Below are 113,193 nucleotides of genomic sequence, written 5' to 3'. Positions count from 1 at the left end.
TCTTACGCCCCCTGAGCATCAGACCTGCATGTTCATCACATCGGTATAGGCCTGGACAATGCGATTGCGGCTCTGAAGCGTAGCCTGAAACGCGATGCTCGACTTGACGCCAGCGAGCATCGTTTCTTCGAGACTGACCGTGGGATTGCCGAGTGTGACCTCGCGGCTCAGGCGACCAGACTCACTCTGCAACTGGCTTGTGGTTGAAAGCGCCTGCTTCATCGCATCCAGAAAACCGCCTCCCTGGATGCTCGGTGCTTTGGGCACAGAGTTTCCTTGCGAACTGACAGGCAATAGTGCTTCCAATGGCTTTGTCGTGACATTCATTGCGGAGCCTTCTGGGGGCGAAGAGTTTGCGAAGTGCTGCCTCGCAGAGGTCTACCAAGGCAATGCCCTATCGTAGTTATTGGCACCCGGCCTGTAGCGTTCACAACGCAAGGCTTTACCCGCCAATCCCCCCGTTCTGGATAACAGGAACTTCATCTTGCCGACATCGCCGTGGATCACCGCATCCCTGGAGCCCAAAGAGTCGAGCCCAAGCGAAGCGCGCCGTACGAAATAGCCGTGGCTCACAGCCGCTGCGAAATCTCCAGCAGTGGCTTGATGCTGGACCCAAAGCGGCTCATGGAGGCATGGTTCTGCTCCAACTGGCTGTAGGGCAAATACCGGATTCCCAGCTCCGACACCCTGGAGAAGGCGGGCCTTTGAAGTTGCTCAGCGACCTTGTCTCTACGATTGTCTGGAGCCACCAGAAACAATGCACAGTTGCCTGCAACCGGCGTGCCCAGGGCCAGATCGAGCATGCGCACAATCCCCGAGTAGATGGACGTGGTGTGTTCGACTTCGAATGCCGCAGAGAATTGCGAGGTCTGGGGATCAACCCATACGACATCGATCAGTCGCACAGACTCCAAACCTCGGTCCAGGCTGGCGGGCAGCTGCGCGAGGCATCCGTCTCCTAGCAGCCCCCCTCCATAGGCGCGGCCCCGGTCGTTGGACGCGATCCAGACCTCAAACCCGAGGGCCTTGCCCAGGTCGCGCAGCGAAGCCTGGACACCCGTGTGGGTCGCATCGCTTTCTGTCTCCTGGGACAGTTCCCGTTGCAATGCGGAGGATTCCTGGCGCACACGTTCCAGGTCTTCTTGCCATAGAGCTGTCGCCGCCGCATCCATGGCTGGTGGCGGCGCTGCATATCGGCCACTGCCAATGTCAAACATGAGTCCCGCGATTGCACCCAGATCATTCGACAGCTTCAGCCGGTACTGCGCGTTCAGGCGCAGCAGGCCTTCACGCATTGAGAGATAGTGATCCCAGCGTCCGAGCTTCACGCGCCCTCCTGTCACCGCGTTGAAACCATTGACGATTGCCGTGTTGAAGGGAGAGACCAGCGTTGGGTGGATGAAGTACAGCAAGTTGGCGACCGCTGGGCCCAAGCCTTTGATGCCAATTGCATCAATGCGCTGTATGGCGGCCACCACGTCTTCCGCGCAGTCGCAGTGATCACAAGTGTGAAGAAGGTCTGCGAAGGCAAGCTGATTACCCGTGTTCTCGTAGATGTCCGGAATCCGCAGCTTGGGTTTCCAGAGGAAAGCGTGGTCCGCTCCCTTGAAAATCTGGCGCTGCTCTGCCACGGAACCAACGATCGTCTCCAGCGAGGAGCCTCGGTAGGCGTTGCCAAATGTTCCGCCTCGGATGTCCTGCACCACCTGCGCAATGCCTCGGCGAATGGATCGGAAGTTCTTGATCCGCTGATCCCACAGGAACCAAGTGTTGTAGGTGCTGCTCGGATCTGCCTTCCAGCAGTCTATGAGGGTTGCCAAGGGGTCATGCATTTGTCGTGAGGTGCTTGCCAATGCTCTGTGCACTGGGGAAATGCATCGAAAAACAAGTTCTGCCACCGGCCGAACTCGCGGAAATCCGCCCCCGGTGCGCGTGAACAATCGCCTGGGTGATGGACAAGCCCAAGCCCGCGCCATCAGAATCGAGCTGCTTGCGCGACTTGTCTGCCCGAAAGAAGCGGTCAAACAGGCGAGGGATCATTTGTTCATCGATGGAAGGCCCGGTGTTGACAACATCCACGGTGGTTCCGTGCAGGTCCCCTTGGATGTCTACGGCCACCTGCTCGCCTGGCGGGGTGTAGCGAATGGCGTTGGACAGGAGATTGCTCAGCGCCCGTCGCAGCATCAACCGGTCGCCAATGATCTCCGCCGCCCCGGTCAATTGCAGGCGAACCTGCTTTTCTTCGGCCAGTGCCTCGTAGAAATCAAACAGGGCCTGTGCTTCATCGTGAACAGCGATCTTCTCCGTGCTGGGAAGAATGAGACCGTGGTCAGCCTTGGCCAGGAACAACATGTCAGCCACCATGCGGGCCAGGCGCTGGTACTCCTCGGCATTGGAGGCCAGTATGTCCTGGTACTCCTCAGAGGAGCGAGCCTGGCTGAGTGTGACCTGCGTCTGTGTCATCAGATTGTTGATCGGCGTACGCAGCTCGTGAGCCAGGTCCGAAGAAAACTCGGACAGGCGGTCGAACTCCTCCTTCAAGCGCCGGAGCATCTCGTTGAGGGTGGTCGCCAGGTCGGCCATCTCCACCGGAAACTCCTGGGTTGGCATCCGCTCGTCCAGTCGCTGTGCCGTGATGGCCATGGCGCGGGACCGCATGGCGCGAAGGGGGGCCAAGCCATTCTTTGCGGCCCACCAGCCCAGGATCCCAGCCACCAGCGTTGCCAATGCCACGTAGCTCACAAGTACCCAAATCAATTCGTACATGAAGTGCTTGTGGTGAGTAATGTCCACGGCCACCCAGACCTGCAGCGGCGGCTCTGCGGAATTTGGCAGCGTCACGGCTTCGGACATCCCCCGGTACTCACGGTCCTTGATTCGCCACGAGGCAACCCCCAAGCGGGAATGCTGGGTCAGCACGCTCAAGTCCGCAGGAAACTCAAAATCCTCCGTCGAGTACAGCGATTGGCCATTGCGAAACACGGTGACGAAAAGGCCCTCATGGCTGTGCAAAACGTCATCCAGCCGCATCTTCAGATCCTGCGGCGACTTCGATTTGCCGATGACTTCACGCGTCAGATGGATCTTGTCGCGCAGGGCATCGCGGTCAAGCTCCACAAAATGCCGGTCGATGGAAATCGCCACAAGAGTCCCCAGGCCGATCAGCACCAAGGCGGACGCCAAAGTAAAAAAGACAGTCAGCCGTGTCGTGAGCGAGTACCGGACTTTCACGTACTCTCCTGGGGCGCTTCAAGCACATACCCCATGCCTCGCACCGTCTGGATCAGCTTGGCGTCATAGGCATCATCGATCTTGGCCCTCAGCCTGCGCATCGCCACCTCGATCACGTTGGAATCGCTGTCGAAATTCATATCCCACACCTGCGACGCAATCAGAGTGCGCGGCAGAACTTCCCCTTGGCGGCGCATGAGCAGCTCCAGGAGTCCAAATTCCTTGGCCGTGAGGTCAATGCGTTTGCCAGATCTGTTGACTCGCCGCCGCAAGAGGTCCAGTTCGAGATCGGCCACCTGAAGGATCGTCACCTCGGTACCATTACGACCGCGCCTGAGAATGGTGCGCACTCGCGCCAGCAACTCGGCGAATGAAAACGGTTTGACCAAGTAGTCGTCCGCCCCCAGTTCCAATCCTTTGATCCGGTCTTGCACCTGATCCTTGGCCGTGAGAAACAGTACAGGCATCTCCAGGCCCCGGCGACGCAGACTGGTGAGAACCTGCCAGCCGTCCATCCCCGGAAGCATCACATCCAGAATCACCAGGTCGTAGTCACCTTCCTGGGCCAGATGCAAGCCATCGACTCCGTTGTGAACCAGATCGGCGTTGAACCCTGCCTCACGCAAGCCTTGGCGCAGGTATTCGCCGGTTTTGATTTCATCCTCGACGAGCAATATCTTCACGGGATCTCCTTGTCTGCGAATGACGGCAAGTGTGCCTGCAGATCGCGGGCTTTCTTGAACATGACAAAGATGTAATGAAGCCGTTATGTCATCGGAAGCTGTTGGCTCACATAATGCGTTGCATCAAGAACGCATGGTGAACCTATGAAAATTTCCTGGCTTTCACGACCTATATCAACCCCCTGGCTGGCCGCCGCGCTAATAGCGCCGTCCCTGGCTCTGGCTCAGATGCCAGAGGGCGAATCCGCCAAGGTGGACTATCAGCTTTCGTACCGATCAGCCCTCTCGGGCTACGAAGCCTACAAAGAGCAATCCGTCCAGCCCTGGAAAGCGGCCAATGACAAGGTGGGCGAGATCGGAGGCTGGCGCACCTATGCCAAGGAAATTCGCCAGACGGCACCCACAACCGGCCAGGACCAACCCGCACAGGGCCATGATGCACACCACGGGGGCAAACAATGAACCGCCCCTTGCGCATGCCCCGCGCCAAACTCGTGATCGCCGTGGCCGCAGTGGCGGTGTTGTCTGGCTGCGCCAGTGTGAATCTGGAGCAAAACATCTCCAGCGCCAACGCAGCCGCAAGCGGTTTTACCGACGGCCAGCTCACCTTGGCCCGGGACCAGAGCGAGCGTGACGCCTTGCGCCAGCGCGCTTCGGATTTGCTTGCCGACCCGCTCAGCCAAAACAATGCCGTGCAACTCGCACTGGTCAATAGTCCCTCTATGCAGGCCATCGTCGCCCAAAACTGGGCAGACGCTTCTACGGCGGCCCAGTCCGGCCGCATCGCCAACCCCATCCTGACCCTGGAGCGCGTTCGCCTGGGCAGCGAGACGGAGATCGGCCGCCTGCTGTCCTTCGGGCTGCTGGACCTGCTGACCTTGCCGACACGCAAAGGCATCGCTGAGCAGCGCATCAAGCAGACCCAGTTGCGCCTTAGCAGCGACGTAGTGGACCAAGTCACGCAGGTACGTCAGGCCTGGGTACGCGCTGTCGCCGCACAACAAACGCTGACTTACACCCAACAGGTTGTCGCTAGCGCCCAAGCAAGTGCCGAACTGGCCAAGCGCATGCAGGCGGTGGGCAATTTCAACAAGCTTGACCGTGTGCGCCAGCAAGCGTTCTATGCCGATACGGCGACCCAGCTGGCCAGTGCCCAGCACCAGGTGACGGCAGCCCGTGAGGAGCTGGTGCGGCTGCTGGGCCTGGACGATAGCCAAGCCAAGCAGCTCAAGCTGCCTGAGCGCCTGCCCACACTGCCCAAGGAGCCGCTGTCCCCATCGGACGCTGGCCGTCAGGCATCCAAGGGGCGACTGGATCTGCAGATCGCGAAGGCCGACTACGACGCAGCCGCACGCGCGCAAGGCTGGAACACGATCACGACCTTCACGGACATCGAGCTGGGCGTGCGGCGCGACTCGGTCTTTGATGCCGCTGAGAACACCCACTCCACGCGGCGCGGCTTCGAGATCAGCTTGCAGTTACCCATCTTCGATTGGGGTGGAATGCGGCGCGACGCCATGAATGCGCAGACCCTGGCTGCGGCCAACCGCCTGGAAGCAACCGCACGCGCGGCGGGTTCGAACCTTCGGGAGAGCTACTCCGCGTACCGCACTGCATATGACATCGCGCGTCACCACCGCGACGAGGTGATTCCCCTGCGAAAAACCATCTCCGAAGAAAACCAGCTTCGCTACAACGGGATGCTGATCAGCGTTTTCGAGTTGCTTGCCGACTCCCGCGACCAGGTGAACTCGGTGATGGCGGCCCTGAACGCCGAACAGCAGTTCTGGCTGGCGGACGCCGCCCTTCAGGCCTCTCTCATCGGCAAGCCCACCAGCGCTGGCGTCTCGGGCGGTGGCGCAGCCGCTGCCGAAGCCGGTGCAGGCCACTGATCCCCTCAAGGAAACCAACATGAATTCAAGAAGAGATTTTTTCCGGTTTGCTGGCATTGCCGGAGGGGCCGTGGCCGCAGCGAGTGTGAGCCGCGTGGCAATGGCCGCACTGCCAGAACCCGTGTACCAGACAAGCGCAGACACCATGGCGCCGCTGGTGCCCAACTCCGGGCGCCCCTACAACCCGGTGGTCACGCTCAACGGCTGGACGCTGCCCTGGCGCATGAACCAGGGGGTCAAGGAGTTCCACCTGGTGGCAGAACCCGTTGTGCGCGAAATGGCCCCTGGCTTCAAGGCCCACCTGTGGGGATACAACGGCCAGAGTCCTGGTCCCACCATTGAAGTGGTGGAAGGCGATCGCGTTCGCATTTTTGTGACCAACAAGCTGCCTGAGCACACCAGCATCCACTGGCATGGACAGCGTTTGCCCAATGGCATGGACGGTGTGGCGGGATTGAACCAGCCCGCAATCCAGTCGGGCAAGACCTTCGTCTACGAGTTCGTGGCGCGCCGCCCGGGCACCTTCATGTACCACCCGCATGCCGATGAAATGACCCAGATGGCCATGGGCATGATGGGCTTCTGGATCACGCACCCCAAGGCCAAGCATCCGCTGATCGACGAAGTGCACCGTGATTTCTGCTTCCTGCTCAGTGCTTATGACATTGAGCCAGGGGCCGCGACGCCCAGGGTTGCAGAGATGACGAACTTCAATCTGTGGACATGGAACAGCCGCATCTTTCCTGGCATCGACTCCTTGAACGTCCGGCTCAACGACAAGGTGCGTATTCGCATCGGCAACCTCACCATGACCAACCACCCGATGCACTTGCACGGTCACGAGTTTTTGGTCACCGGCACGGATGGTGGTCCTACACCCAAGAGCACCCGTCTCTATGAAGTGACCACCGACGTGGCCGTGGGCCAGATGCGCCAGATCGAGTTCCTCGCGGACGAAGAAGGTGACTGGGCATTCCACTGCCACAAGAGCCACCACACCATGAACGCAATGGGTCACGACATTCCCACCATGATTGGCGTAGACCACCGGGGCGTGGCCAAGAAGATCAACAACCTGATTCCCGACTACATGGTCATGGGCGAACGGGGCATGGCGGACATGACCGAGATGGAGATGCCCATTCCGGACAACACCGTCCCCATGATGACCGGGGAAGGCCCGTTCGGGTCGGTCGAAATGGGCGGGATGTTCAGCGTCGTCAAAGTACGCCGCGACCAGAAACCGGGCGACTACAAAAATCCGGGTTGGTACAAGAACCCAGAGGGCACGGTGGCGTACGAGTACACCGGCCCGATGGCGGAGCCTGCCCGCTTCAAGGCCGAGGGCGGCCAATCCATGCCCCGCAAAGAGAAGTCCAGTTCGGACACTGTCGTCAAGGTCAAAAAGCCGTCTTCGCACAGCGGCCACTGATCGCCTCCTTTCCTCATCCACAACCCAAGGTAACTATGAAACGCACTCTTTCCCTGATCGCCGCCTCCGCCCTGGTGGCCCTGTCCTTCAACAGCTTTGCGGGCGGTACCCACAGCGGCGGTCACGGCCATGGAAGCGAGGAGTCAGCCATCGGCGAACCAGGCAAAGCCTCCAAAGTCAGTCGCACAATCAACGTGGACATGGCTGACACCATGCGCTTCACGCCCGCCGCGATCTCCGTCAAGCAGGGCGAAACGGTCAAGTTCGTGATCAAGAACAGTGGCCAGGTCAAGCATGAGTTCAGCCTGGGCACCGATGCCGAACTCAAGGAGCACTACGAGACGATGAAGAAGTTCCCGGACATGGAGCATGACGAGCCCAGCAAGGTGTCGCTGGCCCCCGGCAAGCAAGGCGAAATCATCTGGCAGTTCACCAAGGCTGGTGAAGTGAAGTTCGCCTGCCTGTACCCAGGCCACTACGACGCTGGCATGAAGGGTCAGGTCACGGTGGTCAAGAAGTAATCGGGGAATCCCTGCACGCAATTGAACAAGGAGCTCGTATGAAAAACGCAAACACTTTATTGATCGGCGCTATGTTGTCGCTGGTCACTCTCATGCCGCTGTCGGCCGTGGCGCAGGCCGCTGGAGACGCCGGTAAAGCCGCAACCACGACCGCAGCCTCCATGACCGATGGAGAGGTGCGCAAGATCGACAAGGACGCCGGAAAAATCACCATCAAGCATGGCGACATCAAGCACTTGGAGATGCCGGGGATGACCATGGTGTTTGCTGCCAAGGACAAGGCCCTGCTCGACAAGGCGCAGGTCGGCGACAAGATCCGCTTCATGGTGATCAACGAGGGCGGAAAGATGGTGGTCACCGCCATCGAGCCTGCCAAGTAGGCGCAAAAAGTGTCTCGATACGCCCTCAAGAAAAGGGGGCGTTCTTCTGTTCGCACGTCAACCTACCAAGGAAAAATCATGAGAACTCTCCTTATCGCCCTGGCCATGACCGCCGCATCGTCCGCATTCGCCGCTGGCGACACCCAAGAGGCCACGCCCTACACCAACTCCAAGGCGCAAGCGCATGGCGAGTAACACAAAAAGGCCCGTCCTGCGACCGGTGTGAAGCGGACCAAGGATGGCAGTACGGCGCGGGGTGAAGGCTCTGGCATCGCCGACACCAGCAAGGCCGAAGCCCGTGGTCAGGAAAAGGCCAATGCGCGTGAAGCCATGCCGCACAAGGAAGCCACTCCGGGCTCCACGCCTAAGTAATGCAAACGGGTGGGCCACAAGCGTGGCCCACCCAAGTACGGGCGGGCCGCAATCGTGGTGCAAGGTGATGGCTTCGCAAGCCCCCCTCAGGGCCTAGTTCAGTGCCCGCTCCGATGTACGTGGACTCCGCGCATCCACGTCATAAGGTCTAGTTGGCTGTTCGTCGGCGTGTCGGTCACACCAGAGTGCGCTCTGGAAACCTTGGCTCCGCGCCGAGTCGGCTTGACGAAACTTGCGTTGTGGTTGGGCTTCGAGGGACTGTCCGCCGCCAGGTTGTCAAGAATTGCGCAGTTCGAGTGGTCGTCGCCAGCGCACACAGAAACCAACTGCTCCAAGGCTGATTTCATCTCGATAATCTCCCGCAGCTTCTCCTCCAGATCCGCCAGATGGCGCTCCGCAATCGCCTTTACCTGCCGACTGGTGCGGTGCGTGTCACCCCATTGGCCGATCAACTCCGCAATCTGGGGCATGGAGAACCCGAGGCGGCGCGACTGGCGGATGAAACGCAGTACCGAAACTTCGCGCTCACCGTATTTTCGATAGCCAGACTCACTGCGCTCAGCTTCTGGCAACAAACCTGTTTGCTCGTAGTGGCGGATCATCTTGGCCGATACACCTGCCGCTTTGGCCGCTTCGCCGATGTTCATGAGTGTGGTCATGGATGCTCCTGTGCAATGGAATAACACGGTAGCAAGGACTTTGGCCCTTACCACCGTGTCAATGTCAAGCGCTCCGAATACTACGTTTTGTAAAGCCTAGATCAGGCGGGCGGATATCCAGCCTCGGTCAGCGCCTCGACCAGTGTCTTGCGATCTTCCGCGCTTTGCACAGTGACCATGCGTTTGGACATGTCCACCTGCACTTTACATTCAGGGTCTGTCATCTGAAGCGTCTGGCTCACCATCCCAGCACAGTGTCCGCAGGTCATGTCGGGGAGTTGGAATTCATGCATTTTTCGCCTCTTGGAAAAAGTTAAGAGGCTTTCAGTCTCCGGTTTGCCACTGGGGCAAGGTCAAGTGGCCAGATAGATATCCAAACAAGGAGCGGCGGCTCGCTTGCGTCTCCCATCGTGTCAACCCTGAAAGTTCGAACTCTGCCGGCTAACGCCGGAGTTGAACACCACATGGAGATTACTATGAACACCTCTGCCCATGAAGCGGGGCCGTCCGCCTCACTATCTATCGCACTCCTGAATCTTCCGATACTTGGCATGACCTGCGGCTCTTGCGTTGGACGGGTTGAAAAGGCCCTCAAAGCCGTCCCTGGGGTCCGTGAGGTGACCGTGAATATTGCTACTGAGCGCGCCTCCGTGGTTGCCGCCTCCACGGTGCCGGTCCCGGCCTTGGCTGCGGCTGTCGAAAAGGCTGGATACGCAATAGCGGAAGAGTCCGTGGAGCTTTTGATCGGTGGGATGACCTGCGCGTCGTGCGTGGGACGTGTCGAAAAAGCGCTGAAGGGTGTACCAGGCGTCAAGCATGCGGAAGTCAATCTAGCCACGGAGCGTGCGCAGGTTCGTTTCGATGCAGGATTGCCTCCCGAACGCCTGGTAGCCGCCGTTGTAAAGGCGGGCTATGAGGCGCAGGTGGCGGATACGAACACTCCCACTGAACACGACAAGCAGTCGGTGCCCTGGTGGCCTGTCGCTCTAGCCGCTGGTCTGTCCTTCCCCCTGGTATTGCCCATGCTTGGCATGCTGTTCGGTCAAGACTGGACACTCAACGGCTGGATTCAACTGGCCCTGGCCACGCCTGTGCAGTTCTGGCTGGGCGCGAGGTTCTACCGCGCTGGCTGGAAGGCTCTTCGTGCAGGCGCAGGCAACATGGATCTGCTGGTCGCATTGGGTACGTCGGCCGGGTTCGGTTTGAGCCTGTACCTGCTGGTCAAGCACGCTGAGCACGGCACACCCCACCTGTACTTTGAAGCCTCCTCTGTCATTGTCACGCTAGTGCTCCTCGGGAAGTGGCTGGAAGCCCGAGCCAAGCGACAAACCACCGAAGCGATCCGGGCGCTGCATGCGCTGCGCCCAGAAATTGCACGTGTGCGCACTGATGCCGGTGACATTGATCTACCACTCTCACGCGTGAAAGTAGGTGATACGGTGGTTGTCCGCCCAGGGGAGAGAGTCCCGGTAGACGGCTCGGTGATCGAAGGCGCAAGCCAGGTGGATGAGTCATTGATCACCGGGGAGAGCCTGCCTGTGGCGAAGCACGTCGGTGACAAGGTGACGGGAGGCTCCGTGAACGCGGAGGGCTTGTTGTTGGTACGGACGACTGCGATAGGCGCAGAGTCAACTCTGTCGCGCATCGTGCGGATGGTTGAGTCGGCGCAGGCGAAGAAGGCTCCCATCCAGCGGATTGTGGATGAAGTGAGTGCGGTCTTTGTGCCCGTGGTGCTCGGCCTTGCTGCCATCACACTGATGGGCTGGGGCTTTGCCACTGGCAACTGGGAACAGGCGATCCTCAATGCTGTCGCGGTACTTGTCATTGCGTGCCCTTGTGCGCTGGGTTTGGCTACTCCCACCGCGATCATGGCGGGCACCGGCGTTGCAGCACGCCACGGTATTCTGATCAAGGATGCAGAAGCACTGGAGGTTGCCCACCACATCGACACCGTGGCGTTCGACAAGACCGGCACCCTGACCGAGGGGAAGCCCACTTTGACGGCTGCGATGCCTGCCGAAGGCCTCCAGGATCAGTTACTGCCGTTTGCTGCGGCCATTCAGAACGGCAGCGAGCATCCACTGGCCAAGGCCGTGATGGACGCTGCACGCACCCAGGGTGTGACCGTTCCTCGTGCCACTGAGGTCACAGCGGTAGCTGGCAGAGGCATGTCTGCTGTCATCAAAGGACGCCAGATCCGCCTCGGGAGTACACGTTACATGGAGGAGTTGGATGTCAACATGGCCAGTCTGACCGGGGCTGCAGTACAGATGCAACAAGAGGGCCGCACAGTATCCTGGTTGGCTGACGTGACCGATGCGCCAGAAGTGATGGGTTTATTGGCATTTGGAGACACAGTGAAGCCCAGCTCACAACAGGCCATTGCCCAACTGCATGCTCTGGGCATCCAGACCGTCTTGGTCACCGGGGACAACAAGGGAAGCGCAAGCGCAGTAGCCAGCGCGTTGGGCATCGATCAGGTTCGTGCTGATGTGCTGCCGGAAGGCAAGGCGGATATCGTGGCGCAGCTCAAGTCAGGTGGCAGGCACGTTGCGATGGTGGGTGACGGCATCAACGACGCGCCCGCTCTGGCTGCGGCGAATGTGGGAATTGCCATGTCCACGGGCACCGACGTGGCCATGCATGCTGCGGGGATCACGCTGATGCATGGTGACCCCGCGTTGATCGCAGATGCCATCGACATCTCTCGGCGCACGTACGCAAAGATCCGTCAGAACCTTTTCTGGGCATTCGCGTACAACGTGGTCGGGATCCCCTTGGCTGCATTTGGCCTGTTGAATCCCATGGTGGCGGGAGCAGCTATGGCCCTCAGCAGCGTGAGTGTGGTGACCAATGCGTTGCTGCTGCGTTCTTGGAAGAGGTAAGGACTAGCGCCAGATCCGACAACGGATCCTGTCAGATGTAGACCGCGTATGTCCATCGCTATCCGGTCGAACTCAAGAGGTTCTGTGAACGTGCTGATGGTGCACATCTGGTGCGTGGGGGTGAGCGTGGGTCATAGGCTCATGGGTGTGCTCGTGACCATGGCTTTCCGCCAAACGCAGCACCACTCGCGCCAGCATCACAACTCCGCCCGGCAGCATCAACAATCCCGCAGCACGCTCCCAGAATACTGCTAGGCAGAGACGCACAACTGGCCTTCAAGCATGGTGGCATGACGGCAGGCACTTTCGCGGCGCCCCCGCTGCTTTCGCGGGGGGCTGTGCGTATATTTTCTGGGCGGGATACTGGCGCCCATGGCCTTCGCAGCGCCCCCTGAAACCAAGCTAAACACGGCGCAGATCCGTTAAGCGGTGGGCGGGCACCATGTCACCGAAGGGCGCCATTGGAGCGATGACTACTTCCTGGATGTTCGCCTGAGGCGTTCAGAAAACGGCCGCACAAGCGCCGGACGCTGTAGCGCGCAGAACAATCAACGCTGCCTCTTGCGGCCCAAGGTCAACAAGGAGTCCCCAGTCTGCTTTGATGTGGTGCGCGTGGGCGACAAACTGCAGTACCGCGATGCCAGGCGCGTGGTGTATGCGGGCCCGGTCAGAAAGAGCTTGCCGCCACCTGCTCGATGACGAGTCTCATCAGCCTCTACGGCGCACGCTCCGTCATAGGCCCTTTAGGAGCCTTGGCACCAATTGAGGTTGGTCACAGTCCCATGCGTTGTAGTAAACCTCGTCGCCCACTGCGATGCCGGAGTCCGGGTCCACTTTGGCGAAGTGCCCGCGCGCTCGGGTCACTTGCCTTTGGATGAATGCAAAGCGGTCATTGGGGCGAATCTCCATTCCCTGGCAGCGAGGGCTACCTGTCTTCAAGAATTCTTCTGCGGTGACCAGTTTGGTGACCTTGCCGATTCTCCAGCCTTCGGACACAGCGTATTGGTTTTCATAGACTGGGGTGCTACAGCCTGAAAGCACCAGCAAAGCCAGCGCAGTAGCAATCGACAGCATCGAGTTTTTCATCGTCAAAGTTCCTTTGCCACAGTCTTGGGACATCTGGTCTGGTCAATGCCTGTGCTGGTGGTGAACATCCGGCGCATGGGGATGGGCGTGGGTGACCGGCTCATGGAAGTGCACATGGCTGTGGCTCCCCGTGGGCATCACGTCATGAACGTGCGAATGGTGTCCATCGTCATGACGGTGGGCGTGCTCATGCTCCATCGGCTCGTGCGTATGTTCATGCCCGTGGCTCTCGGCCAAATGCAGCAGCACCCCCGCAAGCATCAGAAGACCACCGAGCAGCATCAGCCACCCCGCAGACCGTTCACCGAAGCCGAACGCTACAGCCGCACCGATGAAAGGTGCAAAGGCGAACACGGAGCCAGTCCGCGCCGCCCCAAAAGCCCGCTGCGCCAGAAGGTAGAACCGAAGACTCAAGCCATACCCCGTGGCCCCCACGGCAAAGAGCCCTAGAGCTGCCTTCAGGGAGGGCAAAGGCTCGCCCCACGCAATGGCAAGACATGCTGTCGCAGCGGCACCGAGCAAGGCCTTCGCCATCACGACCTGGCTGGGATCGCGCTCGGCCAGTCCCCGGGACAGGGTGTTGTCCACGCCCCAGGCCACCGTCGCCAGTAGCACCGCAAGCAGACCGAGCAGCTGCGTGCCGCCCTGCAGGCCCTGGTCCATGACCAAAGCCATGCCACCGGCCAGCAAAAGAAGCATGGCAGCCCACACACGGCGGTCCATGGTCTCGCTGTACAGCCACCACGCCAGTGTGGCAGTGAACAGGGCTTCCAGAGTGAGCATGAGCGAGGCACTGGCACCACTGGTGTGTTGAAGGCCCCAGGCCAGGGCGACAGGACCCAGAGCGGCACCGAACCCCGCCATGGCGATGAGGCGCCCGGCGTCGGATCTCTGCAACCTTGCCTCGTGAGCAGCGGTCCGCAGGGACAAGGCACCCACGACAGCCGCCCCTGCATACAGCAGCGCGGCCGTTGTGAACGCGCCCAGCCCGGCACCCAAGCGTTGAACCAGCGGGGTGCTGATGCCAAACAGGGCTGCAGCCAGCAAGGCCAGCAGACCACCTTGCAGTGCAGGCAAAGACAGAGAGCCGCGCGCCATGGGTCTTATTTCACCGTGAATCGAACAGTGACGTTCTTTTTGCTGTTGGTCGTGATCAGCGCAACCACCTTTGTGCCCTTGACCAACTTCACGCCCTTGGCCTCCAGCTTGTTGCCGCCTGCAGATTTCAGGGGCGCCTCTGCCTTTTCGGTGCCGTTGAGCACGGTGATCTTGCCGCCAAACTTGGATGCGTCCGCATCCTCGTCGTGGTCCACGATGTAGATTGCCGCGCCGTCAGCGGTGGCGACCAGCTCGAATGACAGATCGGAGGCGGTTTGCACCACGCCGCCGTGAGCAGGCTCGGCTGCACCATGGGCCATTGCAGCAGGCGCACTTGTCAGGGATGCCATCACGATTGCGGTGGCTGCCATCAGTTGGGAGAAGTTCTTTTTCATGGTCATTTGGGTTTCCTTCCGTTGAGTTTGTTTCACTGGCGCGCTTCAAAAGGCAGCGCACCAAGGCCTATCAAAAAGTGGGTGAGAATTAAGCTGGAGCCTGGAGTCAGAAGGCCTCCTGGCCTATGGATTCGCTTTCGGCTTGTGCGGTGCTGCCCTCAATCAAGCGCCGGGTGGCACCTTCGCCAAAAAGCCAGAACATCACGGGCGTCAGCAGCGTGTCCAGCAAGGTCGAGCTGACGAGTCCGCCGAAGATCACGACCGCCACCGGGTGCAGGATCTCCTTGCCGGGAGCATCGGCGGCCAACAGCAGCGGCGTCAGTGCAAAGGCTGCAACCAGCGCCGTCATCAAGACCGGAGTCAACCGCTCCAGCGAGCCGCGCACGATCATGGGTTGGCCGAAGACCTCACCCTCGAACTTGCACAGGTTGATGTAGTGGCTGACCTTCAAAATCCCGTTGCGCGTGGCAATGCCCGCCAGCGTGATGAAGCCCACCATGGATGCCACCGAAAGGCTCACCCCCGCCAGCCACATCGCTGCCACGCTGCCGATGAGCGCGAGCGGGATGTTGGCCATGATGATTCCTGCCAACACCGCCGACTTGTAGCGCACATACAGAACGAGAAAAATCATTGCCAAAGACACCAGCGACAAGCCGACGATCAGTTGCATCGCTTGCTCCTGGGCCTGGAACTGGCCTTCCAGACTCAGAAAGGTCCCCGGTGGCAATGGCGTCTTTGCCATCACCGCACGAATGTCTGCAATGACGCGGCCCATGTCGGAGCCGTCCGTGTTGGCATAAACGACGATGCGCCGACGACCGTTTTCTCGGCCAATCTGGTTGGGGCCATCGGTTTCCTGGACCGTGGCGATGGCAGACACCGGTATCTGCCCCGCTGGGGTGTCGATCAGTGTTCGCGCCAGATCCTGCGGGCTGCGTTTGTCATCGGGCAGGCGCAGCACCAGTTCATAGCGGCGAAGTCCATCCACGATCTGCGCACCATGGGCCCCATCTGTCAGGGCCTGTAGGACCCGCACAACCTCCCCCGGGGACAGTCCGACCTGCGCAGCCTTGCGGTGATCCAGCCGTACCGTGATCTGGGGAATTAGCACCTGCTTTTCCACCGTCAAATCCACCAGCCCTGGAACGCCCGAGAGTCCCTGGCGCATCTGCTCAGCCAGGCCCCGCAAGGTGTCCGTGTCATCGCCGAAAATCTTGAGCGCGATCTGCGCCCGCACCCCTGACAAGAGGTGATCCAGGCGGTGGGAGATAGGCTGGCCAATGGCCACCTGGGCCGGAAGGACGGCCAAACGGGCACGGATGTCCGCCATGACGGCTTCTCGGTCGCGTGCGGATCGCCTCAGGTCCACGTCGATCTCGGCCGAATGCACGCCTTCGGCATGTTCATCCAGCTCGGCGCGTCCCGTCCGGCGCCCGACCTGGGTGACTTCAGGGACTTCAGCGATCAGCGTCTCCGCCAACGCGCCCATGCGATTGGCTTCCGCCAGCGCAGTGCCTGGGTTGAACACCATGCCCAGCACCAGCGAACCCTCATTGAAGGCAGGCAGAAAGGCGCGTGGAAAAAACGGGACGCTTGCAGCTGCTGCAGCTACCGCCAGTGCAGCGACAGCCATCAGCACCTTGGCGCGAGAAAACGACCAGCCCAGCACTTGTGCATCTCGCCACTTGAGCCAGGCGACCAGGGTGCTGTCACCATGGTCCAACCGTTTCATCCCCGGCAACAGGTAAAGGCACAGCACGGGCGTAACCGTCATTGAGACCAGCATCGATGCCAGCACCGACACGATGTAGGCGATGCCCAGGGGCGTGAACAGGCGACCTTCGATGCCCGGCAGCGCAAACAGCGGCACAAACACCAGCACCACGATGGCGGTGGCGTAGACGATGCCCGAGCGGACTTCCACGCTCGCCCGGCGTACGACCTCCAGCATGGACAGTGGATTGCCCTGGGCACGGTTCTGCTTCAGCCTGCGCAGGATGTTCTCCACATCCACCACCGCATCGTCTACCAGCTCGCCAATGGCAATGGCCAAGCCACCCAGAGTCATGACGTTGATGGACTGGTCCAGCAGCCGGAAGACCATGGCCGTGACGGCCAGCGACAAGGGTATCGCCACGAGCGAGATCAAAGTGGTTCGAGCGGACAACAGGAAGGCGAACAACACGATGGCCACCATGATGGCGCCGTCCCGCAAGGCCTCGGTCACGTTACCGATGGACGCCTCAATGAAGTCAGCCTGGCGAAACAACACTTTCGGAGCAGCCAAGCCCACGGGCAGCCCCTGCTTGAGATCCCCCAATGCCGCTTCGATGGCGTGGGTGAGCTTGACGGTATCGGCCGCAGGCTGCTTTTGCACACTGACGATGACGGCAGGCACGCCGCTGTATCCGGCGTCACCGCGCTTCATGGCGGCAGCGAACCGGACATTGGCCACCTGTTCCAGCAAGATGGCTCGGCCATCCTTCCAGGCCACCGCCACGCCCTGCAGGTCCTCGACACGGCTGGTACGGCCGATGTGGCGGATGAGGAATTCACGGCTGTTGAGGTCGATGAAGCCACCTCCCGCATTCCCCGCAAAGCCTCGAAGGGCCTGCTCGATCTGCGTCAATGTCACCCCGAACTGTGCCATGCGTGCCGTGTCCGGCTCCACCCGCAACTGGCGCACTTCGCCGCCGATGGGGATGACCTGTGAAACCCCTGGAATCGACAGCAGTCTTGGGCGCAGCACGAAGTCCGCGTACTCACGGGCCTGCATGGGTGTCGCTGCGGCGGCCTTACCATCGCCTGCTGCCAACGGCAGTGCGATGAGCATGACTTCGCCCATGATGGAAGACACTGGCCCCATGACGGGCGTGATGCCCCCGGGGAGTTGCTCCCGCACCAGTGCCAGGCGCTCCGCCACGAGCTGGCGGTTGCGGTAGATGTCCGTCCCCCAATCGAACTCGGCATAGAGAATGGACAGGCCAACCCCAGATGTAGAGCGAACCCGCGTGACCCCCGGCATGCCGTTGAGCGCGGTCTCCAGAGGGAAGGTCACCAGCTGCTCGACTTCTTCGGGCGCCATACCTCCTGCTTCCGTCAAGACGGTGACCAGGGGTTTGTTGAGGTCGGGAAACACATCGACTGGCGTGCGCCATGCGGTGATAGCCCCGTAGACCATCAGCAGCGCCGCGGCCGCCAGGACGAACAGGCGGTTGTGAAGGCTGTTCCTTACGATCCAATTGAACATTGCGTGGGCTCCGTTCAGCGGATCTGTGCGATCAGCGGTGCACCTTGCACCACCACGCGGTTGTCAGCGCCCAGGCCCTGCGTGACGACCACCGTGGCGGCGTCCAAAGACCGATATTGCACCGGTTGGGGAATGTAGCGCTCTGCACCGGACTTGATCCAGACCACCGGTTCGTTGGCGCTGTTGCGCACGACGGCCTGCGCGGGCAGGACAAAGCCTTTGACCTGCTCGTTCAACGAGGCCACGACGGTGACGGGCTGTCCGACCGCCAGCGGCAAAGCCTTGCCCGATTGATCCGGAACCGCCCTGAAGGTCATTGGCAGCACGCCATCGCGCAGGCTGCGCGCAGCGCCGATCAGCTGCAACTTGACGCCAGGCACGTCCTGCAAGTGGGCTGTACCCGTGCGTGCGGGCAAGCCAGGATCTGCAGTGGTGGCCTCCACGAACACTCGTGCAGGGTCAATCACCTCGAACAAGACTTCGCGAGCCTCGACCACCTGGCCTTTAGTCACATCGGCCCTGGCAATCACCCCGGAGACGGGAGCCCGCAAGGCCTCTCGGGCCGCAAGGCTCGCGCCAATGCTTTTCTCGCGCGCAGTGAGGCTCTGCAGTTCGGCGCGTGCGGCCTCGATCTCCTTGCGCGGCACCGTGCCTTCAAGGGACTGCAGCCGCTGCACCCGCTGTGCGGCCAGTTCCCGGCCACTGCGCAACTCGGCGAGCTGGGCCTGCTGGTTGGCCAGGGCATAGGGCTCGGCGTGATGGGCCACATAGGCCAGCACCTCTCCTTGCCGCACGGTCTGACCGGCAACCGGCAGACCGCGTGGTCCCGCTTCGATCCGTCCCCCATGGATCGCCTGGACACGACCGCTCGCATTGGGGTCCACGACCACACGGCCTGACAACTCGATGGTGGCTGCGGCCTGGGTTTCCGGTGTCAACTGCGTGCGGATGCCCAAGCGCCGTTGGGCGAGCATCGGAACGTTGACACTACCGTCTGGCAACCGCATCAAACCGGATGCGTTGACCGCCGTGGGGGCGTCCAGATGCTCACCGTTCGGGCCATGGGCACCCGGCGCTGCAACGGCAACAGGTGGGAACATCGCCGCGATGCACGTGATGACACTCAAGCCGAAAACATGGAGCATGCTGGTTGCCTTGGTTTTTTGCGTCGATGAGTTCACAGCGCACCTCCTTTAGAGGACGTACCTGCAGCCTTTGGCGTGCGACCAAAGAACCAACCGACCGCCGCCAGGACGACCAGGGCCAGAGCCAGCCAGACCGTTCGGGAGGGCCCATGGGCGTGACCGTCGTCGTGGGAGTGGCCATGGTCATCGAGCGCGGCGCCCGCGACCTTGAGGTTGCCGTCTAGAAGATCGGAGTCATTGCCCGCCAGTACGGTGACCACCATGGGGTGGTCACCGGGCGCCGCCAGGGCCTTGAGCATGTTGGCATCGTCGATGGCGTAGTCGCCCATGTCCGCATGGAACTTGGCAGGGGCCTTGAGATTGCCCGTCTCTACTTCGACCGTGGCGTTGAGCACAGGTTCGTTGGTGGCAAAGCGGTTGATCAGGATGGACAACTCTCCACCCTGCAGTCGGCCCACCAACTCGAAGGCTTCCGAGCGCGCTTCAAAACTGGGCACGGGGCCGCTGTTGGCACCTGCTTGAGCGGGGGCATCCAGGTGCTCGCCGTTGGGGCCGTGCGCGCCTGGCGCGGCATAGCTAGGTGTACCGGCAAGCACCAGCACGGCGAAGCCTGCTCCCAGCAATGAGAGGCGGGAACGAGAGGGGAATAGATTCAAGAGATTCATGGAAGGATTCCGAGAGATTGCTGGAGGCGGGCGCGGGCCAGGCCTAGAGCCACTTGCTGGCGCGCGAAGCTGGTGTCGGCCTGGGTAGCTGCAGCGAGCGCGCGCAACAACTCCGGCAGCGGTGTTTCTCCAGCTTTGAAAGACCGATCAATGAGCGTGGCACGCTCCCGCAGGAGTGCCGAGCGCTGGCGCTCTGCCTCCAGTTGCTGCTCGGCCGTGTGCACCGCAGCCTGCGCCATCGCTGCGTCAGCAGCCAGCCGCTCCTCGGTTCGCTGTTTCGTGGTCAGCGCTACGTCCAGCTCACTCAGTGCGGCAGCTTGCAGAGGTTGGTTGCGGCTCGCTGTGCCCAGGGGAATGCGCACGCCGACGCCGATGCTGTTTTGCGCCGACTCACCCCGCCCGGGGGTGTCTTGTCGGATGCGCAGCAAGAGCTCTGGAGGGTCGCGCCGCGTGGCGGCCACCACGTCCAGCCGCTTGCGAGCGCGCTCAACCGTCAGCGCAGCGACACGCGCATCGGGGTGCGTTTCAACGGCGAAGTGCGCCCCGCCTGGTGAAACTGCAGCACCATCAGAAACAGGGACAGACGTGAGATCAGGCGCCAGGGCTATGCCCGTCAGGGTTGTCCATTGAGACAGGCTGGCGCTCAGACGCTGCCGTGCAGCCATCTGTGCAGATTGCGCAGCCAGAGCCTCGGATTGAGCGGCAAGCCCATCCGCGTGGGCCAGATCACCCGCTTTGACGCGGCGGCGTACGTCGTTGGATATCTCCTGCAGAGATCGCACCTGGGCATCCGCCAGGTCGGACTCGGCCTTTTGCGCGGCAATGCCCCAGGCGGCTTCCCGCACCAGTCCCGCGAAATGCAGGCGCCCCGCTTGAACAGCAGCTTGGGACAGCTCCACGTCGGCATCGACAACAGCGCCGCGTGCATTGCGCTGTCCAGGTAACCACAGCGGCCACGCCAGGCCGGCCTCGGCTTCCCTGCGTCCTGCCGACGTTTGCCAGCGGTCATCCCGGTAGGAAAACTCCACTGCGGGGGGGGCCGCCCACAGGCTGGAGATCGCCACCCGTTCGGCAGTAGCCCGCTGTGTCTGACCTTCGGCTTCTCTCGCCTGTGTGGCGCGCTGCCATGCAGCCTCGACAGCTTGTGCCAGTGTTGGAGCCATGGGCGATGCCGTGGCTGAAAGCGATGGGGCGGTATTGGACTGCGCAACCGCAGCGCCAACTAGGACGCAGCTCAAAGCACAGCCTGCGGCACAACGCACCGCAAGCCCGGAAATAACAAAACGCACGTGATTCCTGACCGATCAAAGGCGGCAAACCAGGATCGTTGACGCATCAGCGCCTGATCAAAGTAGTACCGCACCGATGAACAACCCCGCTTTCGTGTGGAAAGCGCGGCGCTAAGGGTGGATCAGGAAATCAGTCGGGGAGGTCGTCGTAAACCGTCCAGATGAGGAGATGGGCTGACGGATTCGGCGGTCACGGCCGGTGGGGGCGAGCGGTCGAGAAGAAGCGACAGCTGGGGGACGTGGAAAAGTGCTGCGGTCCCTGGGCCTGCGTCCGCCAGCATGTGCTGGATCGACTCCTGGGAATCGTCTTGGTGCGCCACACCGTGTTCATCATGGTGGTGGGCGGAGCCTTCCAGATGCATTTCAGCATGCACCGCCTGGAACTCCCCCTCGTGGTCGAGTACGACCGTCTGGCGGGCCGTTGCAAAGGCCTGACAGAAAAAGGAGAGCAACAGGATGACTGCGAGCAGTCGGCGCATGTATTAAAGAGCTTGCAGGTAAAACTAGCACGCGATCATAGCGACACCGAGTGGATGTGAACTGAAACCCACATGAAACGCGGGCCTTGCTCCCGGACTTTGACCACTAACATCAGCACCTGTGATGAGGACCAATTCAAGAATGATCAGGAGGGACACGGTATGGATACAGATACGAGCGAGGACGCTGGAGGTCCTGCAATTCTGAGTGGTAACGAAGTCATGGAGGCTCAATTCAAGGTTCACGACGCGACTGAAAAAGGTGAGCCGGCTAAGAAGCTGTACCTCAAGACGTTCGAGCTGATTGACCGAGACATTCTTCTTTGGCAAGAGCGCCCTGAATCTGAATGGCCCTTGTTGGCAACGATCCTTCCAAACAGCATCGTCATGTATCCAATACATGCGAACCCGCACACAAAACGCTATCTCACACCGAAACACGGCCGTTTCAAGACCGTGATTTACGAAGATGACGCGGATGGCACGTTGCCAAACGATCCACAAGACGTGGCGGCGCACGTGGCGTTGAGACTGGCATCCAACATTTTTGATCAACCCGGTGAAGGGCTTGGCCTCATCAAGGATCTTGATTCGGTTTGGCAGGCGTTGTCGTTGATACCGCAGGCTGACGTCCTTGTGATCGGCAAAAAGATCCGACTACGCTTGGACGGACGGTGTTCATCGACCAGAACAAAGTGGATAGCCTGCGCAGGGCCTTCAACCGGACTAAAACTAGGGGACGGCAACTCATTCAGCATTCCAAGCACAGCTTGGTACATGACCAGGTGCTCGCAGAGATCGCCCCTGACAGGTTCCAGCGGATTGAGCGCAAAGCACCGCCATTGGTGCAGGTACGAAGAGAGAACGCAGTTCAGACCGCGTATCGCGAGCGCGCGGAGCGGCGCGCTAGCATTCAATCCGTACAAAAGCAGGTCGATGTGCTGGCTGCCGAGGCGCCTTCTGAGTTACTGAGACTGCACGCGGAAATCGAAAGAGCTACGCTGACCGCCATGATTGGGCAGTACCGGGAAATGCTCAACAAGAGCCTCAAGGACGCACAGTGGCAACGCTTCTTTGAGAAACACAAGTTTGTCCTGAGCCTGGCTTTCGCTCGGCCCGTCGAGCTGTCTCACACCCAGTTTCACGCCCAAGGATCTACGCTTGCGGGAACGGGAGCACAGATTGGTGACTTTCTATTCAGAGAGCAAGGCCTGGCGCTCGCCATTGTGGAAATCAAAACTCCAGATGCTCCCTTGATGCGTTCCCGAGCCTATAGGCCACCGAATGTATTTGGACCAGACTCGGAGCTGAGCGGCGCTATCACGCAAGTGTTGCATCAGCAAAGCGAGTTGCGCATGCGATGGAAGGAACACGCCTTTGACAATCCGACCTTGCGTTCCTCCCGAGCAGATGTCGTCAGATGCATAGTGCTCGCTGGACGCCGGCCAGTAGAAGAGAATGAACTGCGTTGCTTTGAGGTGTTCCGCAACGCCTGTAAGGATGTGGAGGTGATCACCTTTGACGAACTGCTGGTCAAGCTTGAATACCTGCAGCAGCATCTGCAGCCAACTCTGGACGACGTACCGTTTTAGGGCTTCGCGTTCAGTGCTCGATCCTGGCGAGTGATCGCGGTACAAAGCCGCCCGAATACACCATGCCCTCAATGCGCAGCCGACTGGTCACACCTGAACGGGAACTCTGACAGGCAAATGCTGACGGACCCAATTGGATTGAACCAGAGCACGCACCCCGTCGGCATGAACTTGGCGGTTGGCGTCGAGTGAACGTAGGCTTACGACAAGGGCGACATTCAAGGGTTCGGCCAAAGGTGGCTCGTTATTGCTCCGGCCCCATGAAGTCTCAAGCGGCGGCATATTTGACGCGGGGATCCTGAAAGTAGCTCATCACCCGCTCGGGTGACTTCTCCAGCATGGCCATGTGTTCGTTGGCCGCATCGCGCAGTTTTGCCTTTGTTCTGACCGGGACCCGCTTGCCCATGGCCTGCTTGAGGTCGGCGTTCAAACGCTCTTCTGGGTTGAGTTCCGGGCTGTAGCTGGGCAGGTAGAACACCTCGATCTGTTCCTTTCTCTCTGCCAGCCACGCCTTGACCGGTTTGCTGTGATGTACACGCAGGTTGTCAAGGATCAGGAACACCTTCTTGCCCGCGTCCTTGATCAAGGCCTCCAGGAACTCAATCAACTTGTCGCTGTTGAAGGCCTCGTCAATGATCATCCAGCGTGCCTTGCCCCGGTTGGTCACCGTGGCGATCATCGACAGCTTCTGGCGTGTGCTGCCCACCGTGAACGCCACGGGTGTCTCACCTGCTGGTGCATAGCTCCTGCCGCGTACATCGGTGTTGACCAGTGCGGTCTCATCGCCCCAGTGGATTTCGCCGCCCTCAGCCTTGGCCTTGGCCTCGATGGCCGGGTAGTGTTCATCTAGCCAGGCCTTGACGGCTTCGGGGCGTTGTTCGTATGCCTTCTTGATGGGCTTTTGTGGGGTGAAACCCCAGCGTGCCAGGTATTTGCCCACGGTGCGCACACCCAATTTCAAGCCACATTCCTGTTCGATAAGCTGCATCACGGCGGCGCGACTCCACAGGAAGAAGTCCATCTTCAATTGCTCGGGACGTTTGTCGCAGATGGTCTTTTGGATGTGGACTTCTTGCTCGGGCGTGAGCAATCGGGCATCGCCTTTCGTGCGACCACGACCGGCTGGTTTTATGGCTGGCCAGCCGCCTTGCTCGAACAGATCAAGCACCTTGCGCACAGCCGGGTAGCTCAAGCCCGACATCTGCACCAGTTCCATGACTTTGATGCCCCGTTTGTGCAGTCGGATGACTTGCTTGCGCCGCTCGTGAAGCTGCTCCAGGGTTTGGTATCTCGCGTCTTCTTTGTCCATGCTGCTTCGAACGCGAAAATCAGCAGAAAGTTCAATCTTTATGGGGCCCGATCAATAGCCCGCAGTAACGCGTCTAGTTGGATGGCCCACTGATCACCTGCCACCCCTTGCGGGAATTTCTTGCGGTGCAGTTTGACCGGAGACCATTTGCCGCCGTGCTCGATTTGAGCGGCTTCGTAACCAGTGGTCCCCGCTTCACCCTCCATGGGAACCTTTCCGGAAATCCGCGAGCCATCCAGCACACCAAAACTCACGTTGACATTGGCACGTACGTACTCGGCCCCGGCATTGGGGTCCAACGGTGGCGAGTAGGCAGCAGTGATGATCACCTCGGCCCTGAGCTTTCCGTTGTGCATCAACGAGGCGGGGATGGGATAAGGAGTTTTGCGCCATTTGAAGCCAGGCACCACCAACGCTTCAAACATCATCGTGAAGCAGTCATCGCTGTCATAAAGGGCGGACAACGCGTCTTGCGGAATACCGCACCCATAGTAGCGCCTTTCTAGAGCGCCATAGTCTGGAGAAGCCAAGCGCGCAGCATGGATCAGCAGTGCCTTCACCATGTGAGGAGCGACTGCTACGTCGGGATTTCCATCGAGGCTTTGCCACACGTGACCGGCCACCGAACTCACAATCGGCGTGGCGAAGCTTGTTCCGAAACTGCCGTACAGCGCGTCAAAAGGGTGGAGCATTTGCAAGCTGCTCGGTCCAACGTCCCACTGTTCATGCACACCACCTCCAGCGTGGACTAAATCCGGTTTGGGTGTAAATACAGGCCCCGGGCCCCGACGGGAGTAAGGCGCAGGATGGCCTGCTGCCACCATCGCACCGGGCGAATCGAGATGCGCAACGGCACCGACCGTGAGGGCGCGCACGGAGTCGCCCGGACTGCTCAGCCGGTCCTCAAGATGCAGGTCGGCGACTGGCCAGCCTCGGCGAGGCAAGCCTGTATAGTTCCCAGCTGCGACAACGAAGAGGACCTGATGTTCATCGCTCAGCGCATCCAATTGTTGCGCAAAGTAGCTGAACTCATGGTCCCCAATCTGAGCACCTCCCAGGGAGAGGTTCCATACCTTCACATGAGGCGCATTGCGAACCGCTTCCGCAAGGCGAACTATCAGATCCGTCGTGTTGCCTCCAGCCGCCTCCAATCCGCATGTGTCGTGCACTTGGCACCTTGTGGTTGGAAGCCATGCATGGTCCCCGTTGAGGATCTTGGCGCCAGCTACCAGTGACGCGACAGCCGTTCCATGTACATAGTCTGTGTCCGGAGGGAGCACGTACGAAGTCGTGGAAGCGATCCACGGCCTCAGACTCGTCGCGCTGGCGGCAGTCCCGGTATCGAAGACGCCCACGACAGGATGCTCGACACCGGCTGGCGGCAGCGGCAGCGGACCAGGACCAATGCCGAAGGCAGCCGCACTGGTATGTATTCTCGGTTCGGGAAAGATGGATCTCAGACCCGGAAACATGCTCAGCGCTTCCATCGCCTGATCACCGATTGCAGCCAGGTCAACGCGCATGACAGGAGGGCCCCAACGCTGTGGGATCTCCACTGAATGTATGTTGTGTTGCAGCAGAACGGCGCGCAACGCATCCACGTTGCGTGCCGTAGCGTCCGCTGCATGGTAGCGAAATAGGCTCAGCAACACTCGACCACGAGCGCGCAATTCTGCAACCGTGCCCACCATGCGGCGCGTTTTGTCCCAAGCGTGAATTTTCTCAATCGCGGAGAGGTTGGCCTTGATCTGCTGCGTCTCGCGGGTACGGATAACCCGGGCGAGTGCCTGGACGCTAGCTGCGTTTGCAGCAACCAGCATCTCCTCGATACGTCCGACACCGGCAGGTTGGAGACCAGCTTCTGCTGCCAGAGTATTTGGTCGGTGGGATTTTGCGATCGCGGTGTCTCGCAACTTGAGAATCAGCACCCCTGGCGAGTGCGGATAGCGCTCAATCTCCGGGCGTAGCGCACTGGCAGCATTTTCCAATGTGCCCACGAGCGCTTCGCGGTACTCTGCTGTTACGGGGACCAGTTCCCGGAGGCTGCCACCGCCGTTTTCTGGTGCGGAAAGATCCGCATTTTGAAAGGGAATCCGATGAAACGGATTGGTACTTTGCGCGCTAAGTGGCGCTTTCATCTCCTTGGTCGCCATGGCCATCCTCCTCCTCGATTGCATTTCTTATCTGTCGCTGCGACACCCCGTAAGCAGCGGCCAGTACCCTCTGAGAAAAGAACCTGGGATGCCAACGGCGCAGCCATTGGATCTCCGATTTCAAACTATGCAGGCGCTGACCTTCCATCATCGCCATCATCAATCCAAGCCGGCGAAACACCTCTGTCTCCTCGACCTGCGGTTTAGCGGCAAGAATAGCCGCCCGCTTGGCATCCAAACATACTTGCTCAATGGCGGCGCCTGAAAGTCCTGACGAGCGCTGAGCCAGTTGGTCAACGCTCAACTGGGAAGGTACATAAGCTCCGAGGAACTGAGCCCATAGCTGCTCTCGCAATTCCTGATCCGGCATCGGCATGGCGAGCCGGAACGTAAAGCGTCTCCAGATGGCGTAGTCGAGGAGCTGATCGTGATTGGTCGCAGCCAAGAGAATGGTCTCGTCAGGTAGCGCATCAATGTTTTGCAACAGGGCAATCACCACGCGCTGAAGCTCACCCACATCACGCTCGTTGCCGCGTGCGGTCGCTAGCGCGTCGAACTCATCAAGGAAAAGGACGCAAGGAACCTCCTGCGCGTAGTCGAATACGCGTCGAAGGTTGCGGCTGGTCTGCCCCAGTAAACTGCTGATCAAGGTATCGCAACGTACCGTCAGAAGGGGCAGATGCAGTTGGGCAGCGATCCACCTGGCTGTCTGGGTTTTGCCAGTACCAGGAGGGCCATGCATCACCAAACGATGGGGCTGCGAAACCCCGGCCGCCTGCAGCTTGTCATGGTGCAAAACCGACGAAAGAAATTCCTGCAGTCTTGCTTGAAGTCCACTTGGCAGCAGCAACTGGACTTCGCCGACGGAAGGACGACTGACATCTACCGTGTTCAAGCGACTGTCGCCATCCACAGGAAGTCCGCCCAACGACCCAGGGGCTTGTGCGCCGCGCTGCGCTGAAATGAGCGCAGCGGGCACACGCGCTAAACGCTCACGGATGGCGGACGCTTCGCGACGGCTGCCACTGCGTTCGAGCTTGTCTGCCAGAAGGCCCGCATAGTTCGCAGCCATGCTTTGGTTGGACTTCAGGGCGCCATCCAGGATCTTGAGGACTTCAGAAAGGTGTTCCACGGGTCAACATCGTTAATGATTCAGTTTAGTGGAAAATTGAATCACCATGGGCGCCATCTGCTACGCACAGAGACATTTTCATTCGCCACATGAAAAAAATGATCCGCATTCATGTAAGCGAGTGAATCTCACGGGTGCATCCACCCGAGCTTGTGCTCTTTAGAGGTCTGGTCGTGCCGTTTATCGTCTTCCGTGTGGATGTAGATGCTTGTAGTGGCAATGTTGGCATGGCCCAGGTTGTCGCGCACAGCCTTCAAATCCATGTTGTCACTCTGATGGGTGCCTGCTGTATGCCGCATCCAGTGCGCAGAGGCTTTCTCCACATGAGCCGCAGTCGCCTCGTGATCGGGTCCGAGGGCGCGCAAGCGCGTCGCGGTCTCGCGAAACACGTTCTTGATGAGTTCGTGGACGGCACTACGTCCCATAGGTTTAGCCCCTCCAATCAGCGGCAAGAGTAGAGGCAGCGGGTCCCCCTCGCGCGGAAGTGGCGGTAACCCGTTCGCGCTGCGGTATCTCATCAGTTCCAAGACCAACTCATCCGTGGCACGAATGCTCCGATCTTTTTCTCCCTTGCCGCGCACTGCAAGCCACCAACGCTCTTTGCCATCGGCGCCCCTTCGCCAGTAAAAGTCCCCCATGGTGTGATCGCAAACCTCTGAAATCCGAAGTCCTGCGATGTACAGCAATGAGAACAGCCAGCGGTAGCGAGCCGCCTGCGATGCTATTGCTCCGGCCCCATGAAGTCTCAAGCGGCGGCATATTTGACGCGGGGATCCTGAAAGTAGCTCATCACCCGCTCGGGTGACTTCTCCAGCATGGCCATGTGTTCGTTGGCCGCATCGCGCAGTTTTGCCTTTGTTCTGACCGGGACCCGCTTGCCCATGGCCTGCTTGAGGTCGGCGTTCAAACGCTCTTCTGGGTTGAGTTCCGGGCTGTAGCTGGGCAGGTAGAACACCTCGATCTGTTCCTTTCTCTCTGCCAGCCACGCCTTGACCGGTTTGCTGTGATGTACACGCAGGTTGTCAAGGATCAGGAACACCTTCTTGCCCGCGTCCTTGATCAAGGCCTCCAGGAACTCAATCAACTTGTCGCTGTTGAAGGCCTCGTCAATGATCATCCAGCGTGCCTTGCCCCGGTTGGTCACCGTGGCGATCATCGACAGCTTCTGGCGTGTGCTGCCCACCGTGAACGCCACGGGTGTCTCACCTGCTGGTGCATAGCTCCTGCCGCGTACATCGGTGTTGACCAGTGCGGTCTCATCGCCCCAGTGGATTTCGCCGCCCTCAGCCTTGGCCTTGGCCTCGATGGCCGGGTAGTGTTCATCTAGCCAGGCCTTGACGGCTTCGGGGCGTTGTTCGTATGCCTTCTTGATGGGCTTTTGTGGGGTGAAACCCCAGCGTGCCAGGTATTTGCCCACGGTGCGCACACCCAATTTCAAGCCACATTCCTGTTCGATAAGCTGCATCACGGCGGCGCGACTCCACAGGAAGAAGTCCATCTTCAATTGCTCGGGACGTTTGTCGCAGATGGTCTTTTGGATGTGGACTTCTTGCTCGGGCGTGAGCAATCGGGCATCGCCTTTCGTGCGACCACGACCGGCTGGTTTGATGGCTGGCCAGCCGCCTTGCTCGAACAGATCAAGCACCTTGCGCACAGCCGGGTAGCTCAAGCCCGACATCTGCACCAGTTCCATGACTTTGATGCCCCGTTTGTGCAGTCGGATGACTTGCTTGCGCCGCTCGTGAAGCTGCTCCAGGGTTTGGTATCTCGCGTCTTCTTTGTCCATGCTGCTTCGAACGCGAAAATCAGCAGAAAGTTCAATCTTTATGGGGCCCGATCAATAAGCGCGGTGTTGCCGTAGGAAGCATCTGAATCGTTGTACGCACTTGGGCCCAATGTTCGTGCGGCAGGAAGCGGCTCGTCTTAGTCGCCCCAACGACTGTCTTGCGACGCCTAAGGGCAAGGGGATTTCCCGCCAAGTACCCCGCCTGAACCAGCCAGTTGAACAGGCCGTTAAGAATCGAAAGTGCTTGGCGCTGGCTCTGCCGGTCCAGCGGCTTGGCGAAAGGACGCCAGTTGGGCGAGGACCTGGGTGCCTTCTGGGCGACTTGCATGACCCAGCGGTCGGCCGGCTGTGGGTCTCCAAGGAAGCTCTCGTATGCGAGGAAGTCCTCATGGGTCAGATCGGACAGGGCCTTACCGTGCTGGTGCACGCACCAGAGCAACAGCCTTTCCGCCTCCTTGCGGTAGCTGGCCAGCGTGGCTGGGGAATCCCGGCTCTTCTAGCGAATACTAGTGATGCACTCGATAAATGTCGTACGTCGAAATTGCCGTCTACAGACGTACGGCGATTTCCATCACTACTATTCGCTAGAAGAGCCGGAATCCCTGTAGCGCGCGAGCCAGGCCAAAACCGCAGTACGGTCGTCATTGGCTGCGACTTGGGGTAGACCCTGCCCCCGATTGCGCCCCCGCTCGCCTGACAGGTGAAGGGGTAGCACCAAGCCCTCCAAAGGCTCAAGATGCGCCAAAACGGCCGGTGCGGTGATCAAACTGCTCATGACTCAAATTCTATGGACATTAGTGCATTTATGTCCAGACATTGGTTCTTCACCGGCGCATCCAGCGGCATCGGTCGCCATCTTGCCGAAATCATCCTGGCTTCGGGGGATGACCTCACGGCCACCGTCAGGCGTCCCGAGACGCTCGACGACCTGGCAGCACGCTACGGTGACCAGCTCGTTGTCGAACGGCTCGACGTGACCGTGAAGGGGGACATCGCACCCGTGGTCCAGCGCGCCGAGGCCCGCCGCCCGGCCGATGTCCTGGTCAACAACGCCGGCGGCGGCATCATCGGCGCCACCGAAGTGTTTTCCGACGCGGACATCGAAGGGCAGATCAGCCTCAACCTGCTGGCGCCGGTGCACGTCACGCGGGCCTTCATTCCCGCCATGCGCACACGGCGAGCCGGTCGGATCATCCAAATCTCCAGCGCCAGTGGCCAAGGCTCCCTGCCGACCAGCAGTCTTTACCACGCCGCGAAATGGGGTCTGGAAGGCTTCAGCGAATGCCTTCGCCAGGAACTGGAGGGGTTTGGGGTCTTCGTCACACTCATTGAACCGGCGGCGCACGCACGAGCTTCAGCCGCAATTTGCAGTACGCGCTGGCGAACCCCGCCTATCAGGACACGCCTGCTGGACAGATTCGCGCGATGTTCGAGAACGCGGGTGACGAGTTGTACACGCTCGATCCGCAGAAGATCGCGCACCGGATCTTCGACACGGCCACGAGCGAGAAGCCACCGCTTCGGGTGGCGCTGGGCGGTGACGCCTTCGGCGTCATCCAGGCGGCGCTCAAGGGCAGGCTGTCTGCTCTTGAAGCGCAGGAGAGTCTGGCGCGATCGGTGGCCTTCGATAGCTGATCGCTGTTTCAGGTCAAGCCCAGGGCGACGGCAAAGCCAGCAGCAGCCATGGCCGCGTACGACGGCAGCACTCTCCATGCGAGCGCCCTACCGGCCAGCGACATCAACAGGACAAGTTTGGTGACCTGATTGACGGATGCGGCGATGAACAAGGCCAGGGTGGCCGAAACGGCGGTGACGGCGCCCTCGGTCACCAGGCGGCCAATCGAGAGCGTGATCGCATCGACGTCCACCAGACCCGAGGCAGCGGCGGTCAGCATGACGCCAGCATCCCCGAAGCGATCGGCAAGAAAGCGGCCTGCCAGCATCACCGCGGCCAGGAAGGCTGCGAACTGGAGCGCGGAGCGCAGCTGCAATGGGTTGCCAAGCTGAAGTTCGGGCAAGTCGTCGGCGGGCGACCGCGCCGCCAGGAACGTCCCCAGAACACCGCCAGCCACGGCCATGGCCACGAAGATGACCACCGGGTCCCAGCCGATGCCGGGGGCTGCTATGGCGACGAGAGCCGCCATGCGCGCAAACATGGCTGCGCAGGCGAGCGCCGCCCCCGCCGCTGCCAGTGGACGCCAGCCTGGCGTCTGCCCGGCCCAGCGCGCCAACGTGGCCGTGGTGGCGGTGCTCGACACGATCCCGCCGAGCAGCGCTGTGAATACCAGCCCTCGTTTCCTGCCGAGCGAGCGCATCAGGACGAACCCAGCGAACGACAGCACTGCCAGCAGGACAACGGCCCACCAAAGGCGATAGGGATTCAACGCCTCATAGGGGCCAAAGCCACGATCAGGGAGTACGGGCAGTACGACCACGCTGATCAACAGCAACTGCGTGCCGCTGCTGATCTCCGCCTCGGACAGCTTGCCGACGCCGGCGTGCAAGAGCTGCTTGAAACGCAGCAGCGCCAGCACGACCACGGCGGCGACCGCCGAAACGTGCCAAGCGCCACTGGTCGCCAGCGCCCCGATGGCGAAAGTCGCAAGGGCGGCGACGGACGTGGTCAGTCCCATCACGGCATGCATATGCGCCGTCACCAGGTAGCCCACCACCAGATACACCCCGACGAGTACGAGCAGCGCGATGAGCATGCCGGCTCCCCAGCGCTGGGCCAGCAGCCCGCCAAGGCCGCCGAGCAGGCCGATCAGCGCAAAGGTGCGAACGCCCGCGACGCGATGTCCCTCGGGCCGCTCGCGTTGCTGCCATCCCCGTTCCAGGCCGATCAGAAGTCCCGAAGCGAGTGCCAGCCCGAGCCCGACCAGCGCGGGATCATCGAATTCACTCATCGTCGAACCTGGACGCGGTCGCGGATGAAATCACGCTGCAGTCCCAGCGAAGCATCGGTGCGCGCCATCGACACCTGGGGATCGGTCTCGATGCCGCTCAAGGCGCGAATGGCATCGATGGTTTCGGGAATCACGATCGCCTGGTTGAAGACCTGGTAGGTGTAGTACGCCTGATCGCCATCGACCGAAAGCACGTCCTCCCACAACGCGACCTCCCACAGGTCGCCGCGCGGGCGGCCGAGATCGGCCATCAGTTCCACCGTGCTGTTGAGGGCCACGAGACCATCCGAGGATCGCACGAACGCGATCCGTGGCGCAGCGCGAAAGGCCGCCAGCACCTCGTCGCGCGTGGCCGGCCTCGTCAGTTCGGCCCACCAGGTGTGCAGGTGGCTGCTGTTGTGCGGCGCCTTGACCGCGATCGTGACGACGTCCAGGTCCGGGATCACAGTGCGCGCGTCCGGTCCCTGATGGCTGGGGATCGTCTTCTCCGGCACGAGCGTGTTGATGATGCCCTCCGCATGCGCTTCCCACGGGTCGGAAGCCCGGCGGATCAGCGTCCCGCGGGCTCGCTTGAGCAGGCCCGCTGTCCGAAGCGCCCCCAGGGTGCGCACGATCGACGTCGTGTTGCAGGACACCACCCGGGTGGAGGTGCGGCCGATCGCGGTTGCGTAGTTCTCCTGCGCGACGAACGAATGACCGGTCAACGCGTGGGACTCGCCGCCATGGAAGATGGACTTCACACCGGCAGCGTCGTACGCCCTCTTGTTGACCGCGGCGACTTTCTTGGGTGTGCAATCGACCACGACGTCCGCGTTGGCGAGCAGGTCGGCCAGATCGCCCGCGACAGGAAGCCCCGCAGCACGCATCGATTGTGCGGCTTCAGCGGTCGCCGCGTAAATCGGGAAAGCGCGCTGCGCGGCCACCTGCAGGCGATAGTCATGCACCACATCCGCGACGCCGGCTAGCGCCATGTCCTCCTGGAGTGCGACCGCATCCGCCACCCGCTTGCCGATCACACCGTATCCGTTCACCGCCACTCTAACCTTGTTCATGCCTGACTCCTTGCTTGATGAGGCGCCTCAGCCGCGGCTGCGCGCGATGGAAAACGTGAACCGGATCGCCAGCGCATAGCCCAGCAGCGCGAGTACCGGCATGTCGCCCCAGCGCGGGCCCACGCCGTGCTGCATCAACAAGCTCGATGCGATGTACAGGCCGAGCGTCACGAGCGCCAGCGCGACGCGACGGCCGAGGCGGTCGATCCCGCTCAGCATCCTGGCATCCGGCTTGATCGACAGTTGCAGCAGGTCACCCTGCCGCAAGACGCTGTGCAGACGCCGCGCCAGCAGGGAGGGCAGGGCGTGGGCCGCGTTCCCCAGTTCATAGGGCAGACGCTGCGATGCCGCAGACTTGGGCTCGTCGAAGACGCCCGTGGTCGTGTGGCGAGAGATGGCTTCGATGATGGAAAACTCGGGTGCCAGCAGGCGCACCGTCCCTTCGAGCAACAACAGGGTACGCGTGAGCACGAGGAGGTCCCTGGGCAGCCGGACTTCCTGGGTCCGGCCCGCCGCCACGAGCTGCGCGAGAGCACCTGAGAGCGACCAGTCCTTCAGCGGCCTCTGTGCGCAGTCTGCGACCAGGGCACGCACGACAGGCACGAACACGGCCCGATCGGTGCCGTCGCCGAGCAGGCCCAGGTCGAGCCAGGCATCGACCACCCATTCGGCATCCTGCTCGACGAAGGCCAGGGCGAACGCCACCAGCGCCCGCCGCATGTTGCCGTCGACCCGGCCCACGATGCCGAAGTCGTGCAGGCAGATGCGGCCATCGTCCATCACGAAGACGTTGCCGGGATGGGGGTCGCCGTGGAAGAAGCCATCGCGGAAGATCTGGGCGACGTAGCTGTCCACGAGTTTGCCCGCGGCCGCCACCGCGGTGGGCGAAGGCAGACCGTGCAGGTGAGCTCCGTGGCTGAACTGCTGGACCATGACGGTCTGCGTGCACAGGCCGTCCACCACGTCGGGGATCACGATGTCGGCAGAGCCGCGCCAGGCGTCGGCGAAACGTCGCACGGAAGCTGCCTCGCGCGACAAATCCATCTCGTAGCGGAAGTTGGCCGCAACCTCGTCCACGATGGCTGCCAGCCCCCAGCGACGCAGCGAGGGCACGAGCCCCTGCATGACCAGGACGATGCGGCGCAGGATGCGCATGTCGGTCTCGGCCTGCTCGGCCGCGCCAGGACGGCGGATCTTCACCACCACTTCCGTTCCGTCCGGCAGGGCTGCACGATGAATCTGGGCGATCGAGGCCGCGGCGAGCGCGTGCATGTCGAAGCGTGCGAAGACCTGCTGCCATGGGCGGCCGAGCGCCGCCTCGACCTCCTGGACCGCCTGCTCGGGAGGAAACGGCGCCACATTGGCCTGCAGGCTGGCCAGAGCCTCTTGCGCATCGGGCGCCAGAATGTCGGCCCGTAGGCTGAGATGCTGGCCCAGCTTCACGAAGGTCGTGCCCAATCGCTGCAGCACTTCGGCGAAGCGGTCGGCCGCCCGGTGGGTATCGCAGCGCATCAGGCCCCGGTGCCAGGCCACCCAGAGCAGGAGCCCGCTCAGGGCCATAGCGATCTGCGTGGCCCGGCGCAGCGCCGAGCGTTGCGTTGGGCGGCCCGCAAGACGCACGGTGGAAACGGGGCGGTTCGGTCGCGTCATGGCTCATCCAACCTGTTGCGCAGGCGGCCCGCATGCCAGGCTGCGATGTTCGAGATGGTCTCGTCGAGGATGCGCGCGATCGCCTCCGACGTATTGAACCCGACATGCGGTGTCACGAGCACACGCGGATGCGTCAGCAGTGGGCTGGATGCCGACCAGCCGGTATCGCAACCCAGTCCGCCGCAGCCCGTGGGCACTTCGGGAGACAGATCCCCTTCCTGTTCCAGCACGTCCAGTCCTGCTGCGGCGACGGTACCTGCCTCCAGTGCGTGCAGCAGGGCGGCCTCGTCGATGAGCGCACCCCGTGCCGTGTTGATCAGTACCATGCCCGGTTTCATGCGCGCGAAGGCCTGCCCATCGAGAAGGTGGTGCGTGGCCTGCGTGGCCGGAACATGAAGGCTCAGAACATCGCTGCTTTGCAGGATCTGCTCCCACGTCACCACGCGGACGCCGGCGATGGGCGCTGCCGTGATGTCGAGCGATGGGGCGAGGGCCGGGTCGTACGCGAGAACTTCCATGCCGAAGCCCAGGGCGATACGGGCCACGTGGCGCCCGATCCGGCCCAGCCCGACGATGCCCAGCGTCTTGCCTTCCAGCTCGAAGCCGGTGAGGCCGCGGTAAGCGAACGAACCTTGGCGCGCCCGCTCGTGGGCTTGTGTCAGATGGCGAGCCACGCCCAGCAGCAGCGCGAAGGCATGTTCGGCGACGCTGGCAGACCCATAGTCCGGCACGTGGCACACGGCAATGCCGCGTCGGCGGCAAGCCTGCAGGTCGATGTGATCGAAGCCCGCGGAGCGCGTTGCCACGAGCCGCACGCGCGGCCGCAACCGGAGCACCGATTCGTCAACGCGCGTGCGCACGAAGACGCACAGCACCTCGGTGTCTTCATCGCCGACATCGGATACCACCAGGCGTTCGTTCTGGACGAAATGCGCGTGCCAGTGGGTCGGAAGCCGTTGCTGCAGCGCGGCCTGGTCCGCCGGTGCGATGTCGGAGAACAGAACGGACAGACGGTTCTGTGCGGTCATGAGCCCTCCTCGATTACCCGGTGCAGGGACAGAATGCAGAACGCGGCGATGAAGTGCCCGATCTTGGTGCCTTGCGCGAGTCCCGCTTGCGCGAATACCGTCGGCAGCCGGCCGGCGACCGCATCGCGCATGGTCTCGAATCCGTCGAGCAACTGAACCGTGAAGAACGCCGCGCGGCGCATCGGGCCCTGCGTGGGGCCGCAGTCCGCGTAGTCCAGTGCGGGCTTGAATCTGGCCGGAGGATTCGTCATGGCACGGCCAGCCTCGCTCGGGGCTCACGGAACTGCCACAGCACGATGAAGCTGAGCACAGCGGCAAAGAAGCACCACACCGAGATGAACCAGGTTGCATAGAACATGTAGGCGGCGATTGCGGAGACAAAGGCGGCCACCCCAAAAGCCGCCACGCGCCGGTGGCTAGAAACCATCAGGCTTGCGCAGGTGCCGATCAGATACAGGGCCATCGTGGTCATCATGTAGAAGTGCGGAGAGTCGTAGAGGATGTGCTGGCCGACCACGCGGGCCGTGATGGGCAGCTTCACCAGCATCGCCAGCAGGTACAGACCGACGAGCGCGCCCGCGACTGCAATGGCCACCAGAACCCGACGGCGCCAACGGACGCTCTCCAGCGCCAGCGCAGCCAGCGGGACGTAGATCGGCCACAGGACGTGCGAGAAGAACGAGTAGAGATGCGTCAGCGCCACGTTCAGCAAGGGCGCGCGGTCGGGGAACGTCAGCCACAGCATGCCTTCGAGCAGTTGCTGGACCCCGAACAGCAGCGGGATGGCGGCATACGGCAGTTCGCGCCGTGAGCGGGCCCGGCGCATGGTGACGGTCCCCAGGCCCAGCAGAACCGCTGCGGCCGTGAAACTGGCGGGTGCGGAAAAGCACATGGGCAGTCATCTCCCCTCGATCGTGAGCGTCATGACGAGCGTGGCGCAGCGGCTCATGGCGCGCCGGCTTCCATCAGTTCCTGCACCGCTGTCGCCAGCGGTGCCACCACGCTGATGCCGTTGGAGACATGCGGCACGGTGTCGCAGGTCACCACCCGCTGGGGCCCTGCCGCAAGAAGTGCGTGGTACGCGTCGGTGGCGAACAGGGCGTGCACCCCGATGCACACCGGTGGCGGCAATCCCACGCTGCGCACACTGGCGATTGCCTGGATCATCGTGCGCGCGCTGGACACGATGTCATCGATGAGCACGGGCTGGCGGTCTGCCAGGGCCGCGGTGTCGGGAAGGCTGACCTCCACGTCCTTGTCGCCCCGGCGGATCTTCTGCAACACCGTGAACGGCGCGCCAGCCAAGCGCGCGACTTCCTGGACCCATTGCTCGCTTTCCGCATCGGGTCCGATCAACACGGGACGGTCCACATGGGCTGCGACCCAGGCCGCGATGGCGGGCGCGGACTGGACCACACGGGTCGGCACCCGGTAGACCTCGCCGAGCGAGCGGTAGCGGTGCAGATGGGGATCGACGGTGACGATACCGTCGAACACCGTCGACACCAGCGCAGCAAACGTGCGGGACGTGATGGCTTCGCCCGTGTTGAAGCGCCGGTCCTGACGCAGGTACGCCAGGTACGGGGCAGCCAGCAACACGCGGGTGGCGCCGAGGTCGCGCGCTGCGTCCGCGGCGAACAACAAGGGCAGCGCCTTGGCGTCCGGCTGTGCCAGGCTGGCCACGATCACGACGGTGCGGCCGGTGACGTCGGCGTCCAGCCGCACCAGCGACTCGCCGTCCGGGAACCGGTGCAGTTGCAGGGCAGCCCGCTGCGCGCCCAACGCCCGGATCAGTCCATCGGCGAAGTCTTCGTCGCCCGGCAGGTGAAAAACGAGAGGTTTCATAGGTTCTCCGAAATCTGGAAGATCGGTGGGCGCGAGCGGACGAACTGCAGCGCATAGGCCAGCTCGCCCGGCGCCTGGGCGTGCAGCGTGAAGAGCGGCTGTCCCGCTTCGACCTGGTCGCCCAGGCGCGCATGCACGTCGATGCCGGCGGCAGCGGCGGTCGGTGCTCCGGCGAGCTTGGCCGCCCGCGCGAGCAGCCGGTTGTCGATTCGGGAGACCCGTCCCGTGGCCGGCGATTCGACGGTGTGCAGATGCGCCGCCATCGGGAGGCTGCGCAGGCCGCCCTGCTCAGCGCAGATCGCCTGGAACGTGGCCCAGGCGCGGCCGTCGGCCAGCACCTGCGTGGCGAGCGTCAGGCCGCCGCCGGCGGGCGCTGCACCGCCCATTTCGAGGATGTCCGCCGCCAGCCGCAACGCTCGCTCCCGCAGGTCGGCCGGGGCCTCGGGCGTCCCTTGTAGGACGGCCAGCACGTCGCGGGCCTCCAGTGCCGGGCCGATCCCGCGGCCGACCGGCTGCTCACCATCGGTGACGCGCAAGGCCACGTGCAGGCCGATGGCGCTGCCCACCTCCTGCAGGCGCCGACCGAGCGCCGCCGCGGCCTGCGCGCTGCGCACTTTGGCGGTGGCACCCACGGGCAGGTCGATCAGCACATGGGTCGAGCCCGCAGCGGCCTTCTTGGACAGGACCGAGGCGACGAGCTGGCCCTCGCTGTCCAGGTCCAGCGGCCGCTCGACGCGGATGAGGATGTCGTCGGCGGGGCTGAGCCGTACCGAGCCGCCCCAGACGATGCAGCCGCCCGTGCGTTCGACCACGCGCCGCATGCTCCGCACATCCAGGTTCACCGGCGCCAGCACCTCCATTGTGTCGGCCGTCCCGGCCGGCGAGGTGATGGCGCGCGAGGAGGTCTTGGGCATCGTGAGGCCGCAGGCGGCCACGATGGGCACCACGAGCAGGGTCGTGCGGTTGCCGGGCAGGCCGCCGACGCAATGCTTGTCCACCACCAGCGGGCGCCCCCAATCGATGCGGTCACCGACGCCAATCATGGCTTTCGTGAGCGAGACGGTCTCCGCGAGGTCCAGGCGATCGCCGGCGCAGGCGGTGATGAAGGTGGCCAGATGCAGGTCAGAGTAATGGCCCGCCGCGACGTCGGAGATGATGGCGCTGAACTCGGCATCGCCCAGGGCATTGCCGTAGACCTTGGCTCGGACATGGCTGAGCGAATCCAGCGGCGGTGCATGGGTCACCGTGACCAGCTGGCCCGGCTGCGCCCCCAGCGACGCCCATGCCGATTCGGACAGGCCAGCGACGTTCTCGGCCAGCCAATCCCCATCGACGACGCTGAGCGTCGCCACGATGCTGCGGCGGCCGGCCGTCAGCTGCACGCGCGCCTGGGTCGTGAAACCCTCCGACCGGCAGACAGGGCAGTCGCGCCGCATGTAGACCACCGGCTCCTGATGGGTGTCGATGCCGGTGCGCCACGCCTGCAGCGTGTTCACGCCATCCTCTCCGGTGCCGGTGCCGGTGCCGGTCTCGTGCAGGTGCGCCGTCATACCAGATCCACCGTCTGCAGGTACTCGGGCACGGCAACCGACCAGCCCAGTTCATGGTCGATCCGCGCGCGCAGCGCATCGGCCGCCTCCGGCTCGCCGTGGGTCACGAAGGTTCGGCGCGGTGTTTGCGTGAAGCCGCGCATCCACGCGAGGATCTCGTCGGCATCGGCGTGGGCGGAAAGGTTGTCGAGCGAGGCCACCTCGGCGCGGATCGGCACGTCCTGGCCATGGATGCGGACGGTGGACGCGCCGTGCACGATCGCGGCGCCACGGGTGCCGCCCGCCTGGTAGCCGGCGAACAGGATGGTGTTGCGATGGTCGGGCGCGAATGACTTGAGGTGGTGCACCACGCGTCCTCCCGTGGCCATGCCACTGGCGGAGATGATGACCATCGGTCCACGACCGGCGCTGAGCGCCTTGGACTCCTCGACCTTGTTGACGATCTTCGCGGCATGGCACATGCCCTCGCATTCCTCGGGCGAGAGCCGGTGCTCGTCGCGATGGGCGTGGTACAGCCGTGTGGCATCGATGGCCATCGGGCTGTCCAGGTACACGGGCAGGTGCTGGTGGATGCGCCCTTGCTTCTTGAGCTGGTAGATGCCGTACATCAGGCTCTGCGCTCGGCCGACAGCGAACGCTGGGATGACCACGACCCCTCCACGGGCGGCCGTCTTGTTGATGACAGTCTCCAGCTGCGCCAGTGCGTCGGACGCTTCATGCTTGCGGTTGCCGTAGGTGGATTCCACCAGCAGGTAGTCGGCGCCGGGGACCTGCACCGGCGGGCGCAGCACCGGGTCGTTGGGCCGGCCGATGTCGCCGGAGAAGAGCACGGATCGCCGGCCGTCGTTGAGGTGCACGAAGGCCGAGCCGAGCATGTGCCCGGAAGGCGTCAACCGCGCGGTGAGTCCGGGCAGCGCCTCGAAGTCCTGAGAGAACGGACGTGGCGCGAACAGCTTCAGGCAGCGCTCGGCGTCCTCACGGGTGTACAGCGGCAGCGCGGGCTGGTGTTTGGAGAAACCGTGCCGGTTGGCGAACTTCGCCTCTTCCTCCTGCAGATGGCCGCTGTCGGTGAGCAGGATCTTGCACAGCTCGTGCGTCGCGGACGTGCAGTAAACCCGGCCGCGAAAGCCTTGTCGCGCCAGCAGTGGCAGGTAGCCGCTGTGGTCGATGTGGGCGTGGGTGAGCACGACCGCGTCGACGGTCTTGGGCGCGACCGGCAGCGGCTCCCAGTTGCGCAGGCGCAGCTGCTTGAATCCCTGGAACAGGCCGCAGTCCACCAGAATGGTCGCGTCGCCATGGCGCAGCAGGTATTTGGAACCGGTCACGGTGCCGGTGGCACCCAGAAATTGAAGTTGCATGGTAGGTCTCCAAGGATGTTGTCGTTCAAAGAAGGACCGGCCGATCCGGCAACTCGTTGCCGTGGTCCGCGCCCCGCGGAAAGTGCTGCACCAGCAGGTGGCTGACGGCCACGATGCCTTCCAGGGCTCCGGCCTCGAAGCGTCCCTGCGCAAACTGGGCCTCCATGCGCTGGCACACAGCCGACCACCTTTCGGCACCGCAACAGGCATGGATGCCGCGATCGGCCACGATCTCCACGGCCCGGTCGGCCAGCAGCACGTAGATCAGGACGCCGCTGTTGTGCGCCGTATCCCACACACCCAGGCGTGCGAACAGGTCCAGCGCCCGCTCGCCCGGCGATTGGTTGCGCCACAGTGGCGATCCGTCCAGCGCACCCTCGACCACGAAGCGCAGCTGGCCCCCATGCTGGAACTCTCCCGTGCGGATGGCCTGCTCGATCGCATCCAGCGCGCACGGGGGGAAGGCGCGGCGGACTGCGCGATCCGTGGTCGCAAGGTGGCGAAGAAGTCGTTGCATGTTCATCTCACCACCGTCCTGACGCGCCGCCGCCACCGAAGCCGCCGCCGCCGCCGCGGAATCCACCGCCACCACCGCCCAATCCTCCGCCCGGCCAGCCGCCTCCCCGGTGGCGCCCGTGCATGCCGCCGTGGCCACCCATGCCGATGCCCAGCAGCGTGACGAGGAATCCCGCCAGTCCAGCCACCGCGGCCACCGCGAAGGTGCCCACCAACTGCCACGCAGCGGCACCCAGCACGCCAGCCGTGACCAGGGAGCCTGGAAGGCGGCCGAGGGCGTTGCGTAGCACTCCGCCCAGCATCAGGGCCGCGACGAACAGGAAGGGCCAGGCCTGCCCGATGTCGTTGGTCTGCCCCTGCCGCCGTGGGTCCGCCGCAGGCAGGGCCTCGCCATCGATCACCCGCATGATCTGTTCGGCGCCTGCGGCGATGCCGCCGTCGAAATCGCCCTGGCGCAGGCGCGGCGTGATCACCTCGTCGATGATGCGCCGCGATACCACGTCGCTCAGCGCACCCTCGATGCCGTATCCGACTTCGATGCGCACGGTGCGGTCGTCCTTGGCCACCAGGAGCAACGCGCCGTCGTCCACCTTGCGACGGCCGAGCTTCCATTGCTCTACCACCCGCAGGGCGTACTGCTCGACGGGTTCGGGCCGCGTCGAGCGGACCATCAGCACGGCGATCTGCACGCCCTTGCGTTGCTCGAAGGCCCGAAGCTGCGCATCCAGCGCGGCGACACGATCGGCGGCGAGCGTTCCCGTGAGATCGGTGACGCGCGCCTGCAGCGGAGGAACGGCGACCAACTCCTGCGCGGACGCGACCGAAAGGAACAGGCTCAGCAGCAGCCAGGCCAGAGCGTGGGCCAGCCGAAGAGGGGCCGCCGGAGAGAGCACCACTGTTCTGGGCGTTCTCATGTCAGGGGCGCGCCGCCGGCGCCGAGGCGCCGAAATCGACCTGTGGCGGCGCCGCCATGGCCTTCTCGTCGGCGACCGAGAAATTGGGCTTGACGACGTAGCTGAACAGCTTGGCCGTGATGTTGGTCGGGAAGCTGCGCGTGAGCACGTTGTAATCCTGCACCGCCTTCACGTAGCGCCCACGCGCCACGGTGATGCGGTTCTCCGTGCCCTCAAGTTGGGCACGCAGGTCTTGAAAAGCCTGGTTCGCCTTGAGTTGCGGGTAGTTCTCGCTCACCACCAGCAGCCGGCTCAGCGCGCCGGACAGTTCGCTCTGTGCCGCCTGGAACTTCTGGAACGCCTCGGGGTTGTTGACGAGTTCCGGCGTGGCCTGGATCGAGGTCGCCTTCGCGCGGGCCTCGACCACCCGGGTCAGCGTCTCCTGCTCGAAGTTGGTCTCGCCCTTGACGGTCGCGACGATGTTGGGGATCAGGTCGGCGCGCCGCTGGTACTGGTTCAGCACCTCGGACCAGGCGGACTTGGTCTGCTCGTCCAGCCGCTGGAAGTCGTTGTAGCCGCATCCGCTCAGCGACAGGGCAAGCGCTGCGAGCAGGGACATCAGGATCAGTCTCATGGTTCGGTTTCCGTGGAAGTGAGAAAAGTGCGGGACGGTGAAGCGCTCACCAGGACGGGGTTGGCTGGCCACCAATGCCGCGGAATGAGCAGCAGCGCGAGGGTGGCGGCCAGTGGAATCGACAGCCACGCAAAGGTGCTCTGCATCACAGCGCCGAATAGCCATCCGGTGGCGGCCGATCCCAGTGTTTGTCCGAGGCCGGCTGCCGCGGCGAGCCCTCCCATCGCGATACCGAGCCGCCGCGCCGAGGTGCCGGCAGCGAGGTAGGCCAGGGTGGGGAGCACGAGACCCGTGCCCGCAGCCGTGAAACTCACGCCGACGTACAGCCACATCTCGCTGCCATGGCGGGCCAGCATCAGGAGCCCGGCGATGCCCAGGACCATGCCGCAGGCCAGTACGCGGCGTGGGTCGGCGCGCTCCAGCAGGCCGGTGAAGAACAGCACCGCGTTGACGCCCAGCATCACCAGACTGCACTCGGCGAACATCAACGACACCTCTCGGGAGGAGAGATCGGGGTGGCGCTGGCCCTGCAGCACGATGCCGAGTTCAAAGCCGGCAAGCACGAACATGATCACACCGTTGAGAATCCAGAGCGCCAGGGAGCGGCTCCGGGGTGCTCCGTCGTGATCGGCTGCGTCCGCCTCTCCAAGGGAGGAAGGTGCGGGAAGCGTTGCGGCCAGGCCCAGCATCATCAGCGCGCCGAGCGCGGCCGAGAGTGCGATCACGAGCGTGGTCGATGAGCCCTGTACCAGCACGCTCAAGAAGCCCAGGCCGACAAGCCGTTCTGCAGCGGCGTTCAGGCCGGGGCCGAACAGGAACCCGAGCAGCGACATCGCACCCAGCCATGCAAAGCGCCTGGCGCGAATCGATTCTGGGGTGTACTGCGCGACGAGCGCCGGCACCACCGGCACGACCGCGGCCACAAAAAAGCCCGTCGCGCCGCGCAGCGCATAGATGCCGACCACGCCCAGGGACTCGGGGCGCAGCAGCGGGAGCAGGCTGGCCACGTAGCCGATCAGGCCCACCAGCAACACGCGGGCACGCCCCAGCCTGTCCGCCAGCATGCCCCACAGGGGCGCACCCAGCAGGATGCCCGCCGTGTAGATGCCGCTGAGGTAGCCGACATGGCGCGCAAGCGCCGCAGGATCCGCGTCGCCCATCAAGGGCCGCAGCCAGTCGGGGATCAAGGGCATCAGTGCCCCATATCCGGCCGAGACGACGAATACGGCCGCAGCGAGCCAACCCAGCTGCGCGACGCCGAGGTCTTGCTGGCGGGTGGGCCCGGATTCGCGCGGTGATCGCATGGCGCGGCTCTCTACCATGGTGGCCCGCCGCTCAGGCTGACGCGGCCGCTGGGACACTGGCACGCGACGTCACGCGCTTGATCCCCGGCAGGCGCGTGCGCTTGAGCATCAGCGCATTGATCGCGACGATCGCGGAACTGCCCGACATGGACAATGCAGCGACCTCGGGCGACAAGGTGAACGGATACAGCACCCCGGCCGCCAGCGGGAAGGCGATCACGTTGTAGGCCACGGCCCACCAGAGGTTCTGGTGCATCTTGCGCAGCGTCGCCCGGGACAGTTCGATGGCCCCGACCACGTCGTAGGGGTCACTCTTCATCAACACCACCTGGGCGCTTTCCATCGCAACGTCCGTCCCCGCGCCAATCGCAAAGCCCACGTCGGCCTGCGTCAGCGCCGGAGCGTCGTTGATGCCGTCGCCGACCATGCCGACCTTGTGACCCTGCTGCTGCAGTTCCTTGATCTTGGAGGCCTTCTGCCCGGGCAACACATCCGCAAGCACGATGTCGATGCCCAGTTCCTTGCCGATGCGCTCGGCGGTCGCCTGGTTGTCGCCGGTCAGCATCGCGACCTTCACGCCGCGTGCCTGCAGCTTGGCGATCGTCTCGCGCGAGGTCGGCCGCACGGCATCGGCGATCGCGATGAGGCCGATCAGCCGGCCACCGCGCGCGACGTGGACCACAGTGCGCCCCCCGCCTTGCAGCCGCGCCGCCTCGCTGGCAAGGGGAGCCAGATCCACCTGTTCCGACTGCATCAGCAGCCGGTTGCCCAGGAGCACCGTCTCGCCCCCGATAGTGGCCCGTGCGCCTTGCCCATCGATGTTGGTGAAGTTCTCGGTGACCTCCGTCGGCATGTCTCCCGCACGCTTGAGCACTGCGAGCGCGAGGGGGTGCTCGGAGAACTTCTCCACCGCGGCGGCCGTCGCCAGAAGCCGCGTCTCCTCGACACCGGGCGCGGCCACCATCTCGACGACATCGGGCTGCCCCAGTGTCAAGGTGCCGGTCTTGTCGAACACCACGACCGTCAACTTGGTGGCGTTCTCCAATGCGGCCGCATTCTTGAAGAGAATGCCGTTCATTGCGCCCAGCCCGGTCCCGACCATGATGGCCATCGGGGTGGCCAGCCCCAGCGCGTCAGGGCAGGCGATCACGAACACGGTGATGGTCAAGGTGAGTGCGAACAGCAATGTCTGTCCCATCACCCAGTACCAGACGCTGAAGGTCAGCAGGCCAATTACGATCGCCGCCAGCACCAGCCACTGGGATGCCTGGTCGGCCAGCAGCTGGCCGGGGGCCTTCGAGTTCTGGGCCTCCTGGACCAGCTTGACGATCTGCGCCAAGGCCGTGTCCGCGCCGACCTTCGTGGCCTTGTAGCGAAAGCTTCCGCTCTTGTTGATGCTGGCGCCTACGACGGTGCTGCCCACGCCCTTCTTGACCGGCATGGACTCGCCCGTCAGCATCGACTCGTCCACTTGCGACGCGCCCTCGACGATCTCGCCGTCCACCGGGATCTTGTCGCCGGGCTTGATCACGACCAGTTCGCCGGCTGCAACCTCGGCGGTCGGTACCTTGGTCTCCACCCCGTTGCGCACGACCGTGGCCATGGGCGGGGCGAGATCCATCAACGCGCGAATCGCGTCGGATGCGCCCGCGCGGGCGCGCATCTCCAGCCAGTGCCCCAGCAGGATGAAGACCAGCAGCACCGATGCCGCTTCATAGAACACCTCACCCTCGTAGAAGAAGGTCGCGCCGATGCTGAACAGGTAGCCGGTGCCCACCGACAGCACGACCAACGTGGCCATGTTGGCGACGCCGTTGCGCAGTGCGCGCCACGCCGCCACGTAGAAAGGCCAACCTGGATAGATGATCGCGGCACTTGCGAGGAAGAAAAGAAAGAGCTTGTCGTCCAGCCCGAACGGCGTCTGGAAGTCGCCGAACATCTTCCCCATCGGGGAATAGAAGAACACGGGAATGGCGAAGACCAGGGCCACGAAGAAGCGATTGCGCATGTCCCGAGCCATGTCCTGCATCGAGCCCGACCCGTGGCCCATGTCGTGCATCATGTCGGCCATCGCAGGGTCGCCTGCGTGGGCCTGGTGCGCAGCATGGGCGGCGGGCGTCGTGGCCGCAGCCTTCGCGCGTGCGGCCGTGGCGGGGGCATGCGCGTGGTGCCCCTCATGCCCCATCTCTTGCGCCTGACGTGCGGGTGCGCCGTGATGGCCGTGCACCGCATGGCTGGGGTCGGCAGAGACGCCAGCGGCGGGCGCGCACACGTGCTTGGGCGTCTGCTCGCCACGGCAGTGATAGCCGCATTCGGCGATGCGCTGGCGCAGATCCTCGACACTGAGTTGTCCCTCATCGAGATGGACCGTTGCGCTTCCCGCAACATAGTTGACATCTGCATGATGGACGCCGGGAAGCTGCAGCAGCTTGCGGCGTACTCCCTCCGCGCTCAGGCTCGATACGAGCCCTCCGACTTCAACGTTGATCGACTTCATGGCTGTTCTTCCTGTTCGCTGTGTTCGTGGTCTCAACGAGCGAGTCGGCCCGAGTCCAGGCAGTCCTGCGAGAACTCGAAGACGATCTCCCGGTCGGGAGCGATGACCTTGTGCTTCTTGCCGGCGTAGTGCAGCCGGGAGAGGATGTCTCTGATCAGGTTGAGCCTCGCCAACCGTTTGTTGTCGGCGTGCACGACAGACCAGGGCGCCGCGGCCGTATGGGTGCGCATGAACATCTCGTCGCGCGCCCGTGTATAGCCGTCCCAGTGCTTCAGCGCGACGGCATCCACCGGGCTCGACTTCCACTGTTTGAGGGGATCACGGCGGCGTTCCCCGAGCCGGCGGCTCTGCTCCTTCTTGCCGATGTCGAGGTAATACTTCAGCAGCTTGATGCCGGAGTTGACCAGCATCTCCTCGAACTTGGGCACTGAGTTCATGAATTCCTCGTGCTCCTCGGCGGTACAGAAGCCCATCACCGGTTCCACGCCCGCACGGTTGTACCAACTGCGGTTGAACACCACGAGCTCTTCGCCAACTGGCAGGTGCGGGACGTAGCGCTGGAAGTACCAGCCCGTGCGATCCCGGTCGGAGGGCTTTCCTAGCGCGACGACCCGTGTTTCCCGAGGACTCAGGTGTTCGACCAGCCGCTTGATGCTGCCGTCCTTGCCTGCGCCGTCCCTTCCCTCCAAGAGGATCAGGATACGGTCGTTGCATTTGATGAAATGCCGCTGCAGTTTCACCAGTTCGATCTGCAGCATGTGCAACTGTGCTTCGTAGTCCTCGCGGCCGATCGAGCGTGTCGCTGTCTCGTCGCGCGCTGAGCCGTGGGCAGTGCCGGTGCCGTCCACATCGGCCTTGTGCTTGGCGCCTTTGGCGCCCTTCTTGTTCTTTGCCATGGGTTCTCCGTTAGGTCTGGTCGCAGGCGATCAGCATTGCGTGTGTCGACGCCCGGCGGGGCGCGGCGCTCATGTCCGCATCCGAGCGGGAGCCGCAGCCATCGCCTTGCCCGTAGGCTGCAGCCAGGTACGGTCGATTGATGCGCTGACGCCAGCGGGTCTTCTTCATGTCAGCCTCGCTGGCGCGTGTCCGAGAGGGAGGGAAGGAAGCGCGGCGTGCGCGCGGCATAGGCGTCGAACTCGGCGCCGAACTGCTTGCGCATGTCCTTCTCCTCGTTGACAGCCAGCCTCGAATACATCACGACGAGGAAGGGGAACATCAGCAGCGTCAACAGCGTCGGCCACTGCAGCAGAAAGCCGAAAAGGATCGCCACGAAGGCCACATACTGCGGGTGCCGAATCCTGGCGTATGGGCCGCTCACGGCAAGTTGGGCGTGCCGTTGCGCGTGGTAGAGCACCGTCCAGGCGCTCGACAGAAGCCAGAAGCCGCCCCCGATGAAGATGTAGCTCGCGATATGAAGCGGGCTGAAGTGAGGGTCGCCGCTCTCGCCCAGCAGGGTCGACCAGAGATGGCCGCTGTTGTGCGACAGCAAGTCCAGACTGGGATACTTGGTCTGAAGCCAGCCGGACAGCACGTACAGCGTCAGCGGAAAGCCGTACATCTCGACGAACAAGGCAACAATGAACGCTGCGAATGTCCCGAAGGTTCTCCAGTCGCGCGAGGTCTGCGGTTTGAAGAAGCTGAAGGCGAACATGATGAAGACCGCCGAGTTCACGAGGACGAGCAGCCAAAGCCCATAAGCGGGCGCATCGTGGTTCATTTGCGCTCTCCCGGGTACGGTGGATTCGCCTTGCTACCGTCGCCTGGTACGGCATGGCGATGCATCAGCACATGAGCGATGACGCAAGTCGCCAGGAGGACCAGTGGCAGCGCGGCCAGGTAGTGCCCGCGGTGTTCCGTCAGCAGCATGTAGATGCTCACGGCCAGGAAGACCAGAAAGCCCAGGAACCATCGCGAGCGCGAAAACCTTGGACCGGTGCGGTGAGAAGTTGTCATGGTCGTCCTCCTCACTTCGCCGGCTCAGGCATCCGGTCCATCATCATCTGCATCATGGACTGGCACATGTCCATGCGCATTTCGAGCATTTGCTGCCGCTCAGCTGTCGGCGCCGACTCGGCTCCATCCTTCATTGCGCCCATCATCGCCATGCCAGCCCGCATGGCCTGCATGTGTTCGGCCATGAGCGCCTTGCGCTGCGCAGGCGTCTTCGCAGCCACCATCCGTTCGTGCATGGCCTGCATCGACTTCAGTTGCGCATCCATGCCCTCGGTGGTCGGCGCCCTTGGCGTCTCGGCCGCGGTCGGACTCGCACCTGCGGGGTGATGGGCCTGATGGTTGTCCTGCGCGAACGCAGACAAGGTGACCAGTGCGGCGCCAACGATGGCCGCGATCGAATGCGTGAATTTCATTTCTCTCTCCTTTAGCCGCGGGTGCCTGCCATTGGGGCGAAACCGATGTCGCCGCAAGCGGACAAAGCCCTATGAAAACTCCGTAGTCGGGTACAGAGTCAAGGCTTATGAGTTGTGCGCCGGGTGTGACCGACACGGCAACTCAAAGGAGGCGCTACAGCGCGAGACGCTCGAACAGCAGCCACGACGGCCGCTTGGGAGGTGGTCGCTGGTGACCCCTCGATGGGATGGCTCGCAGAGCCAACGTCGGAGCCAGCAGCTGGTCTCCATAGGCGGGAGGCGCCAAACCGACGAGGTCGAACGCGAAGGTTGGTGCTTTCTGAATGGCGGACTGGTTGACGTCGCCGCAGAGCTTCAGGCACGGGGCCTTCGACGGGTCGTGGGAACCTTCTTCGTGCTCACCATTGAGGCCTTCATGATTTCCATGCCCGGACGATGGGACATGCTCATACCCGACAGCATGCCGATGTTGCTGCGGAGACTCCAGAAGGCAGGCATTGGCCACCCCGGCCCCGAGCGCAAACAGCCATACCCCGAGCACCATCCACGCGATGGCGCGAATCCTGCGGTGGTTGAGAAGTGTGCGCATGTGCGGCCTATTGACCCATTGACACCTGTGATCCTATTCCCAACTGAGCTGCGGGAAATTGATTTGGATCAAATGGAGGCAAGGGTCAACTACGCGGTACTGCGTTATTCTGTGTTGCTCGTGAATAGACAGTGGATCGCTCGATGAACGAAGGTTTGGGTGATTGGATGACGGTTGGCAGGCTGGCGAAGGTCGCTGGTGTCGGCGTAGAGACAATCCGCTACTACCAAGGACGCGGGCTCTTGCCGATCCCGAAGACCGCGGGCAGCTTCCGGCGCTACCCCGCTTCGATGATCCAGCGGATTGGTTTCATCAAGCGCGCTCAGAGTCTTGGGTTTTCGCTGGACGAGGTGAAATCCCTCTTGGACCTGGAGGATGGACGGAATCGCCGAGCCATTCAAACTGTGACGCGGCGGCGCCTTGACCAGATCGATGAGAAGGTTGGCGACCTTCAGCGCATGCGAGGCGCTCTGAGAGACATGCTGGAGAGGTGCGAAGACACGGGAGAGGCGCTTCCTTGCCCTATCATTGCTGCGCTCATGGGGCCTTTGAATACGTCCGAATGATTGCGCGCTGTGAGGAACAGACGAGACCCAAGGAAAGCGAACGAGGCCTGTCGCACTTCGTTGGTAATGGTCGTGCGGACTGTTCGCTGCACAAAAATGCCGAATGAATTTTCAGCAATCTCACGGCCGACTTAGGGCAATGCTGAACAAGTAACGTCATATCCATCGCACAGCCATTTGAATGCCAAATGGCCCGCAAAGATACTGTGCTTTGCCCCACAGGGCCTGTTTCGGGAGCCTTTGAGCCCCCTTCGAACCCTTACGGGCGCACCTGTCCCAGCAAGCGCCAAGGCCGTGAACGCACGCGTGGCGTTCTTTTGCAGCCCGCGATAGCGCACCTTGCCAAAACCCCACAGCCGTTTGACCACCCCGAATACATGCTCTACGCGAGCGCGGATGCGGGACTTGTTGCGGTTCTTGGACCGCTGCGTTTCATCGACCACCCCGCACCTGCGTGTGCGCTGGTTGGTGAAGTCCTTGGCCCTGGGGGCTTTGCTCGCTATCAGTGTTTTCTGGCTGGCATAGGCCGAGTCGCCGTACACGCGTCGCTCATTGCCATGCAGCAGATCGGGCAGTGGGTGTTTGTCGTGCACGTTGGCCGCCGTCACCACGGCGCTGTGCGCCAGCCCGCTTTGGCTGTCCACCCCAATGTGCAGCTTCATGCCGAAATACCATTGCTGGCCTTTGCGGGTCTGGTGCATGTCGGGGTCACGCGCCTTGTCGGCGTTCTTGGTAGAACTGGGCGCGGCGATGATGGTGGCATCCACGATGGTGCCGGTATTGACCTTGAAGCCACGCTCCTGCAATTGCTGGCCTACCTTGGCAAACAGGGCTTCGCCCAGTTTGTGCTCATGGAGCAGTTTGCGAAACTTCAGCAGCGTGGTGGCATCGGGCACCCGTTCACGACCCAGGTCAATGCCCGCAAAGCGGCGCAGACTGGCACTGTCATACAGAGCCTCCTCGCACGCCAGATCGGCCAGGTTGAACCAGTGCTGCAGGAAATGGATGCGCAGCATGCGCTCTAGGCCAATGGGCGGGCGGCCGTTGCCTGCCTTGGGGTAGTGCGGCTCTATCACCTGACACAGAGCGGCCCATGGCACTATTGTCTGCATGGTCCGCAAGAACTCTTCGCGTCGGGTGGGTTTGCGCGAATGCTCGAATCCGTTGTCTTGATCTGCGGCCATTGCCAGGGTCTGCTGCTTCATCTGCGGATAACGTTTGACCCCCATCAACGGTGGACCTTAATCAGCGTTGCCTTAACCTTTGGTGTCTGGTGATCGCAGCAGGCCGCAGGCGCGCAAGGAGACAAGCGCGGCGTCGCGTGCTCGCACGGTGCGAGTGCCTCGACTCATTGCTTCTGCTCCTTGGAGGCTGCGGCACCTTCCTTACCCTGACGCGCGGCATGATCGTGTCCGCCGTGGCCGTGACCACGGTGCATGAACAGGTGCATCAGCGGACAAGCCGCCAGCAGCAGGAAGGGGAGATAGCCGGCAACATGTGCCGTATGCTCCTTGAGCAGGAAATACGCGGCGACAGCGGCGATGATGAGGAACGCCACGCCGTAGCGCGATCGCCAGAACCGGGGGCGATCGCTGGGGGTCTGTGTGTGCTGATGCTGCATGGCATATCTCCACGGAGAAGGGTTGATGGATGGTCAGCGATGCGACTGATAGACCGTGCTGCTACCGTTTTTCCCAATCAGCAGCACGTCGTAGGCGTCCTTGCGTCCACCATAGGCCGGACCATCCATGCCGGGCGAACCGACCGGCATGCCGGGCGCCGCGAGGCCGATGGCCTGCGGGGCTTCGCGCTGCAAGCGTTGAATGTCCGAGGCAGGCACATGACCCTCGATGGCATAGCCGCCGATCTGCGCCGTGTGGCAAGAACCGTACTTCTGCGGGATGCCCAGCCGCGTGCGCGCTGCGGTGTTCCCGGTGTCGAGAACCTGCACATCGAAGCCTGCGCCTTGCAGGTGTGAGACCCAGTCCTTGCAGCATCCGCAGCTCGGGTCCTTCCAGACCTTGGCAATCGGTCGGCTCTGCGCCAGGCTCGGTCCTGCGAGTGCCATCACCAATAAGCCAGCGATCAATGCCTGGCGTCTCGGCACTTTGCCCTGGCTTCTGTCGTAGTGCATGTTCATGGATCGCCTCTCATCAGATGATCAAACCCGCTAGGTTCTAGAACCAGAATCGCACGCCAGCCACCCAGCGCGTCTGCTGCGCACGGCCGCCTTCGGCACGCACATAGTCCGCGGTGCGTCCGAAGCTGCCCGCCCGTTCCACGCCGATATAGGGGGCGAACTGGCGACTGAATTCATAGCGCAGGCGCAAGCCAGCAGACGCTTCGGCCAGGCCCTTGCCGATACCGCGTTCCGGGTCGTCCTTGCCATAAAACTGCAACTCGGCGCGAGGCTCCAGAATCAGTCGCTGGGTCAGCAGCAGCTCGTAGCTGCCTTCGACACGCAGCGCCGTACGTCCACCACTTCCCACGTAGCCCGTCGCCTCCAGCTCGAACCAGTAGGGGGCGAGGCCCTGGATGCCGAAAGCCAACCATTGACGGCTCGGGCCTTCCCCGTTATCCACCCGAACGCCGAGCTGGGTGTCCCAGTACGGTGCGACGGCGTGCCCCCAGAGAAGCTCGGTACGCGATTCTTCGAGCTTTCCTTTGGCGATATCGCCTTCGGCCTTCACGACGGCCTTGTTGTAGGTCGTCCCATACCACGCCTGGAGGTCGTAGGCCGTGGAGTCGTCTCCTTTGCGCGTGAAGCGGCGTTCCAGAGTTTCGCCGCGCAACGAAAAGAACCTGTGTTCGTCGGCCAGCATCAGCCGCGGCACACCGGGTACGGCGTAGTCGCCCGATCCCAATGTCAGGCCATTGGAGTAGCCATGCGGATCGCGGGCGTCAGGAGGCGCCGACCCGCCCTGCATCTGCATGTTGCCGTGATCCATGGCCGGGGCCGCGGTCGAGCCGCTCGCCGACGTCGCGTGACCCGCGTGCGGGTCGGCGGCAGGAGCCACGGTCTGAGTAGATGGCGCGGCCGTTTGAGCGTCGGCCTGGCCGTGCGCTGCATGGTCGTTCTGTGCTTGTGCCTGGGCGGCGACGCTTACCAGGGCCGCAAGCGTCGTGGCCAGTGCGCGAGTGGGGAGTGCTTTGGACATTCTTGGTCTTCCTTGTGCGCTGGGTTCAAGACACCACGACTTCGCGGAACATGCCGGCATCCATGTGGAACATCAGGTGGCAGTGCCACGCCCAGCGGCCGAGCGCGTCGGCTGTCACCAGGAAGCTGACGCGTTGTGCCGGCTGCACCGGCAGGGTGTGGCGGCGCGCAAGGAAGCGACCGTCGGGGCTTTCCAGTTCGCTCCACATGCCGTGCAGGTGCATGGGATGGGTCATCATGGTGTCGTTGTGCAGAATGACCCGCAGCCGCTCGCCGTGTTTGAAGTGCACCGGCGTGGACTTTCCGAACTCCAGCCCGTCCAGGGACCATGCGTAGCGTTCCATGTTGCCCGTGAGGTGCAGTTCGACCTCCCGGCCGGGGCCTCTCTTGTCCAGCGGCCCCGACGGGGTATGCAGATCCGCGAGGGTCAACACGCGCCGACCGTTGTTGCGCAGTCCGATGCCGGGGTCATCGAGGTTGGTGCGCGCCATGTCAACGCGCATGTCCGTGCTGGCACCATACTCGGTGCGAGCGTGGCGAGCAGTAGTGCTGGGCACGGCCAGTCCCCCCGCCGCCGCGGCGTGTTGGCTGTGATCCATCGCCATGCCACCGTGGTTCATGGCGCCGTGATTCATGCCAGCCATCGCCCCATGATCCATCCCGGACATCGAACCCGAGCCCATCCCGGTCATGCCCGTCATGCCCGTCATGCCCGTCATGCCCGTCATGCCCGTCATCCCGGTCATCTCCATGGCCTGGCCGGACCCGCCATGGTCCATGCCCCCCATCATGCCGCCCATCATGTCGTTCATGGTCAGCCATTCGACCGGATCGAGGGCAGGCACGGGAGCTTGAAGACCTTCACGCACGGCCAGCGTGGCACGCGCGTAGCCTGTCCGGTCCATCGCCTGGGCGAAGATCGTGTAAGCGTCATCCCGTGGCTGGACGATCACGTCGACGGTTTCGCCAGGACCGAATCGGAACTCATCGACGGTCACCGGCTCCACGTCAACACCATCGACGTGCACCACCGTGAGTTTCAGTCCGGGAATGCGTACGTCGTAGAAGGTGTTGCCCGCACCGTTGACCATGCGCAGCCGCACGCGCTCACCCGGTCGGAACAGCGCCGTCCAATTGCCGGCGGGGGTGACGCCGTTGGCCAGATAGGTCAGCGTGGCGGCAGACAGATCTGCGAGATCCGTCGGATTCATCCGCATCTCGTTCCACATCTTGCGCTTGTCGATCGCAGCGGCCGTGCCGTCGCGCGAGGCGTCCCGGAAGAAGTCGAAGACGGTAGGTTGGTTGTAGTTGTAGTAGTCGCTTTGGGACTTGAGCTTGGTGAACACCCGCATCGGGTCTTCGTCGGTCCAATCCGAGAACAGCAGCACGTGGTCACGGTCGGCGCGGATGGTCTCGGCGCCAGCGGGGTCGATGATGATCGCCCCGTACATGCCCGTGAGTTCCTGGAAGCCGGAGTGCGAGTGGTACCAGTAGGAGCCGCTCTGCTGGACCTTGAAGCGGTACGTGAAGGTCTCGCCGGGAGCGATGCCATTGAAGCTGATGCCCGGTACGCCATCCATCTGATACGGCAGGATGATCCCGTGCCAGTGAATGGATGTGGCTTCACGCAGCTTGTTGGTCACACGGATTGTGACGGTGTCACCCTCGCGCCAACGCAATGTCGGTGCCGGCAGCGAGCCGTTGATGGTCGTAGCCACGCCTGGCTTGCCCGTGAAGTTCACGGGCGATTCGGCGATCACCAAGTCGAACTCGGTGCCCTTTAGCACAGGGGCGGCACCGCGCGTCGCGGAGCCTTGCTGGGCAAATGCCTTGAACGCCGGCGTGGACAGCCCAGCGAGAACGCCGCCGGCGGCTAACCCTTGGACGAAACGCCGACGAGAAAGGCCCTGTGGGGGCACGATAAAAAAGGGTGAACGAGGCGGCATGGCCTGAAATCCTCCATAGATGACTCGGAAGTCGTTCTAAACGCCACCCCATCCTGAGCGGCACAGTTCGACGCAATGCAGGTCATGCTATGGGTTGGACACTTACCACCGAATGACCCCTGAATTACATTAATGTAATGTTCGTGTCATGTTCGTGGAAGCTGGCAACCAGTAAATTGCTGATTGAAAGTGGAGGCGGTCTGAAATCTGAAGTGCAACACCGCTGGTTGATATTCAATGAATGGTAGCGGAGCTTTTCTCGGCGATAGCCGCCATGAATCGCTGAAAAGCCTGGTAGGGAGAATCCCAGCCGAGAGTCTGACGAGGACGGTTGTTCATCAGATCGGCCATGGAGTCCAGCGCATCCTGGTCATGCATGCTCAGGTCTGTGCCCTTGGGCATGAACTGGCGCAGCAGCCCATTCGTGTTCTCACAACTGCCTTTTTGCCAAGGGCTGTGCGGATCACAAAAGTACACCCGCATGCCAAGGGCTTGGGCGAGTTCCTTGTGCCGGGCCATCTCCTTGCCCTGGTCGTAGGTGAGCGTCTGGCGCATCGGCTGTGCGATCTGGCGCAGCTTGTTGGTGAACGCGGCCAGCGCACTGTCTGCGGATGCGTCAGGCATCTTGCACAGCAGCACCAAGCGCGTTGAGCGCTCTACCAGCACACCCACCGCCGATTGGTTGCCAGCACCCTTGATCAGATCCCCCTCCCAATGCCCCGGGATCACGCGATCATTGACCTCGGGTGGGCGAACATGGATAGAGACCATGTCTGGAATCTGACCACGCCGATCAGAGCCTGCTGAACGCGGGCGGCGTGTACTCTTGCCTTGGCGCAGCAGTGCGATGAGCTGGCGGCGCAACTCACCGCGCGGGTAGGCATAGATGGCGGTGTAGATGCTTTCGTGCGAGGCATGCATGGTTGGGTCCTGGGGATACATGCGCTGGAGTGTGCGTGCAATCTGCTGGGGCGACCACAGCCAGCACAGCATGGTGGTCACAAGAGTCCACAACGCCCCGCAGCTGTGCAGCTTCGGGCATGGCCTGGCCTGAATGCGCCGTTGCTGGCACAGGTGCTGCGCAGGCACGCTGGCATAACTGCCATGGCAGGCGTTGCGCCGCAACTCACGGCTGATGGTGCTGGGGCTGCGGCCTTGAAGGCGGGCTATGGCCCTGATGCTCCAGCCCTGCTGGCGCAGCGATGCCAACGTCACCCTGTCTTCTGGCTGCAAGTGTTCGTATCTCGTTCCCATTTGCGTACATTACCCTCGGTGAGGGTGTTGCACTTCAGATTTGAGACCGCCGAGCCTATCATCCCCTTGGACGCGGAAGACAACAGTGAGCTGAAGGATTTTCAGCGACGCTTCTGGTGGACGTTGCCGCTCACGCTGATCGTCACCACCCTGGCCATGTTCGGCCATCGTCTGGGATGGTTCAACATGGCAACCCAGAGCTGGGTCGAGCTGGTGCTGGTGCTGGTGCTGTCGCTGCCGGTGGTGCTGTGGGCCGCCTGGCCGTTCTTTGTGCGTGGCTGGCAGTCCATCGTTCATCGAAGCCCGAACATGTGGACGCTGATCAGCCTGGGCACCGCGGCAGCTTTTGTCTACAGCGTCGCCGCCACGTTGGCGCCGGGCGTGTTTCCCGAATCGTTTGTTTCGATGGGTCGCGTGGCCGTATACTTCGAGGCCGCCGTGGTCATCATTTCGCTGACGATGCTGGGTCAGATCCTCGAATTGAAGGCGCGTTCGCAAACCTCGGCGGCTATCAAGTCCTTACTCGGGTTGGCGCCCAAGACTGCGCGGCGCATCAACGCGGATGGAAGTGAGGAAGATGTGCAACTGAACCAGGTGCATGTCGGCGATCTGCTGCGCGTGCGCCCTGGCGAGAAAGTCCCGGTCGATGGCGTCGTTACCGAAGGCCGCAGCGCGGTGGATGAATCCATGCTCACCGGCGAGCCCGTTCCGGTAACCAAGCGCTTGGGCGACAAACTGATCGGCGCCACGCTCAACACCAGCGGTGCTCTGGTGATGCGCTCGGAAAAAGTCGGTGCAGCGACCGTGCTGTCGCAGATCGTGCAGATGGTGGCCAATGCCCAGCGCTCGAAGGCACCGATGCAGCGCATGGCTGACGTGGTGGCTGGCAAGTTCGTTCTCGTGGTGGTGCTCATCGCGATCACCACCTTCTTCGTCTGGGGTCTGTCCGGTCCCGAGCCGAGCTGGGTGTTCGGTCTGATCAACGCCGTCGCAGTATTGATCATCGCCTGCCCCTGTGCGCTGGGGCTGGCCACGCCGATGTCGGTGATGGTGGCCACCGGACGCGCTGCCACACAAGGTGTTCTGTTCCGCGATGCTGGCGCGATCGAGAGAATGCGTGAAGTCGATACCTTGATCGTGGACAAGACCGGTACGCTGACAGAGGGCAAACCGACATTCGACACCGCCATTGCGGCCACAGGCTACACGCCTGATGAAGTGTTGCGTCTGGCGGCTAGTCTGGACCAAGGCAGCGAGCATCCGCTGGCCGACGCCATCGTCAGCGCGGCACGCGCCAAAAGTATGCCGCTTAGCAAGCCAACCGACTTCGATTCAGGCAGCGGCATTGGCGTGCGAGGCACCGTCGAAGGCAAGCGCCTGGCGCTGGGCAATACGGCGTTGATGGAGCAGGAGGGCGTGTCGGTTGCTGCATTGCAAGCAGATGGCGAACGCCTGCGCGGCGAAGGTGCCAGCACCATGCATCTGGCCGTTGATGGCCATTTTGCGGGCATTCTGGCGGTGACCGACTCCATCAAGGAGAGCACACACGAGGCCACCAAACCCTGCACGACAGCGGTCTGCGCATCATCATGACCACTGGCGATGGCCTCACCACGGCGAGGGCGGTCGGTGCCAGGCTACGCATCGATGAAGTGCACGGCGAGGTCAAGCCCGCCGACAAGTTGGCATTGGTGGAAAAACTGCAGAAGGAAGGCCACGTCGTCGCGATGGCGGGGGATGGCATCAACGATGCCCCGGCGCTGGCCAAGGCCGACGTTGGCGTTGCGATGGGGACGGGCACCGATGTGGCGATGAACAGCGGACAGATCACGCTGATCAAGGGTGACCTGCGCGGTATCGCTGCCTCACGTCAGATATCCATCGACACCGTGCGCAACATGCGGCAGAACTTGATGTTCGTCTTTGTCTACAACGGCATTGGTGTACCGATCGCCGCCGGCGTGCTCTACCCGTTCACCGGCTGGCTGCTGTCTCCGATGATCGCGGCACTGGCGATGAGCTTGAGTTCGGCTTCGGTGATCTTTAACGCACTGCGGTTGCGCGGCATGAAATGAACGGGTTCCAGTTGCTTCGTCGTGAGGGTCCCATTCTGGGCGCGCAGCTCGGTCTGTAGGTATTACACGGACGTCTCGCAATCACCGAAGAGAACGAAATGCACAAGCAGTTCGGTGCAACATACGACACATATGTTGGCGCCGATTCAAAATTGAGCCACCGTGCCGATTGAATTTTGAGCCAGGGCTAATGGCCAACCTGTGAAGGTCGGCTGTGGATAAGTGTAGTGCCTTGGGTCGGTTTTGGTCTCCTTGGTGATCGAGCTCGGTGGTCGTCCGTTGAGGGCAAGCCGCGCAGGGCGAAGCCCGTAGCGGCTTGCCCTTGAACCGCTCAGAACGGCTCAGCCTTCTTGGCCTGTTCGCGTGCCTTGATGCGTTTCTTGGCCACGGCTGTGCTGTGCATGAACCTGTGGGACTCGTTGCCCGTCTCGACGATGTGGCAGTGGTGCGTGAGTCGATCCAGCAGTGCCGTGGTCATCTTGGCGTCGCCGAACACGCTGGACCATTCCTTGAAGTCCAGGTTGGTGGTGATCATCACGCTGGTCTGCTCGTAGAGCTTGCTCAGCAGGTGGAACAGCAAGGCGCCGCCTGCCTGGCTGAAGGGCAGGTAGCCCAGCTCATCAAGGATGATCAGGTCCATGCGCTGCAAGCTCGCTGCGATGCGGCCTGCCTTGCCTTGGGCCTTCTCCTGCTCCAGTGCGTTGACCAGATCCACCGTGGAGTAAAACCGCACGCGTGAGCCATGGCGCGTGATGCCCGCCACGCCGATGGCCGTGGCCAGATGCGTCTTGCCCGTGCCGGGGCCACCCACCAGCACCACGTTGTGCGCCTGCTCGGTGAACGCCATGCTGGCCAACTGCTCGATGAGCTTTTTGTCCACGGGCGAGCATTCGAAGTCGAAGCCCGCCAGGTCGCGGTGCACGGGGAACTTCGCCGTGTGCATCTGGTAGCTCACTGAGCGCATGGCCCTGTCCGTGACTTCCGCTTGCAGCAGGTGCTCCAGCAGCCAGCGCGAGCTCTCCAGCGTGGCGTGGCCGCCTTGCTTGACCAGGTCCTCCCAGGCCCCGGCCATGCCGTACAGGCGCAGCTCTTTGAACTCCTTGTCCAGCTCACGCATGATCGGCCTCCTGCATGTCGCTGCCAGCGCGCAGGCTGTCATAGCGCGCCGTGTCGGCCAGGGGTGTCTGGCTCACTTGCAGGTTGGTCGCAACCGTCTCGGGCAGGGGCTGCGCTTGCAGGCGGCCGAGCACGTTGATGACGTGCTCGGTGCTCACCCGCCCCGATGGCGGCGCACTCTCCAGGGCCAACTCCACCGCCACCAGCACGGCGTCCAGCCCTTGCTTGGGCACCTCGGCCAGTAGCCTGTGCCGCCGGGTACCGAGTCGTACAGCATGACGTAATGGCGGCGCGGCCCACCGTCTTTGCCAGGCTCGTCCTGCAGCACCATGCGCAAGTGGTCCACCTTGCCACCAAATCGGCGCTTGAGCCCCAACTGCACGGCCGCCATGAAGGACTGGACCACGCTCTCGTCCATGCCGTTCTTCGTATACGGCACCAGAATCCGCAAAGCCTCCGACTCGAACTCTCGGTACAGGTACAGGCACTCCAGCAAGTTGGCAGGACTGTCATCACCGTACTTGGGGCAATCGAAGCTATGGCTTTGCCCGCTCGGGTCGCTACTTCGTCGAGGAGGCTTTTGCACCTTGCCGCAGTGCTTGCACAGCTTGAATCCAGGTCGCGAAGACTCCTTGTCCGCCACCTTGAACGCCTCGCCAGGCTTGGCCAGCTCACCAAAATTCACGTCCCGGAACGTCACCCGGGAGATGAACTCAAAACCAAACGGCAGAGCACCCGAGCCAATCTGCCACGCCTCACGAATATGTGATGGAGAGAAATCCGCCATCAGCTGGCGCACGTAGTACTTGGGCTCACGGTCAACCGCATCGATTGGGTCGACTTCCACCCGTCATGGCACCAACTGATGTCGCTGGCCTGGAAGCACGAAGTTCCCACGCTCTCCTGGACGGCGAAACAGAAAAATCCTCACTTGGCGCGTGCGGTGCTGTCCTACCTGTGGAATCAGGTCGAACAAGGCACGGGCTGTCCCACGGGAATGGCTTACGCGGCGTATGCGGGGCTGGCTCGTGAGCCAGCGTTGAAGATTTGGGCCGAGAAAGTTCTGGGCACGGTTTACGAAAACAGCCGCCGGGAGGTAGCTGACAAACCCTCTGTGGTCATCGGCTACGCCATGACGGAAAAGCAAGGCGGCTCAGACCTGCGCGAGACACAGACCACGGCGGTCTATTCCCACTCAGCCGAGTACCACGGGGCCGTGGCGCACTGGTATGAGCTCACGGGCCACAAGTGGTTTTGCTCCGTCCCGCAATCAGATGGCTTCTTTACGCTGGCCAAGGTGAATGGTGGCGTGACCTGCTTCTTCTTTCCGCGGACCTTGCCTGACGGCAGCTTCAACCGGTTCTTCATTCAACGCCTCAAGGACGAGGCTGGTAACCGCTCCAATGCCGGCAGCGAAGTGGAATACAGCGGGACGATGGCGATTCGGGTGGGAGAAGAAGGTCGAGGTCTTCGTGAAATTTTGTCCCACTCACACCTCACGCGTCTGGACTTCGCGGTCGGCTCGGCGGGCTTGATGCGACAGGTGCTGACCCTGGCACTCAACCACACTACCACCCGGAACGCATTCGGCTCCAGTCTGGCCAAACGGCCCATGATGGCCAACGTGCTGGCTGACATGGCGGTGGAAGTCGAGGCCGCAACGCTCATGGCGTTGAGGGTGGCCAGGGCCACCGACCACATCGACACGAACCCTCAAGAAAAAGCCCTCGCGCGCGTGGCGACACCGGCTGCCAAATACTTCAACTGCTCACGTGTGGTGGCGATGGCCAACGAGGCGCTGCAGTGCCATGGTGGCAACGGTTTCGTGGAGGACCACCCGATGGCAAGGCTCTACCGCGAGGCGCCACTCAACAGCGTGTGGGAAGGTGCTGCCAACATGATGTGCATGGACGTGCGCCGTGCGATGCAACAGGAGGCCAATTCCCGGGATGCCTTGTTTGCCGAGCTGGCCGACGTGCGCGGACAGGATTCGCGATTCGATGCCTACGTCACGGCGCTGGGCCCACTGCTTGACGACATGCAGCATGAAGAATTCTTTGCTCGCCCGGCCACCGAGGGGATTGCCCGTGCGCTGCAAGGTGCAGAACTTCTGAGGCACTCAACGCCCGAGGTCATCGACATCTTCATGAAAACCCGTCTGGGTGGCGGGGCGAACAACTGGGGGGCGATGTTCGGCACCCTGGGCCCGGGGGTGACACAGTCCCAGGCTGACCGTGTGGTCGAGCGCGCTTGTCTCTGGTGATGCGGCGGGAGCTTGAAGCACTGGAAAAACCTGGTTCATGACACCCAATGCATCGAGGCTGGAAATCACCGGCGCAAAGCTGAGATTGAGGCGCTGCATGACATCTTGGGCAACTCTGATTCTGGACAACCTGCGGATGCATCACGCTAAGCAGGTCAAGGCGTGGCTGGCAGAGCACGCCGACGCCATCGAGGTGCTCTACCTGCCCAGCTACAGCCCGGAGTTGAACCCCGATGAGATGGCCAATGCAGACATCAAGCAAGCGGTGACCAAGCTGGCCCCGGCGCGCACGAAGCTGCAATTGGTGAAGGCCACCGCAAAGCACTTGCGCAGCGTGCAGCGTCGGCCCGAGCGCACGCAAGTACTTTGAGCACGGGCCGGTGCGCTATGCGGCTTGATGCAAGTTCACAGGGGCCGGATCAATAAGAGCTCCACTTTTCAGGGGCAACCTCATGACCACCTTGACCCACTACCAATACAGCGCTACAAACCCGCCATGACAGCCCTCTCCGATCCCATCGTCATCGGCCTGATGATTTTCAACATCGTGATGCTGCTCGGCTATTTCTCTTCCAAATGGCTCAAGGCATGCGAGCCCGGGGCCAAGAAAGAACATTCCTGAGCGCAGTTTGCTGCGCCTGTGATGGCCAAGGATCGAAGCTCTTCACTGAACTGCTGCTAGCCCAGCCGGAAGTTCCCCTTTTGCCCCTCACGAACCATCCCTGCATCAATGACCCTGCGCAATGCCAGGCCCACTGAGCCTTTGGGTATCCCTGCTCCGTCAGCAATGGCCACTTGCGTCAGAGGCTTCCAGCTGCGTCGATCCAGGACTTGTTTGAGATAGGCCAGGACCTTTTGGTCATTGGCGCTCAGGCGCTGACGTGGGCGAGCAGGTTCCGCCGTCACGCTCGCTGTCGCCTTCTTTCGCAGCGGTTGTTTGGGCTGCACTGGCTTGATCTGCACGTCCTGTGCTTCTTCAACGCCCAGGGCGCTGGGCTGCACACGTGCGCGTGGACTGCGATCGGACAAGTCCACCAGCACCGGGGGTTCGGCTGCTGCGAGCTCCATGGCGGCCCCGTACAGGGTCTTGAGCTGTTCTTCCATCGCCTGCAGCTCGTGTGCCATCCGTGCAATGCTGCGAGCTGTGCGTAGGCGCGATCAGCATCATTGCCGAAGGGTTCGCTGGCAACCATATGGACCACGCGACTGGCGTGTTGCTGTACGTCCTGGGCCAGCGCATTGCGCGCTGCGTACAGGTTTTCACCCGCCTTTTGAAGTAGTAGCAATGTCTTTGGGCTTATGGACATGAAGACTCCCGATAACGATCGCCACGCTTGCAATGGCGTAGCGTGCATTTGAAAGATGAAAGTGTATGGGAGCCTCGTTGTGGCGGCTGCGCATGCATCGGCGAGGCCCTGCTCCTATTGCTCCGGCCCCATGAAGTCTCAAGCGGCGGCATATTTGACGCGGGGATCCTGAAAGTAGCTCATCACCCGCTCGGGTGACTTCTCCAGCATGGCCATGTGTTCGTTGGCCGCATCGCGCAGTTTTGCCTTTGTTCTGACCGGGACCCGCTTGCCCATGGCCTGCTTGAGGTCGGCGTTCAAACGCTCTTCTGGGTTGAGTTCCGGGCTGTAGCTGGGCAGGTAGAACACCTCGATCTGTTCCTTTCTCTCTGCCAGCCACGCCTTGACCGGTTTGCTGTGATGTACACGCAGGTTGTCAAGGATCAGGAACACCTTCTTGCCCGCGTCCTTGATCAAGGCCTCCAGGAACTCAATCAACTTGTCGCTGTTGAAGGCCTCGTCAATGATCATCCAGCGTGCCTTGCCCCGGTTGGTCACCGTGGCGATCATCGACAGCTTCTGGCGTGTGCTGCCCACCGTGAACGCCACGGGTGTCTCACCTGCTGGTGCATAGCTCCTGCCGCGTACATCGGTGTTGACCAGTGCGGTCTCATCGCCCCAGTGGATTTCGCCGCCCTCAGCCTTGGCCTTGGCCTCGATGGCCGGGTAGTGTTCATCTAGCCAGGCCTTGACGGCTTCGGGGCGTTGTTCGTATGCCTTCTTGATGGGCTTTTGTGGGGTGAAACCCCAGCGTGCCAGGTATTTGCCCACGGTGCGCACACCCAATTTCAAGCCACATTCCTGTTCGATAAGCTGCATCACGGCGGCGCGACTCCACAGGAAGAAGTCCATCTTCAATTGCTCGGGACGTTTGTCGCAGATGGTCTTTTGGATGTGGACTTCTTGCTCGGGCGTGAGCAATCGGGCATCGCCTTTCGTGCGACCACGACCGGCTGGTTTGATGGCTGGCCAGCCGCCTTGCTCGAACAGATCAAGCACCTTGCGCACAGCCGGGTAGCTCAAGCCCGACATCTGCACCAGTTCCATGACTTTGATGCCCCGTTTGTGCAGTCGGATGACTTGCTTGCGCCGCTCGTGAAGCTGCTCCAGGGTTTGGTATCTCGCGTCTTCTTTGTCCATGCTGCTTCGAACGCGAAAATCAGCAGAAAGTTCAATCTTTATGGGGCCCGATCAATAGAATTGATTCGTCTGTCTGGATTCTTCCGTCAGCAAACATCCAACCCATTTATCACGAGACCCACCATGGCCACCGCAAAGAAAGCCCCCGCTCCTGCCAAGAAGTCCACGAAGTCGGCCCCCGCCGCCAAGAAGGCCGCTGCCACCAAACCCGCAGCAGCGGTCAAGCCTGCGGCAGCAGCCAAGCCTGTCGCAGCAGTCAAACCCATCAAGACGGCTTTCAACAAGACCACCCTGGTCGCCCACTTGGTCGAGCAGTCCGGTGTCGAGCCCAAGGCCGCCAAGGCCGTGCTCGCTGCACTGGAGTCGGCGATCCTGGGCTCGGTGCACAAGAAGGGTTCCGGCGAATTCACCCTCCCCGGTCTCCTCAAGATTGGCCTGCTGCAAGTGCCTGCCAAGAAGAAGCGTTTTGGCAAGGATCCGTTCACGGGTGAAGAGCGCTGGTTCCCTGCCAAGCCCGCATCGGTCAAGATCAAGACCCGAGCCCTGAAGAAGCTCAAGGACGCAACGCTCTAATTACCTGCCCAGCGTGATCCTTACGGCAACCTATAGGCCGGTGGATCCGCTGAATCCGCGCTGAGAGCAAGCGCCCCTGCCAAAGCCGCGTGGGCGATTTGCCTATCTGGATTGCGCCGTCCTTCGTCAGGTGGAAGTAGACGCGCATGCCAACCCGCCACCCCATGTCTGCCGGCAGCGCAACCCTCTGACGCCGGTCGATCCGTTCTGTGTATGTCCGGGATGGATGGGCCCGGCGGCCCTTGGCTTCGAGTTTCCGCATGTGCATGGTCACACTCAATGCACCTGCATCTGCGCAGTACCCAGCGCTGCCTGAATGCGGGCGACCTGCTGGGGATCGACATCGCCATCGCAGTCCATGCCCAAGACCTGGGCCAGGGTGCTGCCGAGCTCCGGGTGACTGCGGCGCAATTGGCGCAGAGGCTCCTGCAACAGTTCACGCTGTGCCACTGCGATCCGGCTGCGATAGGTGCGAGGCGAGACAGCCACCGGCACCAGATGCCCACCCAGCGCCTGCTGGCGTGCGCACCAGTAATAGCAGCAGGACTGCACAAATGCAGCGACAGCGGCCAGTTCGCGCTCATGGCGGTGCATCAAACCCCCATACTGCCCTGCCCTGTCGGCGGCACGCTCACTCAGGTCCAAAGGCATTGTTGGCGCATGCCCTGCCTCAGTCGCAGCTCCGACATGCAGAAAATAGGCCTTCACCAGGTCGTCCTCGGCAAAGAGGTCGTACAGGAACTGGTGAAGCGCGCCGATGGCGACCTGCGGCATGCGCGCGTGGATGTCGTGGCGGCAGCGATCGATCTCGGTCGCTGACGGATGCAGCTGGCTTGATGTGTACCGCACCGACGGGCGGGTGTGGGCTACGGAGACTGCGAGGACTGCCGGCTGGGAAGCTGTGCTCAGCAAAGAGGTGTTTGCGTTCATGGTGTGCCTGGGTGAGGGGAATGTTCGGGCAAGGCTCCGCCCAGACTGCTGGTTTTTGCAGCCGTTGGGCGAAAGAAGGAATGAGCGGACTTACGCGCTGGCGCGGGGCGAGTGCGTGCGTCCTGTGCGTATCCAGGGGCCCGGTGGGGCTTGGGGTTCACCCTTGTGATGGACGGCCGGCAGCACGATGTCCGTGGGACGGCGGGACATGGCGCTGCTGGTGCCACCACGGAGGGACACACTTGCCTGTGCGGGCTTATGCACGCCGCGTGGCTTGGGTACGGCTTGCGGTGGTGGCAGCACCGGGGCATAGAGATCCGCGTGCACAGGGCGCAGCCCTGCGACTGCGCCGCCCTCTTCCATGCGAATCACCTGAGCTGTGGCCATGCGACTGGCAAGCAGCCGCTCCATCGCCGATCCGTCCTGGCGCGTGAGGTTGGGTACGTAGCGGCTGTAGACCTTGAACAGCATCTCCGTGCTGGTGTGGCCGAGCTGGCGGGCAATCCACTCGGGCGCCTCACCGGCGGCAAGCCACAAGGTGGCCGCGGTGTGGCGCATCTGGTAAGGCCTGCGTTCAGTCATGCCCAAATGGCGCAGCAATGGATACCAGATGCGGTCCGTGAAGTTCTTGTTGTCCAGCGGTGCGCCCATGAGGTTGCAGAACACGTAGTCCGACAACTTGCCTGTGACCTCGTACTGTTTGGCCATTGCGTCAAACACCGGCTGGCTCATCTGGATGTCCCGCTGGCTGCCGTCGGTCTTGGTGTACTCATCCTCTCCAAGAACGAAGGTCTCCCGGACCCGGATCAGGCGGTGCTCGAAATCCACGTAGCGCCATTTGAGGCCATGGACTTCGCCGGTGCGCATGCCGGTGAAGAAGCGCACGGTGAAGTAGTTGCGATAGTCCGCGCGGACGGTTGCCAGGATGCTCTGTACATCCTGCAGACTGAACGGATCCACATCGACCTTGCGCACCCGCAGGCGTTTGATGTTGGTCGTGGGCGTCGTAAACTCGAACCGGTCGGCGGCTTCGTCCATGATCTGGCAAAGCGTGCCAATGATCTCGTTGATGCGTTTGGGTGAGAGTCCTTCCTTGTCTCCGCGACCTTTTACTTTGGCGAGTGTGGCGCGGTAGGCAAGGATGTCGGATTTGGTGATGCTGCTGACCACCTTTTGCCCGAAGTGCGGGATCAGGCGACCGTCCAGCGTGGAGCGCAGGGATCGGATGTGGCTGCGGCGCCATTCGATCTCGTGCTCTTTGAACCACTGGGTGGCGAAGTCTTGAAAATGTGGAGAAGGACTGTTGACAGTTGACTGCATCGCTTTGCCCGCATCAACCGTAGTCGCTGGATCAAACCGCGATGCTAGTGCGCTCTCAGGAAAGTAGTCGCGGTACTGGAAGGTGCCGTTCTTCAGCTCCTTCTTGATCTTTTCCAGAACTGCCTCCACACGCTTTCGGTTTTGCGGCGTGTCAGGCAATGCTGTCTGCTCACGGCAACGAACATTGCGATAGGTGAAGTCCATCACCAACTTGCCGGTTTCTTTTCTGACTGTTACCTTAGCCATGGAGAACTGCTCCATTGGCCATGGGAATTGCACTCATGCCGACTGGCGCCAGGGTGGAGGCGACCTTCATGTCACGCTCAATGGTCTCCCACACAAACAAGATTTTTCTGCCACCGAACGGTCGCACATAGTGCACCCCCTCCATCAGCACGCTGTCTTTAAGACGTTCTCGGATTGTCCGAACGTCATACTTGATCCTTGACGACAATTCATCTGTAGTGAGGTAGGTCTGCTCAGTCATGGTTGCTCCTGTAGAATCTTTACATCAAGCGATAAAAATATTTATCACTTGATGCCGATGATACACAGGCAAACACAATTTTCAATTCATTTGATACTTTTTTTTATCGTTCGCCATCTTTTATTCCCATGATCAGGTTCAAGCTCGGCGAGATGATTGAGAAAAAGCAGTTCGCTGATGGGCGTCGTATCACGATCAGCGAGATAGCTGCAACAACCGGTTTGAACAGGATGACCCTGTCCAAAATCCTCAACCAGAAGGGTTATGGAACTGGAACAGAGACGATCGACAAGCTTTGTGAATACTTTGCTTGCCGCGTTGAAGACCTGATGGAGCATGTCGCGTCCGACGAACCTCCCGCTTCTGTCTCCGACTGAATTGCATATGGTCAACGGCCCTGTAGCAATATCCCCACCGGATCTCCGCTCCAGGCGGTTGTCGATCACACAACTTGGGACTCTAGTTTGCTTGGTCAGCTTCAGGCTGATCTGCGTCATCCGCGCGCCGAGGCAGGAACGGTAGCAAAGACGAAAACCGGTCATTGATCGGCTCTGACTTTGGCCGGCAGCTTGATCTCACAACCGGCCACTGGACCGCGGCGCAACTGCTGTCCGGAGCAAACTCCCGCTCTTTCAGTCGCAACAGTTGTGTCTCCCTTTGGGGCGTCGGCCGAAGGCGCAGTGCATGCGCCGGTCAACTAGGGGCTGTTGAGAATCACCGAGAGTTGATAACCCCAGCCGCGAGATAGATCATCGCTGCGAAGCTGCTATCCGTCTTGTCGCTGCGCATTGCAATTCGCTTGAACTCCTTGAGCTTGCCAAAGAAGTTCTCGATCAAGTGACGCCATTTGTAGACCTCCCGGTCAATCTCCAGTGGCGCTCTCCTTCGCGGCATCTGCGAGATCACCACCTGCGCCCCGCGCTTACCCAACTCCTGGATCAGCCAATTCACATCGAAGGCCTTGTCGGCGAGCAAGGCTTCAAAGCGCACATCAGCGATCAGCTCTTTGACCCCTTTGGTGTCATGGCGCTGCCCTGGCATCAAGACGAACTTCACCAGATTGCCCAATGCATCCGTCAGCGCCAGTATCTTCGTGGTCATGCCGCCCCTCGAGTGGCCTATGGCCTGGCCCGAAGTCCCCCTTTTGCCCCCTGGCCGTGCCGATGCACTTTCACAATCGTGGCATCCACCATCGCATATTCCATGTCCGGCTGCTCGCTCACTGCATCGAACAGACGTTGGAACACATCGGCCTTAACCCAGTCTCTAAAGCGTTTGAACACCGTGTTCCACTTGCCGAACTCTGGCGGCAGGTCTCGCCAGGGGCTGCCTGTGCGGGCAATCCACAGCACTGCCTCAACGAAGCGGCGGTTGTCTGTGCCGCTGCGCCCCGGATCACTTGGCTTGCCAAGGCAGTGCGGCTCCATCTTGGCCCATTGCTCGTCTGTCAGTACCCGTCGAATGCTCATGCGCCTATTGCAACACATCCATTCACGCATCTCAGAATGATTCTCAACAGACCCTAGAGCAGGTGCTCAAGCAGGGTTTGCCCGCGAAAAGGATCGATCGACCCATCAATCTGATGTATGAATGGCCCGAGAGCCAGCGCGCTCACTTTTATGAGATCTTCATGCGAAGCGAGAAGACCGACGAAAAGGGCAAGACAAGTACGATCTATCAACCGTTTACCGAAGACGAGGCAACGCTCCAACAGGCCCTGGACTTGGTGAAGCAGATGCGGGTCTTCAACCCGAAAATGCGCATTCAGGTGATTCTGGATTCGCCGTCGGGGCAAAAAATGACTGCTGTGTACCGGCGTGAACTTAAGCGGCGCATGCCCGGATCGCCTGACGTCCCGATGTACCGCAACGGCGCCTTGAGGGAGTTGTTTGACCTCGAATCGGAAGATCAGGTTGACGCCTTGACAGATCAAATTTTCCTCAATGAACGTCAAAACAGATCGGAATTCACCTCTTACACGCTCCGATTCTGTAAGCCAGAGGAGTCTGAGGATGTATTTAAGGACGGGGAACTCAACATTGTCCTCAGCAGCAGCGGTATGTGTGACGTTGGGCCGATCGTTCCGCATTTGGTTCGCGAGTTGCCTCGTAGTGACTCCACAATCGTGCTGACCGGCTATGCGGCTCCCGAGACAGTCGGCGGCAAGCTGCGTGTCGCATCACGCACGGTCAAGAATTCTGTCTCCGAATCGCTTAATCTGGGCGGCACTGAGATCACAACCTCGAATATCAAGGCAAAAGTCGAGGATCTAGGAGGTTATTACTCGGGGCATGCAGACTGCGATGGCTTGGTCGAATTCGTGTTTCGCCGTGAAGGCAATGAAACCAGTTCGAAGCCTGCATGCCGGGTGTTTATCAATCACGGAGATGACAAGATGCGCCAAGCGCTTGCTCAATCCATTCAGCAGCGCAGCGACCGGGGCGCAAGTACGGATTGCGCGCTCGCTGGCATTGAGCTGCCCACAAGCGCTTCTGCTTGGTTCGATCTCGACCGCGATCAATGGATGCCTGACGAACCTCTCAGTGCGCAGGACGACATGCACTCAATGCTCCTAAAGCTCGTCCTTGAACAGCGCCGCACAAACGACCTGCTTACCGAATTGCTGAGACTACAGAAGCTACCCAAGGCTACGCCGAACAACTTCACTAAGCCGAAGTGATACCCAGAGGCGACCGGCGATCTGACATTAATAGACTTCGTAAAAGCCTCCTGCGCATGTAGCCTAAAGAGACTGATTGAATTAATGACTGTTTCGCGGCGACGAATCTATGAAATCGAATGTCGCGGATGGGTCGAATTCACCTGTTGGGGGGCGTCAAGAGCAGACGGTCGACAGGGAATTCGCGAGGCGCGCGCTGCCAATGTCGACTGTGTATCCTAGACCGGACATCAGGCGTGACCCAAATAGTCTTGCATGAGAGTCGGCTCCTTATTGATCCGGCGGGGATTATTCATGAGGCCGCATAGGCGACATGCTTGTCACTAAAGTACTTCTTGACCCGCTCTGGCGTGTTCTCCAGCATCGTCATGTGCTCTGTCGCTGCAGCGCACAGCCTGGCCTAGGTTCGCACCGGAACCTTGCTGCCAATCGCATGCTTCAAATCTGCGTTCAGCCGCTCCTCTGGGTTGAGCTCAGGGCTGTAGCTGGGCAGGTAGAACAATTCAATGTCCTGTTTGTGCTGTGTCGCCCACTCCTTGACTGGCTTGCTGTGGTGCACCCTCAGGTTGTCCAGAATCAGGAATATCTTCTTGCCCTGCGACTCCTTGATCAAGGCCTGCATGAACTCGATCAGCCTGTCTGAATTGAACGCCTCGTCAATGATCATCCAGCGCGTTTTGCCCTGGTTGGTGACGGTGGCAATCATGGAGAGCTTTTGCCGCGTTCCGCCGACTGCGCGCGTCACTGGTGTTTGGCCCGCAGGTGCGTAACTTCTGCCACGCACATCCGTGTTGACCAGCGCTGTTTCGTCACCCCAATGAATTTCTGCGCCTTCACGCTTGGCTCTGGCCTCAATGGTGGGGTATTCATCTTCGAGCCAGGCCTGGACGGCCTCGGGCCGCTGCTCGTAGGCTTTCTTGATCGGCTTTTGCGGTGTAAAACCCCAGCGTGCCAGATAGTCGCCCACCGCCCGCACAGACAGCTTGATCCCCAGGTCGCGTTCAATGAGTTCGCGCACTGCGGGCCGACTCCAAAGCGCGAACTCCATCTTGATCTGCTCTGGGCGTTTGTCGATGATGGTCATTCGAATCACGCGCTCTTGCTCAGTGCTCAGGCTGCGTCCACTACCTGGTTTCTTTCCCCTGGCGTGGGGCTTGAGTGCGGCCGCACCGCCTTGCTCGAACAGGCGCAGTGCAGTGTTAACCCCAGACCAACTGAGCCCGGTTTGCTCAACGATCTGCATCACGCCAACACCTTTTCGATGCAAGCGAATGACCTGCTTGCGCCGTTCATGCAGCACTTCCCGCGACTGCTTGCGTGCATCTTCTTTTTCCATGAACGTTCGACTCACGCAATCTACAAAAGTTCATGAATAAATCATGCCGAGTTTATATCTCGGCTGCTAGTGTTCTGTCCTGCAAATAAATGGCATTAGTCTTGCATGCCGGTGCAGTATCTTTGGAACGGAGATACCGCGATGAGAACAGGCAGACCGAAATCTGAATTGGTACTGAGTGACGACGAGCGATCTCAATTGCAGTCGTTTGCGCGCAGCCGCTCGTTGCCGGCGGCATTGAGCAGCCGGGCGCGCATTGTTCTTAGCAGCGCAGAGGGCGAGCCCAACAACGCGATCGCCGCGCGGTTGCAATTGACTAACGCCACCGTGGGAAAGTGGCGCTCGCGCTTCATTGAGCGGCGCATCGCCGGTCTGTACGATGACATTCGCCCCGGTGCTCCACGCACCATCGACGATGAGCGGATCGCGGAGTTGATCAACACCACGCTGCACACCAAGCCGGTAAATGGCTCGTCGCACTGGAGCGTGCGCGGCGTGGCCGCAGAGACGGGCATCTCCAAGTCCAGCGTGCAACGCTACTTCCAGCTTTTTGGACTGCAGCCGCATCGCACCGAGGGCTTCAAACTGTCCAATGATCCGTTCTTCGTGGAGAAGTTGCGCGACGTGGTGGGTCTGTACCTGAGCCCCCCGGACAACGCCTTGGTCATCTGCGTGGACGAGAAAAGCCAATGCCAGGCGCTGGAGCGCACGCAGCCGATGCTGCCCATGGGCTTTGGCTACGCCGAAGGTGTCACACACGACTACAAGCGCCATGGCACCACAACGCTGTTTGCCGCGTTGAACGTACTCAACGGCGCGGTGCTGGCCAGTTGCAAACCGCGCCATCGGCATCAGGAGTTCCTGTCGTTTCTGCGCGAGATCGAGACCGCTGTGCCGCCCGAGCTCGACATCCATTGCATCGTAGATAACTACGCCACGCACAGTCACCCGAAGATCAAGGCTTGCTGGCCACCCGGCCGCGCTGGCACATGCACTTCATTCCGACCTACAGCTCCTGGCTGAATCAGGTTGAGCGCTTCTTTGCACTGATCACCGACAAGGCCATCCGGCGCGGATCGTTCACCAGCGTCAAGCAGCTCGTGCAGCGCATCGATCAGTTCGTCGCTCACCACAACGCCAACAGCCAGCCGTTCAAATGGACGGCCACCGCAGATTCGATTCTTGAGAAGTTGCATCGACTTTGCTCACGTATCAGCGGGACAGGACACTAGCTGGGACTGAAAGACGATCGGCAGCAACCGCTGCAATGCCGAAGTCGATGCGGCGGTCCCGCATTGGGGCCAACGGAGCTGCAGCTATGTTGAGCAGCATGCGGAGATCCGCCACTCTCGACATCTTGACTTGAGTTCCAAAGAACAATACTTCTTATTGATTCCAGAAACTCGACGCACACCCAATAGTCACTAACGTTGGGGCCTGAAACTGTGACGACACCGACCTCGCCACAAACCTCGACACAAAACAAAAAGGCCCACCGAAGTGCAATGCCAGTCAGTTAAGAGCTGACTGGCATTTTTTTCGTTGGGAATTTGGAAGCGCGTTTTTTGACGACCCTTGGGAAGCTGCGCCCAGTGCGGCGTGGCGGCAGCACGAAGTGTCGCGATTGCGCCAACAGGGCTGCCAACTGCTTGGGCAAGGTGCCGGCAGAGTCCAGGCTGGGGACCGCCAGTAAGTTCACGATGGCGTAGCTGGCTGTGTGGAAGCTGATGCGCTGGGGCTCGACCTGGACGTGCGCTGCCATCTCGCGCATCCAGCGGCGCAGCAGCGTGTAGGCGATCAGCACACCCCACAGCTCCTGGCGCACCAGCGCGGGCTGCTTGCTGCGCAGCACCGGCTCACCCTCCTGCAGGGTCTGCTTGATCTCCCGGAACCCCAACTCGATCTCCCAACGCTGGCGGTAGAGCTCGGCCAGCTCCTGCGCCGGATGCGTGCGGGGACACAGCAAGGATGTGATGAAGCGGCGCAGCCGTCCACCCACGCTCACCTCGATCAGGCGTGCCTGCCAGTGGCTGGGCAGATGCGGGTGTGCCTTGCGCGCTTGTGGGGACACCGGCATGCGGATCAGCGCATCGCCGCGCGCCAGTTGCTGGACGATCTCATGGCGCAGATTGTCCCGCGCGCGCATCAACCAGTGGCGCTGCGTACCCGCAGCCTGCCAGTCCAACAGGAACGCTGCCGAGAAGTACGCTCGGTCAAACAGGGTCACGGAGTGATCCTCGCCGCGCAACTGCGCTGCCAGGCTCAATTCGCCGCAGTCCATGGCGCCGAGCTTGGCATCAAGCATCTCGTGGCTGTGTGTGTCCATCAGGCAAGTGGCGCGGATCTGCGGCCAGGGCGAGAGGCCATGCTGGTTGCTGCAGCTGCCCAGTTCGACTCGATTCTCAGGGGTGTCCGGCGCCGACCAGACCACACCATCCACAGCCAGTACGCGCAGTGGCTGGCGCACATTCACCGCAGGACGGCTCCAGGCTTGGGTCAGTAGAGCGAACAGCTCGGCCAGAGGCTCCTCGCCCAGGCGCTGGCGGGCTTGCACGCTGACGCTCGGTGCGGGCGGCGCTTGTCCATCCAGGCTCAAATCCAGCTGCTGCACCACCTGCCACAGTGGCCGGTCGCGAAACAGCGCCAGTCCGATCACAAGCCACACGGCATGTTCGGCAGGCAGCTTGCGCCGGCGGATGGAGGCCTTGCCGCTGGTCCCCAGCGCCTGTGCGATCCAGGTGGGGTCTATCAACGCGCTGAGCTGCTCGAGGCGATCAGGTACTCGGGGCAGGGTCTGGCGCAAGGCGTTTGCAAGCAGGCTCATCAAGCAAAAAAGGGAACGTGTTGAACACGTCCCCTTTTTACTGGATCAAGCCGCCTGCGGGCTTAACTGACTGGCATTACACCGAAGTGGGCCTTGACGACAACCTAAATGCTTGATTTTATTGGTTGCGCGAGAAGGATTTGAACCTCCGACCTTTGGGTTATGAGCCCAACGAGCTACCAGACTGCTCCATCGCGCGGTAGATTTAAATTATACCCTATTATTCAGCAGCTGCCGAAGAATTTTCAGTTTCCGCAGCACGATCAACCAGTTCGACGTAAGCCATAGGAGCATTGTCGCCCACACGGAAACCCATCTTTAAGATGCGTGTGTAGCCACCGGGACGGGCTTTGAAGCGTGGACCCAGTTCGTTGAAGAGCTTGGTAACGCTGTCACGGTCACGCAGACGGTTGAATGCGAGGCGACGGTTGGCGACGGAGTCTTCTTTAGCCAAAGTGATCATGGGCTCGATCACGCGGCGAAGTTCTTTAGCCTTGGGGACCGTTGTTTTGATGGCCTCATGCTCGATAAGCGAGTTCATCATGTTTTGCAGCATCGCAAGGCGGTGCGAGCTGGTGCGATTGAGTTTACGGAGGCCGTATCCGTGGCGCATGGTGCTTTCCTTTTACTTTAATTAAATTGAGCAGCCGTATCAGGTACTGCCCAATGCACTGCTCCCATTCAGGGAGCCAAAAATTATAACTTAACGCTTGTCGAGACCGGCTGGTGGCCAGTTCTCAAGCTTCATACCCAGGGTGAGACCGCGGGAAGCCAGGACTTCCTTGATTTCGTTGAGCGACTTACGACCAAGGTTAGGCGTCTTGAGCAACTCGTTTTCGGTGCGCTGAATCAGATCACCGATATAGTAGATGTTCTCTGCCTTGAGGCAGTTGGCAGAACGCACTGTCAGTTCCAATTCATCCACTGGACGGAGCAAAATCGGATCGAACGTAGCACCGCCACGTGGGCCCGAAGGTGTCTCAAAGGCTGTCAGTTCGCCGCCTTCCAGCTGGGCAAACACAGCCAACTGCTCCACCAAAATCTTGGCAGACGCACGCACGGCATCTTCCGCAGTGATCGCACCGTTGGTTTCAATCTCTACGACCAGCTTGTCCAGATCGGTACGCTGCTCCACGCGGGCACTTTCGACTGTGTAGCTAACGCGCTTGACTGGAGAGAAAGAGGCGTCGAGAACAATACGGCCAATAGATTTAGTAGCTTCGTCGGCATAACGACGCATGCTGCCAGGCACGTAACCCCGGCCCTTTTCCACCTTGATCTGCATGTCCAGCTTGCCGCCCTGCGACAAGTGTGCGATCACGTGATCGGGGTTGACGATCTCTACATCGTGGGGTGTCTGGATATCACGTGCGGTTACGACGCCTTCGCCGTCCTTGCGCAGGCTCAGGGTCACTTCATCACGGTTGTGGAGCTTGAACACCACGCCCTTCAGGTTCAAGAGAATGTTCACCACATCTTCTTGAACTCCATCAATAGAGGAGTACTCGTGAAGCACACCGGCAATGGTCACTTCAGTCGCTGCGTAACCCACCATAGACGAAAGCAGAACGCGTCTGATAGCGTTGCCCAGTGTATGGCCATAGCCCCGCTCAAACGGCTCCAGAGCCACCTTGGCGCGGTTGTGGCCCAGCTGCTCGACATTGATCGTCTTGGGTTTCAGCAAATTGGTTTGCATTCAAACTTCCTCTCAATACCCCCAGCTCGTTACACCGGTAAGGCTGGTGAAGCGCCTAAACCGCGATGCCTCGCGGTTTAGGAACGGTTTACTCGAAAACTAGATCGAGTGATTAGCGCGAATACAACTCAACGATCAGGGATTCGTTGATGTCTGCACCGAATTCATCACGATCAGGCACCTTCTTGAAGACACCTTCTGCCTTGTCGGCATTCACATCAACCCAAGCTGGCATGCCCACTTGAGCGGCCAGTTGCAATGCTTCAGTGATACGGGCCTGCTTCTTGGACTTCTCACGCACAGCGACCACATCACCGACCTTCACGAGGTACGAAGGGATGTTGACCGACTGGCCATTCACAGTGATCGCCTTGTGCGACACCAACTGACGGGCTTCTGCACGTGTCGAGCCAAAGCCCATGCGATACACGACGTTGTCCAGGCGTGACTCCAACAGGAACAGCAGATTCGCACCAGTGTTGCCCTTCTTGCCATCAGCGGCTTCGAAGTAGCGGCGGAATTGCTTTTCCAAAATGCCGTACATGCGCTTGACTTTTTGCTTTTCGCGCAGTTGCAGACCGTAGTCAGAGGTACGGGCACCCGAGGTGCGACCGTGCTGACCAGGCTTGGAATCGAACTTAGACTTGTCAGCGATGGAGCGACGGGCGCTCTTCAGGAACAGGTCCGTGCCTTCACGGCGGGAAAGTTTGGCCTTGGGGCCGAGGTAACGTGCCACTTGAGCTTCCTTTTATGTCATCTACCGCACACCATTGCGGGAGCCGCCTGTAGCGCTTACGCGTCTGCAGGCGGCGGTGGGCTTGAAAAAATTAGATACGGCGACGCTTTTGAGGGCGGCAGCCATTGTGCGGCACAGGTGTCACATCGGAAATCGATGTGATGCGGATGCCCAGGGCGCCCAGAGCGCGCACAGAGGATTCACGACCTGGACCAGGACCCTTGATCTCGACATCCAGATTCTTGATACCTTGGTCAATAGCGGCACGGCCAGCCACTTCGGAAGCCACCTGTGCTGCGAAGGGAGTGGACTTGCGCGAGCCCTTAAAACCTTGACCACCAGACGATGCCCAAGACAAAGCATTGCCCTGGCGATCAGTGATGGTAATGATCGTGTTGTTGAAGGAGGCATGCACGTGTGCAATACCGTCCGAAACGTTCTTGCGAACCTTCTTGCGAACGCGCTGAGCTGCGTTATTGGCAGGAGACTTAGCCATAATGATCTTTCAATCTCTTTATTTCTTCAGTGCAGCTGCACCCTTGCGCGGACCCTTGCGAGTACGAGCGTTGGTACGCGTACGCTGACCACGCATCGGCAGACCACGACGATGGCGGAAACCACGGTAGCAGCCAATGTCCATCAAGCGCTTGATGTTCATGGTGGTTTCGCGACGCAGGTCACCTTCGATGGTGAACTGCTCGATTTGCTCGCGAATTTTTTCCAGGTCGCTATCCGTCAGATCCTTGATCTTCTTGGTGTAAGCGATACCAGTTGCTTCGCAAATCTTGCGAGCGCGGGTGCGACCAATGCCAAAAATGGAGGTCAGACCGATTTCCGCATGCTTGTGAGGCGGAATGTTGATGCCAGCGATACGTGCCATATGCGTCCTCTAATACTTTCCAATCAACCTTGGCGCTGCTTATGACGCAGATCCGTGCAGATCACGCGCACCACACCTTTGCGGCGGATGATCTTGCAGTTGCGGCAGATTTTTTTGACCGAAGCCGAAACTCTCATTGCATTCTCCTAAAACTTTTCCATCCGTCCCGGCTGTTCTGCACGGAACACAATGCGTGCCCGCGAAAAATCGTGGGGCGCTCACTTAACTTAATTTCATAACCTCTGAGCAGCATCGGCTACTTAGAAATCATGCTTCAACCAGCACCGCCGCCCTTGAAATTAGCTTTCTTGAGCAGAGACTCGTATTGCTGCGACATCATGTAGTTCTGGACCTGGGCCATGAAGTCCATGGTCACCACCACGATGATCAACAACGATGTACCACCAAAGTAGAACGGCACGTTGTACTTGAGAATCAAGAACTCGGGCAGCAAGCACACAAAGGTGATGTACACAGCACCGGCAAGAGTCAAGCGAACCAGAATCTTGTCAATGTAGCGGGCAGTTTGCTCGCCTGGGCGAATTCCAGGAATGAAGGCGCCGCTCTTCTTCAGGTTATCTGCCGTCTCGCGACTGTTGAAAACCAACGCCGTATAGAAGAAACAGAAGAAGATGATCGCGGCCGCATAGAACATCACATAGATGGGCTGACCAGGAGTCAGAGCACCAGAGATATCCTTCAGCCAACGCATCGAATCGCCTGCACTGAACCAATTCACCACTGTCGCGGGCAACAGAATGATCGACGATGCAAAGATCGGTGGAATCACGCCAGCCATGTTCAACTTCAGGGGCAGATGCGACGCTTGGCCGCCGTAAACCTTGTTACCCACCTGACGACGGGCATAGTTCACGAGAATCTTGCGCTGACCTCGCTCCACGAACACAACGAAGTATGTTACCAGACCCACCACCAGTACGATAAAGATCGCAGCAGGTGCTGACATCGCGCCAGTACTGACCAACTCCAGCAAACCACCAATAGAGCTTGGGAGCCCTGCGGCGATACCTGCAAAGATCAGAATCGAAATGCCGTTGCCTAGACCACGCTCAGTGATTTGCTCGCCCAGCCACATCAGGAACATTGTTCCAGCAGTCAGACTCACCACCGCCGTAAGACGGAAACCAAAACCAGGACTCAGCACCAGGCCAGCAGAGCTTTCCAGCGCAACGGCAATGCCAAACGATTGGAAAAGCGCCAGACCCAAAGTACCAGCACGTGTGTACTGGGTAATCTTTCTGCGGCCGGCCTCGCCTTCCTTCTTCAATTGCTCAAAGGTAGGAATGACATAAGTCATCAACTGCAAAATGATCGATGCCGAGATGTACGGCATGATCCCCAGTGCAAAAACCGTGAAGCGAGACAAAGCACCACCCGAGAACATGTTGAACAAGTTCAGGATGCCGCCCTGTTGTCCACTGAACAACTGCTGAAGTTGGGCTGGATCGATGCCTGGCACCGGGATATGAGCCCCGATGCGATACACGACCAGCGCAAGCAACAGAAAAACCAGCCGACGACGCAGGTCGCCGAACTTGCCAGTCTTTGCAATTTGAGCTGCGCTAGTTGCCACAGATGCCTTCCTTAGGGAGTGCTATCAGGCGAGGGAGCCGCCAGCAGCTTCGATAGCTGCCTTGGCACCTGCCGTTGCACCGATGCCAGTCAGCTTGACAGCCTTGGTCAAAGAGCCGGTCTTGATGACCTTGACCACCTTGGCCAGTTCACCAATCAAACCTGCTTGCTTCAAAGCCAGCACATCAACTTCAGGCAGACCGAGTTGTTCAAGAGCAGACAAAGTAACTTCTGCATTGAACTTCAAAGACTGCGACTTGAAGCCGCGCTTTGGCAGGCGACGCTGCAAAGGCATTTGACCGCCTTCGAAACCCACCTTGTGGTAGCCGCCGGAACGCGACTTTTGACCCTTGTGACCACGGCCAGCGGTCTTGCCCAGACCGGAGCCAATGCCACGGCCTACGCGGCGCTTGGCATGCTTGGCGCCGTCTGCGGGCTTGATGCTATTGAGTTCCATGATCGATCTCTCAGACGATTTTGACCAGATAGCTGATCTTGTTAATCATGCCGCGCACTTCGGGCGTGTCTTGCAGTTCGCTGACGCTGTTCAGCTTGCGCAGACCCAGACCACGGACGGTGGCGCGGTGCGACTCTTTGGTGCCAATCGGGCTACGCACCAGTTGAATCTTGACGGTTTGTTGCGTTGTCATTTCAGACTCCGGTTCAGGCGAAGATGTCTTCGACTGTCTTGCCACGCTTGGCTGCCACGTTCGACGGAGTCGTCGAATTGACAAGTGCGTCAAACGTTGCGCGAACCATGTTGTAAGGATTGGAGGAACCATGGCTCTTGGCCACGATATCCGTCACGCCCAACACTTCAAAGACTGCGCGCATAGGACCGCCAGCAATAATGCCGGTACCCTTTGGAGCGGGAGCCATCATCACGACAGCGGCGCCATGGTGGCCCGTGACGTTGTGATAGATGGTGCCGTTCTTCAGCGAAACCTTGACCATGTTGCGGCGAGCTTCTTCCATCGCCTTCTGCACGGCAGCAGGCACTTCCTTGGATTTGCCCTTGCCCATGCCGACGCGGCCATCACCGTCACCAACCACAGTCAGTGCAGCAAAACCGAGAATACGGCCGCCCTTCACGACTTTGGTCACGCGGTTGACCGCGATCATTTTTTCGCGCAGACCGTCATCACGACCTTCGTCTTGCACTTTGGGTTGAAATTTAGCCATTTTTTATTCCGCTCCGCTTAGAACTGCAGACCAGCTTCGCGGGCTGCATCGGCCAAAGCCTTGACGCGACCGTGGTAAGCGAAACCTGCGCGATCAAATGCAACCTTCTCGACGCCTGCTGCCTTCGCCTTTTCAGCGATGCGCTTGCCGATCAGCTGGGCTGCAGCGGCGTTGCCACCCTTGCCCGAGCCGCCGAGCGACTGGCGCACGTCGGCTTCTGCCGTGGAGGCACTTGCCAGCACCTTGCTGCCGTCGCCAGAGATCACGCTGGCGTAGATATGGAGGTTCGTACGATTCACAGTCAAACGAGCCACGCCTTGCTGAGCAATGCGAATGCGGGTTTGACGGGCACGACGAAGACGCTGCTCTTTCTTTGTCAACATGTTGCAGCTCCTTATTTCTTCTTGGTCTCTTTGATCGTGATCTTTTCGTCCGCATAGCGGATACCCTTGCCCTTGTAAGGCTCGGGAGGACGAACAGCACGAATCTCAGCAGCAATTTGACCTACGCGCTGACGGTCAGCACCCTTCACAACCACTTCAGTGGGCGTAGGGGTGGCAACGGTGATGCCAGCAGGCATTTCAAAGTTGACGGGATGCGAATAACCAACAGCCAGGTTCAGCTTGGAACCCGATGCTGCAGCCTTGTAACCCACACCAACCAAGCTCAGCTTTTTCTCAAAGCCTTTGCTCACACCAACAACCATGTTGTTGACCAGTTGACGCAGGGTTCCGCTCATGGCATTGGCTTCACGCGAGTCATTCACGGGCTCGAAGCTCAACTTGCCATCATTGCTAGACACCTTGACCAGCACGTTTTGCGCCAGAGACAAGGTACCGCCAGAACCCTTCACAGAGATCTGGTCGTCTTTGATCGACACATCCACGCCAGCGGGGATGGTCACGGGCATTTTTCCTACTCGGGACATTTCAGTTACTCCTCAATGCCGCGGTTAGGCCACGTAGCACAGCACTTCGCCACCGACACCGGTAGCACGTGCTTTGCGATCAGTCATCACGCCCTTGGGAGTCGTGACAATTGCCACACCCAGACCGTTCATGACTTGTGGAATGGAATCACGGCCTTTGTAGACACGCAAACCAGGGCGGCTGACGCGTTCGATGCGCTCAATCACTGGACGGCCTGCGTAGTACTTCAGGGCGATTTCAAGTTCGGACTTGCCAGCTTCAGTTTTTACCTGGAAGCCGTCGATATAACCCTCGTCCTTCAGCACTTGGGCGATGGCAACCTTCACTTTGGAGGAAGGCACCTGAACCGTTGCTTTGGACACCATCTGTGCGTTACGGATGCGGGTCAGCAAGTCAGCGATGGGATCACTCATGCTCATGTTTAATCTCTCCTGCCGGCTTACCAGCTGGCCTTGGTGACACCGGGGATGTCGCCATTGAAAGCCAGTTCACGGATCTTGGCGCGGGCCAGACCGAATTGACGGAACGTACCGCGTGGACGACCGGTGATTTCGCAACGGTTACGCTGACGCGTTGGGTTGGCGTTGCGAGGGAGCTTTTGCAAGCCCAGACGGGCTGCTTCACGCTCTTCGTCGCTGCGCTTGGCATCGCCAGCAATCGCCTTCAGTTCCGCATACTTGGTTGCGTACTTGGCGGCCAGTTTTTCGCGCTTCAGTTCGCGCTGGATCAAAGCTACTTTAGCCATGCTTCGCCTCAGTTCTTGAACGGGAAACGGAAACCTGCCAGAAGCGCCTTGGCTTCTTCGTCGGTCTTGGCCGTTGTGGTAATGCTGATGTTCAGGCCGCGCAGAGCGTCAACCTTGTCATATTCGATTTCAGGGAAAATGATCTGTTCCTTGACACCGATGTTGTAGTTGCCACGACCGTCGAAAGCACGGCCGGAGATACCACGGAAGTCACGAACGCGGGGCAGAGCCACGGTCACGAAACGATCCAGGAATTCGTACATCTGAACGCCACGCAGGGTCACCATGCAGCCGATAGCTTGGCCTTCGCGGATCTTGAAACCAGCGATAGCCTTCTTGGCCTTGGTCACCACAGGCTTCTGACCAGCAATCTTGGTCAGATCAGCCACGGCGTTGTCCATCACCTTCTTGTCCGAAACGGCTTCGCTCACACCCATGTTCAGGGTGATCTTGGTCAGACGTGGGACTTGCATGGGCGAGGTGTAACCGAACTGCTTGGTCAGTTCGGGAGCGACTTTGTCGCGGTAAATGTCTTGCAGTCGTGCCATGTTTACCCCTTAGGCCGCCTTGATTTCAGCGCCGCTGGACTTGAACACGCGAACGCGCGAACCGTCAGCCTGCACCTTGATGCCTACGCGATCAGCCTTGCCTGTAGCCGCATTGAAGATGGCCACGTTGGACTGATGGATTGGCATAGCCTTTTCAACGATGCCGCCAGTTGTGCCCTTCATAGGGTTTGGCTTGACATGCTTCTTGACCAGGTTGATGCCATCGATGACCAGATAAGAGTCATCCTTGCGCAACGACACTGTGCCGCGCTTGCCCTTGTCGCGCCCCGTCAGCACGATGACTTCGTCGCCTTTGCGAATCTTGTTCATAGCGCGTCCTTAGAGAACTTCAGGAGCCAGGGACACGATCTTCATGAACTTTTCGGTACGCAGCTCGCGCGTCACGGGTCCAAAGATGCGGGTGCCGATAGGCTCCAACTTTGCATTCAGCAACACTGCAGCGTTGCCGTCGAATTTGACGAGCGAACCGTCGCCGCGACGAATACCCTTCGCCGTGCGAACCACCACTGCACTGTAAACCTCGCCTTTTTTGACGCGGCCACGTGGAGCGGCTTCCTTGATGCTCACCTTGATGATGTCGCCAACGCTTGCATAGCGACGCTTAGAGCCACCCAGCACCTTAATGCAAAGGACGGACTTAGCGCCGGTATTGTCGGCAACCTCTAACCGAGATTCTGTTTGGATCATTTCAATATTCCCAACTTGCACCAGAAGACAACAGCCCCAGAGAACTTCTCAAGGGCCGCAAATCAGCCAGTCAGTCTTGGGCCCGTCGTCCGCACCGCAAACCATTTGCAGCACTTCCCGCTGGGCAGAAACTCCGCGCTTTGAACGCGAAGCCCACGATTATTGCAAAGTGAAAGCACCTAGTCAAGCGCTTATCACATTTCTGGGCGCAAATATTGTTGCGCCAATGCCAAGAAGGCGGGCAGCTGGGGGTCGATGCCCAACTCTTCTTGGAGGGTGCCTGCGACAGCAGGGGCCATGTCGATGGCTTTGCGCGCATCAAGGAACAGCAGGCGAGAACGGCGAGCGAGCACATCCTCCACCGTTCGTGCGTATTCAAACCGCGCGGCAAAGCGCACCATGGCTTCCGTCAAGCCCCCACCCAATTCCTTGGCGCTACCTGGCAAAGCCGCCACTGTGGCGGCTTCTGCGCCATACAGATGGATGCCAGGGGCGTCGCTGATGCTGTGCTGAACTGCCCCTACAGGTGATCCGACCAGCGGAAGCTGATTGGTAATGCCAGCCGCCTTGGGAGGGAGCACTCCCGTGTCGAAGCACTTTTGCAGCACGTCTTCCGCCATGGCCCGGTAGGTGGTCCATTTGCCGCCCGTCACGGTGACCAGGCCACTGCGGCTGGCCAGCACGGTGTGTTCGCGGCTGATGCTCTTGGTGTTGCCACCGTCTTCATCTTGCGGTTTGACCAACGGGCGCAGGCCCACCCAGATGCTGCGAATGTCTTCCTGCTTGGGCGCGCGCGATAGATACCGCGCAGATTCGTTCAGGATGAACGCCACCTCTTCTTTGAAGGGAAGCGGCTCGCGCACCACGTCCTGGCGCGGGCTGTCGGTGGTGCCCAGAATGACTTTGCCCAGCCAAGGCACGGCAAACAGCACCCGCCCGTCGGCTGTCTTGGGCACCATCAGCGCGTGGTCGGATGGCAAAAATTCCCGATCCACCACGATGTGCACGCCCTGGCTGGGGGCAACCATGGGTTTGACTGGCTTGCCGATGGCTTCGCCATCCATTTGGCGCAGCCCATCCACCCACACGCCAGTGGCATTCACCACGCAGCGGGCCCGCACACTGAAGGAGCGGCCGCTTTCAGCGTCTTCACACTCAAAACCAGTCACGCGCCCACCTTCATGCACCAGCTTCTTGGCGGGGCAGTAATTGACCAGCAGAGCGCCCCGGGTTGCCGCAGTGCGGGCCAAGGCCAAGGCCAGGCGGGCGTCATCAAACTGGCCGTCCCAGTACTTCACCCCACCCTTGAGGCCATCCTGCCGGGCGGTGGGCAGGCACTGGAGGGTGCGTTCACGCCCCAGGAATTGGGTGGACCCCAGGCCGGCCTTGCCTGCAAGGGCGTCATACATCGTGAGGCCGATGCCATAAAACGGAGTCTCCCAACAGCGATAGGAGGGCATCACGAACGCCAGGGGTTGCGCCAGGTGGGGCGCGTTGCTGAGCAGCGTGGTGCGCTCGTGCAGTGCCTCGCGCACCAGGGAGATGTTGCCTTGTGCCAGGTAGCGAACGCCTCCGTGCACCAGCTTGGTGGCGCGCGACGACGTTCCCTTGGCGAAATCATGTGAATCCACCAGCACCACGCTGAACCCTCGCGCGGCAGCGTCCAGCGCCACACCCAGGCCGGTTGCTCCGCCGCCGATCACGGCCAGATCGTAGACATGCGGCTGGGCCAGGCGGTCCAACAAATCGGAGCGCTGGGTGGAGAGGGGTGCAGAAACGTTGGTCATGGGATCCGATTGTCCATGGGATAGGGTATTAAGTAAGGGTTTACCCGTAATTTCTGACCTTGGTGCATGGCCACCAGCTGCCGATCTTCTGGATCGGCAGGGGGCCTGAAGCCAGAGCCTCCTGCGGGGCACCAGGAAAAAACTGCCCACCCCGGGAATGGGTCTGACGGGCCGTGGAACCCGTCAGACCAGCGCTGATTAGCGCACCTTGCCAGCCTTCCAGGCGTCCAGCAGGGTTTGGTACGCGATGGTTTCACCCTTTGGCTTTTCGTTGGCCAGCTTCTTCCAAGGGGCTTGCTTGTCGCTCAGCCACTTGGCGGGGTCTTCCTTCTTGTTCAGCTTGGGCGCGCACTTGGCCATGCCAGCGCGTTCCAGACGGGCCATCACCTGATCCATTTCGTCAGCCAGCGTGTCCATGGCGCCTTGAGGGGTCTTTTCACCCGTCACGGCCTGGGCCACGTTCTTCCACCACAGCTGGGCCAGCTTGGGGTAGTCAGGCACGTTGGTCCCGGTGGGCGACCATGCCACGCGGGCGGGGCTGCGGTAGAACTCGACCAGACCACCCAGCTTGGGGGCTGCGTCGGTCATGGCCTTGCTCTGGATGTCCGATTCGCGGATCGGTGTCAGGCCCACCAGGGTCTTCTTCAGAGAAGTGGTCTTGGCGGTCACGAACTGGGCATAGAGCCAGGCGGCAGCCGTCTTGTTGGCGTCGTGGTCCTTGAAGAAGGTCCAGCTGCCCACGTCCTGGTAGCCGTTTTGCATGCCTTGCTTCCAGTAAGGGCCATTGGGGCCGGGGGCCATGCGCCACTTGGGTGTGCCGTCGGCGTTCACCACGGGCAGGCCAGGCTTGGTCATGTCGGCCGTGAAGGCGGTGTACCAGAAGATTTGCTGGGCGATCTGGCCTTGCGCGGGCACAGGGCCGGCTTCGCCGAAGGTCATGCCCATGGCTTCCTTGGGAGCGTACTTCTTCATCCAGTCCACGTACTTGGTGAGCGCGTAGACAGCGGCGGGCGAGTTGGTCGCACCGCCACGGGCCACGCTGGCGCCCACAGGGGTGCACTTGTCGTCAGCCACGCGAATGCCCCACTCATCGATGGGCAGACCGTTGGGCGTGCCGATGTCGGCGGAACCAGCCATGGACAGCCATGCATCGGTGAAGCGCCAGCCCAGCGATGGGTCTTTCTTGCCGTAGTCCATGTGGCCGTAGATGGCCTTGCCGTCGATCTGCTTGACGTCGTTGGTGAAGAACTCGGCGATGTCTTCGTAGGCGGACCAGTTCAGTGGCACACCCAGGTCGTAGCCATACTTGGCCTTGAACTTGTCCTTCAGGTCCTTGCGCTCAAACAGGTCGGCGCGGAACCAGTACAGGTTGGCGAACTGCTGGTCAGGCAGCTGGTACAGCTTGCCATCGGGCGCCGTGGTGAACTTGGTGCCGATGTAGTCCTTGAGGTCGATGCCGGGGTTGGTCCATTCCTTGCCCGCGCCGCTCATGTAGTCGGTCAGGTTCAGGATCTTGCCGTAGCGGTAGTGGGTGCCGATCAGGTCGGAGTCAGAAATCCAGCCGTCATAGATGGACTTGCCAGACTGCATGGAGGTTTGCAGCTTCTCGACCACGTCGCCTTCCTGGATGAGGTCGTGCTTGACGGTGATGCCGGTGATCTCGGAGAACGCCTTGGCCAGCGTCTTGGATTCGTACTCGTGGGTGGTGATGGTCTCGGAAACCACCGAGATTTCCTTCACACCCTTGGCCTGCAGCTTCTTGGCGGCTTCGATGAACCACTTCATCTCGGCCATCTGCTGGTCTTTGCTCAGCGTGGATGGCTGAAACTCACTGTCGATCCACTTCTTGGCCTCTGCCTCGCCGGCCCAGGCGGCGTGACCCAAAACCAGGGTCGCGGCGGCGAACGCAATCGCCTTGAACTGCACCTTCATTGCTGTCTCCTCAGATGGAACCCCCTTGGGTAGAACAACACCGGCCCCGGGGGGAATCAGGCCGGCGCTTGGCACACCGTCAAAAACGATAGCTGCCTGCGCTTGATTTCAAAGGGTTTAAAACACTTTTAATGCTCAAACCCTTGATTAAAAAGCGCAGCAAGCTCACATTTCAATAGCAAACATCCGTCAACCCTTGCGCAGAATCAGCCCCAGCAACGCCATCGACAAGACGAAGCTGATCCACACCGAAGGCTCGTTCTCAAGGCTGAGCCACTGCGCCATGCGGCCACTCAGGCCCACAAAAATCAGGTTCACATAAGCGGCCGACAACAGGCCGATGAAAAGGCGATCCCCCCGCGTCGTGGCAATGGGCAAAAAGCCCTTGCGCAGGGTGGTGGGCGACTTGATTTCCCACACCGTCATGCCGATGAGCATGAGCACGATGCAGGTGAAGAACACGGCCACGGGCGTGGTCCAGGCCATCCAGTCAAACATTTGCCAATCTCCTCAGACACGGCCCATCGCGAAACCCTTCGCGATGTAGTGGCGCACAAACCAGATCACGATGGCACCGGGCACGATGGTTAGCACCCCGGCGGCGGCCAGCGTCGCCCAGTCCATGCCGCTGGCGCTCACCGTGCGCGTCATCGTGGCGACGATGGGCTTGGCGTTCACGCTGGTCAGCGTGCGGGCCAGCAGCAGCTCCACCCAGCTGAACATGAAGCAGAAGAACGCCGCCACCCCCACACCCGCCTTGATGAGCGGCAGGAAGATGGTGAGGAAGAAGCGCGGAAAGCTGTAGCCGTCGATGTACGCCGTCTCGTCAATCTCGCGCGGGATGCCGCTCATGAAACCTTCCAGAATCCACACGGCCAGCGGCACGCTGAACAGCAAGTGCGCCAGCGCGACGGCGATGTGCGTGTCCATCAGCCCCACGGTGGTATAGAGCTGGAAGAACGGCAGCAGGAACACGGCGGGCGGCGTCATGCGGTTGGTCAGTAGCCAGAAGAACACATGCTTGTCACCCAGAAAGCTGTAGCGCGAGAACGCATAGGCTGCGGGCAGGGCCACGGTGAGCGTGATCACCATGTTGATGCTCACGTAAATCAGGCTGTTGATGTAGCCCGAGTACCAGCTCTCATCAGTGAAGATGGTCTTGTAGTTGGCCCAGGTGAAGTGCTGCGGGAAGAACGTGAAGGTCGAGAGGATCTCCTCGTTCGTCTTGAAGCTCATGTTCACCATCCAGTAGATGGGCAACACGGCAAACAGCAGGTACGCGAACAGGAACAGCGTCCGCTTCTGGAAGCGTTTTTCATGCATGGCCAGCCCCTTCGTCGCTGACGGTGCCCACGCGCTGCATCCAGTTGTAGAGGATGAAGCACAGCAGCAGGATGATGAAGAAATAGATCAGCGAGAACGCCGCCGCAGGCCCCAGGTCAAACTGGCCCACGGCCTTGGTCGTGAGGTATTGGCTGAGGAATGTGGTCGCATTGCCCGGCCCGCCACCCGTCAGCACAAAGGGCTCGGTGTAGATCATGAAGCTGTCCATGAAGCGCAGCAGCACGGCAATCATCAGCACGCCACGCATCTTGGGCAGCTGGATGTAGCGGAACACCGCGAACTTGCTGGCACCGTCAATGCGCGCAGCCTGGTAGTACGCATCCGGAATGGAGCGCAGCCCGGCAAACGCCAGCAGCGCCACTAGCGGTGTCCAGTGCCACACATCCATCAGCAGCACCGTGAGCCACGCCTGCGTGGCGTTGCCGGTGTAGCTGTAGTCAATGCCCATCTCCTGCAGCAGGCGGCCCATCAGGCCGATGTCGGCACGGCCATAGATCTGCCAGATGGTGCCCACCACGTTCCAGGGAATCAGCAGTGACAGTGCCACCACCACCAGCACGGCGGACGACTTCCAGCCTTGCGCGGGCATGGACAGTGCCAGCAAAATGCCCAGCGGAATCTCCACCGCCAGCACCGCCAGCGAGAAGGTGATCTGCCGCAAGAGCGCAGCGTGTAGCTCCTCGTCGCGCATGATCTGCACGAACCATTCAGTGCCCACAAACACGCGGCGCTCAGGGCTGATGATGTCCTGCACCGAATAGTTCACCACCGTCATCAAGGGCAGGATGGCCGAGAAGGCCACGCAGATGATGACGGGCAGGATCAGGAACCAGGCTTTCTGGTTGACGGGTTTGGTCGTTGTACTCATGCCAACAACTCCTCGTTTTGATAGAAGCAGGTGTGCTCACCCAGCACCTGCAGCCAGATGCTGTCGCCCACCGCGGGCAAGGCCACCTCGGGGGCCACGCGGGCCTTGATGGTGTGATCGCCCACCTGGGCGGTGAGCATCTGGTAGGTGCCAATGTCCTGCACCTGTGCCACGCGGCACTGCAGTGCGCCTGCGGCTTGCGGGGCAGACAGCGCCAGATATTCAGGCCGCACGCCTACCTGCAAAGCGCCTGCGGGCAGGCTGCGGGCGGGCAATGCCATGCGCTGACCAGCCACCTGCAGCGTGGCGCCATCCACCACGGCGGGCAGGAAGTTCATGCCGGGCGAGCCAATGAAGTGGCCCACAAAGGTGTGCGCGGGCTTTTCAAACAGCGCATCGGGCGTGCCCAGCTGCATCACACGGCCACGGCTCATCACCACCACCTTGTCGGCAAAGGTCAGCGCTTCCACCTGGTCGTGCGTCACGTAGATCAGCGTGAGCTTGAGCTCATGGTGAATCTGCTTGAGCTTGCGGCGCAATTGCCACTTGAGGTGCGGGTCGATCACGGTGAGCGGCTCGTCAAACAGCACCGCCGCCACATCCGAGCGCACCAGGCCACGGCCCAACGAGATCTTCTGCTTCTGGTCGGCCGACAGGCCCGCCGCACGCATGTCGAGCTGGTGGCTCATCTCCAGCATTTCGGCAATCTGGCCCACGCGCTGCTTGATCTGCGCCTCGGGCACCTTGCGGTTCTTCAGCGGGAAGGCCAGATTCTCGGCCACCGTCATGGTGTCGTAAATGACCGGGAACTGGAACACCTGGGCAATGTTGCGGTCTTGCGGCGTGGCGCGCGTCACATCGCGGCCATCGAACAGCACCTTGCCGTGCGAAGGCACCAGCAGGCCCGACATGATGTTGAGCATGGTGGTCTTGCCGCAGCCCGAGGGGCCGAGCAGCGCGTAGGCGCCACCGTCTTCAAAGTCCATCTTGAGCGGCAGCAGCGCGTAGTCGCTGTCCTGCTGCGGGTTGGGCCGGTAGGAATGGGCCAGATCCAGCTGGATATGTGCCATGGTTCAGCGTCCTCCCGCGCGCTGGGGGGCCAGCACCAGGGCCTCGTCCGCACCGAACACATAGGCCTGGGCCGGGTTCAGGTGCAGGCGAACCTGTGCGCCCAGTTCAAAGTAATGCACGCCGGTGAGCTGGGCCACCAGCTCGCCCCAGGGCGTGTCCACGTGCACAAAGGTGTCAGAGCCCGAAATCTCGGCCAGCTCCACCACGCCCTGCACTTCCACATCGCCCGGACGGGCCTGCACGCGCAGCGCACTGGCGCGCACGCCCACGGTGAGCGAAGCGCTGGCCGTGGGGGGCAAAGGCAGTGGCAGCACCGTGCCGTCGCTCAGCCGCACACCACCGTCCTGGCGGGTGGCGGTCATCAGGTTCATCGGCGGGTCGCTGAAGGCACGCGCCACGCTCAGTGAATTGGGCGCGTGGAACACCTCGGCCGTGGGGCCGTATTGCAGCAGGCGGCCTTCGTGCATCACAGCGGTGTAGCCGCCCAGGAGCAGGGCCTCGCCCGGCTCGGTGGTGGCGTAAACCACGGTGGATTGCCCGGCGGCAAACAGCTGGGTCAGCTCCTCGCGCAGTTCCTCGCGCAGCTTGTAGTCCAGGTTCACCAGGGGTTCGTCCAGCAGCATCAGCGGCGCGCCCTTGGCCAGCGCACGGGCCAATGCCACGCGCTGCTGCTGGCCGCCCGACAGCTCGGCGGGCAGGCGGTCCAGAAACATCTCGATGTGCAGGCGGCTGGCCAGCTCGCGCACGCGGGCGTCGATATTCTTCTCGCCGCGCAGCCTCAGCGGCGAGGCGATGTTGTCAAACACCTTCATCGAGGGGTAATTGATGAACTGCTGGTACACCATGGCCACATTGCGGTCGCGCACGGGGGTGCCCGTCACGTCCTTGCCATCCACCAGCACGCGCCCGTGGGTGGGCACATCCAGCCCCGCCATGATGCGCATCAGGCTCGTCTTGCCCGCCTGGGTCGCGCCCAGCAACACCGTCACGGCATTGCCTTGGAGCGCCAGGCTCATGTCATAGAGCCAGGTTTGCGCCCCGACTTTCTTGCTGATGCTGTCCAACGCCAGCTGCATGAAGCATCCTCTTCCGGCCCTGAGGCCTGTGTGAAAGGGCAGCGCGCAAAGGCGACTTGCCCACAACTTTCGAACTTTTTCATTTTTATTCCTTTTTGTTCGATCCGAATCAAGGTTTACCCTTAATCAATTCGTTTTTGTTCGATTTACAGTCCTCATCGCACCATCAGCGCGCCAAAGCGAATATTTCAGATTCGTTGCGATTTGGTGACAAACCTCGTGCAGAACACACCACCGTGAACACCAATCCCCGCCAACTCCAACTGCTTGAAGAAGTGCGCACGCGCAAATCCGCCACGGTGGAACAGCTCGCCGAGACCTTGGGCGTCACCCTGCAGACCGTGCGCCGCGATGTGCAGCGCCTGGCGGAATCGGGCCTGCTCACCCGCTTTCATGGCGGCGTGCGCGTGCCCAGCTCCACCGTGGAGAACCTGGCCCACACCCAGCGAGAAACCCTGCACGCCGAGGGCAAAGCCCGCATCGCCCGCGCCGTGGCCGAACAGGTGCCGCACAACTGCTCGCTGATCCTGAACATCGGCACCACCACCGAGGCCATTGCCAAGGCGCTGCTGGACCACCGGGGCCTGCGCGTCATCACCAACAACCTGAACGTGGCCGCCATCCTGAGCAGCAACCCCGAGTGCGAGGTCATCGTCGCTGGCGGCGTGGTGCGCGCGCGCGACCGGGGCATCGTGGGCGAGGCGGCGGTGGATTTCATCCGCCAGTTCAAGGTGGACATCGCGCTCATCGGCATCTCGGGCATCGAGCCTGACGGCTCGCTGCGCGACTTTGACTACCGCGAGGTGAAGGTGGCGCAGACCATCATCGAACAGGCCCGCGAGGTCTGGCTGGCGGCCGACCACAGCAAGTTCAACCGCCCGGCCATGGTGCAATTGGCGACGCTCAATCAGATCGGCCGGCTGTTTACGGATGCACCACCGCCTGAACCTTTTCCCACTTTATTGCAAGACGCCGGTGTCATCTGCACCGTAGCTGCTTGAACCCTGAATTCTTTTCACCATGACCTACCTGCTCGCACTCGACCAAGGCACCTCCAGCTCCCGCAGCATCGTGTTCGATGAACGCGGCCACATCGTGGCGCAGGCGCAGCTCGAGTTACCCCAGATCTACCCCCAGCCCGGCTGGGTGGAGCACGACCCGCTGGAGATCTGGCGCACCCAGCTCGCCACCGCACGCGATGCGCTGGCCAAAGCGGGCATTGCGGCCCGCGACATCCGTGCCGTCGGCATCACCAACCAGCGCGAAACCACGGTGCTGTGGAACCGCCAAACCGGCCAGCCCGTGCACCACGCCATCGTGTGGCAAGACCGCCGCGCCGAACCCGCCTGCGCCCAACTGCGTGAACAGGGCCACGCCGCCACCATCCAGGCCAAAACAGGCCTGCTGGTAGACGCTTACTTCTCCGGCACCAAGCTGCAGTGGATGCTGGACCACGTGCCCGGTGCCCGCGAAGCGGCTGAGCGCGGCGAGCTGGCCTTTGGCACAGTAGACAGCTGGCTGATGTGGAAGCTGACCCACGGCCAGGTGCATGTGACAGACGTGAGCAATGCCGCGCGCACCATGCTGTTCAATGTGCATACCAACCAGTGGGACGACGAGCTGCTGGCGCTGCTGCGCATCCCCAAGGCGCTGCTGCCCGAGGTGCTGCCATCCGCCGCCCACTTTGGCGACACGGCAGCCGACTTGCTGGGCCATTCCATCCGCATTGGCGGCGTGGCGGGCGACCAGCAAAGCGCGCTGTTCGGCCAGGCCTGCTTCACCGCCGGCATGGCCAAGAACACGTACGGCACCGGCTGCTTCATGCTCATGCACACGGGCAGCACCTTCCAGACCAGCCAGAACGGCCTGCTCACCACCAGCGCGGCGCAGGCCTCCCAGCAGCCCGAGTTCGCCATGGAAGGCAGCGTGTTTGTGGGCGGTGCGGTGGTGCAGTGGCTGCGCGACGGCCTGCGCGCCATCACCAACAGCAGCGAAGTCGAATCGCTGGCGCAAAGCGTTCCTGATTCGGGCGGCGTGATGATGGTGCCCGCCTTCACCGGCCTGGGCGCGCCCTACTGGAAGCCCGACGCACGCGGCACCATCACCGGCCTGACACGCGGCACCACCATTGCCCACATTGCCCGCGCCGCACTCGAAAGCATTGCCTACCAAAGCGCCGCGCTGCTGCTGGCCATGAGCCGCGACGCCGTGGCCGCCGGTGGCGCCCCGGTGAGCGAGCTGCGCGTGGACGGCGGCGCGTGCGTGAATGATTTGCTGATGCAGTTCCAGGCCGACCTGCTGGGCATCCCGGTGGTGCGCCCGGCGGTCATCGAGACCACGGCGCTGGGCGCGGCCTACCTGGCAGGCCTGTCGAGCGGCGTGTACGCCAGCACCGACGAACTCTCGCACCTCTGGCGCGCCGACCGGCGCTTTGTGCCCACCCTCAGCAACGGCCGCGCGCAGGAGCTGATGGCAAACTGGGAACATGCCGTGCGGCAGACCACCGCAGAGTGAACTCAAAGCGCAGCGGCGCTACCATCGTGGCCCCTGTTGTTGCCATCTTGCACATCCCATGAGCCAAACCGCCGCATCTCCATCCCTCCCCACCATCGCCTTCATCGGCGGCGGCAACATGGCCAGCGCCATCATTGGCGGGCTGATCCACCAGGGGCTGCCTGCCAGCCAGATCGAGGTGGTGGAACCCTGGGCCGAGGCGCGCGAAGCGCTGCGCAAGAACTACGGCATTGAGGCGCAGGCCGAGGCGGGCCCCGCCCTGCAGCGCGCAGGCATCGTGGTCTGGGCCGTCAAGCCCCAAACCTTCAAGGACGCCGCCGCCCAAGCCCAGGCGCATACGCAGCAAGCGCTGCACCTGAGCGTGGCCGCAGGCATCCGCTCCAGCAGCATCGCGCAGTGGCTTGCCTCCGAGCGCGTGGTGCGCACCATGCCCAACACGCCCGCCCTGGTGGGCAAGGGCATGAGCGCGCTGTACGCCCGTCCCGCCGTCACGGCAGCGGAACGCCAGAGCGTGGAAGCCATCATGGCGTCCACCGGTGAGTTCCTTTGGGTGGAGAGCGAAAAGCAACTCGACGCCGTCACGGCCCTTTCTGGCTCTGGCCCAGCGTACGTTTTCTACTTCCTCGAAGCCATGACCCGCGCAGGCGTCGGCATGGGGCTGAGCGAACAGCAGGCGCACCAGCTGGCCGTGGGCACGTTCGTGGGCGCGTCGGAACTGGCCCGCCGATCAGACGAACCCCCGGCCGTGCTGCGCCAGCGTGTCACATCCAAGGGCGGCACCACTTATGCCGCGCTGCAGTCGATGGAGGCTGATGGCGTGGGGGCCGCGTTCGAGCGGGCCATGCAGGCCGCATGCCAGCGCGCCGATGAATTGGGCAATGAATTTGGCGCTTGAAGCTTTTTTGGGCTCTAGCGCTTGTCCAATAAGCGCTGGCAGCTATCAATTAGAGAGCAAGAACCGCAACAGGTAGCTGCCTGCAATGCCCGCAAACACCGTGGCGCCCAGCCAGTGGTTGATGCGGAAGGCCTTGAAGCAGCCTTCGCGGGTGCGGGTGCGGATCAGCGTGAAGTGCCACACGGCCTGGGCCAACGCCACCGCAAGCGCTACATAAAAAATAGCACCCAGGGCATATGGTTGTAGCGCTACCGCCCAAATTCCCAAGAAAAGCAGATAGAACACCACGATGGCGGCCACATCCAGCCGCCCCAGGGTGATGGCCGAGGTCTTGATGCCGATCTTCAGGTCATCATCGCGGTCCACCATGGCGTATTCGGTGTCGTAGGCCAACACCCAGAACAGGTTGCCCAGCCACATCCACCACGCCACCGCGGGCACGCTGCCCTGCACCGCGGCAAACGCGATCACGATGCCGAAGTTGAACGCAATGCCCAGCACCGCCTGCGGCATGGCAATGATGCGCTTGGTGAACGGGTAGGCAATGGCAACCAGCACGGCAGGCACAGACCACAGGACGGCCGCCATGTTGGTGGTGAGCACCAGCCCGAACGACACGATGGCCAGCGCCGCCCCCAGGCCCAGCGCCTCTTTGACGGACACCTGCCCGGTGGTGACCGGCCGCTGCGCGGTGCGTTTGACGTGCTTGTCAAAGTCGCGGTCGGCCACGTCGTTCACGCAGCAGCCCGCGCTGCGCATAAGGATGGTGCCCAGCACAAACACGATGAGCAGGTGCCAGCCCGGAAAACCGTCAGCCGCAATCCACAGGGCACTCAGCGTGGGCCACAGGCACACCAGCCAGCCCGCGGGGCGATCCCAGCGGATGAGGTCGAGGTACAGGCCAAAGCGGCTGCGGGGGGAGACGGCGGACATGGCGGGCAACGGCTGGAACAACAAGGAGGGGCTGCCCAGTCCACACACGCGGGCAGGGCGCACCGAATGTAGCAGCAATGCCGTGGCGCGGGCCTCCTGCCCCGGCGCCCGTCCAAACCCGGTAAAGTGCGCCTTTCCCCCGTACACCACCCACCGCACCGCATGACCCGCACCCCGAGCCCCCAGGCGGCCACCCGCTTCGCCATCCCCCGCACGCTGATGGCGGGCTTCATCCTGGCCGCCGTGGCCACACTGGTGATCGGGCTCGTCAATTTCCGGTCGGCCGAAACCCGCACTGAGGCCGTTCGGGCCATGGATCGCACCACCCTGGCCATGCGCCAGCTCAATCTGTTTACGCAGGCCATCAAGGATGCGGAAACGGGCCAGCGCGGCTACCTGCTGACGAGCGATCTCTCGTACCTCAAGCCCTTTGACGCGGCCGTGACCTCGCTGCACAAGCACCTGACGGACCTCAAGGCCAGCGCGGCGGACTACCCAGCGCACCTCCAGCTGGTCGAGCAGCTCGAAGCCCTCACGCAGCAGAAGCTGCGCGAGCTCACCGAAACCATTGCCCTGCGCAAGGCCGGTGACGGCGTGGGCGCGATGGCGCTGGTGCAAAGCGGTGCGGGCCAGCAGATCATGGACCAGCTGCGCGAGGTGGCGGAGAGCCTGCGCACGCAGCAGAACCTGCAGCTGGAGACCCGCCGCGAGCAGTGGGTGGCCGCAGCCACCAACTCCAACCTTTATTCCGGCGCCGGTTCGCTGGTTCTGCTGGTGCTGATCTGCATTTCGGCCGGCGTGACGGCGCGGGAGTACCGGGCCAAGTCCATGCAGTCGTGGATTTCGACGGGCCTGACGGGCCTGGGTCAGCGCATCCAGGGCGGCCACCGGCTCGAAGAAATCGGACAGATCGCGCTGGAGTACCTGGCAGGCTACCTGCGCGCCCAGGTCGGGGCCGGGTACGTGGTGCAGGACGGCGCGGGCTTCGCATTGTTCGGCGGCTACGCGCTGCCGCGGGAGCGGCTGGCCGAGACCCTGCTTGTGGGCGAAGGGCTGGTCGGCCAGGCCGCCCGGTCGCGCGAGCTGATGCATGTGCGCGATGTGCCCGCGGGCTACCTGCCGGTGTCGTCCGCCACGGGGCAGGCCAGCGCCGCCGAGCTGCTGGTCGCGCCCGCCGTGGAGCATGGGCAGGTGTATGCCGTCATCGAACTCGGCTTCAACCGCCCGGTGACCGAGACCGAGCGGACGCTGATGGAGCGCGCCTCGGAACTGCTGGCGGTGGCCATCCGCTCCGGCATCGACCGCAACCGCCTGCAAAACCTGCTGGAGGAGACGCAACGCCAGTCCGAAGAGCTGCAGACCCAGCAAGAAGAACTGCGTGTGAGCAACGAAGAGCTGGAGCAGCAAAGCCGCATCCTGCAAGAGTCGCAGGCCCAGATGGAGGTGCAGCAGACCGAGCTGGAGCAGACCAACGCCCACCTGGAGGCGCAGACCCAGCAGCTGGAATACCAGCGCGAGCAATTGCTGCGCGCCCAAAGCGCCATGACGGACAAGGCCCGCGAGCTGGAGCTTGCCAGCCAGTACAAGAGCGAGTTTCTGGCCAACATGAGCCACGAGCTGCGCACGCCGCTCAACTCCACCCTGATCCTGGCCAAGCTGTTGGCAGACAACAAACCGGGCAACCTGAGCCCCGACCAGGTGAAGTACGCGCAGACCATCTACGCAGCGGGCAACGACCTGCTGGCCCTGATCAACGACATCCTCGACCTGTCCAAGATCGAGGCCGGCCAGGCCACCGTGTCGGTGGAAACGGTGACGCTGTCCAAGGCCCTGCAAACCCTCATCGACCCGCTGCGCCCGCTGGCACAAGAGAAGGGCCTGACGCTGATTGCCACCGTCGCACCCGACGCTCCGGCCACGCTGGACACTGACCCGCAGCGCCTGGGGCAGGTACTGAAGAACCTGCTGTCCAACGCGCTCAAGTTCACAGAAAAGGGCTCGGTGGCGCTGCATGTGTCGCGCAACCCGGACGACACCCTGTCGTTCGCGGTGAAGGACACCGGCATCGGCATTCCGGCGCACCAGCAGGAACTGATCTTCGAAGCCTTCCGCCAGGCCGATGGCAGCACCCACCGCAAATACGGCGGCACGGGCCTGGGCCTGTCGATCTCGCGCGATCTGGCGCAGCTGCTGGGCGGGTCGATCCATGTGCAGAGCACACCGGGCGAGGGCAGCGTCTTCACCCTGGTGCTGCCACAGAAGCTGGTGCCCCCATCGCCGGAAGCAGAACCCGCAGTGCCGCTGGCGGCACCTGCTCCAGCCCGCGCGGCGGCACCGGTCGTCGCACCGGCTCCTTCGGCCCCGGCATTGCCACCCGTGGCGGCCCCAGTTGCTCCCGCAGCCCCGCGCCGTGCGGGCGCGCGCAGCATCCTGGTGATCGAAGACGACGTGCGCTTTGCGCAGATCCTGAGCGATCTGGCGCGGGAGATGGACTTCGACTGCCATCTGGCCCACAACGCGGCCGACGGCCTGGCCTACGCAATGCACAGCCTGCCCAGCGCCATCGTGCTGGACGTGAACCTGCCCGACTTCTCGGGCCTGGGCGTGCTCGACCAGCTCAAGCGCAACCCGGCCACACGCCACATTCCGGTGCACGTGGTTTCGGTGGCCGATTACTCGCAAGAAGCCCTGGGCCGGGGCGCCGTGGGCTATGCCCTCAAGCCCGTCAAGCGCGACGAACTGGTGCATGCCCTGCAACGGCTTGAAGCCAAGTTCACCCAAAACCTGCGACGCGTTCTGGTGGTGGAAGACGACGAGCGCCAGCGCGAGAGCGTGCGCCATCTGCTCACCAACGACGACGTGGAGATTGTGGGCGCCGGCACGGCGGCCGAGGCGCTGGAGTACCTGCGCAACTCGACGTTTGACTGCATGGTGATGGACCTGAACCTGCCCGACCTGAGCGGCTACGAACTGCTGCAGCAGATGACCGAGCAGGACGGCGTCTCCTTCCCGCCCGTCATCGTGTACACAGGCCGCGCCCTGTCGCGCGACGAGGAGCAGCAGCTGCGCCGGTTCTCCAAGTCCATCATCATCAAGGACGCCCGCTCCCCCGAGCGGCTGCTGGACGAGGTCACGCTGTTCCTGCACCAGGTGGAGTCGGAGCTGTCGGCCGAGCACCGGCAGATGCTGCAGGTGGCCCGCAACCGCGAAACCGCCCTGGAAGGCCGCAATGTGCTGGTGGTGGAAGACGATGTGCGCAACGTGTTTGCGCTCTCCAGCATCCTGGAGCCCACCGGCATCCGCGTGGAGATTGCGCGCAACGGCCTGGAGGCCCTGCAGGCGCTGGAGCGCGCCGGCAGCGGCGGCCAGCCCGCCATCGACCTCGTGCTGATGGACATCATGATGCCGGAGATGGACGGCTACACCGCGATGCGCGAGATCCGCAACCGCCCCGAGTGGCGCCGCCTGCCCATCATCGCGCTGACCGCCAAGGCCATGAAGGACGACCAGGAAAAATGCCTGGCCGCCGGGGCCAACGACTACATCGCCAAGCCGCTCGACGTGGAGAAGCTGCTGTCCCTCGTGCGGGTGTGGATGCCCAAGTAGGCCCCGCCATGCCGCACCGCAAGGCCCGCACCGCCGACATCGAGCAGCGCCTGCTGATCGATGCGATCTACCACCGCTACCACTATGACTTCCGGGGCTACGCGCAGGCGTCGCTCAAGCGGCGGCTGGCGTCGGCGCTGGTGCAGTTTGACTGCAAGACGCTGTCACAGCTGCAGGACCGCGTGCTGCACGAACCCGCCGTGTTCCCTGCGCTGCTCGAATACCTCACCGTGCAGGTGAGCGACATGTTCCGCGACCCCAGCTACTTCCAGGCGCTGCGCCAGGAGGTGGTGCCGCTGCTGCGCACCTACCCGTCGCTCAAGGTCTGGGTGGCCGGATGCAGCGCGGGGGAAGAGGTGTATTCGCTGGCCATCCTGCTGCAGGAAGAAGGCCTGCTGGACCGCACCCTGATCTACGCCACCGACATCAACCCGCACGCGCTGCGCGCCGCCGAGTCGGGCGTGTTCGACGTGTCGCGGGTGGCGGCTTTCACCGAGAACCATGCCCGCTCCGGCGCCCGCAGCTCGTTGTCGGACTACTACGCGGCTGCCTATGGCCGCGTGGTGTTCGACAAGGGGCTGCGCGAACACATGGTGTTTTCCGACCACAGCCTGGCCACCGACAGCGTGTTCGCCGAAGTCCATCTGGTGTCCTGCCGCAATGTGCTCATCTACTTCGAGCGCGACCTGCAGGACCGCGCCCTGGGGCTGTTCCGCGAGTCGCTGTGCCACCGGGGCTTTCTGGGCCTGGGCTCCAAAGAGTCGCTGCGGTTTTCGGCGCACACCGATGCGTTCGACGACTTCGTGCCGCAGGACCGCATCTACCGCAAAAAGGCAGGGCTGTGAGCACCCAACACCTCGCCCCCAGACCCACACCTTCCCGGGGCTACGCAGCCATCGTGGTGGGCGGCTCTGCGGGCGGTATCGACGCCCTGATGGAACTGCTGCCTGCGCTGCCCGCCACACTGCAGGCGGCGGTGCTCGTGGTGCTGCACCTGCCCCGGGACCGGCGCAGCCTGCTGGTGGAGATTTTTCAGCCCCGCTGCGCCCTGCCGCTGCGCGAGGCGCAGGACAAGGACGCCATCACGCCAGGATCGGTGAGCTTTGCGCCACCGGACTACCACCTGCTGGTTGACGGCGGGCCTCAGAGCCCGCATGTGGGGCTGTCGGTGGACCCGCCCCTGCATTTTTCCCGCCCCTCCATCGACGTGCTGTTCGAATCGGCGGCAGACCACTACGGCCCCCGGCTGGTGGGCATCCTGCTGTCGGGCGCCAACGAAGACGGTGTGCACGGCCTGCAGACCATTCAGGCGGCGGGCGGCCTCACCATCGTGCAAGAGCCCGCCAGCGCCAGCATGCCCACCATGCCGCAGGCAGCCATCGCAGCCGTGGCGGTGGACCACATCCTGCCCCCGGAAGGCATTGCAACGCTGCTGGCGGACCTGCACCAGCGCCAGTTGCTTTGATCCGGGCACATGCGACCCTTTTTGAGAACCCCACCCACCCTCCCTACCGCCCATGCCCCAGACCGACCGCACCAAATGCCTGCTCGTTGACGATGTCGAGGAAAACCTCATCGCCCTGGAGGCGCTGCTGCAGCGTGACGGGCTGGACATCCTCAAGGCCCAGTCGGGCCCCGAGGCCCTGGAACTGCTGCTGGCCCACGACGATGTGGCCCTGGCGTTGCTGGACGTGCAGATGCCCGAGATGAATGGTTTTGAGCTGGCGGAGCTGATCCGGGGCAGCGAACGCACCCGACACATCCCACTCATCTTCATGACGGCGGGCTCGCGCGAGCAGAACTGGCAGTTCCGGGGGTACGAGAGCGGGGCGGTGGACTTTCTGTACAAGCCCATCGACCCGCACATGCTCACCAACAAGGCGAGCGTGTTCTTTGAACTGCACCGCCGCAAGCAGGCGCTGGCGCACGAGCTGCGCGCGCGCACCGAGGCGTTGCGCATCAACGAGATGTTCATGGCCGTGCTGAGCCACGACCTGCGCACACCGCTGCAGTCCATCGTCGCTGCGGCCTCCGTACTCAAGCGTCAGCCATCGCCCGACAAGACTGCCCTGATGGCCGACCGTGTTCTTGGCGCGAGCCAGCGCATGGGCCACATGATCGAAGACCTGCTGGACGTGACCCGTGTCCGCCAGGCGGGCGGGCTGGCGCTGCAACTGGGCCCCGCCCACATGCAGACCTTGGTGCAGCGCACCCTGGATGAAGCGGCCACCAGCCACCCCGAACGCGGCATCGAATCCACCGTGGTAGGCGACCTCGCGGGCACCTGGGACGCCGAGCGGCTATGCCAGGTGGTCACCAACCTGGTCGGCAACGCACTGCGCCATGGCAGCGCAGACCAGCCGGTGCGCATTTGCGCCGATGGCAACCTTCCAGAGACCGTGAGCATCACGGTTTCAAACGGTGGCACCATCCCGCCCGAACTGATGCCCCATCTGTTCGACGCGTTTCGTGGGGGCAAACGCGACCCAGGGCGCCACCAGGGGCTGGGCCTGGGGCTTTTCATTGCGCACCAGATCGTGCGGGCGCACCGAGGTGCCATCGAGGCCAAGTCACAAGACAACGTCACGACCTTCCGGGTGACTTTGCCCCGCCACGCCCCCGCACGAAGCGCCGTCGCCTGACGCCGATAGGCTACGGCAGCCCGAGCCATCCAAGCGCCGGGAGGGCCGCGCAGGCGAATGCAGTAAGAGCGGCTAACAAAACTCAGCGAAGCGGTTCTAGCTAGGCGCCGCGTCGCAGACAGTACGCGTAGTACGACAAGACGCGGCAACGACGCCAGAAGAGTTTTGTTAGCCGCTCTAAAGGGAAAAGACGCGTGGTGAGCGACAGATGCCGCCACGCGGCAGGGATCAGGTAGAGACCGAAGCAAGGGCAGTATGGATGCCACCCAGCAGCTGCTCCAACTCTTCCAGCTCGAACGGTTTGAGCAGGGTGCGCACATTCGGCCCCCAGCTGCCCGGCTGGCTACCCAGTTCATAGCCTGAGCACAGCACCACCCAGCGCAGCGGATCGTCTGCCAGCAACCGGCGGGCCAGATCGGTTCCTGACATACCGGGCAGACTCACATCGGTGACCAGTACGTCGAAGGGGTGGCCTGCATCCAGCACCAGGGCCTCTTCGGCACAGGCGCAGGACGTCACCGTGCGGCCTTCGCCTTCCATCAGCATGCCAATGGTTTCGCGCAGCTCTGGATTGTCTTCAACGTACAGGATTCGCATACATCACAGGGGGTTGGTCTGCCATGCCGCGCCAGGGCAGCGCGGATTGCTAAACCCGCATCATGTGCAGGCGAGGGGGCGGCGCCGTGTAGGACAAGGCGCTATTCTGCGGTGCCATGCAATCCAAACGAAGAGCGGCGCGCGCAGCCCCCCCGTTGTCACTCTTCTAGCAGCGAGCGCAGCATCCAGGCGGTTTGCTCGTGCACCGTCAGGCGCTGGGTGAGCAAATCGGCTGTGGGCTCGTCGCTGGCCTTGTCGGCAAGCGGGAACAGGCTACGGGCGGTGCGGGCCACGGCTTCATGGCCTTCGACCAGAACGCGCACCATGTCCAGTGCCTTGGGCGGCTTGGCGGGGGCGTCAGGCACGGTGGCCAGCTTGCCAAACTCGGCATACGAACCAGGGGCCACATGGCCCAGCGAGCGAATGCGCTCGGCAATCGGGTCCACCGCGTTCCACAGTTCGGTGTACTGCGCCATGAACATGGTGTGCAGTGTGTTGAACATGGGGCCCGTCACATTCCAGTGGAAGTTATGGGTGGTGAGGTACAGGGTGTAGGTGTCGGCGAGCAGGCGCGACAGGCCCTGGGCGATGGCAGCGCGGTCTTTGTCGCTGATGCCGATGTTGATGCTGGGGGCAGAGGTCTTGCCGATCACTGCTTTGCTTGCCTTGGCCATGGGTGGTCCTTTCGTGCTGAAAACATGAAACACCCCGCGCCGTGCAGTCCCGAAGGCCGGGCGCGGGGCCCTGACAGACTGTAGCGCAAGCCACCGACAGTGGATGTCATCCGTTGCCGATACCTTGCGTCTGGGTCAAGCAAACGTTGAAAAGCCAGGCCAGCGGCCTGGCCGGGCTCACTGCATTTGCTGCAGGTTGCCGATGCGCACCAGCATCTCGGTGAACATCTGCATGTCTGCATCCAGGTCCGCCACTTCCTTGAACTCCTTGGCGTTGTGGGCCGTGTACTTTTTGCCGGGCATGGCAGGGCCAAAGTTGATGGCGTTGGGCATCAGCTTGGCCGTGGTGCTGCCCGCCGTGGGCACAGGCTGCGCGGGCAGGCCGGTGGTGTCGCCGAACGTGTTGAGCAGCGTGGCCAGCCAGGCGCCCTTGGGGTCGCGCGCCATCCAGTTGCCCTGTTTGTGCTCCACTTCCACGGCCACACCCGTCTGGACACCCCAGGCCTTGATGCGCTCGGTGGTGGCCTGAGATAGTGCCTCGGGCGTGTTGCCACGCGGCATGCGCACGTTCACCAGTACATCGACCTTGCCGTCTTTCTCGCGAATCAGGTTGGGCGACATGGTCAGCGGGCCCATGAAGTCGTCGCTGTAAGCCAGGCCCAGGGTGCGGCCCAGGTAATCCACACCGTACAGATCGGCGATGTACTTCACGGCCTGAGCATAGCCATTGGCCGCCAACGCCAGCCCCGATTGCTGCAGGAACAGCGCCAGGCGCGGCAGCGGGTTCACACCTTCTTCGGGGCGCGAGCCGTGGGCCGAGGCACCCGTGACCTTGACCAGCACATCTGCGCCTTCACGCGTCACGTCGATGCTGAACTTGCCGCCCTGGCTGGTGTATTTGCCGACAAAGGCGTCCTTGGTAGCGTTCAACTGACGGCTAACAGCGTCCACATCGCCGCCGCGCAGGCGGGCGGTGGCGGTCTGGGGCACCGCGTTGGCAGATGCAGCACCCGCCATGGCCACAATGGTGGGCTGGTTGCCTGCGGCGGCACCCAGTGCAAAGGTGGTGCGCAGCGCGCCCGATCCCTTTTCTGCCACCACGGCAGGGTACTTGCTGTCGAGCACGATGTTGTACTCGGGCAGCGTGGTCTTGGCGCGGTAGTACTTCATCGCGTCGCCACCGGTTTCTTCGGTGGTTTCGATCATGAGGCGGATGGTGCGTGCCAGCGGCAGGCCGCTTTCCTTCACGGCCTCCATGGCGTACAGCACGGTGGCGATGGAGCCTTTGTCGTCGATGGAGCCCCGGCCATACAGGTTGCCGCCCACGCGGGTCAGCTTGAAGGGGTCGAGCTTGGTGCCGTCGTCCAGCACCCATTCGTCGGCCACTACAGGCACCACGTCGGCATGGGTCAGGATGCCGAACTCTTCGGGGCCGCTGCCGGGCAGTTTCACTTCAAACACGCGGTTGTCCACGTTGCGGTACTGCAGGCCAAAGTCCTTGGCCATGCCTTCCACCAGCGCGCCAAACGCAATGATGTGCTTGTCTTCGTGCGGTGGCACCTTGTCGGAGCGCACCGTGGGGATGGCCACCATGCGCGTGGTAGCGTCGATCACGGCGGCCTGGTTCTTCAGGCGGTTGTACAGGCCCAGCAAGCGGCTGATGTTGACGAGGTCATCGCCCTGCAGCGTGGCCTTGCGCTCGTACGCCGCGACGGCGGGCGCCAGTTCGGGCTGCATTTGGGCCGATAGCGCCAGGAACTGGCTGAAGCTGCCCGATGCGGCCGTGGCAGACATGGCGGCAGGTGCCGCAGCAATGCGGTCCATTTCGGGCTTCTTGATGGGGCCGCCGGCCTGGGATGCGGCGGGTGGCACGGAAGTACAGGCCGATAGGGCCGCCACCAACGTGGCGGAAAGCCAAAGCTTCTTCATGGGAACCTTTCTTTTGGAGCAGTCACGGACTTGCCGCCGCCATGTGGACGGCGACGGCAGGGACGGGAGGAGGAAGAAATGCAAAAACATTGCAAACGCCAAGCATGCTTTGCCAGCGCGGCGCGACTGTCGCCCCGCACAACGACAGGGCGCAGGTAACAAAATATTTTGATCCCCGTGCCGCAGCAGCAGCAGCAGCAGCAGCACTGCCTCCCGGCGCCAGCGCTCAGGACAGACGCGTCACACCCGGCAATTCGCAGGCGTAAATGGCGTTGCGCAGGGCGGCAATGGCCTCATACCGCGTGAAACTGCGCCGCCAGGCCAGCACCACCCGGCGCATGGGCGGCGGGCTGCCGTCTTTTTCTTCGATGGGCAGGTAGCGGATGTAGCTCTCGTCGCTTTTGCGGCGGCGCGCCGCCGTGTGCAGGGCGTCGCGCGGCACGGAAAGGCGCGGCACCAGCGTCACGCCCATGCCCGCGGCCACCATGTGCTTGATGGTCTCCAGCGACGAGCCCTCGAACGACTTGCGGATGCCCTCGGCGTTGCTGGCAAAGCGGGCGAACTCGGGGCACACCTCCAGCACATGGTCGCGAAAGCAGTGGCCTGCGCCCAGCAGCAGCATGGTTTCGCTTTTCAGCTCGGCCGCGGTGATGGACTTTCGCGAGGCCAGCGCATGGGTACTGGGCACGGCGGCCATGAAGGGCTCGTCGTACAGCGGCGCCATGGCCAAGCCGGTGTCGGGGAAGGGCTCGGCCAGGATGGCGCAGTCGATCTCGCCCGTGCGCAGCATCTCCAGGAGCTTCACGGTGAAGTTCTCCTGCAGCATCAGCGGCATCTGCGGGGTGCGCGTGATGGACTGGCGCACCAGTTCGGGCAGCAGGTAGGGGCCGATGGTGTAGATCACGCCCAGCGTCAGCGGCCCGGCCAGCGGGTCCTTGCCGCGCTTGGCGATTTCCTTGATGGCCGCTGCCTGCTCCAGCACGCTTTGGGCCTGGCGCACGATCTCCTCGCCCAGCGGAGTCACCGTGACTTCGCCAGCGCTGCGTTCAAAGAGCTTCACATCCAGCTCTTCTTCCAGCTTCTTGACGGCCACCGAGAGCGTGGGCTGCGAGACATAGCAGGCATCGGCCGCGTGGCCAAAGTGCTTTTCGCGCGCCACGGCCACGATGTACTTGAGTTCGGTGAGGGTCATGGTGTGTTCCTGCGGGCCGCGTCAGCGTGGGGCTGGGCGGCGTCTCATGCTTTGAGGTAGTCCGATTTTCCCCCCAACCAGCGCGCCACGTGTTTGGCCGCCAATTCGGGGTAGCGATCAAGCATCTGGGGGGCCAGCTCCCGCGCCCATTCGAGCAGGTGCGTATCGGTCGCCAGGTCGGCAAAACGCAGCAGCGCATCGCCCGACTGGCGGGCGCCCAGAAACTCGCCGGGGCCGCGGATTTCCAGGTCGCGCCGGGCGATCTCGAAGCCGTCGTTGGTCTCGGCCATGGCGCGCAGGCGCTCCTTGGCGGTTTCGCCCACGCGGCCGCTGTCGTTAGTGGAATACAGCAGCACGCAGGCCGAGGCCGCCGCGCCGCGCCCCACCCGGCCGCGCAGCTGGTGCAGCTGGCTCAGGCCAAAACGCTCGGCGTGTTCAATGACCATGAGTGAGGCGTTGGGAACGTCCACGCCCACTTCGATCACCGTGGTACTGACCAGCACGCCCATCTGGCCGCTGGAAAAAAGCTGCATCACGGCCTTCTTCTCTGCCGTGGGCATGCGCGAGTGCAGCAAGCCCACCATCACGCCGGGCAGGGCCTCGCTCAAATCGGCGTGGGTGGCGGTGGCGTTGGAGAGGTCCAGCGCCTCGCTCTCTTCGATCAACGGGCATACCCAGTACACCTGCCGTCCGGCCTCCACCTGCGCGCCGATGCGTTCGATCACCTCGTCCTTGCGGCTGTCGGCGATCAGCTTGGTGACGATGGGGGTGCGGCCTGGGGGCAATTCGTCGATGACCGATACATCCAGGTCGGCGTAGTAGCTCATCGCCAGCGTGCGCGGGATGGGGGTCGCGCTCATCATCAGCATGTGCGGCTCCATGCCTTGGGCTGCGAGCTTTTGCCGCAGCGCCAGCCGCTGCGCCACGCCGAAGCGGTGTTGCTCGTCGATGATGGCCAGCGCCAGGTTCTTGAACTGCACCTGCTCCTGGATCACGGCGTGGGTGCCCACCACCAGCGCGGCCTCGCCGCTCGCCACCAGGGCCAGCATGGCGGTGCGGTCCTTCTTTTTCTGCCCGCCCACCAGCCAGGCCACCTTGCGGCCGCGTGCGGCCAGCAGCGGCTCCAGCCAGCCGATCATTTTGGCAAAGTGCTGTTCGGCCAGGATTTCGGTGGGCGCCATCAGCGCGCATTGCCAGCCCGCATCCATGGCCAGGCAGGCGGCCAGGGCCGACACAATGGTTTTGCCCGAGCCCACATCACCCTGCAACAACCGGTGCATGGGCACACGGCGGGCCAGGTCGGCGGCGATTTCTTCACCCACACGGCGCTGGGCGGCCGTGAGGTCGAACGGCAGCACGGCCATGAGCTGTTCGTGCAGGGGCAGCGCACCATCTTGCGCAGGCTGGGGGCGCAGCACCGGGGCGCGCAGCCGGTCGCGTTCACGGCGGGACTGGTATTGCGAGAGCTGCTGAGCCAGCAACTCCTCGGCTTTCAGGCGCTGCCAGGCGGGGTGGCTGTGGTCTTCCAGGGTGGACAGGGCCACATCCGGCGTGGGGTGATGCAAAAAAGTGAGCGCCTCGCGCAATCCCCACGAGCGCTGGATGCCATTTTGATTCAAATAAATGGCATAAGGAGGCTCCGCCCCCGGCGGCAGGGTGTCTGATAAATCCACCCGCCCCAGGGCGCTGACCACAGCGCGCCGCAGATACGGCTGGGGCAGCCCGGCGGTGGTGGGGTAAACGGGCGTGAGGGCTGCGGGTAATTCGCCCCCCGCCAGCCGGAACGCCGGGTGCAGCATCTGCCGCCCCCAAAAGCCCCCCTTGACCTCGCCCCGAATGCGCAAGCGGTTGCCCACCGCCATGGTCTTCTGGTGCGAGGGGTAGAAGCTGAAAAACCGCAGCTCGCAACTGCCCGTGGCGTCTTCCACCTGCACCAGCAACTGGCGGCGCGGGCGCAGCTGCACCTCGCAGGCCGTCACCGTGGCCTCGATCTGCACCGTCTGCCCATCGCGGGCGCTGGCCAGGGGGGTGATGCGGGTTTCGTCCTCGTAACGCAGCGGCAGGTGCAAAGCCAGGTCGATATCGCGGCGCAGCCCCATCTTTTGCAAGGCTTTTTGGGCAGCGCTGGGGGCGGCCGGGGCGGCGGGCCTCGAAACTGCGGGCATTTTCTTCAAAGTGGGAGGACAATGGAGGGCGAGAGGCGGGGCGAAAAGGCTAACATGGATAAAGCCCCGGCCCCTGCGATTGCGTTAGTTTGCGTTCTGGATAGTTGTCATGCTCAAGCGAATCAGTACCAAAAATCTCATCCTGGGCATGTACCTGCACGAATTCTGCGGCTCGTGGATGGAGCACCCGTTCTGGCGTGCAAAGTTCCTCCTGAAGGACCCCAAGGATCTGGAGCGCATCCTGGCCACCGCAATCGATGAGGTGTGGATCGACACCTCCAAGGGGCTGGATGTGGCGGCGGGGGTGAGCTCCGTCTCGCGCGAAGAGGCTGACCTGCAGATCGATTCAGAGTTTGCCCAGCTGGAAGACATGCCAGCCATCGTCATCGAAGAGCCGCCCCGCCCTGTGCTGCCGCGTCGGGGCCGCGAGCCCACGTCGATGCAAGATGAAATCCAACTGGCTGCCTCCATTTGTAGCGAGTCCAAACGTGCCGTCGTTTCGATGTTCAACGAAGCGCGCATGGGCAAGGTGGTGGACGCGGCCAACGCGCAAAGCCTGGTGGAAGAGATTTCGGACTCCGTCAGACGCAACCCCGGCGCACTCATCAGCCTGGCCCGCCTGAAAACTGCCGACGACTACACCTATATGCATTCCGTGGCCGTGTGCGCCATGATGGTGGCCTTGGCCAAGCAGATTGGTCTGAGCGAAGAACACACCCGCAGCGCCGGCATGGCCGGCCTGCTGCACGACCTGGGCAAGGCCGCCATCCCGCTGCCCGTTCTGAACAAGCCTGGCAAGCTCACAGACAGCGAGTTCGCGGTGGTCAAGAGCCACCCGGTCGAGGGCTACAACCTGCTCAAGGAAGGCGGCAATGTCGAAGACTCGGTACTTGACGCCTGCCTGCACCACCACGAAAAAATGGATGGCACCGGCTACCCCGACAAGCTGCAGGGCGACCAGATCTCGCTGATCGCGCGCATGACGGCCATCTGTGACGTGTACGACGCCATCACGTCTGACCGCCCTTACAAGCGCGGCTGGGATCCTTCCGAATCCATTCGCCGCATGGCGGAGTGGACCAAAGGGCACTTCGACCCGCGCCTGTTCCAGGCCTTCGTCAAAAGCATCGGCATCTACCCGGTGGGCTCGCTCGTGCGGCTGTCATCCGGCCGCATTGGCGTGGTGACAGAGCAAGGCGAAAAGTCCCTCACCTCGCCGCGCGTGAAGGTGTTCTTCTCCACCAAGTCAGACCTGCGCATCCCCCCTGAAGTGGTGAACCTGGCCGAGCCGGGCTGCAACGAAAAAATCGTCGCCCGCGAAGACCCTGACAAATGGCGGTTTCCAGACCTCAACGAGTTGTGGTCGGGCCTGCCAGAGCGCCCCTGGTAACCCCCACGGGTAGCCCCGACCCCAGCGCCTTCGGCACGCCGCTGCACCGCCGAAGGCCAGTCACCTGACGCCACCCACGCGCCGCGCCATGACCTCTTTTCTAACCCTTACCCCCAACCCCGCGCTAGACATTGCCACCAGCACCGTGCAGGTGCTGCCCACCCACAAGCTGCGGTGCGGCACGGTGCAGCGCTACCCCGGCGGGGGCGGCATCAATGTGGCCCGGGTGCTGCACCGCCTGGGCGCTGCGGTAGAGGCACGGGCCCTGGTGGGCGGCCCTGCAGGCGCGCAACTGCAAGCACTGCTGCAGCAAGAAGGGGTGGCATGCCAGATGCACGCCATCGCTGGCGATACCCGTGAAAACATGTCGGTGCTGGAGACCCGCACTGGCCAGGAGTTTCGGTTCGTGCTGCCAGGCCCCACGGTGGACCACACGCAATCCCAAGCCCTGCTAGAGGCCCTGCTGCCAACCGCAGAGCCGGGTTCGCAACTCGCCCGGTGGGTCATCGCCAGCGGCAGTCTGCCACCCGGAATGCCGCACGACTTTTATGCGCAACTGGCCCGCGCAGCCCAACAGCAAGGAACACCGCTTGCGCTCGACACCTCGGGCGCCGCGCTGGCGGCAGCGCTGGAAGTGGGAGTGGCGCTCGTCAAGCCCAGCCTGCGCGAGTTGCGCGACTTGCTGCAACAGCCGCTGAACACCGTGCAGGAATGCGGTGACGCCGCCTTCACCCTGGTGCAGCAAGGCGCTGCCAGTACGGTGGCTGTTTCCATGGGCGAGCAAGGCGCCGTGCTGGCCCGCCGCGACGGCGTATGGCACGCACCAGCGCTGGCGGTGCCAACCACCACCGGCACCACCGGGGCGGGCGATTGCTTTTTGGCGGCCTTGGTCTGGGCGCTGGAACGTGGCGACACACCGCCCGAGGCATTGCGCTGGGGCGTGGCTGCCGGGGCCGCCGCCTTGCTGTCGCCCGGCACCGCGCTGGCACAGGCCGCAGACATCCACCGCCTGCACGCCCAGGTGCCCGTGCCGCAGGTGATCACTGTGGCCCGCTGAACCGCCACACCGAGCGCATCGGGGCGTGGGACAATAGCGCCCTTTTTTCTTGGCACGGGCCCGTTCGGCCCTCAAGCTCATGACCGATCTTTCGCTCTCCGCCCCTGGCGCCCCCCTGGCACCACACGCCTACACCCTCAGCGACTTCGACTTCTCGCTGCCTCCCGAACTCATCGCACAGCACCCCGCCCCCGAGCGCAGCGCATCGCGCCTGCTCGACGGCCGCGCCATGGCGCCCGCAGACCGTATCTTCCGTGAACTGCCCGGCCTGCTGCGCGAAGGCGATCTGCTCGTCTTCAACGACACCCGCGTCGTCAAGGCCCGCATCTTTGGCGAGAAGGCCAGTGGCGGCAAGCTGGAACTGCTGATCGAGCGCGTCCTGCCCGCCGAAGCTGGAAGCGCAGGGAATGAAGTGGTAGCCCACATGAAGGTCAGCAAAAAGCCCCTGCCCGGCAGCACCGTGCACATGGCCGGCGGCCGCCACGCGGGCGGCTTTGATGCCAGGCTGCTGGGCCGCTGGCCCACCGAAGACGGCCCGCTGTTCCGCTTTGCCTTGCAAGGCCCCGCAGGCGAGACGCCGTGGGAGTTGATGGACCGCCACGGCCACCTGCCGCTGCCGCCCTACATCGAACGCCAGCAAAACACCGACCACGACCCTGACGAGGCGGAAGACAGCCAGCGCTACCAAACCGTGTTTGCCCGCAACCCCGGCGCCGTTGCTGCCCCCACCGCCGCGCTGCACTTTGACGAAGGCGTGCTGGCCGAGCTGCAGTCGCGCGGCATCGAGCGCGCCAGCGTCACCCTGCACGTGGGCGCAGGCACCTTCCAACCGGTCAAAACGGAGAACCTGGCCGAACACCAGATGCACAGCGAGTGGTACGAAGTGCCCCTGGCCACCCTGGCTGCCCTGGAGCGCTGCCGCCAGCGCGGTGGCCGCGTGGTAGCTGTGGGCACCACCACCGTGCGCACGCTGGAATCGTGGGCCCAAAGCGGCAAGACCACGGGTGACACCAACATCTTCATCACCCCAGGGTTCAGCTTCAAGATGGTGGATGTGCTGATCACCAACTTCCACCTGCCCAAAAGCACCTTGATGATGCTGGTGAGCGCGTTTGCGGGCTACGCCCACATCATGGGCCTGTACCGCCACGCCATTGCACAGCGCTACCGCTTTTTTAGTTATGGGGATGCGATGCTGCTGGAGCGCGCCAAGGCCGCCAACTGATCCAACGACCTAGCACCGCCACGCCGAGCAAATCGTCACACCTGTTTACGATTGGATGCCATCAAGAGGGGCAAGGCACAACATACCGGGCCTACACTCGCCGCGACTAACCAGCACACATTTGAGCTGGCACACGTTGCAAGACCTCCCCTCATGAGAAAAACCCTCTCCCTCCACCCCGTGGCGCTTTCCTGTGTTCTGCTGCTCGGGGGCTGTGCCGCCAACCCGACTGACAAGAACACCAAGGCAGCCGCAGGCACAGCGCATGGGGCGCCACAGTCTTCCGATACAGCATCGGAGGTGGGCCGTGCCATCACGCCTCCGCTGTCAGACCTGAATCTGGTGAAGGCAAACATTCCGCCGCAGCTGGCGGCAGCCCGCCAAGCCCCTTACGCCCTGCCGACCGACCGCAGCTGCCAAGCGCTGGCAGAGCAGGTGCGGTCACTGGATGCGGTGCTGGGGGCCGATCTGGACACCCCTTCCACCTCAACCAACCCCAGTCTGATTGAGCGGGGTGCGGGCGCAGCGAAGAAGGGAGCCATCGGCGCCGTGAGAGGCGCAGCAGAAGACGTTGTGCCCATGCGCAGCTGGGTGCGCAAGCTGACGGGCGCCGAGAAGTACAGCCGCGAGGTGGAAGCCTC

The 113,193-nt window shown here is 62.1% G+C and carries 108 protein-coding genes, 1 tRNA gene and 8 pseudogenes (1 of these 117 only partly in view); 31 read left to right on the top strand and 86 right to left on the bottom strand.

Annotated elements, in window-relative coordinates; translation table 11 throughout:
• Positions 1-18 precede the first annotated feature (18 nt).
• The 4 genes from fliE to PQV96_RS02285 form a co-directional block, all read right to left on the bottom strand.
• Entirely contained in the window at positions 19-327 is a 309-nt protein-coding gene (gene fliE, locus PQV96_RS02300; protein ID WP_207375633.1) for a flagellar hook-basal body complex protein FliE, read from the bottom strand.
• Positions 328-569: 242 nt separating this feature from the next.
• Positions 570-1,832 carry a type II restriction endonuclease gene (locus tag PQV96_RS02295; protein ID WP_207375586.1) on the bottom strand — a complete coding sequence of 421 codons (1,263 nt, stop codon included), beginning with the start codon at positions 1,830-1,832 and terminating at the stop codon, positions 570-572.
• Entirely contained in the window at positions 1,825-3,231 is a 1,407-nt protein-coding gene (locus PQV96_RS02290) for a heavy metal sensor histidine kinase (RefSeq protein ID WP_207375585.1), read from the bottom strand. Before PQV96_RS02290 ends, PQV96_RS02295 begins: the two co-directional genes overlap by 8 nt.
• The gene (locus PQV96_RS02285) at positions 3,228-3,914 is read right to left on the bottom strand and encodes a heavy metal response regulator transcription factor (RefSeq protein ID WP_207375584.1); all 687 of its coding nucleotides are present in this window, start codon (positions 3,912-3,914) and stop codon (positions 3,228-3,230) included. The genes PQV96_RS02290 and PQV96_RS02285 overlap by 4 nt, the downstream gene beginning before the upstream one ends.
• Positions 3,915-4,142: 228 nt before the next feature.
• On the opposite strand from PQV96_RS02285, the gene PQV96_RS02280 reads away from it, so the two are divergent.
• From PQV96_RS02280 to PQV96_RS02255, 6 genes are all read left to right on the top strand, one after another.
• On the top strand, positions 4,143-4,376 hold the full coding sequence (locus tag PQV96_RS02280; RefSeq protein ID WP_233247170.1) for a hypothetical protein: 234 nt from the start codon (positions 4,143-4,145) through the stop codon (positions 4,374-4,376).
• A complete protein-coding gene (locus PQV96_RS02275; protein WP_273624442.1) occupies positions 4,373-5,806 on the top strand; it encodes a TolC family protein in 1,434 nt (477 codons plus the stop codon). The genes PQV96_RS02280 and PQV96_RS02275 overlap by 4 nt, the downstream gene beginning before the upstream one ends.
• A gap of 19 nt (positions 5,807-5,825) precedes the next feature.
• Positions 5,826-7,238, top strand: coding sequence for a multicopper oxidase family protein (locus PQV96_RS02270; RefSeq protein WP_273624441.1), 1,413 nt, complete (start codon positions 5,826-5,828; stop codon positions 7,236-7,238).
• A gap of 35 nt (positions 7,239-7,273) precedes the next feature.
• Positions 7,274-7,759, top strand: a complete 486-nt coding sequence (locus PQV96_RS02265) for a cupredoxin domain-containing protein (RefSeq protein WP_056419630.1) — start codon at positions 7,274-7,276, stop codon at positions 7,757-7,759.
• A gap of 38 nt (positions 7,760-7,797) precedes the next feature.
• Entirely contained in the window at positions 7,798-8,139 is a 342-nt protein-coding gene (locus PQV96_RS02260) for a copper-binding protein (protein WP_063459137.1), read from the top strand.
• A gap of 222 nt (positions 8,140-8,361) precedes the next feature.
• Positions 8,362-8,511: a hypothetical protein gene (locus PQV96_RS02255; RefSeq protein WP_207375269.1), complete on the top strand. Its 150-nt coding sequence runs from the start codon at positions 8,362-8,364 to the stop codon at positions 8,509-8,511.
• Between the two features lie 98 nt (positions 8,512-8,609).
• Here PQV96_RS02255 and cueR read toward each other — a convergent pair whose 3' ends face one another.
• Positions 8,610-9,170, bottom strand: coding sequence for a Cu(I)-responsive transcriptional regulator (gene cueR / locus PQV96_RS02250; protein ID WP_337931453.1), 561 nt, complete (start codon positions 9,168-9,170; stop codon positions 8,610-8,612).
• Positions 9,171-9,271: 101 nt separating this feature from the next.
• On the bottom strand, positions 9,272-9,463 hold the full coding sequence (locus PQV96_RS02245) for a heavy-metal-associated domain-containing protein (RefSeq protein WP_056419638.1): 192 nt from the start codon (positions 9,461-9,463) through the stop codon (positions 9,272-9,274).
• Between the two features lie 183 nt (positions 9,464-9,646).
• Between PQV96_RS02245 and PQV96_RS02240 the strand changes: the two genes are divergently transcribed.
• Positions 9,647-12,055 (top strand): heavy metal translocating P-type ATPase, encoded by a 2,409-nt coding sequence (locus PQV96_RS02240; protein WP_273624439.1) that lies wholly within the window; start codon positions 9,647-9,649, stop codon positions 12,053-12,055.
• A gap of 732 nt (positions 12,056-12,787) precedes the next feature.
• On the opposite strand, the gene PQV96_RS02235 is transcribed toward PQV96_RS02240, so the two are convergent.
• The 7 genes from PQV96_RS02235 to PQV96_RS02205 all read right to left on the bottom strand — a co-directional run bounded on the left by PQV96_RS02235 (position 12,788) and on the right by PQV96_RS02205 (position 20,860).
• Positions 12,788-13,141, bottom strand: coding sequence for a hypothetical protein (locus PQV96_RS02235; RefSeq protein ID WP_063459139.1), 354 nt, complete (start codon positions 13,139-13,141; stop codon positions 12,788-12,790).
• A gap of 42 nt (positions 13,142-13,183) precedes the next feature.
• The gene (locus PQV96_RS02230) at positions 13,184-14,239 is read right to left on the bottom strand and encodes a DMT family transporter (protein ID WP_273624438.1); all 1,056 of its coding nucleotides are present in this window, start codon (positions 14,237-14,239) and stop codon (positions 13,184-13,186) included.
• Positions 14,240-14,244: 5 nt separating this feature from the next.
• Positions 14,245-14,640, bottom strand: coding sequence for a hypothetical protein (locus PQV96_RS02225; RefSeq protein ID WP_420482179.1), 396 nt, complete (start codon positions 14,638-14,640; stop codon positions 14,245-14,247).
• A gap of 100 nt (positions 14,641-14,740) precedes the next feature.
• Complete coding sequence (locus PQV96_RS02220; RefSeq protein ID WP_273624437.1) at positions 14,741-17,887, bottom strand: efflux RND transporter permease subunit; 3,147 nt, start codon at positions 17,885-17,887, stop codon at positions 14,741-14,743.
• 14 nt (positions 17,888-17,901) lie between these two features.
• A complete protein-coding gene (locus PQV96_RS02215; RefSeq protein WP_337931451.1) occupies positions 17,902-18,987 on the bottom strand; it encodes an efflux RND transporter periplasmic adaptor subunit in 1,086 nt (361 codons plus the stop codon).
• A gap of 77 nt (positions 18,988-19,064) precedes the next feature.
• The gene (locus PQV96_RS02210; protein WP_273624435.1) at positions 19,065-19,697 is read right to left on the bottom strand and encodes a hypothetical protein; all 633 of its coding nucleotides are present in this window, start codon (positions 19,695-19,697) and stop codon (positions 19,065-19,067) included.
• The gene (locus tag PQV96_RS02205) at positions 19,694-20,860 is read right to left on the bottom strand and encodes a TolC family protein (protein ID WP_273624433.1); all 1,167 of its coding nucleotides are present in this window, start codon (positions 20,858-20,860) and stop codon (positions 19,694-19,696) included. The genes PQV96_RS02210 and PQV96_RS02205 overlap by 4 nt, the downstream gene beginning before the upstream one ends.
• A gap of 437 nt (positions 20,861-21,297) precedes the next feature.
• Between PQV96_RS02205 and PQV96_RS02200 the strand changes: the two genes are divergently transcribed.
• The gene (locus tag PQV96_RS02200) at positions 21,298-21,525 is read left to right on the top strand and encodes a hypothetical protein (RefSeq protein WP_273624431.1); all 228 of its coding nucleotides are present in this window, start codon (positions 21,298-21,300) and stop codon (positions 21,523-21,525) included.
• Between the two features lie 614 nt (positions 21,526-22,139).
• On the top strand, positions 22,140-23,057 hold the full coding sequence (locus PQV96_RS02195) for a Shedu immune nuclease family protein (protein ID WP_207375265.1): 918 nt from the start codon (positions 22,140-22,142) through the stop codon (positions 23,055-23,057).
• 268 nt (positions 23,058-23,325) lie between these two features.
• On the opposite strand, the gene PQV96_RS02190 is transcribed toward PQV96_RS02195, so the two are convergent.
• From PQV96_RS02190 to PQV96_RS02170, 5 genes are all read right to left on the bottom strand, one after another.
• Positions 23,326-24,366, bottom strand: coding sequence for an IS630 family transposase (locus PQV96_RS02190; protein WP_044395424.1), 1,041 nt, complete (start codon positions 24,364-24,366; stop codon positions 23,326-23,328).
• Positions 24,367-24,404: 38 nt separating this feature from the next.
• Positions 24,405-26,519, bottom strand: a complete 2,115-nt coding sequence (gene iteS / locus PQV96_RS02185; RefSeq protein WP_273624429.1) for a S8 family anti-phage peptidase IteS — start codon at positions 26,517-26,519, stop codon at positions 24,405-24,407.
• Complete coding sequence (gene iteA, locus PQV96_RS02180) at positions 26,488-27,651, bottom strand: anti-phage ATPase IteA (RefSeq protein WP_054257478.1); 1,164 nt, start codon at positions 27,649-27,651, stop codon at positions 26,488-26,490. The genes iteS and iteA overlap by 32 nt, the downstream gene beginning before the upstream one ends.
• Before the next feature lie 128 nt (positions 27,652-27,779).
• Entirely contained in the window at positions 27,780-28,400 is a 621-nt protein-coding gene (locus tag PQV96_RS02175; protein ID WP_273624428.1) for a tyrosine-type recombinase/integrase, read from the bottom strand.
• A complete protein-coding gene (locus tag PQV96_RS02170; protein ID WP_044395424.1) occupies positions 28,397-29,437 on the bottom strand; it encodes an IS630 family transposase in 1,041 nt (346 codons plus the stop codon). Before PQV96_RS02170 ends, PQV96_RS02175 begins: the two co-directional genes overlap by 4 nt.
• A 736-nt stretch (positions 29,438-30,173) precedes the next feature.
• Here PQV96_RS02170 and PQV96_RS02160 point away from each other — a divergent pair.
• Together PQV96_RS02160 and PQV96_RS02155 are read left to right on the top strand one after the other, a co-directional pair.
• Positions 30,174-30,719 (top strand): annotated as a pseudogene (locus PQV96_RS02160) (SDR family NAD(P)-dependent oxidoreductase); the annotation flags it as partial.
• A gap of 83 nt (positions 30,720-30,802) precedes the next feature.
• Positions 30,803-31,072, top strand: coding sequence for a Rossmann-fold NAD(P)-binding domain-containing protein (locus PQV96_RS02155; protein ID WP_226342285.1), 270 nt, complete (start codon positions 30,803-30,805; stop codon positions 31,070-31,072).
• An 8-nt stretch (positions 31,073-31,080) separates the two neighbouring features.
• On the opposite strand, the gene PQV96_RS02150 is transcribed toward PQV96_RS02155, so the two are convergent.
• The 20 genes from PQV96_RS02150 to PQV96_RS02055 all read right to left on the bottom strand — a co-directional run bounded on the left by PQV96_RS02150 (position 31,081) and on the right by PQV96_RS02055 (position 49,625).
• Positions 31,081-32,343 (bottom strand): MgtC/SapB family protein, encoded by a 1,263-nt coding sequence (locus PQV96_RS02150; RefSeq protein ID WP_207375476.1) that lies wholly within the window; start codon positions 32,341-32,343, stop codon positions 31,081-31,083.
• Positions 32,340-33,395 carry a type II glyceraldehyde-3-phosphate dehydrogenase gene (locus PQV96_RS02145; protein WP_207375475.1) on the bottom strand — a complete coding sequence of 352 codons (1,056 nt, stop codon included), beginning with the start codon at positions 33,393-33,395 and terminating at the stop codon, positions 32,340-32,342. The genes PQV96_RS02150 and PQV96_RS02145 overlap by 4 nt, the downstream gene beginning before the upstream one ends.
• Before the next feature lie 27 nt (positions 33,396-33,422).
• Positions 33,423-34,955: an AarF/UbiB family protein gene (locus tag PQV96_RS02140; RefSeq protein WP_207375478.1), complete on the bottom strand. Its 1,533-nt coding sequence runs from the start codon at positions 34,953-34,955 to the stop codon at positions 33,423-33,425.
• An 86-nt stretch (positions 34,956-35,041) separates the two neighbouring features.
• Complete coding sequence (locus PQV96_RS02135; RefSeq protein ID WP_023098526.1) at positions 35,042-36,073, bottom strand: hydroxyacid dehydrogenase; 1,032 nt, start codon at positions 36,071-36,073, stop codon at positions 35,042-35,044.
• Positions 36,070-36,324 (bottom strand): methyltransferase type 11, encoded by a 255-nt coding sequence (locus tag PQV96_RS02130; RefSeq protein WP_207375474.1) that lies wholly within the window; start codon positions 36,322-36,324, stop codon positions 36,070-36,072. The genes PQV96_RS02135 and PQV96_RS02130 overlap by 4 nt, the downstream gene beginning before the upstream one ends.
• Positions 36,321-36,965, bottom strand: coding sequence for a DUF6629 family protein (locus PQV96_RS02125; protein WP_273624424.1), 645 nt, complete (start codon positions 36,963-36,965; stop codon positions 36,321-36,323). The genes PQV96_RS02130 and PQV96_RS02125 overlap by 4 nt, the downstream gene beginning before the upstream one ends.
• A 53-nt stretch (positions 36,966-37,018) precedes the next feature.
• The gene (locus PQV96_RS02120) at positions 37,019-37,918 is read right to left on the bottom strand and encodes a ribose-phosphate pyrophosphokinase (RefSeq protein WP_207375355.1); all 900 of its coding nucleotides are present in this window, start codon (positions 37,916-37,918) and stop codon (positions 37,019-37,021) included.
• Entirely contained in the window at positions 37,915-39,468 is a 1,554-nt protein-coding gene (locus PQV96_RS02115) for a thymidine phosphorylase family protein (RefSeq protein WP_273624422.1), read from the bottom strand. The genes PQV96_RS02120 and PQV96_RS02115 overlap by 4 nt, the downstream gene beginning before the upstream one ends.
• A complete protein-coding gene (locus PQV96_RS02110; protein ID WP_003090261.1) occupies positions 39,465-40,826 on the bottom strand; it encodes an MBL fold metallo-hydrolase in 1,362 nt (453 codons plus the stop codon). The genes PQV96_RS02115 and PQV96_RS02110 overlap by 4 nt, the downstream gene beginning before the upstream one ends.
• A gap of 25 nt (positions 40,827-40,851) precedes the next feature.
• Positions 40,852-41,349, bottom strand: a complete 498-nt coding sequence (locus PQV96_RS02105) for a TPM domain-containing protein (RefSeq protein ID WP_023083478.1) — start codon at positions 41,347-41,349, stop codon at positions 40,852-40,854.
• 1 nt (position 41,350) lies between these two features.
• Positions 41,351-42,256 (bottom strand): TPM domain-containing protein, encoded by a 906-nt coding sequence (locus PQV96_RS02100; protein WP_023083479.1) that lies wholly within the window; start codon positions 42,254-42,256, stop codon positions 41,351-41,353.
• Position 42,257: 1 nt separating this feature from the next.
• A complete protein-coding gene (locus tag PQV96_RS02095; protein ID WP_003090252.1) occupies positions 42,258-42,869 on the bottom strand; it encodes a LemA family protein in 612 nt (203 codons plus the stop codon).
• Positions 42,866-44,191 carry an MFS transporter gene (locus PQV96_RS02090; protein WP_023083480.1) on the bottom strand — a complete coding sequence of 442 codons (1,326 nt, stop codon included), beginning with the start codon at positions 44,189-44,191 and terminating at the stop codon, positions 42,866-42,868. The genes PQV96_RS02095 and PQV96_RS02090 overlap by 4 nt, the downstream gene beginning before the upstream one ends.
• A 13-nt stretch (positions 44,192-44,204) precedes the next feature.
• Positions 44,205-46,670, bottom strand: coding sequence for a heavy metal translocating P-type ATPase (locus tag PQV96_RS02085; protein ID WP_023087279.1), 2,466 nt, complete (start codon positions 46,668-46,670; stop codon positions 44,205-44,207).
• 32 nt (positions 46,671-46,702) lie between these two features.
• Positions 46,703-47,566, bottom strand: coding sequence for a polyphosphate kinase 2 (gene ppk2, locus PQV96_RS02080; protein WP_003090242.1), 864 nt, complete (start codon positions 47,564-47,566; stop codon positions 46,703-46,705).
• A 10-nt stretch (positions 47,567-47,576) separates the two neighbouring features.
• Entirely contained in the window at positions 47,577-47,735 is a 159-nt protein-coding gene (locus tag PQV96_RS02075) for a hypothetical protein (protein ID WP_010791738.1), read from the bottom strand.
• Between the two features lies 1 nt (position 47,736).
• Entirely contained in the window at positions 47,737-48,387 is a 651-nt protein-coding gene (locus PQV96_RS02070) for a methyltransferase family protein (RefSeq protein ID WP_003090238.1), read from the bottom strand.
• A complete protein-coding gene (locus PQV96_RS02065; RefSeq protein WP_003090237.1) occupies positions 48,384-48,623 on the bottom strand; it encodes a DUF2933 domain-containing protein in 240 nt (79 codons plus the stop codon). The genes PQV96_RS02070 and PQV96_RS02065 overlap by 4 nt, the downstream gene beginning before the upstream one ends.
• An 11-nt stretch (positions 48,624-48,634) precedes the next feature.
• On the bottom strand, positions 48,635-49,036 hold the full coding sequence (locus PQV96_RS02060; protein WP_003090236.1) for a hypothetical protein: 402 nt from the start codon (positions 49,034-49,036) through the stop codon (positions 48,635-48,637).
• Positions 49,037-49,190: 154 nt separating this feature from the next.
• The gene (locus PQV96_RS02055) at positions 49,191-49,625 is read right to left on the bottom strand and encodes a hypothetical protein (protein ID WP_155714379.1); all 435 of its coding nucleotides are present in this window, start codon (positions 49,623-49,625) and stop codon (positions 49,191-49,193) included.
• Between the two features lie 143 nt (positions 49,626-49,768).
• Between PQV96_RS02055 and PQV96_RS02050 the strand changes: the two genes are divergently transcribed.
• Positions 49,769-50,191, top strand: a complete 423-nt coding sequence (locus PQV96_RS02050; protein ID WP_273624417.1) for a MerR family transcriptional regulator — start codon at positions 49,769-49,771, stop codon at positions 50,189-50,191.
• Between the two features lie 278 nt (positions 50,192-50,469).
• Here PQV96_RS02050 and PQV96_RS02045 read toward each other — a convergent pair.
• The 6 genes and pseudogenes from PQV96_RS02045 to PQV96_RS02020 form a co-directional block, all read right to left on the bottom strand.
• Positions 50,470-51,396, bottom strand: a pseudogene (locus tag PQV96_RS02045) (IS5 family transposase); the annotation flags it as partial.
• A gap of 143 nt (positions 51,397-51,539) precedes the next feature.
• A complete protein-coding gene (locus PQV96_RS02040) occupies positions 51,540-51,812 on the bottom strand; it encodes a DUF2933 domain-containing protein (RefSeq protein WP_003097518.1) in 273 nt (90 codons plus the stop codon).
• Between the two features lie 33 nt (positions 51,813-51,845).
• Complete coding sequence (locus PQV96_RS02035; protein WP_273624416.1) at positions 51,846-52,331, bottom strand: DUF411 domain-containing protein; 486 nt, start codon at positions 52,329-52,331, stop codon at positions 51,846-51,848.
• Between the two features lie 37 nt (positions 52,332-52,368).
• Positions 52,369-53,349 (bottom strand): copper resistance protein B, encoded by a 981-nt coding sequence (locus PQV96_RS02030; protein WP_207375620.1) that lies wholly within the window; start codon positions 53,347-53,349, stop codon positions 52,369-52,371.
• A 25-nt stretch (positions 53,350-53,374) separates the two neighbouring features.
• Positions 53,375-55,294 (bottom strand): copper resistance system multicopper oxidase, encoded by a 1,920-nt coding sequence (locus PQV96_RS02025; protein WP_273624415.1) that lies wholly within the window; start codon positions 55,292-55,294, stop codon positions 53,375-53,377.
• A 234-nt stretch (positions 55,295-55,528) separates the two neighbouring features.
• Positions 55,529-56,548: an IS30 family transposase gene (locus tag PQV96_RS02020; protein ID WP_273624414.1), complete on the bottom strand. Its 1,020-nt coding sequence runs from the start codon at positions 56,546-56,548 to the stop codon at positions 55,529-55,531.
• Here PQV96_RS02020 and PQV96_RS02015 point away from each other — a divergent pair.
• A pseudogene (locus PQV96_RS02015) lies at positions 56,528-58,623 on the top strand (copper-translocating P-type ATPase). The gene PQV96_RS02020 and the pseudogene PQV96_RS02015 sit on opposite strands and share 21 nt — an antisense overlap.
• Before the next feature lie 331 nt (positions 58,624-58,954).
• Here PQV96_RS02015 and istB read toward each other — a convergent pair.
• The 3 genes and pseudogenes from istB to PQV96_RS02000 all read right to left on the bottom strand — a co-directional run bounded on the left by istB (position 58,955) and on the right by PQV96_RS02000 (position 60,586).
• Positions 58,955-59,740, bottom strand: a complete 786-nt coding sequence (gene istB, locus PQV96_RS02010) for an IS21-like element helper ATPase IstB (RefSeq protein WP_207375575.1) — start codon at positions 59,738-59,740, stop codon at positions 58,955-58,957.
• Positions 59,733-59,987: pseudogene (locus PQV96_RS02005) on the bottom strand (IS21 family transposase); the annotation flags it as partial. The pseudogene PQV96_RS02005 and the gene istB, both read right to left, overlap by 8 nt.
• Entirely contained in the window at positions 59,894-60,586 is a 693-nt protein-coding gene (locus tag PQV96_RS02000) for a DUF1998 domain-containing protein (protein WP_242638374.1), read from the bottom strand. The gene PQV96_RS02000 and the pseudogene PQV96_RS02005, both read right to left, overlap by 94 nt.
• 18 nt (positions 60,587-60,604) lie before the next feature.
• Here PQV96_RS02000 and PQV96_RS01995 point away from each other — a divergent pair, with 18 nt between their 5' ends.
• The 3 genes and pseudogenes from PQV96_RS01995 to PQV96_RS01985 all read left to right on the top strand — a co-directional run bounded on the left by PQV96_RS01995 (position 60,605) and on the right by PQV96_RS01985 (position 62,624).
• Entirely contained in the window at positions 60,605-62,002 is a 1,398-nt protein-coding gene (locus PQV96_RS01995; RefSeq protein ID WP_207375574.1) for an acyl-CoA dehydrogenase family protein, read from the top strand.
• 115 nt (positions 62,003-62,117) lie between these two features.
• Positions 62,118-62,400, top strand: a pseudogene (locus tag PQV96_RS01990) (transposase); the annotation flags it as partial.
• Between the two features lie 98 nt (positions 62,401-62,498).
• Positions 62,499-62,624: a hypothetical protein gene (locus PQV96_RS01985; protein ID WP_273624413.1), complete on the top strand. Its 126-nt coding sequence runs from the start codon at positions 62,499-62,501 to the stop codon at positions 62,622-62,624.
• Between the two features lie 56 nt (positions 62,625-62,680).
• Here PQV96_RS01985 and PQV96_RS01980 read toward each other — a convergent pair whose 3' ends face one another.
• On the bottom strand, positions 62,681-63,127 hold the full coding sequence (locus PQV96_RS01980; RefSeq protein ID WP_242638407.1) for a hypothetical protein: 447 nt from the start codon (positions 63,125-63,127) through the stop codon (positions 62,681-62,683).
• Positions 63,128-63,447: 320 nt separating this feature from the next.
• Positions 63,448-64,488: an IS630 family transposase gene (locus tag PQV96_RS01975; protein ID WP_044395424.1), complete on the bottom strand. Its 1,041-nt coding sequence runs from the start codon at positions 64,486-64,488 to the stop codon at positions 63,448-63,450.
• Between the two features lie 123 nt (positions 64,489-64,611).
• Between PQV96_RS01975 and PQV96_RS01970 the strand changes: the two genes are divergently transcribed.
• On the top strand, positions 64,612-65,061 hold the full coding sequence (locus PQV96_RS01970) for an HU family DNA-binding protein (protein WP_142083113.1): 450 nt from the start codon (positions 64,612-64,614) through the stop codon (positions 65,059-65,061).
• A 276-nt stretch (positions 65,062-65,337) separates the two neighbouring features.
• Here the strand turns inward: PQV96_RS01970 and PQV96_RS01965 are convergent, their stop codons facing one another.
• From PQV96_RS01965 to PQV96_RS01955, 3 genes are all read right to left on the bottom strand, one after another.
• Entirely contained in the window at positions 65,338-65,991 is a 654-nt protein-coding gene (locus PQV96_RS01965; protein WP_207375678.1) for a hypothetical protein, read from the bottom strand.
• A gap of 90 nt (positions 65,992-66,081) precedes the next feature.
• Complete coding sequence (locus PQV96_RS01960) at positions 66,082-67,557, bottom strand: Arm DNA-binding domain-containing protein (RefSeq protein WP_207375677.1); 1,476 nt, start codon at positions 67,555-67,557, stop codon at positions 66,082-66,084.
• A complete protein-coding gene (locus PQV96_RS01955) occupies positions 67,550-67,798 on the bottom strand; it encodes a hypothetical protein (RefSeq protein ID WP_207375676.1) in 249 nt (82 codons plus the stop codon). Before PQV96_RS01955 ends, PQV96_RS01960 begins: the two co-directional genes overlap by 8 nt.
• Positions 67,799-67,926: 128 nt before the next feature.
• Here PQV96_RS01955 and PQV96_RS01950 point away from each other — a divergent pair, with 128 nt between their 5' ends.
• On the top strand, positions 67,927-68,175 hold the full coding sequence (locus PQV96_RS01950) for a helix-turn-helix domain-containing protein (protein ID WP_207375675.1): 249 nt from the start codon (positions 67,927-67,929) through the stop codon (positions 68,173-68,175).
• 337 nt (positions 68,176-68,512) lie between these two features.
• Here PQV96_RS01950 and PQV96_RS01945 read toward each other — a convergent pair.
• Positions 68,513-69,225: pseudogene (locus PQV96_RS01945) on the bottom strand (IS5 family transposase).
• A 155-nt stretch (positions 69,226-69,380) separates the two neighbouring features.
• Between PQV96_RS01945 and PQV96_RS01940 the strand changes: the two are divergent.
• Entirely contained in the window at positions 69,381-70,478 is a 1,098-nt protein-coding gene (locus tag PQV96_RS01940) for an MBL fold metallo-hydrolase RNA specificity domain-containing protein (protein ID WP_273624411.1), read from the top strand.
• Positions 70,479-70,770: 292 nt separating this feature from the next.
• Here the strand turns inward: PQV96_RS01940 and PQV96_RS01935 are convergent.
• Positions 70,771-71,814: pseudogene (locus PQV96_RS01935) on the bottom strand (IS630-like element ISStma10 family transposase).
• 141 nt (positions 71,815-71,955) lie between these two features.
• On the opposite strand from PQV96_RS01935, the pseudogene PQV96_RS01930 reads away from it, so the two are divergent.
• Positions 71,956-73,046: pseudogene (locus PQV96_RS01930) on the top strand (IS630 family transposase).
• A 284-nt stretch (positions 73,047-73,330) separates the two neighbouring features.
• Here the strand turns inward: PQV96_RS01930 and PQV96_RS01925 are convergent.
• The 26 genes from PQV96_RS01925 to PQV96_RS01800 form a co-directional block, all read right to left on the bottom strand.
• Positions 73,331-74,638, bottom strand: coding sequence for an IS4 family transposase (locus PQV96_RS01925; protein ID WP_273624410.1), 1,308 nt, complete (start codon positions 74,636-74,638; stop codon positions 73,331-73,333).
• A 122-nt stretch (positions 74,639-74,760) separates the two neighbouring features.
• A tRNA-Met gene (locus PQV96_RS01920) sits at positions 74,761-74,837 on the bottom strand.
• Between the two features lie 21 nt (positions 74,838-74,858).
• The gene (gene rplQ / locus PQV96_RS01915; protein ID WP_273624409.1) at positions 74,859-75,251 is read right to left on the bottom strand and encodes a 50S ribosomal protein L17; all 393 of its coding nucleotides are present in this window, start codon (positions 75,249-75,251) and stop codon (positions 74,859-74,861) included.
• 90 nt (positions 75,252-75,341) lie between these two features.
• On the bottom strand, positions 75,342-76,334 hold the full coding sequence (locus PQV96_RS01910; protein WP_066698030.1) for a DNA-directed RNA polymerase subunit alpha: 993 nt from the start codon (positions 76,332-76,334) through the stop codon (positions 75,342-75,344).
• Between the two features lie 112 nt (positions 76,335-76,446).
• Positions 76,447-77,070 (bottom strand): 30S ribosomal protein S4, encoded by a 624-nt coding sequence (rpsD, locus tag PQV96_RS01905; protein ID WP_044399288.1) that lies wholly within the window; start codon positions 77,068-77,070, stop codon positions 76,447-76,449.
• Between the two features lie 91 nt (positions 77,071-77,161).
• The gene (rpsK, locus tag PQV96_RS01900) at positions 77,162-77,566 is read right to left on the bottom strand and encodes a 30S ribosomal protein S11 (RefSeq protein ID WP_005793662.1); all 405 of its coding nucleotides are present in this window, start codon (positions 77,564-77,566) and stop codon (positions 77,162-77,164) included.
• Positions 77,567-77,584: 18 nt separating this feature from the next.
• Positions 77,585-77,950 (bottom strand): 30S ribosomal protein S13, encoded by a 366-nt coding sequence (rpsM, locus tag PQV96_RS01895; RefSeq protein WP_066698027.1) that lies wholly within the window; start codon positions 77,948-77,950, stop codon positions 77,585-77,587.
• 23 nt (positions 77,951-77,973) lie between these two features.
• Positions 77,974-78,087: a 50S ribosomal protein L36 gene (gene rpmJ / locus PQV96_RS01890; protein WP_005793651.1), complete on the bottom strand. Its 114-nt coding sequence runs from the start codon at positions 78,085-78,087 to the stop codon at positions 77,974-77,976.
• A 137-nt stretch (positions 78,088-78,224) separates the two neighbouring features.
• The gene (secY, locus tag PQV96_RS01885; protein WP_044399280.1) at positions 78,225-79,544 is read right to left on the bottom strand and encodes a preprotein translocase subunit SecY; all 1,320 of its coding nucleotides are present in this window, start codon (positions 79,542-79,544) and stop codon (positions 78,225-78,227) included.
• 24 nt (positions 79,545-79,568) lie between these two features.
• The gene (rplO, locus tag PQV96_RS01880; RefSeq protein WP_066784382.1) at positions 79,569-80,000 is read right to left on the bottom strand and encodes a 50S ribosomal protein L15; all 432 of its coding nucleotides are present in this window, start codon (positions 79,998-80,000) and stop codon (positions 79,569-79,571) included.
• A gap of 10 nt (positions 80,001-80,010) precedes the next feature.
• Positions 80,011-80,193, bottom strand: a complete 183-nt coding sequence (gene rpmD / locus PQV96_RS01875) for a 50S ribosomal protein L30 (RefSeq protein ID WP_063462383.1) — start codon at positions 80,191-80,193, stop codon at positions 80,011-80,013.
• Positions 80,194-80,206: 13 nt separating this feature from the next.
• The gene (gene rpsE, locus PQV96_RS01870; RefSeq protein WP_015016014.1) at positions 80,207-80,725 is read right to left on the bottom strand and encodes a 30S ribosomal protein S5; all 519 of its coding nucleotides are present in this window, start codon (positions 80,723-80,725) and stop codon (positions 80,207-80,209) included.
• Between the two features lie 17 nt (positions 80,726-80,742).
• Positions 80,743-81,108 (bottom strand): 50S ribosomal protein L18, encoded by a 366-nt coding sequence (rplR, locus tag PQV96_RS01865; RefSeq protein ID WP_044399274.1) that lies wholly within the window; start codon positions 81,106-81,108, stop codon positions 80,743-80,745.
• An 11-nt stretch (positions 81,109-81,119) separates the two neighbouring features.
• Entirely contained in the window at positions 81,120-81,653 is a 534-nt protein-coding gene (rplF, locus tag PQV96_RS01860; RefSeq protein ID WP_044399272.1) for a 50S ribosomal protein L6, read from the bottom strand.
• Positions 81,654-81,677: 24 nt separating this feature from the next.
• Positions 81,678-82,073 carry a 30S ribosomal protein S8 gene (gene rpsH / locus PQV96_RS01855; RefSeq protein WP_044399270.1) on the bottom strand — a complete coding sequence of 132 codons (396 nt, stop codon included), beginning with the start codon at positions 82,071-82,073 and terminating at the stop codon, positions 81,678-81,680.
• 20 nt (positions 82,074-82,093) lie between these two features.
• The gene (gene rpsN / locus PQV96_RS01850) at positions 82,094-82,399 is read right to left on the bottom strand and encodes a 30S ribosomal protein S14 (protein WP_044399267.1); all 306 of its coding nucleotides are present in this window, start codon (positions 82,397-82,399) and stop codon (positions 82,094-82,096) included.
• 8 nt (positions 82,400-82,407) lie between these two features.
• A complete protein-coding gene (gene rplE, locus PQV96_RS01845) occupies positions 82,408-82,947 on the bottom strand; it encodes a 50S ribosomal protein L5 (protein WP_044399265.1) in 540 nt (179 codons plus the stop codon).
• Positions 82,948-82,956: 9 nt separating this feature from the next.
• Positions 82,957-83,277, bottom strand: a complete 321-nt coding sequence (rplX, locus tag PQV96_RS01840) for a 50S ribosomal protein L24 (protein WP_011793787.1) — start codon at positions 83,275-83,277, stop codon at positions 82,957-82,959.
• Positions 83,278-83,286: 9 nt separating this feature from the next.
• Positions 83,287-83,655, bottom strand: a complete 369-nt coding sequence (rplN, locus tag PQV96_RS01835; protein WP_007861702.1) for a 50S ribosomal protein L14 — start codon at positions 83,653-83,655, stop codon at positions 83,287-83,289.
• Positions 83,656-83,849: 194 nt separating this feature from the next.
• Positions 83,850-85,442, bottom strand: a complete 1,593-nt coding sequence (locus PQV96_RS01830; protein ID WP_273624384.1) for a glycerol-3-phosphate dehydrogenase/oxidase — start codon at positions 85,440-85,442, stop codon at positions 83,850-83,852.
• Positions 85,443-85,640: 198 nt separating this feature from the next.
• Positions 85,641-87,374 (bottom strand): ABC transporter substrate-binding protein, encoded by a 1,734-nt coding sequence (locus PQV96_RS01825; protein WP_273624382.1) that lies wholly within the window; start codon positions 87,372-87,374, stop codon positions 85,641-85,643.
• Positions 87,375-87,563: 189 nt separating this feature from the next.
• A complete protein-coding gene (locus PQV96_RS01820) occupies positions 87,564-87,872 on the bottom strand; it encodes a DUF2160 domain-containing protein (protein WP_044399245.1) in 309 nt (102 codons plus the stop codon).
• Positions 87,873-87,884: 12 nt separating this feature from the next.
• The gene (locus PQV96_RS01815) at positions 87,885-88,697 is read right to left on the bottom strand and encodes a carbohydrate ABC transporter permease (protein WP_142083057.1); all 813 of its coding nucleotides are present in this window, start codon (positions 88,695-88,697) and stop codon (positions 87,885-87,887) included.
• Positions 88,690-89,586, bottom strand: coding sequence for a carbohydrate ABC transporter permease (locus tag PQV96_RS01810; RefSeq protein WP_207373853.1), 897 nt, complete (start codon positions 89,584-89,586; stop codon positions 88,690-88,692). The genes PQV96_RS01815 and PQV96_RS01810 overlap by 8 nt, the downstream gene beginning before the upstream one ends.
• Complete coding sequence (locus tag PQV96_RS01805; RefSeq protein WP_198847713.1) at positions 89,583-90,656, bottom strand: ABC transporter ATP-binding protein; 1,074 nt, start codon at positions 90,654-90,656, stop codon at positions 89,583-89,585. The genes PQV96_RS01810 and PQV96_RS01805 overlap by 4 nt, the downstream gene beginning before the upstream one ends.
• A 3-nt stretch (positions 90,657-90,659) precedes the next feature.
• A complete protein-coding gene (locus PQV96_RS01800) occupies positions 90,660-91,733 on the bottom strand; it encodes an ABC transporter ATP-binding protein (RefSeq protein ID WP_207373852.1) in 1,074 nt (357 codons plus the stop codon).
• Between the two features lie 236 nt (positions 91,734-91,969).
• Between PQV96_RS01800 and PQV96_RS01795 the strand changes: the two genes are divergently transcribed.
• The 3 genes from PQV96_RS01795 to proC are packed head-to-tail and all read left to right on the top strand — an operon-like array spanning position 91,970 to position 95,142.
• Positions 91,970-92,734, top strand: a complete 765-nt coding sequence (locus PQV96_RS01795; RefSeq protein WP_207373851.1) for a DeoR/GlpR family DNA-binding transcription regulator — start codon at positions 91,970-91,972, stop codon at positions 92,732-92,734.
• Positions 92,735-92,753: 19 nt separating this feature from the next.
• Entirely contained in the window at positions 92,754-94,247 is a 1,494-nt protein-coding gene (gene glpK, locus PQV96_RS01790; RefSeq protein WP_207373850.1) for a glycerol kinase GlpK, read from the top strand.
• A 58-nt stretch (positions 94,248-94,305) separates the two neighbouring features.
• Entirely contained in the window at positions 94,306-95,142 is an 837-nt protein-coding gene (gene proC, locus PQV96_RS01785; RefSeq protein WP_207373849.1) for a pyrroline-5-carboxylate reductase, read from the top strand.
• Positions 95,143-95,187: 45 nt separating this feature from the next.
• On the opposite strand, the gene ubiA is transcribed toward proC, so the two are convergent.
• Positions 95,188-96,075: a 4-hydroxybenzoate octaprenyltransferase gene (gene ubiA, locus PQV96_RS01780; RefSeq protein WP_273624379.1), complete on the bottom strand. Its 888-nt coding sequence runs from the start codon at positions 96,073-96,075 to the stop codon at positions 95,188-95,190.
• Between the two features lie 162 nt (positions 96,076-96,237).
• On the opposite strand from ubiA, the gene PQV96_RS01775 reads away from it, so the two are divergent.
• Genes PQV96_RS01775 through PQV96_RS01760 form a run of 4 tightly spaced genes read left to right on the top strand, consistent with a single transcriptional unit; the run spans position 96,238 to position 102,323 of the window.
• A complete protein-coding gene (locus tag PQV96_RS01775; RefSeq protein WP_273624378.1) occupies positions 96,238-99,681 on the top strand; it encodes a response regulator in 3,444 nt (1,147 codons plus the stop codon).
• An 8-nt stretch (positions 99,682-99,689) separates the two neighbouring features.
• On the top strand, positions 99,690-100,526 hold the full coding sequence (locus PQV96_RS01770) for a CheR family methyltransferase (protein WP_273624377.1): 837 nt from the start codon (positions 99,690-99,692) through the stop codon (positions 100,524-100,526).
• Positions 100,523-101,146: a chemotaxis protein CheB gene (locus PQV96_RS01765; RefSeq protein WP_273624375.1), complete on the top strand. Its 624-nt coding sequence runs from the start codon at positions 100,523-100,525 to the stop codon at positions 101,144-101,146. Before PQV96_RS01770 ends, PQV96_RS01765 begins: the two co-directional genes overlap by 4 nt.
• Positions 101,147-101,198: 52 nt before the next feature.
• Positions 101,199-102,323, top strand: coding sequence for a hybrid sensor histidine kinase/response regulator (locus PQV96_RS01760; protein ID WP_273624374.1), 1,125 nt, complete (start codon positions 101,199-101,201; stop codon positions 102,321-102,323).
• Between the two features lie 228 nt (positions 102,324-102,551).
• Here the strand turns inward: PQV96_RS01760 and PQV96_RS01755 are convergent, their stop codons facing one another.
• The 5 genes from PQV96_RS01755 to recG form a co-directional block, all read right to left on the bottom strand.
• Positions 102,552-102,920 (bottom strand): response regulator, encoded by a 369-nt coding sequence (locus tag PQV96_RS01755; protein WP_273624373.1) that lies wholly within the window; start codon positions 102,918-102,920, stop codon positions 102,552-102,554.
• 158 nt (positions 102,921-103,078) lie between these two features.
• Entirely contained in the window at positions 103,079-103,594 is a 516-nt protein-coding gene (locus PQV96_RS01750; RefSeq protein WP_273624372.1) for a Dps family protein, read from the bottom strand.
• Between the two features lie 177 nt (positions 103,595-103,771).
• On the bottom strand, positions 103,772-105,523 hold the full coding sequence (locus tag PQV96_RS01745; protein WP_273624371.1) for a dipeptidase: 1,752 nt from the start codon (positions 105,521-105,523) through the stop codon (positions 103,772-103,774).
• A gap of 226 nt (positions 105,524-105,749) precedes the next feature.
• The gene (locus tag PQV96_RS01740) at positions 105,750-106,715 is read right to left on the bottom strand and encodes a LysR substrate-binding domain-containing protein (RefSeq protein ID WP_273624370.1); all 966 of its coding nucleotides are present in this window, start codon (positions 106,713-106,715) and stop codon (positions 105,750-105,752) included.
• Positions 106,716-106,759: 44 nt separating this feature from the next.
• Positions 106,760-108,880 (bottom strand): ATP-dependent DNA helicase RecG, encoded by a 2,121-nt coding sequence (gene recG, locus PQV96_RS01735; protein WP_273624369.1) that lies wholly within the window; start codon positions 108,878-108,880, stop codon positions 106,760-106,762.
• Positions 108,881-108,989: 109 nt separating this feature from the next.
• On the opposite strand from recG, the gene PQV96_RS01730 reads away from it, so the two are divergent.
• The 4 genes from PQV96_RS01730 to PQV96_RS01715 form a co-directional block, all read left to right on the top strand.
• Entirely contained in the window at positions 108,990-110,270 is a 1,281-nt protein-coding gene (locus PQV96_RS01730; RefSeq protein ID WP_273624368.1) for an HD-GYP domain-containing protein, read from the top strand.
• An 88-nt stretch (positions 110,271-110,358) separates the two neighbouring features.
• Positions 110,359-111,327 (top strand): 1-phosphofructokinase family hexose kinase, encoded by a 969-nt coding sequence (locus PQV96_RS01725; RefSeq protein ID WP_273624367.1) that lies wholly within the window; start codon positions 110,359-110,361, stop codon positions 111,325-111,327.
• 79 nt (positions 111,328-111,406) lie between these two features.
• On the top strand, positions 111,407-112,552 hold the full coding sequence (gene queA, locus PQV96_RS01720) for a tRNA preQ1(34) S-adenosylmethionine ribosyltransferase-isomerase QueA (RefSeq protein WP_273624366.1): 1,146 nt from the start codon (positions 111,407-111,409) through the stop codon (positions 112,550-112,552).
• A gap of 153 nt (positions 112,553-112,705) precedes the next feature.
• Positions 112,706-113,193, top strand: the 5' portion of a protein-coding gene (locus PQV96_RS01715) for a hypothetical protein (protein ID WP_198847698.1). It continues 103 nt past the right edge of the window; 488 of the gene's 591 nt are visible here — the first part of the coding sequence; it begins with the start codon at positions 112,706-112,708; its stop codon lies beyond the right edge, outside the window.

The sequence above is a fragment of the Acidovorax temperans genome, assembly GCF_028596105.1.
GTDB lineage: Bacteria > Pseudomonadota > Gammaproteobacteria > Burkholderiales > Burkholderiaceae_C > Acidovorax > Acidovorax temperans.
The sequence above is the reverse complement of the archived record's forward strand: the minus strand, read 5'-3'. Positions and strand labels throughout refer to the sequence as shown.

Excerpts from the sequence above, each read along its gene's own strand:
- fliE (WP_207375633.1), bottom strand. The coding sequence starts at position 327 with ATGAATGTCACGACAAAGCCATTGGAAGCACTATTGCCTGTCAGTTCG.
- PQV96_RS02295 (WP_207375586.1), bottom strand. The coding sequence starts at position 1,832 with ATGCATGACCCCTTGGCAACCCTCATAGACTGCTGGAAGGCAGATCCG.
- PQV96_RS02280 (WP_233247170.1), top strand. The coding sequence starts at position 4,143 with ATGCCAGAGGGCGAATCCGCCAAGGTGGACTATCAGCTTTCGTACCGA.
- PQV96_RS02275 (WP_273624442.1), top strand. The coding sequence starts at position 4,373 with ATGAACCGCCCCTTGCGCATGCCCCGCGCCAAACTCGTGATCGCCGTG.
- PQV96_RS02270 (WP_273624441.1), top strand. The coding sequence starts at position 5,826 with ATGAATTCAAGAAGAGATTTTTTCCGGTTTGCTGGCATTGCCGGAGGG.
- PQV96_RS02265 (WP_056419630.1), top strand. The coding sequence starts at position 7,274 with ATGAAACGCACTCTTTCCCTGATCGCCGCCTCCGCCCTGGTGGCCCTG.
- PQV96_RS02260 (WP_063459137.1), top strand. The coding sequence starts at position 7,798 with ATGAAAAACGCAAACACTTTATTGATCGGCGCTATGTTGTCGCTGGTC.
- cueR (WP_337931453.1), bottom strand. The coding sequence starts at position 9,170 with ATGACCACACTCATGAACATCGGCGAAGCGGCCAAAGCGGCAGGTGTA.
- PQV96_RS02245 (WP_056419638.1), bottom strand. The coding sequence starts at position 9,463 with ATGCATGAATTCCAACTCCCCGACATGACCTGCGGACACTGTGCTGGG.
- PQV96_RS02240 (WP_273624439.1), top strand. The coding sequence starts at position 9,647 with ATGAACACCTCTGCCCATGAAGCGGGGCCGTCCGCCTCACTATCTATC.
- PQV96_RS02235 (WP_063459139.1), bottom strand. The coding sequence starts at position 13,141 with ATGAAAAACTCGATGCTGTCGATTGCTACTGCGCTGGCTTTGCTGGTG.
- PQV96_RS02230 (WP_273624438.1), bottom strand. The coding sequence starts at position 14,239 with ATGGCGCGCGGCTCTCTGTCTTTGCCTGCACTGCAAGGTGGTCTGCTG.
- PQV96_RS02225 (WP_420482179.1), bottom strand. The coding sequence starts at position 14,640 with ATGACCATGAAAAAGAACTTCTCCCAACTGATGGCAGCCACCGCAATC.
- PQV96_RS02220 (WP_273624437.1), bottom strand. The coding sequence starts at position 17,887 with ATGTTCAATTGGATCGTAAGGAACAGCCTTCACAACCGCCTGTTCGTC.
- PQV96_RS02215 (WP_337931451.1), bottom strand. The coding sequence starts at position 18,987 with ATGTTCCCACCTGTTGCCGTTGCAGCGCCGGGTGCCCATGGCCCGAAC.
- PQV96_RS02210 (WP_273624435.1), bottom strand. The coding sequence starts at position 19,697 with ATGAATCTCTTGAATCTATTCCCCTCTCGTTCCCGCCTCTCATTGCTG.
- PQV96_RS02205 (WP_273624433.1), bottom strand. The coding sequence starts at position 20,860 with ATGGCTCCAACACTGGCACAAGCTGTCGAGGCTGCATGGCAGCGCGCC.
- PQV96_RS02190 (WP_044395424.1), bottom strand. The coding sequence starts at position 24,366 with ATGGACAAAGAAGACGCGAGATACCAAACCCTGGAGCAGCTTCACGAG.
- iteS (WP_273624429.1), bottom strand. The coding sequence starts at position 26,519 with ATGGCGACCAAGGAGATGAAAGCGCCACTTAGCGCGCAAAGTACCAAT.
- PQV96_RS02170 (WP_044395424.1), bottom strand. The coding sequence starts at position 29,437 with ATGGACAAAGAAGACGCGAGATACCAAACCCTGGAGCAGCTTCACGAG.
- PQV96_RS02150 (WP_207375476.1), bottom strand. The coding sequence starts at position 32,343 with ATGAGTGAATTCGATGATCCCGCGCTGGTCGGGCTCGGGCTGGCACTC.
- PQV96_RS02145 (WP_207375475.1), bottom strand. The coding sequence starts at position 33,395 with ATGAACAAGGTTAGAGTGGCGGTGAACGGATACGGTGTGATCGGCAAG.
- PQV96_RS02140 (WP_207375478.1), bottom strand. The coding sequence starts at position 34,955 with ATGGCCCTGAGCGGGCTCCTGCTCTGGGTGGCCTGGCACCGGGGCCTG.
- PQV96_RS02135 (WP_023098526.1), bottom strand. The coding sequence starts at position 36,073 with ATGACCGCACAGAACCGTCTGTCCGTTCTGTTCTCCGACATCGCACCG.
- PQV96_RS02130 (WP_207375474.1), bottom strand. The coding sequence starts at position 36,324 with ATGACGAATCCTCCGGCCAGATTCAAGCCCGCACTGGACTACGCGGAC.
- PQV96_RS02125 (WP_273624424.1), bottom strand. The coding sequence starts at position 36,965 with ATGTGCTTTTCCGCACCCGCCAGTTTCACGGCCGCAGCGGTTCTGCTG.
- PQV96_RS02120 (WP_207375355.1), bottom strand. The coding sequence starts at position 37,918 with ATGAAACCTCTCGTTTTTCACCTGCCGGGCGACGAAGACTTCGCCGAT.
- PQV96_RS02115 (WP_273624422.1), bottom strand. The coding sequence starts at position 39,468 with ATGACGGCGCACCTGCACGAGACCGGCACCGGCACCGGCACCGGAGAG.
- PQV96_RS02110 (WP_003090261.1), bottom strand. The coding sequence starts at position 40,826 with ATGCAACTTCAATTTCTGGGTGCCACCGGCACCGTGACCGGTTCCAAA.
- PQV96_RS02105 (WP_023083478.1), bottom strand. The coding sequence starts at position 41,349 with ATGAACATGCAACGACTTCTTCGCCACCTTGCGACCACGGATCGCGCA.
- PQV96_RS02100 (WP_023083479.1), bottom strand. The coding sequence starts at position 42,256 with ATGAGAACGCCCAGAACAGTGGTGCTCTCTCCGGCGGCCCCTCTTCGG.
- PQV96_RS02095 (WP_003090252.1), bottom strand. The coding sequence starts at position 42,869 with ATGAGACTGATCCTGATGTCCCTGCTCGCAGCGCTTGCCCTGTCGCTG.
- PQV96_RS02090 (WP_023083480.1), bottom strand. The coding sequence starts at position 44,191 with ATGGTAGAGAGCCGCGCCATGCGATCACCGCGCGAATCCGGGCCCACC.
- PQV96_RS02085 (WP_023087279.1), bottom strand. The coding sequence starts at position 46,670 with ATGAAGTCGATCAACGTTGAAGTCGGAGGGCTCGTATCGAGCCTGAGC.
- ppk2 (WP_003090242.1), bottom strand. The coding sequence starts at position 47,566 with ATGGCAAAGAACAAGAAGGGCGCCAAAGGCGCCAAGCACAAGGCCGAT.
- PQV96_RS02075 (WP_010791738.1), bottom strand. The coding sequence starts at position 47,735 with ATGAAGAAGACCCGCTGGCGTCAGCGCATCAATCGACCGTACCTGGCT.
- PQV96_RS02070 (WP_003090238.1), bottom strand. The coding sequence starts at position 48,387 with ATGAACCACGATGCGCCCGCTTATGGGCTTTGGCTGCTCGTCCTCGTG.
- PQV96_RS02065 (WP_003090237.1), bottom strand. The coding sequence starts at position 48,623 with ATGACAACTTCTCACCGCACCGGTCCAAGGTTTTCGCGCTCGCGATGG.
- PQV96_RS02060 (WP_003090236.1), bottom strand. The coding sequence starts at position 49,036 with ATGAAATTCACGCATTCGATCGCGGCCATCGTTGGCGCCGCACTGGTC.
- PQV96_RS02055 (WP_155714379.1), bottom strand. The coding sequence starts at position 49,625 with ATGCGCACACTTCTCAACCACCGCAGGATTCGCGCCATCGCGTGGATG.
- PQV96_RS02050 (WP_273624417.1), top strand. The coding sequence starts at position 49,769 with ATGAACGAAGGTTTGGGTGATTGGATGACGGTTGGCAGGCTGGCGAAG.
- PQV96_RS02040 (WP_003097518.1), bottom strand. The coding sequence starts at position 51,812 with ATGCAGCATCAGCACACACAGACCCCCAGCGATCGCCCCCGGTTCTGG.
- PQV96_RS02035 (WP_273624416.1), bottom strand. The coding sequence starts at position 52,331 with ATGAACATGCACTACGACAGAAGCCAGGGCAAAGTGCCGAGACGCCAG.
- PQV96_RS02030 (WP_207375620.1), bottom strand. The coding sequence starts at position 53,349 with ATGTCCAAAGCACTCCCCACTCGCGCACTGGCCACGACGCTTGCGGCC.
- PQV96_RS02025 (WP_273624415.1), bottom strand. The coding sequence starts at position 55,294 with ATGCCGCCTCGTTCACCCTTTTTTATCGTGCCCCCACAGGGCCTTTCT.
- PQV96_RS02020 (WP_273624414.1), bottom strand. The coding sequence starts at position 56,548 with ATGGGAACGAGATACGAACACTTGCAGCCAGAAGACAGGGTGACGTTG.
- istB (WP_207375575.1), bottom strand. The coding sequence starts at position 59,740 with ATGCGTGAGCTGGACAAGGAGTTCAAAGAGCTGCGCCTGTACGGCATG.
- PQV96_RS01995 (WP_207375574.1), top strand. The coding sequence starts at position 60,605 with ATGTCGCTGGCCTGGAAGCACGAAGTTCCCACGCTCTCCTGGACGGCG.
- PQV96_RS01985 (WP_273624413.1), top strand. The coding sequence starts at position 62,499 with ATGACAGCCCTCTCCGATCCCATCGTCATCGGCCTGATGATTTTCAAC.
- PQV96_RS01980 (WP_242638407.1), bottom strand. The coding sequence starts at position 63,127 with ATGGCACACGAGCTGCAGGCGATGGAAGAACAGCTCAAGACCCTGTAC.
- PQV96_RS01975 (WP_044395424.1), bottom strand. The coding sequence starts at position 64,488 with ATGGACAAAGAAGACGCGAGATACCAAACCCTGGAGCAGCTTCACGAG.
- PQV96_RS01970 (WP_142083113.1), top strand. The coding sequence starts at position 64,612 with ATGGCCACCGCAAAGAAAGCCCCCGCTCCTGCCAAGAAGTCCACGAAG.
- PQV96_RS01965 (WP_207375678.1), bottom strand. The coding sequence starts at position 65,991 with ATGAACGCAAACACCTCTTTGCTGAGCACAGCTTCCCAGCCGGCAGTC.
- PQV96_RS01960 (WP_207375677.1), bottom strand. The coding sequence starts at position 67,557 with ATGGCTAAGGTAACAGTCAGAAAAGAAACCGGCAAGTTGGTGATGGAC.
- PQV96_RS01955 (WP_207375676.1), bottom strand. The coding sequence starts at position 67,798 with ATGACTGAGCAGACCTACCTCACTACAGATGAATTGTCGTCAAGGATC.
- PQV96_RS01950 (WP_207375675.1), top strand. The coding sequence starts at position 67,927 with ATGATCAGGTTCAAGCTCGGCGAGATGATTGAGAAAAAGCAGTTCGCT.
- PQV96_RS01940 (WP_273624411.1), top strand. The coding sequence starts at position 69,381 with ATGTATGAATGGCCCGAGAGCCAGCGCGCTCACTTTTATGAGATCTTC.
- PQV96_RS01925 (WP_273624410.1), bottom strand. The coding sequence starts at position 74,638 with ATGAGCCTGCTTGCAAACGCCTTGCGCCAGACCCTGCCCCGAGTACCT.
- rplQ (WP_273624409.1), bottom strand. The coding sequence starts at position 75,251 with ATGCGCCACGGATACGGCCTCCGTAAACTCAATCGCACCAGCTCGCAC.
- PQV96_RS01910 (WP_066698030.1), bottom strand. The coding sequence starts at position 76,334 with ATGCAAACCAATTTGCTGAAACCCAAGACGATCAATGTCGAGCAGCTG.
- rpsK (WP_005793662.1), bottom strand. The coding sequence starts at position 77,566 with ATGGCTAAGTCTCCTGCCAATAACGCAGCTCAGCGCGTTCGCAAGAAG.
- rpsM (WP_066698027.1), bottom strand. The coding sequence starts at position 77,950 with ATGGCACGTATCGCTGGCATCAACATTCCGCCTCACAAGCATGCGGAA.
- rpmJ (WP_005793651.1), bottom strand. The coding sequence starts at position 78,087 with ATGAGAGTTTCGGCTTCGGTCAAAAAAATCTGCCGCAACTGCAAGATC.
- rplO (WP_066784382.1), bottom strand. The coding sequence starts at position 80,000 with ATGGAACTCAATAGCATCAAGCCCGCAGACGGCGCCAAGCATGCCAAG.
- rpmD (WP_063462383.1), bottom strand. The coding sequence starts at position 80,193 with ATGACAACGCAACAAACCGTCAAGATTCAACTGGTGCGTAGCCCGATT.
- rpsE (WP_015016014.1), bottom strand. The coding sequence starts at position 80,725 with ATGGCTAAATTTCAACCCAAAGTGCAAGACGAAGGTCGTGATGACGGT.
- rplR (WP_044399274.1), bottom strand. The coding sequence starts at position 81,108 with ATGTTGACAAAGAAAGAGCAGCGTCTTCGTCGTGCCCGTCAAACCCGC.
- rplF (WP_044399272.1), bottom strand. The coding sequence starts at position 81,653 with ATGTCCCGAGTAGGAAAAATGCCCGTGACCATCCCCGCTGGCGTGGAT.
- rpsH (WP_044399270.1), bottom strand. The coding sequence starts at position 82,073 with ATGAGCATGAGTGATCCCATCGCTGACTTGCTGACCCGCATCCGTAAC.
- rpsN (WP_044399267.1), bottom strand. The coding sequence starts at position 82,399 with ATGGCTAAAGTAGCTTTGATCCAGCGCGAACTGAAGCGCGAAAAACTG.
- rplE (WP_044399265.1), bottom strand. The coding sequence starts at position 82,947 with ATGGCACGACTGCAAGACATTTACCGCGACAAAGTCGCTCCCGAACTG.
- rplX (WP_011793787.1), bottom strand. The coding sequence starts at position 83,277 with ATGAACAAGATTCGCAAAGGCGACGAAGTCATCGTGCTGACGGGGCGC.
- rplN (WP_007861702.1), bottom strand. The coding sequence starts at position 83,655 with ATGATCCAAACAGAATCTCGGTTAGAGGTTGCCGACAATACCGGCGCT.
- PQV96_RS01830 (WP_273624384.1), bottom strand. The coding sequence starts at position 85,442 with ATGACCAACGTTTCTGCACCCCTCTCCACCCAGCGCTCCGATTTGTTG.
- PQV96_RS01825 (WP_273624382.1), bottom strand. The coding sequence starts at position 87,374 with ATGAAGGTGCAGTTCAAGGCGATTGCGTTCGCCGCCGCGACCCTGGTT.
- PQV96_RS01820 (WP_044399245.1), bottom strand. The coding sequence starts at position 87,872 with ATGTTTGACTGGATGGCCTGGACCACGCCCGTGGCCGTGTTCTTCACC.
- PQV96_RS01815 (WP_142083057.1), bottom strand. The coding sequence starts at position 88,697 with ATGCATGAAAAACGCTTCCAGAAGCGGACGCTGTTCCTGTTCGCGTAC.
- PQV96_RS01810 (WP_207373853.1), bottom strand. The coding sequence starts at position 89,586 with ATGAGTACAACGACCAAACCCGTCAACCAGAAAGCCTGGTTCCTGATC.
- PQV96_RS01805 (WP_198847713.1), bottom strand. The coding sequence starts at position 90,656 with ATGGCACATATCCAGCTGGATCTGGCCCATTCCTACCGGCCCAACCCG.
- PQV96_RS01800 (WP_207373852.1), bottom strand. The coding sequence starts at position 91,733 with ATGCAGCTGGCGTTGGACAGCATCAGCAAGAAAGTCGGGGCGCAAACC.
- glpK (WP_207373850.1), top strand. The coding sequence starts at position 92,754 with ATGACCTACCTGCTCGCACTCGACCAAGGCACCTCCAGCTCCCGCAGC.
- proC (WP_207373849.1), top strand. The coding sequence starts at position 94,306 with ATGAGCCAAACCGCCGCATCTCCATCCCTCCCCACCATCGCCTTCATC.
- ubiA (WP_273624379.1), bottom strand. The coding sequence starts at position 96,075 with ATGTCCGCCGTCTCCCCCCGCAGCCGCTTTGGCCTGTACCTCGACCTC.
- PQV96_RS01775 (WP_273624378.1), top strand. The coding sequence starts at position 96,238 with ATGACCCGCACCCCGAGCCCCCAGGCGGCCACCCGCTTCGCCATCCCC.
- PQV96_RS01770 (WP_273624377.1), top strand. The coding sequence starts at position 99,690 with ATGCCGCACCGCAAGGCCCGCACCGCCGACATCGAGCAGCGCCTGCTG.
- PQV96_RS01760 (WP_273624374.1), top strand. The coding sequence starts at position 101,199 with ATGCCCCAGACCGACCGCACCAAATGCCTGCTCGTTGACGATGTCGAG.
- PQV96_RS01755 (WP_273624373.1), bottom strand. The coding sequence starts at position 102,920 with ATGCGAATCCTGTACGTTGAAGACAATCCAGAGCTGCGCGAAACCATT.
- PQV96_RS01750 (WP_273624372.1), bottom strand. The coding sequence starts at position 103,594 with ATGGCCAAGGCAAGCAAAGCAGTGATCGGCAAGACCTCTGCCCCCAGC.
- PQV96_RS01745 (WP_273624371.1), bottom strand. The coding sequence starts at position 105,523 with ATGAAGAAGCTTTGGCTTTCCGCCACGTTGGTGGCGGCCCTATCGGCC.
- PQV96_RS01740 (WP_273624370.1), bottom strand. The coding sequence starts at position 106,715 with ATGACCCTCACCGAACTCAAGTACATCGTGGCCGTGGCGCGCGAAAAG.
- recG (WP_273624369.1), bottom strand. The coding sequence starts at position 108,880 with ATGCCCGCAGTTTCGAGGCCCGCCGCCCCGGCCGCCCCCAGCGCTGCC.
- PQV96_RS01730 (WP_273624368.1), top strand. The coding sequence starts at position 108,990 with ATGCTCAAGCGAATCAGTACCAAAAATCTCATCCTGGGCATGTACCTG.
- PQV96_RS01725 (WP_273624367.1), top strand. The coding sequence starts at position 110,359 with ATGACCTCTTTTCTAACCCTTACCCCCAACCCCGCGCTAGACATTGCC.
- queA (WP_273624366.1), top strand. The coding sequence starts at position 111,407 with ATGACCGATCTTTCGCTCTCCGCCCCTGGCGCCCCCCTGGCACCACAC.